This window comes from Streptomyces sp. NPDC050658 (genome assembly GCF_044457025.1).
Classification (GTDB): domain Bacteria; phylum Actinomycetota; class Actinomycetes; order Streptomycetales; family Streptomycetaceae; genus Streptomyces.
This window is the reverse complement of sequence record NZ_JBITGM010000010.1, coordinates 31,707-147,049: the sequence shown is the minus strand read 5'-3', so window position 1 is coordinate 147,049 and position 115,343 is coordinate 31,707. Positions and strand designations below refer to the sequence as shown.

Genomic DNA, 115,343 nt, shown 5'->3' with positions numbered 1-115,343 from the left:
ACGCAGTACCTGGAAGAGGCCGACCATCTCGCGCACGACATCTGCGTCATCGACCACGGCAAGGTGATCGCCCGCGGCACCTCCGACCAGCTCAAGGCCCAGATCGGCGGCGAGCGCATCGAGGTGATCGTGCACAGCCGCGAGGACATCGTCGGCGCGGGCTCCGTGCTGGCGAACCGGGGCAGCGGCGAGGTGTCGGTCGACGACCACACCCGCAAGCTCACCGTCCCCGTCTCCGGCGGCGCGCGGCTGCTCGCCGACATCATCCGCGACCTGGACGAGCAGGGCATCGCGATCGACGACATCGGGCTGCGCCGCCCGACCCTGGACGACGTGTTCATCTCGCTCACCGGCCGCTCCGCCGAGCCGGGGGAGAACGGCCAGGCCGAGGACCAGACCACGAAGGAGAGTGTGCAGTGACCGCCCCCGCCTCCACCGCCCAGAGCGCGGTGCCAGCCCCGGTGTCCGAGGCACCGACCGCCACGGGCGGCATCGGCCAGTCCGTCCGGGACTCGCTCGTCATCACGAAGTACACCGTGACCCGGATGGCCCGGATCCCGGAGATGTTCATCTTCAGCATGATCCAGCCGGTGCTGTTCGTGGTGATGTTCAGCTACGTCTTCGGCGGCTCGATGACCATCGGCGGCAGCAACAACTCCGATGTGTACCGAGAGTTCCTGCTGACCGGCATCTTCGCCCAGACGGTCGTCTTCGCCACCATCGCGACCGGCGCGGGCGTCGCCCATGACATGGGCACGGGCCTCATCGACCGGTTCCGGTCGCTGCCCATGGCCCGCGGCGCGGTGCTCACGGGCCGGACGCTCGCCGACGTGGTCACGATGACCATCACCGTGATCGTGCTGGCGCTCGTGGGCCTGCTCGTCGGCTGGCGGATCCACGAGGGTGTGCTCAAGGCGCTCGCGGCCTTCGGCCTGCTGCTCCTGCTCGGGTACGCGCTCACCTGGGTCGGCGCGCTGACCGGCCTCTCGGTCCGCACGCCGGAGGCGGCCTCCTCCGCCCCCATGATGTGGATCTTCCCGGTGACGTTCATCTCCAACGCCTTCGTGGACCCCGGCCAGATGACGCCCTGGCTGCGGCACGTGGCCGACTGGAACCCCTTCAGCGCCACCGTGCAGGCCTGCCGTGAGCTGTTCGGCAACCCCGGCGTGCAGACATCGGACGCCTGGCCGATGCAGAACTCGGTGCTCGCCTCGCTGATCTACTCGATCGCCATGATCGTCATCTTCCGCGCCCTCGCGGTGCGGAAGTACCGCAACGCCTCCTCGTAACGGCGGAGGCACCCAGACCGCGGCCCTGAACACCCGTTTCCCCCGGCGGTGTCCAGGGCCGCACCCCTGCCATGAGTCAGTCGGACACGGCGAGCTGCTGATAGGCGTACGCGGAGGAGACCAGGGCCATGTGGTGGTACCAGCCGGGAAAGGACCGGCCCTCGAAGTCGCCGAGGCCGAAGTCGCGCTTCATGGTGTCGATGGAGTCGGCGGCGCTCGATCTCAGTGTGGTCAGCGACATGATCTCGTCGAGGGGCCGGTGGGTCAGGTTGGTGATCCACAGCTGCTCGGGGCGCTCGTCCTCGGTCACTTCGGCGAAGAGGCGGAAGGGGCCGTCGGGCGGACCGGCCGCGCGTCCGCCGGGCAGCCGGACCAGGCCGGACCGGACCCGCGTCGACCACTGCCGGCCGTCCTCCGTGGTGACCCGCACGCTGTCGACGGAGCGAGCTCCGGCCATGAACTTCCCGGCGCTGATGAGGACTCGGGCGGGCGGGGCGCCGTCACCGGCCGGCCACACCCGCAGGTACGAGGGCAGCCCGACGACGAAGCCGCGCTCCCGCCGGCTGAGCCCGCGCACGAAGGAATCGGCCTCGGGGGTGTCGCTCATGTCGGTCACGAGCGGGACGGACGATCGCGCCGTGCGGCTCGTGAGCGTGTCGACCAGATCGAGCATCTGCCCGCCCAGTGGCCGGTATTGGACGGTGTCCGGGATGCGCGCCCGGCGACGCAGCTGGGTGTCCTCCGTCCAGGGCGCGGGCAGGTACAGCCGCCAGTCGACGGGCACCTGCACCGAGCCGATGGAGAGGAACGCCCCGATGCCCAGCTGGCAGTTGAGCGTCCGGCTCGCCAGCGGGTCGAAGTAGCGGTGCACGCCCACCGACCGCTCGCCGGACTTGGGTATGACGACGCGATGGATCGTCCAGGCGGAGGCGGGCTTGCAGCCCTCGGCCCACCGGGTGAGCTTGCTCATGACCGAATCCCAGCCCCACGGACTGGTGGACACGAACTGGCGCAGCGACTGGGCGGCGGTCGGAGAAGAGGAGACGTGATGTGCCAGCCGGCGCACGGACTTGTTCCCCGGCGTGATGAGCAGTCCCGACAGGTAGGCCCGGGCCCACCTCCGTTGGTCCGCCCGCCTAATGTCACTGAAGACTTCATCGGAAAAAGCAGTCAAGGTCGTGCTGTCGTTACCGACGGGCGATGTCTCGCCCATGGCTACGCCGGGCCTAGTCATGTCGCAATTCCCCCTACCTCCGGTCGGCGCGAGACCAGCAGGGGGCAAGCACGATTCCCGATACGACGCAACTAACGGCGTGAAACTTGGCCGAAAGTGCATCATGCCGATCTGGATCGCCTCCCCGCTGAGGCTTTCGGAACCGGAACCGGCCAAGGCGCTCTCGACTCTGGCCGCCCAGCCTCGAAGCCGGGGGAATTCTGCCATCTTCGATCCGGGAGGTCACCCCTTACTTTTTCCTTTGTCGTGCCGTTAACGCGTGTCGCAATGCCACCGGCGGGTCTGGGCCCCGGCCTGTCACGTTGCGTCAGGAGGCTGTCCGTTTAACGCCAGTTCACTACGATGTGGAATGCTCTCAGGCCTCATCAGCGTCGGAATGTGAGCTTCCGATTCCGCTCCGGAAGCCCTGAGAGAGCCCGTACTATGCGAACTTCAACAAGTGTGAACGGGTGAGGCGGCTCGCTTGATCTCAACTTTCCCTTGAGTTCTACTCGAACGGGCGGCCCCGACCGGCCGCATAGTGGAACGGGGGAAGGTCAGCCATGTCGAAAACTGACGCAACGAAATCTGTGCTGTTCCGGAGGAGAGCGGAAGCGGTTCCGAGGCAGGGCAGAGGTGTCCACGACGACCGACAATCAAGCCAGGTGCTGACCACGAAAGTCGGGCTGCAGTTGCCCGTCGGACTCACCTTCGAGAACTGGGAGTCGGCTGGTCGCCAGCTCTCTGGAATTGTCAATTCCACTTCGTGGTGGCTCGGCGACTGGCTGGTATACGGGAAAGACCACTACAGCGACCGGTATGAGCGCGGAGTTCGTGCCGCCGGCCTCCAATACCAGACGTTGCGGAACTACGCCTGGGTGTCGCGCCGCTTCGAGATGGGCAGGCGGCGGGCCGCGCTGAGCTTCCAGCACCACGCCGAGCTCGCGTCCCGCCCGGTCGAGGAGCAGGAGCACTGGCTCGACCAGGCGGAGCAGCACGGGTGGAGCACCAAGCAACTGCGCAGGGCGATGCGCGTCGCCCGCGGGGACGAGGTGCGCGAGGTGGCGCAGACCGAGGCGACGCGTCGGCTCGCCGTGCCCGACAGCCGGCTCCAGTGGTGGCACAAGGCCGCGACGGAGTCCGGGGTCGAGCTGGAGCAGTGGGTGCTCGCCACCCTCGACAGCGCGGCCGAACAGATACTGGAGAAGCTGCAGGAGCAGGCCGGCGGTGCGATTCCGGGAGCGGGCCAGCGCGAGTGCCTGACCGGATGAAACGATAAAGGCGGCACGACAGAGCCCGAGGGGCCCGCACTCCGGACGGAGTGCGGGCCCCTCGGGCTCTGTCGTCGGGCGCGGCTGACAGCCGCGTCAGGCGCCCGGCTGCGGGAGCCGGGCCATGAGGTCGGCGGTCTGCTGGTGCCGGGTGCACTCGCGTGCCCCGAACGACCGCTGCACCCGGTCGCGGACCTCGGCGGGCTGCTCCTGGCTGAGCTTGAACATGCCCTCGGCCCCGGTCACCGTGACCCGGAAGGCGCCGACGCCGGGAACAATCTTGCGGAAGTAGTCGAGCGATTCCGACTGGTCCCAGCCGGCCCCGAATTGGGCCTCGTAGGTCCGGGCGGTCGCCCGCACGACTTCGAGGGTTTCCTCGATGGTGTCGATCTTTTCCACCACGCCGCGGACATGCACCGAAGTGAAGTTCCACGTCGGTGCGGCCGGCGTCACTTCGTACACCGTCGGCGAGACATATGCGTGCGGCCCCGTGAAAGCCAGGAGTATGACGTCATTCGTCTCCAGCGCCCGCCAGTGCGGATTCGCCCTATTCATGTGGCCGATCAGCGTGGCGCCCGCCAGATCCTCGGGCCATTCGCCGGACGACCGGTGGTCCGGAATCACCGGAAGATGCGTGGCGAACGGCCCTTCGTCCGCGCTTCCGTTGATCACGGCCATCGCCAGCGGATTGTTGCGGATCAGGTCCACCATCCACGAACTGTCCGGTTCACGGTAGTTACTGGGAACGAACACCCGGAAATCACACCCCTCGGTTGCTAGCGGTCATAGTGCGGATCCAAGTTGTCGGAGGATACCCACCCATTGTGTGCGGCTGCCAGCGCGCCGAAGTATTCCCATTGCTGTCCTGTCGGCGGGACAGGCGTACGGGGAGTCAACAGTCAGAGGCGTCTTGCAATGGCTTTCCCCGGCCATCTACGTTGGCGTCACGATGGTCTCCAGTGCAGTTACCGCAATTGACCCATCGAAGATGTGGAAGTCCCTGTCGCAGCGACGCTAGCGGGAGAAAAGTTTCTATGGGTACCAGTGCACAAGAGATTTATGACGTGGTCGGCATCGGCTTCGGTCCATCCAACCTGTCGCTCGCCATTGCCCTGGAGGAGCACGGAGTCAATTTCTCGGGGCATCCGGTCACCGCCGCGTTCTTCGAGCGGCAGCCCGCGTTCGGCTGGCACCGCAACATGCTGCTGCCGTCGACGACGATGCAGGTGTCCTTCCTGAAGGACCTGGCCACCTTCCGCAATCCGGTCTCGCGGTTCAGCTTCGTCTCCTACCTGCACGACGCCGGCCGGCTGACGCAGTTCGTGAACACCCAGACGTTCTTCCCGACGCGGCAGGAGTTCCATCAGTATCTGGAGTGGGCCCAGGCACGCCTGGCGAACCCCGTCTCCTACGGCTCGGAGGTCGTCGGGATCACCCTGCCGCCGCAGGCCGCCTCCGGACCCTCTCCGTATGTACAGGTCGAGGTGCGCGGCGGGAGCGGCACCCGGCTGGTCAACGCGCGCAACGTCGCCATCTCCACCGGACTGGTGCCGCGCATGCCCGAGGGCGTACAACGTGACGAACGCGTCTGGCACAGCTCGGAGTTCCTCGCCAAGTTCCGCGCGGTGAACCCCGACGACCTCAAGCGGGTGGCCGTGGTCGGCGCCGGCCAGAGCGCCGCCGAGATCACCAGGTTCCTGTACGACAGCCTGCCGCACGCCCAGGTCTCCGCGATCGTCCCCTCGTACGGATACTCCGTCGCCGACGACACGCCCTTCGCCAACCAGGTGTTCGACCCCGACGCGGTCGACGACTACTACTTCGGCACGGGCGACACCCGCGAAGCCTTCTGGCAGTACCACAAGAACACCAACTACTCCGTCGTCGACGACGAGGTCATCAGGGATCTGCACGGCCGGTCCTACGACGAGGACGTACGCGGCACGAAACGGCTGCACTTCCTCAACCTCACCCGCGTCAGCGAGATCACGCGGGTCGGCAACGAGACCCGGGTCTCCCTGGAGTCGCGGCTCGGCAGCGGTTCGCGGGAACTCGACGTCGACGCGCTCGTCTTCGCGACCGGCTACGACTCGATGGACCCGAGCGGACTGCTCGGCGACCTCGACCGGTACTGCCTGCGCGACGAGGCGGGACGGCACCAGGTGACGCGCGACTACCGGCTCGTCACCACCCCCGAGCTGTCCACCGGGATCTACCTCCAGGGCGGCACCGAGCACACCCACGGCCTCACCTCGTCGCTGCTCTCGAACATCGCCGTACGCAGCGGAGAGATAGCCGAATCCATGCTCGGGCGGCGCGCGGAGAGCGCACCGGTGACGGCGTAACCCAGAGATTTCTGTGACAAATGGAGGAGACATGGTCCGCCCGATGATCCGGGAGGCGCGCCGAACGGCCGCATGCCCCCGTCGTACGGTCGCAATCCGGTGAAGGGCATAGTCCTTGCGGGCGGGAACGGGACGCGACTGCAGCCCCTCACCTTCGTGGGCTCCAAGCAGCTCGTCCCGGTCTACGACAAGCCCCTGGTCTACTACCCGCTGTCCGTGCTCATGCTCGCGGGCATCGACGACGTCCTCATCATCGCCCGCCCCGCCGAGATCGAGCTGTTCCGCCGCCTGTTCGGGGACGGCAGCAGGCTCGGCATGCACATCGACTACCGGACGCAGGACGAGCCGCGGGGGATCGCCGACGCCTTCCGCGTCGGCGCCGACCACATCCAGGGCGAGGACTGCGCCCTGATCCTGGGCGACAACGTCTTCCACGGCGCCAACCTGCCCGCCGTACTGCGCAGGAGCGCGCGGGAGATGCGCGGCTGCGTGCTCTTCGGCCACCAGGTCGCCGAGCCGCAGCACTTCGGCGTCGCCGAGATCGACGGCAAGGGCCGGCTCATCGGCATCGAGGAGAAGCCGGAGCACCCGCGCTCGAACCTCGCGATTCCCGGCCTGTACTTCTTCGACCACACCGTCGGGGACATCGCGCGGGACCTCAAGCCCTCCGCCCGCGGCGAGCTGGAGATCACTGACGTACTGCGCGCCTACCTCGCGGAGGACCGCGCCGACCTGGTGTGGCTCGGCAGGGGCGTCACCTGGCTGGACGCCGGGACGCACGAGAGCCTGCTCGACGCCGGACGGTTCGTCAGGACCATCCAGCACCACCAGGCGACCCGGATCGGGTGCGTCGAGGAGATCGCGATGTACATGGGCTTCATCAGCCCCGAGGCCTGCTACGAACTCGGCGCCGAGATGGGCAATTCGCCCTACGGCCAGTACGTCATGGAAACCGCCCGCGAGTACCGGCTGAACCCGACGCTCGACAACTTCCTGGAGGTCTGATGAGGCTCCTGGTCACCGGAGCCGCGGGCTTCATCGGCTCCGCGTACGTCCGCAGACTGCTCGCGCCCGAGACGGCGGCGGACGTCTCCCACATCACGGTCCTGGACAAGCTCACCTACGCGGGCCGGACCGACAACCTCGACCTGGCCGACCCCCGGCTGACCTTCGTGCAGGGCGACATCTGCGAGGACGAGGTCGTCGACCGGCTGATGTCACGGGCCGACCAGGTGGTGCACTTCGCGGCGGAGTCGCACGTCGACCGGTCCATCGCGGGTGCGGACGAGTTCGTGCGCACCAACGTCACCGGCACCCAGAAGCTCCTCGACGCGGCGCTGCGGCACGGCGTCGACCGCTTCGTGCACGTCTCCACCGACGAGGTCTACGGCTCCATCCGCAGCGGCTCCTTCAGCGAACAGGACATGCTCGGCCCCAACTCGCCCTACGCGGCGTCCAAGGCGGCGTCCGACCTGATCGCCCTCTCCTACCACCGCACCCACGGCCTGGACGTCCGGGTCACCCGCTGCTGCAACAACTACGGGCCGCGGCAGTTCCCCGAGAAGGTCATCCCACTGTTCGTCGCGCGGCTGCTCGACGGCGGCGAGGTCCCGCTCTACGGCGACGGCAGCAACGTACGCGACTGGCTGCACGTCGAGGACCACTGCCTGGGCGTGGACCTGGTCCGCACCCGTGGCCGGGCCGGCGAGATCTACAACATCAGCGGCGGCACCGAGCTGACCAACCTGGAGTTGACCGAACTCCTCGTCAAGGCCTGCGGCGCCAGCTGGGACCAGGTGCGCAACGTCGAGGACCGCAAGGGCCACGACTGGCGCTACTCGATCCACGACGACAAGGCCCGCGACGAACTCGGCTACCGGCCGCGGCGCGACTTCGCGACCGGGCTCGCCGAGACGGTCGCCTGGTACCGGGACAACCGCTCCTGGTGGGAGCCGTTCGTACCGGGTGCCACGGCATGACCGACGGAACCCCGGCACGCCCGCTGCGGCTCGGCGTGCTCGGCTGCGCGGACATCGCCTGGCGCCGGACCCTCCCGGCGGTGGCCGCCGCGCCCGGCGTCGAGGTGGCCGCCGTCGCCAGCCGTGACCTGGCCAAGGCGGCCCGGTTCGCCGCCGCGTTCGACTGCGCGTCGGTTTCGGGGTACGAGGCGCTGCTCGCGTCCCCCGACATCGACGCCGTCTATGTGCCGCTGCCCGCGATGCTGCACGCCGAGTGGGTGGAGAAGGCGCTGCGGGCCGGCAAGCACGTCCTCGCGGAGAAGCCGCTGACCGGGGACGCGCAGAGCACGGAGCGGCTGCTCCGGCTCGCCGCGTCCCGCGGTCTCGTGCTCCTGGAGAACGTGGCCTTCCCGCACCACGCGCAGCACGCCCGCGTGCGCAAGCTGCTCGCCGACGGCGCCATCGGGGACGTACGCGACCTCACGGCCGTGTTCACGATCCCGCCGCTGCCCGACGACAACATCCGCCACCAGCCGGAGGTCGGCGGCGGAGCCCTGCTCGACATGGGCATCTATCCGGTCCACACCGCCCTGTACTACCTCGGCACGGACGTCGAGGTGCTGCACGCCGTGCTGCGGGTCAGCTCCCGCACGGGCGCGGTGGTGGCCGGGCGGATCCTCGCCTGCACGCCCGGCGGGGTGAGCGCCGACCTCGTCTTCGGGATGCAGCACTCCTACCGGACGGCCGTCGAGTTCGCGGGCGGCGGCGGACGGCTGCGCATCGAGCGGGCGTTCACGCCGCCGCCGGGGTTCCGACCGGTGGCGACCGTCGACCGGCAGGACGGCAGCGAGCAGATCGAGCTGCCCGCCGACGACCAATTCGTCAACGTCGTACGGTACTTCGCCGACGCCGTGCGAACCGGCGCCAACGTCGCGGGACACGCGGCCACGAGCCTGCGCCAGGCGCGGCTCGTCGCCGACATCGAGCGGAAGGCACGAAGGACCGAGGTCCCGTAGCCCTCCGCATGCCACGCCCCACACACTTTGGCCGGGCCCCCGATCGGGGGCCCGGCCAAAGTGTGTTCCGGTCAACTGCCGTTCGCCGACAGGCCCTAGGCCTTCAGCGTGTTCAGGCACATCAGGAGCGTGCGCGCCTGGACGCTGACGTAGTGGCTGTACTGGGCGAGCGCGGCCAGCTGGTCGCGCGAGACCCAGCGGAAACCGGGCCGGGCGGCCAGCGGCGCCTCGCTCTCGTCGGCCTCCACGACCAGATAGCGGCTGACCGCGTCCAGGAAGCGGCCGCCCTCCTCGGAGTGCAGCGCGGAGTAGCGGATCCGGGACGGGTCGGCGTTCGTCACCAGGTCGAGGAACGGCGGCTGCTCCGCGGCCGGCAGATGCGCGTAATTGCCCGGCGTGGCCTGGACGGTGGGGCCCAGCTCCGCGTCCAGGAAACCGCCCTCGGCACGGGCGCCCACCAGCACGTGCGGTACGCCCTCGATGGTGCGGGTCACGAAGGCGGTGACGCCCTGGCCGCGTGGTTCGAACAGCGGCTGCGTCCACTGGCCGACCTCGCGGTTGCCGGCCTGCACGGCGACGGCCACCACACGGAAGTACCGGTCGTGCTCGTGCTCGACCGTGTGCGTGCCGCGCGTCCAGGCCGGTATGCCGGACAGCGGGACGCGCTCCCCGCGGATCGGGGTCACCGAGCGCTGCGCGGCGAGCCAGGACAGCAGCTCCGTGTCGGAGTGCAGGGCGTCGGACGCGCTGGTGCCGTAGAGCCCGGCGAGCGCCGAACGGGCGTCCATGTTCACCGTGTTGTCGTGGCCCAGGAGCTCATGGATCTGGCCCAGCGTGAGCCAGCGGAAGTCCTCGTGCTCCGGGACCGGGCCGACCGCCTCGACGACCATGTTGCGGTTGCGCTTGCGGTGGAACCACGAACCGTGCTCGGACTGCAGCACGTCCGACAGGACCCGTCCCTTGGCCGGATCGGTGAAGTACTCCAGATACCGGACGGCCGCGCCTTTGTGGACCTGCGTGTAATTGCTGTACGTGGCCTGCACGGTGGGGGACAGCTGCAGCAGCTCCGGGTTGCCGGGCTCCATCTTGGCCTGCATCAGGAAGTGCAGCACCCCGTCGAACTCCCGGGCCAGGATGCCCAGGATGCCGACCTCCGGCTGCACGATGATGGGCTGGTGCCACTCGACGCGGGCGGGCGGCTCGCCGACACCGACGCGCAGCCCCTCCACGGTGAAGAAGCGCCCGCTGCGGTGCACGAGGTTCCCGGTGTCCGGGGCGAACGACCAGCCGTCGAGCTCGTCGAAGGGGATGCGGTCCACCGAGAACCGCACCTCCTCGCGGCGCCGGTGCAGCCAGTCGCGGATCTCCTCCGCTGACTCGCCGGTCAGCGCCGCCGCCGACCGGGCGACCCGGTCGGCGAGCGCGGCGTCCTGCCGGGCCTTGAGCCCCGGCCGCACCGGCGCGCCTCCCGACGCGCTCATCGGTGGGCCGCCACGAACTCGGTGACGGACTCGACGACGTAATCGATCATCTCGTCGGTGAGGCCGGGGTACACGCCGACCCAGAAGGTGTGCTCGGTGACCAGATCGCTGTTGGTGAGGGTGCCCGAGACCCGGAACTCCCGGTTGGCGTACGCCGGGTGGCGGGTCAGGTTCCCCGCGAACAGGCGGCGCGTGCCGATCTTCCGGCTCTCCAGGAAGTCCACCAGCTCCGAGCGGTGGAAGGGCGCGTCGGGGTCCACGGTGATGACGAAGCCGAACCAGCTCGGGTCGCTGCCCGGCGTGGCCTCCGGAAGCAGCAGCCACGGGACGTCCGCGAGGCCCTCGCGCAGCCGCCGCCAGTTGCGCCGGCGCGCCGCGCAGAACTCGTCGAGCTTCTCCAGCTGGGTCAGGCCGAGCGCCGCCTGGAGGTCGGTCGCCTTCAGGTTGTAACCCACGTGCGAGAAGATGTACTTGTGGTCGTAGCCGGCCGGCAGCGTCCCCATCTGGTAGCCGAACCGCTTGCGGCAGGTGTCGCTCTCGCCCGGCTCGCACCAGCAGTCCCGGCCCCAGTCCCGCAGCGACTCCACGATCCGGGCGAGCGCCAGGTTCGAGGTGAGCACACAGCCGCCCTCGCCCATGGTGAGGTGGTGCGCCGGATAGAAGCTGACGGTGGTGAGGTCGCCGAAGGTCCCGACGAGCTGCCCCTTGTACGTGGTGCCGACCGCGTCGCAGGTGTCCTCGATCAGCAACAGGTCGTGTTCTTCGGCCAGTTGCGCCACCTCCGCGACCTCGAAGGGGTTGCCGAGCGCGTGCGCGACGATGATCGCGCGGGTGCGCGGGCCGATGGCCTTCTCGATGCGCTCCGCGGTGGTGTTGTACGTGTGCAGGTCGATGTCCACGAAGACCGGGACGAGACCGTTCTGCAGGATCGGGTTGACGGTGGTGGGGAAGCCCGCGGCCACCGTGATCACCTCGTCGCCCGGCTTGAGCCTGCGGTCCCCGAGCTGCGGCGAGGTGAGGGCGGTGACCGCGAGGAGGTTCGCGGACGAGCCCGAGTTGGTCAGATGCGCCTTGCGCCGCTTCATCCTGCGGGCGAAGGACGACTCGAACTTGCGCGACGACTTGCCCGCCGCGATCCGCATGCCGAGGGCGGCCTCCACGAGCGCCGCCCGGTCCTCCTCGTCGAGCACCGCTCCGGACGGCCAGATCTCCGTGACGCCGGGGACGAACCCCCGGTCGTCCTGGATGTCCTGATGGTATTTGCGCACCTCGTCGAGGATGTGCGCGGCCCGTTCACTCATCTGCTGTCCTTCCTTCGGCCGTCGGCCGTCCCGGAGTTGAGACCTGCGGCACGGCGGGTCCCGGCGCCCCCGCTGCCGTGAGGAGATCGCGTACCGAGTCCGTCAGGGACCGGTGTGGTGCCCAGCCGAGCAGCCGCCGCGCCCGCGTGACGTCCAGGCGCTGCCACAGGGCGTCGGAGCGGTTCGGCTGTCCGGACCGCTCCTCCTGTACGCGGACCGAGCGGCCGCTGGTCGAGATCATGAGGTCGACGAGCTCGCGGACCGGGACGGTCTCGCCCCGTGCGATGTTGATGACCGGTCCCGTCGCGGCGAGCGCCGACTCGGGGATGCCGGCCGCCGCGACGATGGCGTCGGCGACGTCCCGCACGTCCACCACGTCGCGGTGGGCGACCAGCGGGGCGAGCCGCAGCTCGTCGTGGCCGGCCGCGAGGCGGGCGGCCACCATCCCGGGCAGGCTGCCCACGGGTGCGCCGGGTCCCCATGAGACGGAGACGCGCAGCACCACCCCGTCGACCTTCCGTTCCCGGACGGCACGCAGGACGGTGCGGGTGCCCGCCAGTTTGGTGCGGCCGTACACGGTCGTCGGTTCCTGCGGCCAGTCCTCGTCGATCACGTCGTCGGGGCCGGCCGGACCGTACTCGTGGGTGCTGCCGAGCTGGATGAGGCGTGGCCGGCCCGGCAGGGCGGCCACGGCATCCGTGAGCCGCTCCACGAAGCGGTCGTTGAGCGCGGTCATCTGCTGCTCGGTGCCGCTCCAGACCGCGCCCACGGCGTTCACCACGACCCGCGCCCCTGATTCGGCGCACAGGCGGGTGAGTTCGGCGGTGTCGGCGGCCTCGACGTCGAGGCGGATGTCCGTGCCGTCGTCCCGCGAACCCCGGCTGACCCGGACGACCCGGGCGCCGGTCGCGGCGAACGCGGCGCAGATGTGCCGCCCCAGGTAGCCCGTCGCACCCAGTACGAGGACCGATCGCTCGGTCGCCACCTGGATCCCTGCCATCCGGTCCTCCCACTCTGTAGGCGGTCCACACGAACCGGTACGGCGAGTCTTGGCCGCGTGGCTAAAGCCGGTCTAGGGCCGGTCTTTCGCGGTGCGCGGCCGGAGAAGACCAGTCCAAGGTCGGCTTAAGGCGGGTCGGCCACCGTCTTCGATGTCCCGGTGTCTACAGAGGAGTTGTGCGCCATGCGCGTCCTGTTCGTGACCTGGCCCTGGCGGACCCACTACCAGCCCATCGCGCCGTTGGGCTGGGCCCTGCAGACGGCCGGGCACGAGGTGCGGATCGCCAGCGGTCCTGAGCTGACCGACGTCATCACCAAGTCGGGCCTGACCGCGGTTCCGGTCGGCTCCGACGTGCCCGTCCTGCAGAAGCTGGGCGAGATGTTCAGCGAGGAGCACCAGGCGATCGTCGACGCCCTGGAGAAGCTCGGCCCCCGCGACGACCTCCTCTTCGAGTTCGCCGCGAACAGCGAGGAGAAGCTCACCTGGGACCGCATGCGGTGGCTGACCCGGTATCTCACCGAGATCCTCAAGGGCATGAACGAGTCGATGATCGAGGACCTCGTCGAGTACGCCCGCTGGTGGAAGCCCGACCTGGTGATCTGGGACTGGCTGAGCCCCGCCGGCTCGATCGCGGCCACCGCGATCGGCGCGCCGCACGCGCGCATCCGCATCGAGATCGACGTCGACGCCCGGTTCCGGCGGAAGTTCGTGGAGCTGCGGGAGCAGCAGGCCCCCGAGGACCGCGAGGACGCGCTCGCGGACTGGCTGGGCGAGTGGGCGCGGAAGTACGGTGCCTCGTTCTCCGAGGAGATGGTGACGGGGCAGTTCACCGTCGAGCAGATGATCGGCTCGCTGCGCATCGAGTCGGACGTGCCCCACGTCCCGCTCCGGCTCATCCCCTACAACGGGCCCGCCGCCGTGCCGGACTGGACCCGCAGCGACCCGGAGAAGCGTCGTGTCCTCGCCACCTTCGGGGTGAGCCAGGAGAAGGGCGAGGAGTACCAGGCCTTCTCCGTCGAGCAGTTGCAGGAGATGCTCGACTCCCTCGCCGACCTCGACATCGAGCTCGTCGTGACGCTGCCCGAGTCGCTCCAGAAGGAGATCGAGCGGGTCCCCGCCAACACCCGCATGGTGGATTTCGTGCCGCTGCACGTCATCATCCCGTCGTGCTCGGCGGTGATCCACCACGGGGGAGTGCCCGCGTTCCTGGACGCCATCGCCCACGAGGTGCCGCAGCTGATGGTCGGCCGGGTCGTCCCCGACATCGAGGACCGTGCCGCGCGTGCCGAGGAGGCCGGCGTCGCCCAGTGGATCCCGGCGACGGAGATCAGCGGGTCACGGATCCGCGAGGAGCTGGTGCGGCTCCTCGAGGACCCGTCGTACCGGGAGGCCGCCGGACGGCTGCGCGAGGAGATGCTCGCCATGCCGACGCCCGCCGAGGTGGTCGTGGAGCTGGAGCGGCGGGTGGCCAAGAGCGCCGGCTAGGTCCTGTCCGGCGGTTCGGCCCTGGGCCGGCTGGAACAGCCCAGGGCCCGCTGGAACAGACCAAGGCCCGCTTAAGACGGGTCGGCGAGGGTTTTACAGGTCGCGGAGTCTGATGAAGCCGCGGAGTCTACGGAGGAGTTGCCCCCTATGCGCGTCCTGCTAGTGACCATCCCCTGGCGCAGTCACCTGCACCTCGTCGCGTCGACGGGCTGGGCCCTGCAGACGGCCGGGCACGAGGTGCGTGTCGCCAGCGGGCCCGAGCTGACCGACGTCATCACCAGCTCCGGCCTGACCGCCGTCCCCGTCGGCTCCGACGAGCCCATCATGGCGAAACTGGAGGCTCTCCAGGACGCGGAGGTCCTCGCGAAGGTCGAGGAACTCGCCGCGAGCGGCGACCTGTTGACCGACATGTCGGAGAACCGCCCGGAGGAACTCACCTGGGAGCGGCTGCGCTGGGCGTACCGGATGTACCGCAAGACCCACGCGGCCATGAACGACTCGATGGTCGAGGATCTCGTCGAGTACGCCCGCTGGTGGCAGCCCGACCTGGTGATCTGGGACTGGCTGAGCTACGCCGGCTCGATCGCCGCCACCGCGGTGGGCGCACCGCACGCGCGCATGCCGATCGGGCTCAACGTGGAGGCCCAGATGCGGGCGAACTACCTGCGCGTGCGGGCGCAGCAGCCCGAGCAGGACCGTGAGGACCCGCTGGGGGAGTGGCTCGGCGAGTGGGCCGGGAAGTACGGCAAGCCGTTCTCCGAGGAGATGGCGACCGGTCACTTCACCATCGACCAGATGCTGGGCTCCATGGTCCTGGAATCGGAGGTTCCGCATTTCCCGGTCGGCTACGTCCCGTACAACGGACCCTCCGTCGTGCCGGACTGGACCCGCAGCGACCCCGGCAAGCCGCGCGTCCTCGCCACCTTCGGGGTGAGCCTGGAGCACGCGGAGCGGCACCAGGCCCTGACCGTCGAGCAGTTGCAGGGCATGCTGGATTCCGTCGCCGACCTCGACATCGAGCTGGTGCTCACGCTGCCCGAGTCGCTCCAGAAGGCGCTCGACCGGGTCCCCGCCAACACGCGCATGGTGGAGTTCGTGCCGCTGCACGTCATCATCCCGTCGTGCTCCGCAGTGCTGCACCACGGGGGAATCGGGCCGTTCCTGGACTCCATCGCCCATGACGTGCCGCAGATGATGGTGAGCCGGGTGCTTCCGGACATCGGTGAGCGCGGACCGCGCCTGGAGGCGGCGGGCGCCGGCCTGTGGATCCCGGGGGACGACCCCGAGGAGCTGAGCGGGCCGCGGATCCGGGAACACCTGGTGCGGCTCCTGGACGAGCCCGGCTTCCGGGAGGGCGCCGGACGACTGCGTGCGGAGCTGGCCGCCCAGCCGGCGCCCGCCGAGGCGGTGCGGGAACTGGAACTGCTCGCCGACCGGCACCGCCCCCGCCGATGACCCTCATCCGTCCATCAGGATGGCCCGCTGGATGTCCTGGAGCGCGGGGCCCGGCTCGACGCCGAGCTCCTCGCGCAGGGTCCGGCGGGCCCGCTGGTACACGAGCAGCGCGTCGCCCCGGCACTCGCTGCGGTGCAGGGCCTGCATGAGCTGCCGGTGAAACGCCTCCCGCAGCGGATGCTCCGTGCTGAGCAGATAGAGGTCGCTGACCAGCTCGCGATGGTGCCCGAGGGTCATCCGGGCGTCCATCAGGCTCTCCATGCACTCCAGTTGGGCCTCGTTGAGCCAAGTGCGGAAGCCCTGGAGGATCGGCCCGTGCCCGGCGTCGGCGAGCAGCGGCCCGCGGCAGAGCGCGAGCGCGCCCTCGAAGCTGAGCACCGCCGCCTCCTGGGCGCCGTTCCTGAGCTGGGCGCGGCCCTCCTTCATCAGCCGCGTGAAGTCGTGCAGGTCGAGCCCGTCCGAGCCCAGCGACAGCATGTAGCCGGGGGGTTTGGTCAGGACCGGGCTCTGAGCTGTCCCGGCCCGCCGGAGCAGCTTGCGGATCTGGGAGATGTAGACGTAGAGGCCCGCCGTCGCACTGCGCGGCGGCTCCTCCCCCCAGATCTCCCTGATGAGCTGGTCCGCGCTGACGACCTGCTCGGAGCGGACGACCAGCGCGGCCAGCAGGATCTCCACCTTCTGCGCCTTGACGGTCTGCACGCCCTCCTCGTCGATGACGCGGAGCTGCCCCAGAATCTCGTATCGCACGCTGTGAACTCCCATTTCCTGGAAAGACGTCCGTCAGGACCGGGTGCAATTGGATGTCGGCCCGGCCTTTGGAATTCAGCAGATGAATAAAAGCCGTAACGGAATCGCAGGGCTCGATCAAGGAATTCGAGGCGCTCGGGTCCAAGAGACTTGGTAATTGGCGTCGAGCCGTGACCGGTGCCGCACTCGGGCTGGGGCCGAACATACCTCAGATGGGCCGGTGGTGAAGCGGCCATAGGCGGTGCTCGGCGTCCCGTTGACGGGACAGTCAGGACACCCGGCCGGACATTGACAGGCCGCCGGGTCCACGTGCTTACCTAATGGCTCCGCGACCGTGATCAGATTCTTTGACCGACATTCCTGAGACTTACGCGAGGTCTTCCTCGGGAAGTTGTCGCGCCCGGTCCCGTGACGTCGCCGAGCCGGCGCGCAGTCGAAATGAACAGGAGTGCCGAGCAATGATCCCACTGTCCTTCGCGCAGCGCCGTCTGTGGTTCATCGACAAGTTCGAGGGACCCTCGGCGACATACAACGTGCCCTTCCTCGTCAGGTTGACGGGCGAGCCGGACACCGCCGCGCTGACGGCGGCGGTCCGTGACGTGGTCGGCCGGCACGAGAGTCTGCGCACCCTGATCGTCGAGGACGCCGACGGCGTCGCCGCCCAGCAGGTGGTCCCCGCCGACGAACTCCGCCTGGACGTGCCGCTGGTCGACGTGGCCCCCGAGGATCTTGACGCGGCGGTACGCGCCGCGGCCGCCCACACGTTCACGCTGGCCGCCGAGATACCCGTACGCGCCACCCTGTTCCGCGCGGGGCCGCGCGAGCACCGACTGCTGCTCCTGGTCCACCACATCGCCGCCGACGGCGAGTCCATCGAGCCGCTCGCGCGCGACCTGGGCACCGCCTACACCGCGCGGCTGCGGGGCCAGGCACCCGACTGGACCGAACTTCCCGTCCAGTACATCGACTACACGATGTGGCAGCGCGAACTGCTCGGCGACGAGAAGGACCCCGAGAGCGTTCTCGCCACCCAGCTCGACTACTGGCGCGAGGCCCTCGCCGGTGTGCCGCAGCCGCTGCGGCTGCCCACCGACCGGCCGCGCCCGCCGGCCGCGAGCCACCGCGGCGACGTCGTCGACCGCGCCGTCGACGCGGAGCTGCTCGGCCGGGTCGAGGAGCTGGCCCGGCGCGCCGGGGTGTCGACGCCGATGGTGTTCCAGGCCGCGCTCGCGGTGCTCCTGCAGCAGCTCGGCGCGGGCGACGACATCGCGATCGGCTCCACCATCGCGGGCCGCAGGGACGCCGACCTCACCGACCTGGTGGGCTTCTTCGTCAACACCTGGGTGCTGCGCACCGACCTGTCGGGGACCCCGAGCTTCGAGCAGGTCCTCGACCAGGTGCAGCACAAGGCGCTGACCGCGTACGACAACCAGGACGCGCCGTTCGAGCGGCTCGTGGAGGCGCTCAACCCCGAGCGCTCCAGCGCCTACCACCCGCTGTTCCAGGTCATGTTCACCTGGTCGACGCGGGCCCGGCTCGAGTTCGACCTGCCCGGTGGGGTGCACGCGCACGTCGCCCCGCTGTGGACGTCGATGGCCAAGTTCGACCTGGAGTTCAGCTTCTTCGACGAGCCCGGCGAGCCGGGCCTCGCGATCTATCTGGAGTACGCGACCGAGCTGTTCGACCGAGGCACGGCCGAGGCCCTCGTGGAGCGCCTCGTCCGCCTCGTCGGCCAGCTGGTCGACGTGCCGTCGCGGGCCGTCGCGCTCTCGGACGTCCTGGAGGCCGGCGAGCGCGACCTCGTCCTGCGCGCCTTCAACGCCACCGACGCCGACACCCCCGACGAGAGCATCGTCGGCCTGATAGGGCGTCAGACGGCGGCGACGCCGGACGCGACCGCGCTGATCGACGGCGATGTCGAGCTGACGTACGCGGAGCTGGACGCGCGTGCGCGGTGCCTCGCCCGTGAACTGGCCGGGCGCGGAGTCGGCCCCGAGACCCTCGTGGGCCTCGCCCTGCCCCGCTCGGCGGATCTGATCGTCGGCATGCTCGGCATCTGGAAGGCCGGCGCCGCGTATCTGCCGATCGACCCCAAGTACCCCAGTTCGCGCCTGGACTACATCCTGTCCGACGCACGCCCGCGGCTGATCCTCACCACGGCGCAGACGGCCGGAGTGCTCCCGGCGTCGGACGTGCCGAGCCTGTTCGTCGAGGACGTCGACCTCACCCATGAGGCGGGGGCCGATGCGCCGTCCCCTGCGCTCCCCGCGAACGCCGCGTACGTGATGTACACCTCGGGCTCGACCGGCCTGCCGAAGGGCGTGACGATCACCCACCGCGACGTCGTCAACGGCGTGCTGCGTCTTGCCGATTCGGTCGGCATCGGCGCGGGCACGCTGGTCCTCGCGGGCACCTCCGTCAACTTCGACGTGTCCGTCTTCGAGACCGTGACCACCCTGGCGGCGGGCGGCACCCTCGACGTGGTCCGCGACGTCCTCGTCATCGGCGAGCGCGGCGGCTGGAGCGGCGGCGTCATCAGCACCGTCCCCTCGGTCTTCGCCGAACTCCTCGACCAGGTGGGCGGGAAGATCCGTGCCGAGGCGGTCGTCTTCGCCGGTGAGGCGCTGCCCGCGGCGCTGGTGGAGCGGGTCCGCGAGGTGATCCCGGGCGCGCGCGTGATCAACGCCTACGGCCAGACCGAGTCGTTCTACGCCACCACCTTCACCGCCGACGAGCGGTGGACCGGCACGTCCAGCGCCCCCATCGGCGCCCCCCTGGGCAATATGCGGACCTACGTGCTCGGCCCCGGACTGCGCCCGGTGCCGCCCGGTGTGGTGGGCGAGCTGTACGTCGCGGGCAACGTGGCGCGCGGCTACCTCGGCAAGGCCCGGCTGACCGCCGAGCGGTTCGTCGCCGACCCCTACGGCCCGGCCGGTGCGCGGATGTACCGCACCGGCGACCTCGCCCGCTGGACCGCCGACGGCACGCTGGAGTACGTCGGGCGTGACGACGCACAGGTCAAGGTGCGCGGATTCCGCATCGAGCCGGGCGAGGTGGAGGCGGCGCTGACCGCGCACCCCGGAGTCGCGCAGGCCGTGGTGGTGACCCGGCGGCACCAGGGCCGCGCCCAGCTCGTCGGCTATGTGGTGCCCACCGACATGTGGGACTCCGGTTCCGGTGCCGTGGACAGCATCGGCGACCTGGACGTCGACCTGACGGCCACCGTCTCCGCGCGCGACCTGCGCGGCTTCGTCTCGGGCCGGCTCCCCGAGTTCATGGTCCCCTCGGTGTTCGTGGTGCTCGACCGGCTGCCGCTGGCCCCCAACGGCAAGCTGGACCACAAGGCGCTGCCCGAGCCGGAGTTCACCGGCTCCGCCTACCGCGCCCCGAGCACCCCGGCCGAGGACGTGCTCGCCGCCGTCTACGCCGAGGTGCTCGGCCTGGACCGGGTCGGCGTGGACGACGACTTCTTCGCCGTGGGCGGCGACAGCATCCGCTCCATCCAGGTCGTCTCCCGCGCCCGCGCGCAGGGCGTCGAGGTCACCCCGCGGCAGATCTTCGAGTGCCGCACCGTGGCCGAACTCTCCCTGGCCGCCGGGCTAGGCGGTCAGGCGGGAGTGGCCCTGACGGAGCTGCCGGGCGGCGGCACCGGCTTCATGCCGCTGCTGCCCATCGGCCACTACCTGCGCGAACTGGGCGGTGACATCGACCGGTTCACCATGTCGATGACCGTCGACCTGCCCGCCGGCATCGACCGGGACGGACTGGTGGCCACCCTGTCGGCGGCCTTCGACCGGCACGACATCCTGCGCTCCAGACTCGTCACCGGCGAGCAGCCCGGCCTGGAGGTGACCGCACCCGGCACCGTGGACGTGGCCCCTCTCGTCCACCGCGTCACGGGCGACGGCACCTGGGGCGAGGACTGGCGGGAGCAGGCGAAGGCCGAACTCGGGGCCGCGGTCGGCCGGTTGGACTCCGCGGCCGGCGTGATGGCGCAGTTCGTGTGGTTCGACGCGGGCACCGAGACGCCCGGCCGCCTGACCATCCTCCTCCACCACTTCGCCGTGGACGGGGTCTCCTGGCGCATCCTGCTGCCCGACCTCGCCGCCGCCTGGCGCCAGGTCCGCGACGGGGCCACCCCGAAGCTGCCCGACGTCGCCACCTCCGTACGCCGCTGGGCGCACGCCCTGACCGAGGCCGCCGCCGGCGAGCGCACCGCCGAACTCGCCCTGTGGCGGCAGATCGTGTCCGGCCCCGACCCGGACCTGGGCGCCCGCCCCTTCGACCCGGCGCTCGACACCATGGCCACCGTCGAGCAGGTCTCCCTGGAGCTGCCGACGGACGCCACCCAGGCGCTCCTGACCACCCTGCCCGCCGCCTTCCGCGGCGGCGTCAACGACGGGCTGCTCACCGCGCTCGCCCTCGCCGTCGCCCAGTGGCGCAGACGGCGCGGCATCAGCGAGTCCTCCGCGCTGATCCGCCTGGAGGGCCACGGCCGCGAGGAGTCCGTCGCCCCCGGCGCCGACCTCTCGCGCACCATGGGCTGGTTCACCGGCATGCACCCGGTCCGCCTCGACGTGGCCGGAGTCGACCTCGACCAGGCCATCGCGGGCGGCGCGTCCGCCTCAGCCGCCGTCAAGGCCGTCAAGGAACAGCTGCTCGCCGTCCCCGACAAGGGCGTCGGCTACGGCCTGCTGCGCCACCTCAACGCCGAGACCGCGGCGGTCCTCGCGGGGCACGGCTCCGGGCAGATCACCTTCAACTACCTGGGCCGCTACACCGGTTCGGCCAATATGCCGCAGGACCTGCGCGGCCTCGGCTTCACCCAGGTCGAGGGCACCACCCTGCTCGTGGCCGACCTCGACGACGCGATGCCCGCCCTCGCCACACTGGCCGTCAGCGCCTACGTCACCGACACCGACGCGGGGCCGCGCCTCGACGCCACGCTGGACTTCCCCACGGGGCTGCTCGGCGCGGACGAGGTCCGGGAACTCGCCGAGCTGTGGCGCGCCGCCCTGGAGGGCCTCGCGCTGCATGCCGGGCAGCCGGACGCGGGCGGCCTCACGCCCTCGGACGTCCCCCTCGTCACGGTGGGCCAGAGCGAGCTGGACGGCTGGCGGGAGCGGTACCCGAACCTCACCGACGTCTGGCCGCTGACCGCGATGCAGGAGGGACTGCTCTTCCACACCGAGCTGGCGGGCGCCGCCTTCGACGCCTACCAGATGCAGTTCGTCTTCCACCTCGCCGGTGCCGTCGAGCCGGGGCGGCTGCGGGCCGCCGGGCAGGCGCTGCTCGACCGCTACCCCAACCTGCGGGCCGCGTTCGGCACGGACGGCGCGGGCGACCGCGTACAGATCATCCGTGGCGGTGTCGAACTCCCTTGGCGGGAAGTGGACTTGAGCGACCGGCCCGCGACGGTACGGGACGCGGAGCTGAAGGCGTTCCTCGCCGCCGAGCACGGCACCCGCTTCGACCCCGCCGAGCCGCCGCTCGTGCGGCTCTCGCTGATCAAGCTCGCCGACGACCGCTGGGAGCTGGTCCTCACCGCCCACCACGTCCTCTTCGACGGCTGGTCGGTGCCTCTCCTGATGCAGGACCTGATGCGCCTGTACGGCTCGGCCGGTGACGCGACCGCCCTCGGCCGGGCGCGCACCTACCGCGACTTCCTCGCCTGGCTCTCCCGCCAGGACCACGAGGCGACCGCCCGGGCCTGGGAGCACGAGCTGGCCGGCGTCGACGAACCCACGCTGCTGCTCCCCGACGCCCCCGCCGACGGCCGGTCCTCCGGCGCCGGACAGCTGGACGTGCCGCTCACCGCCGAGCAGTCCCGCGCGCTCACCCGGCGCGCGAGCGAGCTGGGGCTGACCCTCAACACCCTGGTCCAGGGCGCGTGGGGCATGCTCCTCGCCGGGCTCACCGGGCGCCGCGACGTGGTGTTCGGCGCCACCGTCTCCGGACGTCCGCCGCAGGTCACGGGCGTCGACGAGATGGTCGGCATGTTCATCAACACCGTTCCCGTACGCGTGGACTGCGCACCCGGCGACGGACTCGGCACCATCCTCGGCCGCCTCCAGGACCGGCAGAGCACGCTCCTCGACCATCACCACCACGGCCTGCTCGAGATGCACCGGGCCACCGGGCTGCGCGCCCTGTTCGACACGGTCGTGGTCTTCGAGTCGTACCCCATCGACGGCGCCGCGCTGAGCGAGGCGTACTCCGCCGCGGGGATCTCCGTGACCGGGCTCAGCCCGCTCAGCAGCACCCACTATCCGCTGGTGGTGATGGCCTTCGCCGAGCCCCACCTCAAGGTCAGCCTCCAGTACCAGCACCACCTCATCGACGCCGAGCGGACGGCCGCCGTCGCCCGGCGCTTCGGCCGCATCCTCGCCCTGCTCGCCGAGGACCCGCGGACGCCGCTCAGCCGCGTGGACCTCCTGGAGCCCGCCGAGCGCGCCCGGTTCCTCACCGACGTCAACGACACCGCGGCCCAGACCCCCGAGCTGACCGTCCACGGCCTGTTCGAGCGGCAGGCGGCGAAGACGCCGGACAAGACCGCGGTGACGTACGACGAAGTGGCGTACACCTACGCCGAGTTGAACGCCCGCGCCGACCGTGTCGCCCGCGTCCTCGCCGACCGGGGCGTCGGCCCGGAGACCGTCGTCGGTCTCGCGCTGCCCCGCTCGGCCGACCTGGTCACCGGCATCCTCGGCATCCTGAAGGCGGGCGGCGCCTATCTGCCGATCGACCCCAAGTACCCGAGCAACCGCCTCGACCACATCCTCGGCAGCGCCCGGCCGCAGCTGGTCCTCACCGACGCCGACACGGTCGGAGTGCTCCCGGAGACGGACGTCCCGACGCTGTTCCTGGGCGACGTGGACCTGGGCGGCATGGACCTCGGCGACGTGGACCTCGCCCCTGGGGACACGACCGTCCCGCCGGCCGCTCAGCCGCGCCCGCAGAACGCGGCGTACGTGATGTACACGTCCGGCTCCACCGGCACCCCCAAGGGCGTCGTGATCAGCCACGCCAACGTCGTCAACGGCGTGACGCGGCTGGCCGAACGGGTCGGCGTGGACGCGGAGACCCGGATGTTCGCGGGCACCTCCGTCAACTTCGACGTGTCCGTCTTCGAGACAATCACGACCCTCGCGCAGGGCGGCACCGTCGACATCGTCCGGGACGCCCTCGTGCTCGCCGAACGCGAGTCGGTGACGGCGAGCGTCATCAGCACGGTCCCGTCGGTCTTCGCCGAACTGGGCGCCCGCATGGCCGACATCGCGGGACTGCGGACCGTCGTCTTCGCCGGTGAGGCCCTGCCCGCCACACTCGTCGACCGCATCCGCGAGACGCTGCCCGACGTGCGCGTCGTCAACGCCTACGGCCAGACCGAGTCGTTCTACGCCACCACGTACACCGTGCGGCAGGACCAGGACCCGCAGGCCGTCGACAGCACCCCGATCGGTACGCCGCTCGGCAACATGCGCACCTACATCCTCGGTCCGGGCCTCGCGCCCGTACCGCCGGGCGTCGTCGGTGAGCTGTACGTCGCCGGGAACATCGCCCGCGGCTATCTGGGCCGCGCCGCGCTGACCGCCGAGCGCTTCGTCGCCGACCCGTACGGGCCGCCCGGCGCCCGCATGTACCGCACCGGCGACCTCGCCCGCTGGACCCCCGACGGGCAGCTCGAATACGTCGGCCGCGACGACGACCAGGTCAAGATCCGCGGCGTCCGCGTCGAGCCCGCCGAGGTCGAACGCGCCCTGACCGCGCACCCCGGAGTCGCCCAGGCCGTCGTCGTCGCCCGGACCGCCGAAGGCTCCGGCGACAAGCAGCTCGTCGCGTACGTCGTGCCGGTGGCCGGACAGGACGGCGACGCGCTCGCCGGTTCACTCCGCGGCCATCTCCAGGAGCAGCTGCCCGCGCATCTGGTGCCCGCCGCCGTCGCCGCGATCGACTCCGTGCCGCTCGCCGCCAACGGCAAGCTCGACCGCAGGGCGCTGCCCGCACCGGACTTCGCCGCGGCCGCCGCGGGCCGGGCCCCGCGCACCGCACAGGAAGAGCTGCTGTGCGAACTGTTCGCCGAGGTCCTGCACGTGGAGCGGGTCGGCATCGACGACGACTTCTTCGCCCTCGGCGGCCACTCGATCATGGCGACCAAGCTCGTCAACCGCATCCGCGTCGCGCTGCGCACCGAGGTGGAGCTGCGCACGCTCTTCGCCCACCCGACCGTCGCCGGACTCGTCCCGCACCTGGACGGCGCCGCCGGCGCCCGCGCCCCGCTGGCCCCGCCGGAGCGGCGGCCGGAGAAGCTCCCGCTCTCCTTCTCCCAGCAACGCCTCTGGTTCCTGCACAAGTTCGAGGGCCACGCGGCGACCTACAACATGCCGCTCATCCTGCGGCTCAGCGGCGCACTCGACGTACGCGCCCTGGAAGAGACCGTCAACGACATCGTCACCCGGCACGAGATCCTGCGCACCGTCTACCGCGAGGTCGAGGGCAAGCCCCACCAGCACGTCCTCGGCCCGGAGAAGGCCCGCATCGGACTGCCCGTGCGGCAGGTCGCCGACGAGGCGGCGCTCGCCGACGCCATCACCGCCGCCGCCCGCCACCCCTTCGACATCGCCGCCGAGATCCCGCTGAAGGCCGCCCTGCTCGGCGTCGGCCCCGACGAGCACGACGAGCACGTCCTGGTACTGGTGATCCACCACATCGCGGCCGACGGCTGGTCCGCGACGCCGCTCGCCAAGGACCTGGCCACCGCCTACGCCTCCCGCGTCCGGGGCGAGGCTCCCCGGTGGAGCCCGCTGCCGCTCCAGTACGCCGACTACGCGCTGTGGCAGCAGCGGCTCCTGGGCGACGACAACGACCCGGACAGCCTGTTCAGCAAGCAGTACCGCTACTGGTCCCGGCAGCTCGCCCGGCTGCCCGAGACGGTCACCATCCCCGGCGACCGGCCGCGCCCCGCGGAACTCGACCGCAGCGGCGACCTGCTGGAGTTCACCCTGGACGGCACCCTCCACGAGGGCATCGCCGGCCTCGCCAAGGCCACCGGCACCACGCCGTTCATGGTCCTGCAGGCCACCATGGCCGCCCTGCTCACCCGGCTCGGCGTGGGCACCGACATCGCGCTCGGCAGCGGCATCGCGGGCCGCGTCGACGAGAACCTGAACGACCTGATCGGCCTCTTCGTCAACGTCCAGGTGATGCGCACCGACACCTCCGGCGACCCGACGTTCACCGAACTCCTCGGCCAGGCACGCCGCACCAGCCTCGCCGCCTACACCCACCAGGACATCCCCTTCGAGGCCCTGGTGGAGAAGCTCAACCCGGAGCGCTCGGCCTCGGTCAACCCGCTCTTCCAGATAGCCCTGATCCTCCAGAACACCGAGGACAAGGACTTCGAGCTGCCCGGCCTGCGCGTGGTCAGCGAGGGCGTCGGCACCGGCACCTCCCGGTACGACCTCACGCTGAGCCTGAGCGAGACGTTCGCCGACCGCACCACGCCCGCCGGCGTCCACATCGCCGCCGAGTACTCCACTGAACTCTTCGACGCCGCCACCATCGAGGCGCTCATCGCCCGCTGGGAGCGGCTCCTCGCCGCCGCCGTCGCCGACCCCGCCCAGCGCATCGGCGACGCCGACCTGCTCACCGCCGAGGAGCGCAGCGCGCTGCTCACGGCCGAGCAGCAGGCCGAGCGGACCGTGCCGGTGGCCACCTTCCCCGAGCTGTTCCGCGCACGGCTGCGGCAGGCTCCCGAGGCCCTGGCCGTCGAATCGGCCGACGAGGCATGGACGTACGAGGAACTGGACGCGCGGGCCAACCGGATCGCGCACTGGCTGACCGCCCGGGGCATCGGCCCCGAGCAGTCGGTCGGCGTGGCCGTCCCGCGCTGCGCCGACCAGGTCGCCGTGGCCCTCGGCGTCTTCAAGGCGGGCGCCGCCTATCTGCCCGTCAACCTCGACTACCCGGCCGACCGCATCCTGTTCCTGCTCGACGACGCCGCCCCCGCCGTGCTGCTCACCACCGAGGGCGCCGCCGGCGAGCTGCCGCAGGGCCTGACCACCGAGGCCGTCGCCATCGACACCCCCGAGGTGCGGGCCGCCTGGCGGGACTGCCCGGCCACCGACCCGGAGACCGAGCTGAGCCCCGACCACCCGGCGTACGTCATCTTCACCTCGGGCTCGACGGGCCTGCCCAAGGGCGTCACCGTCACCCACGCGGGCATCGCGGCTCTCGGCGCCACCACCGAGGAGCGCCTCGCGCTGACCCCGGACGCCCGCGTCCTCCAGGTCGCGGCGCCCAGCTTCGACGCCGCCTTCTGGGAGCTGGTGCAGACCCTCACCACCGGCGCCACCCTGGTCATCCCGGCCGAACAGCGCGTCGTGGGCGACGACTTGGCCCGCACCCTCGCCGAGCGCGCCGTCACCCATGTGATGCTGCCGCCCAGCGTGCTCGCCGCGCTCCCGGCCGACGCCCCGCGCACCCTGACCGGGCTGCGCACCGTCACCGTCGGCGGCGAGGCCTGCCCGCCCGCCCTGGTCGCCGCCTGGGCGCCCGGACGCCGCTTCGTGAACGCCTACGGGCCCACCGAGACCACCGTCTGCGGCGCCATCAGCGCCCCCCTCACCACCGACCACACGCCCATCGGCACCGCCGTCGCCGACAACCGGGTGCGCGTCCTGGACGAGCGGCTCGCCCCGGTCCCGCCCGGCACCCCCGGGGAGCTGTACATCGCGGGGCCCAGCCTGGCCCGCGGCTACCTCAACCGCCACGCGCTGACCGCCGAACGCTTCGTCGCCGACCCGTACGGCCCGCCCGGCGCCCGCATGTACCGCACCGGCGACATCGTCCGGCAGGGCGCCGACGGACAGCTCGACTACGTCGGCCGCAGCGACGACCAGGTCAAGATCAACGGCCTGCGCATCGAGCCCGGCGAGATCGCCGCGACCCTCGGCAGGCACCCCGGCGTCGCCCAGGCCGTCGTCACCGTCCACGAGAACAAGGACGGCGACCGGCGCCTGGTGGGCTACGCGGTGCCCGTACGGGACGGCGGGCGCGCCCCCGACGCGGACGACCTGCGCACGTTCCTCACCGAGCGGCTCCCCGAGTTCATGGTGCCCTCGCTGTGCATGGTCCTCGACAGCCTGCCGCTGACCCCCAACGGCAAGCTCGACAAGGCCGCCCTGCCCGAGCCCGAGGCCACCGCCGGCACCTACCGGGCACCGCGCACCGACGCGGAGAAGAAGCTCGCCGCGATCTACGCCGAGATCCTGGAGCAGGACCGGGTCGGCGTCGACGACGACTTCTTCGCCCTCGGCGGCGACAGCATCCGCTCCATCCAGGTCGTCTCCCGCGCCCGAGCCCAGGGCATCAAGGTCACCCCGCGGCTGATGTTCAAGCACCGCACGGTCGCGGCACTCGCCGAGGCCGCCGCCGTCGGCGACCAGAGCGGCCCCGCCCGCCGGGAGCCCGCGGGCGGCGGCGTCGGCTGGATGCCCCTGCTGCCCGTCGTACGGCAGATGAGCGACCACGTCGGCGGCTACGACGGATTCGTGATGTCGATGGTCGTGGACCTGCCGGCCGGCATCGACGAGAGCGCCCTGGTGGCCACCCTCACCGCGGTCGTCGACCACCACGACATGCTCCGCTCCCGGTTCCGCGTCCGCGCGGGGGAGCCCGGCCTGGAGACCGCCAAGCCCGGCACCGTCGACGTGGCCGCGCTGCTGCGGCGCAGGCGCTGCGCGGGCGACTGGCAGGACCCCGACTGGCGGCGCGAGACGAAGGCAGTGGTGGACGCCGCCGCCCGCGAACTCGACTCGGCCACCGGCCAGATGGCGCGCTTCGTCTGGTGCGACGCGGGCCCCGACACCTCGGGACGGCTGATCCTCGTCCTGCACCACCTGGCCGTCGACGGCGTCTCCTGGCGCATCCTGCTGCCCGACCTCGCCCAGGCCTGGGACGCGGTCCGTCAGGGCCGCAGCCCGCGCCTCACCCCCGTGCCCACCACGATGCGCCGCTGGTCGCACGGCCTGGTGGAGGCGGCGGCGGCACCCGAGCGGGTCGCCGAACTCGCCGTATGGCAGAAGGTGCTGGACGGTCCGGATCCGCTGCTCGGCTCCCGCGCCCTCGACCCGGCCGTCGACGTCCGGGACACCGTGGAGACGGTGCGGATCACCCTGGAGCCCGAGGTCACCGAGGCGCTCCTGACGACGCTGCCCGCCGCCTTCCACAGCGGCGTCAACGACGGACTGCTCACCGCGCTCGCCCTCGCCATGGCCAAGTGGCGCCGGGCACGCGGCATCGAGGAGTCCTCGGCCCTGATCCGCCTCGAGGGCCACGGCCGCGAGGAGGCCGCGGTCCCCGGCACCGACATCACCCGCACGGTCGGCTGGTTCACCAGCGTCTACCCCGTCCGCCTCGACATCGGCGGCCTCGACCTCGACGAGGCCATCGCGGGCGGCCGGCTCGCGGGCAGCGCCGTCAAGACCGTCAAGGAGCAGCTGCACACCATCCCCGACAAGGGCATCGGCTACGGCCTGCTCCGCCACCTCAACCCCAGGACCGCCGAGACGCTCAAGCCGCACGGCGACGGTCAGGTCTCCTTCAACTACCTCGGCCGGTTCGGCTCCGCCGCCCAGGCCGAGGAGTCCGCGGGCACGGGCTGGACGATCTCCGACGACCTGGACGAGCTCGCCCCCGACCTGACGACCCCGGCCTTGGCCGCCGTCGACATCACCGCGTACGCCGTCGAGACCCCGCAGGGCCCCCGGCTCACCGCCGGGATCGCCTTCCCCACCGGGCTGCTCGGCCACGACGAGGTGCGGGAGTTCGCCGACCTGTGGCGCACCGCCCTCGAAGGCCTGGCCCGGCATGTCGCCGAGCCGGGCGCGGGCGGCCTCACCCCGTCGGACGTGCCGCTGGTCGACGTGCGCCAGCGGGACCTGGAGGTGTGGGAGGAGCAGTACCCGGGCACGGTCGACGTCTGGCCGCTGACCTCCATGCAGTCCGGGCTGCTCTTCCAGAGCCAGCTGGCCGGCGCCGAATTCGACGCCTATCAGGTGCAGTTGGCGTTCCATCTGACCGGACACGTGGACCCGGAGCGGATGCGCGCGGCCGGCCAGGCCGTGCTCGACCGCTACGACAGCCTGCGCACCGCCTTCGTCGGCACCGAGTCCGGCGAGCAGGTGCAGGTGCTGCTCGACCGCGTCGAACTGCCCTGGCGGTTCCACGACTGGAGCGAACTGACGGAGGACGGACAGGACACGGCGCTGCGCGAGCTGCTTGCCGAGGACCAGTCCACGCACTTCGACCTGACCGCCCCGCCGATGCTCCGGCTGACCCTGGCCCGGCGCGCGGCCGACCGCCATGAACTGGTCCTCACCGTCCACCACATCGTGTACGACGGCTGGTCGGGCCCCCTCGTGCTGCACGACCTGCTGCGCCTGTACGAGACCGGCGGCGACGCCGAGCGGCTCGGCAGGGCCCGCCCCTACCGCGACTTCCTGGACTGGCTCGCGGCCCAGGACCGCGAGGTGGCGGCCCGCGCCTGGACGGCTGAGCTGGATGGCGTCGACGAGCCGACCCTGGTGGCCCCGCAGATCCGGCAGGAGAGCAGCGGCAACCACCGGCACGTCGAGGTCGGCCTCGACCAGGAGACGGCACGCCTGCTCACCCGGCGCGCGACGGAACTCGGCATCACCCTCAACACCCTGGTGCAGGGCGCCTGGTCGCTGCTGCTCGCCGGACAGACCGGGCGGCAGGACGTGGTGTTCGGCGCCACGGTCTCCGGCCGGCCGCCGCAGGTGACCGGCGTCGACGAGATGGTGGGCCTGTTCATCAACACGCTGCCGGTACGGGTCCGCCCGACGCCCGGCCAGAGCCTGGCCGACCTGCTGCGCGACCTGCAGGAGCGGCAGGCGGCGCTGATGGACCATCACCACTTCGGGCTCGCCGAGATCCACCAGGCGACCGGGCTCGTCACCCTCTTCGACTCCGTGGTGGTCTTCGAGTCCTACCCGGCGGACGAGGAAGGCCTCGACGCCTCGCAGAGCACCGCCGGCATCACCATCTCGGGCATCGACGCCGAGGCGACCGTGCACTACCCGCTGGGCCTGCTCGCCGAGGCCGACCCGGATCTGCGGCTGACCGTCGGATACCAGGACCACGCCGTCGACGACCCGACCGCGCACCGGCTCGCGGACCGCCTCGCGCGGATCCTCGGGCACATCGCGGCGGACCCCGGGACCCCGGTGGGCCTGGTCGACGTGGTCGAACCGGCCGAACGCGAGCGGCTGCTCGGCGAGTTCAACGACTTCGCCACCGAGGTCCCCGAGACCACCGTGGCCCAGTCGTTCGCCCGTCAGGCCGCGCAGAGCCCCGACGCGGTCGCCGTGGTCTTCGGCGACGTCTCGCTGACGTACGCGGAACTGGACGCACGGGCCAACCGGCTCGCGCGGGTCCTCGCGGCACGGGGCGTGCGCCAGGAGTCGGTGGTGGGCCTCGCCCTGCCGCGCTCCGAGGAGTACGTCGTGGCCGTGCTCGCCGTGCTCAAGGCGGGCGGCACCTATCTGCCCGTCGACCCGGACTACCCCGCCGAGCGGCTCGCGTTCATGCTGGCCGACGCCGCCCCCACGGTCCTGGTGACCGACGAGAAGATCACGGCGGGGCTGCCCGAGAGCAACTGCCCGCAGCTGATCGTCGACGAGCCCGGCACCGCCGACGAGATCGCCGCGGCCCCGGCGACACCGCCGGCCGCGGCCCGGTCCGGACACCCGGACCAGCTCGCCTACGTGATGTACACCTCCGGGTCCACGGGCCGGCCCAAGGGCGTGGGCATCACCCACCGCTCCGTGGTGGTCCTGGTCGCCGACCGGTGCTTCGGAGAGGGCCGCCACGAGCGGGTCCTCATGCACAACACCCAGGCCTTCGACACCTCCACCTACGAGCTGTGGGTGCCGCTGCTGCGCGGCGGGACCATCGTCATCCCGCCACCCGGACGCCTGGACCCGGCCGGTCTCACCCGGGCGATCACCGAACACGGGGTGACCGGTCTGGCCATGACGGCGGGCCTGTTCATGGCGCTCGCCGAGGAGACCCCCGGCGCGTTCGACGGGGCACGCCAGGTGTGGACGGTCGGCGACGTGGTCACCCCGGCCGCCCTGGAACGGGTGCTGCGCGCCTGCGCGGGCCTGTCCGTGGTGAACGGATACGGCCCGACCGAGACCACCGCAGCCACCTCGATGCACGCCATGACGGCCCCGGAGCAACTCGGCGAGACCGTGCCGATCGGGCACCCGATGGACAACACCCGCCTGTACGTCCTCGACACGGCCCTGCGACCGGTGCCGGCCGGGGTCCCCGGCGAGCTGTACGTCGCCGGCGAACGGCTGGCCCGCGGCTATCTGGGCCGCCCCGGACTGACCGCGGAGCGCTTCGTGGCCTGCCCCTTCGGCACCCCCGGCGAGCGCATGTACCGCACCGGTGACATGGTCACCTGGACCGACGAGGGCCGCCTCGTCTTCCAGGGCCGGGCCGACAACCAGGTCAAGATCCGCGGGTTCCGCATCGAGCCCGGCGAGATCGAGGCGCTGCTGTCCACCCACGCCGGCGTCGCCCAGGCCGTGGTCGTCGCACGGGACCACAGGACCGCCGGGAAGCGCCTGTTCGCGTACGTCACGTCGGCCGCCGCCGACGGGCCGGACGCCGAAGAGCTGCGCTCCTTCACCGCACGGCGGCTGCCGGAGCACATGGTGCCGTCCGCGTTCATGGTCCTGGAGGCCATGCCGCTGGCCGCCACCGGAAAGGTGGACCGCAAGGCCCTGCCGGCGCCCGAACTGACCGGCGGCGCCGCCTACCGGGCCCCGCGCACACCGCAGGAGGAACTCCTCGCGGGCGTGTTCGCTCAGATCCTCGGGGTCGAACGGGCCGGCATCGACGACAACTTCTTCGACCTCGGCGGCCACTCGCTGCTCGCCACCAAGCTGATCAGCCGGATCCGCACGGTGCTGGGCGTCGAGATGCCGATCCGCCTGGTGTTCCAGGCGCCGACCGTCGCGGAACTCGCGGCGCTGCTCACCGGGGACGCCGAAGTCACCGCAGACAGCGACCCGTTCGGTGTCGTCCTGCCGCTGCGCACCGGCGGGCCCAAGGCGCCGGTCTGGTTCATCCACCCGGGATTCGGCCTGTGCTGGTCCTACCTGGGCATGGCCGGCCAGCTCGGCGACCGGCCGGTCTACGGCATCCAGGCCCGCGGCTTCGACGGCGCACCGCTGCCGGAGAGTTTCGCGGCGATGGTCCTCGACTACACGGAGCAGATCCTCTCCGTGCAGCCGGACGGCCCCTTCCAGCTGGCGGGGCACTCCCTGGGCGGTCCGCTCGCCCACGCGATCGGCGCCGAACTCCAGCGCCGCGGGCACGAGGTGCCGCTCGTCGCGCTCCTGGACGCCGTACCGGGCAGCTGGTTCGCGCGGCAGAAGGAGGCGCATCTCGACCGGTCGGAGGCGCGCGACTTCCTGGAGGGCTACCTCCCGGGCGACGCGGACGACGCGGACCGCAGGACCGTCGTCGACAACGGCGCCGCCGTCATGGTCGAACACAGCGAACTGGCCAAGGAGTTCACCCAGCCCACCTACCGCGGCACCGTGCTGTTCTTCAACGCCGCGCAGAGCCCCGAGGCGCGGCCCGGTCTGTGGGACCCGCACATCGAGGGCGAGCTGCACACGTACGACATCGACGCCACGCACTTCGGACTGACCGCGCCCAAGCCGGCGGCCGAGATCTGCACCCTCATCAACCGACACCTCCGGGACTAGGAGAAACCATGAGCAGCAACCCCTTCGACGACGACAACGGCACGTTCTACGTCCTGGTCAACGACGAGGAACAGCACTCCCTGTGGCCGTCGTTCGCCGAGGTCCCCGCCGGCTGGCGGATCGCCTTCGGCGCCGACGAGCGGGCCAAGTGCCTCGCCCACATCGAGGAGAACTGGACCGACCTGCGGCCCAGGAGCCTGCGCGAGGCCATGACCGCCTAGGTCCCGCCACCACCTGCCGCGCCCGACACCATGCGCGGACCCGAAGAGAAAAAGGGAAGAGAAACGTGACGCACCTCGCTGACCGCTGGGGAGTGAACCCGGCGTACTTCTGGATGTGGGACCGCTGGCCGGACAAACCCGTCGAGGTCGACGACAACGGCGTGGTCCATGTGTACGGGCACGCCGAGTGCGTCGCGATCTACGGCGACCCCAAGACGTACTCGTCGAACGTGGAAGCCCTGCTGCTGGGCGAGGCCGAGGAGGGCGAGGCGCTCAGCGAGGGTGCGCTGAGCGCGGCGGACCCGCCCAAGCACACCAAGATGCGCAAGATCGTCAGCCGCGCGTTCACCCCGAAGATGGTGGCCGACCTCGAACCGCAGATCACCCGGATCACCCATGAGCTGATCGACGCGGCGGTCGACAAGGGCAGCCTGGAACTGGTCGAGGACCTCGCCTACCCGATGCCGGTGATCGTGATCGCCGAGATGCTGGGCGTGCCGCGCGGCGACCGGGGCCTCTTCAAGAAGTGGGTGGACCAGATCGTCACCGCGGCCGGCGAGGTGACCGTCGAGACCGCGGGCCTGCAGCGGGACGACGAGGACGTCGCCGCGGCCATGGGACAGGTGCCCGAGCTGATGGACTACCTGCGCTCCCATGTCGTCGAGCGGCGCACCAAACCGCGCGAGGACCTGCTCACCAAGCTGGTCGAGGCGGAGATCGACGGCGACCGGCTGACCGAGACCGCCATCGTCAACTTCGCGCGCGAACTCCTCGTCGCCGGGCATCTCACCACCGCCGCCACCATCGGCAACATGCTGCTGTGCCTGGACGCCCACCCGGAGCAGCTGACACGGCTGCGGGCGAACCCGGACCTCGCACCCGGAGTCGTCGAGGAGACGCTGCGCTTCCTCAGCCCGCTCGCCGGCTCGGTCCGCGCGACCCTCGCCGACACGGAGCTGGCCGGCGTCAAGGTGCCCAAGGGGAGCCTCGTCAGGCTCTGGCTCGGCGCGGCCAACCGGGACGCCCGCACGTTCGCCGACCCGCATGTGTTCGACCCGGACCGCGACCCCAACCCGCAACTCGGCTTCGGCCGCGGCATCCACTTCTGCATCGGTGCGCCACTGGCCCGCCTGGAGGGCCGGATCGGGGTGAACGTCCTCCTGGAGCGCTACCCGACGCTGCGCACGGACCCGGACAACCCGCTGGAGTTCATGGAGCTCGAGGACGTGCTCGGCGTCGCGAAGCTGCCGATGCTGACCCGCTGACCGGCCGGCGGACCGCCCGTACGCCCCTACGACACCACGAGTTCGAGACCGTAACTTTCGCCGATGCGGCGCACGGAGGAGATAAGCGCTATGCGCGTTCTGTTTGTCACGTTCCCCTGGCGGACCCACTTCCAGGCCTCCGTGTCGTTGGGCTGGGCCCTCCAGGCGGCGGGCCACGAGGTGCGCGTCGCCAGTGGCCCGGAGCTCACCGAGGTCATCACCCGGTCGGGCCTGACGGCGGTCCCCGTCGGTGACGACGGGCCCGTGCTCGCGAAGCTGGAGCGGGCACAGGGGGACATGCACCAGAGGATCGTCGCGGAACACGGGCGGCCCGACGACCTGTTGTCGGACGTGGCCGAGAACCGCGAGGAGGAGCTCACCTGGGAACGCCTGCTGTGGCTGTACCGGTTCCTGACCGAGACCTTCAAGGCCATGAACGACTCGATGGTCGAGGACCTGGTCGAGTACTGCCGCTGGTGGCAGCCCGATCTCGTGCTCTGGGACTCGCTGAGCCACGCCGGCTCGATCGCGGCGACCGCGGTGGGCACCGCCCACGGGCGCATGCCGACCGAGATCGACGTGGAGTCCCGGCTGCGGCGTCACTTCCTGCGGGTGCGGGCGGAGCAGGAACCGCAGGGCCGCGAGGACCCGGTGGGGGAGTGGCTCGGAGGCTGGGCCGAGAAATACGGCAAGGAGTTCTCCGAGGAGATGGCGACCGGGCAGTTCACCGTCGAGCAGATGCTGGGCTCGCTGCGCGTGGAGTCCTCGGTGCCGCACGTCCCGGTCCGCTACCTCCCGTACAACGGGCCCTCCGTCGTGCCGGACTGGCTCCGCGCGGACCCGGCCAAACGCCGTGTCCTCGCCACCTTCGGCCTGACCCTGGAGAAGGACCCGGCGGCGCACGCCTTCTCCGTCGAGCAGGTGCAGGGCATGCTCGACGCCCTGGCCGACCTCGACATCGAACTGGTGCTGACGCTGCCCGAGCAGCTCCAGAAGCAGATCGAGCGGGTGCCGGACAACACGCGCATGGTGGAGTTCGTGCCGCTGAGCGTCGTCATCCCGTCGTGCTCGGCGATCATCCACCACGGGGGAGTGCCCGCGTGCCTGGACGCCATCGCCCACGGGGTGCCGCAGTTGATGGTCAGCCGCGTCGTCCCGGACGTCGGTGAGCGCGGTCCGCGGCTCGAAGCGGCCGGCGCCGGACTGTGGGTCCCCGCGGACAGCCCCGACGAACTGGGCGGGGGGAGGCTGAAGGAACTCCTGGTGCGGCTCCTGGACGAGCCCGGCTTCCGGGAAGGCGCCGGACGGCTGCGCGCGGAACTGCTCGCCCAGCCGACGCCCGCCCAGGCGGTGCGCGAACTGGAGTCGTTCGCGGCCCGCCACCGCTCTCGATGAGGCCCGCCGCCAGTAAGGAGGCGTGAGGACGCCCATGGAGATCCACGAGACCGACGCCGTACCCGGCGCCTATGTCATCACCCCGCACAAGCACATCGACCCCCGCGGGTCCTTCTTCGAGTCGCTGCGCACGGACCTGATCAGCGAGGCGGTCGGCAGCCCGTTCACGGTCCGCCAGGTCAACTACTCGGTGTCGAGGCGGAACACGCTGCGCGGACTGCACGGCGTGCTGATACCGCCCGGCCAGGCGAAGTACGTCACCTGTGTCCGGGGCGCGTTCCGCGACATCGTCGTCGATCTGCGCGTGGGCTCCCCCACGTTCGGCCGGTACGCCGCCAATCTGCTGACCGCGGAGAACGGCATCGCCGTCCATGTCACCGAGGGGCTCGGCCACGGGTTCCTGGCCCTGACGGACGACACGTGCATCTCGTACTCCCTGTCGACCGCACACGTGCCGGGCACCCAGTTCGAGGTCGACCCGCTCGATCCGGAGCTGGCCCTGCCGTGGGAGTTCGCCGAGCCCCCGCTGCTCTCGGAGAAGGACGCGAAGGCACCGAGCCTCGAACAGGCCCGTGCCGCCGGGATCCTGCCGCAGTGGCCGGGGTGACCCGCGCACTTCCCGGACTTCTCGGAACGGAACGACCGGAGCCGGCTCCCCACTCGGGGAGCCGGCTCCGGTCCTTCGTGCTGCAGTGTGCGCGGCCCCGCCGCGCGGCCGTCAGGTCGGGTCGAGGGAGAGGGCGTGCCGGAAGACGTTGCGCGGGTCGTAGGTGTTCTTCACCCGCTGGAGTCTCGGGTAGTTGCCCTTCCAGACGATCTCGTACCAGGGGACGCCGGTGCGGTTCTGCCTGGGATCGCGCAGGTCCACGTCCGCGTAGTTGATGTACGCGCCGTCCTGCCGGCCATTGGGCACGGGGAAGCCGCCGGTCGTGCCGTGGACGTTCTTGCGCAGCGTGCGCAGCCACTCGACCTCGGCCTCGTCATGGGCCGGATCGGGCCAGACCGCGCTGTACCAGAGCTTCATGATGGAGTCGCGCTGCGGGATCGCCGTGGCGGACGACGCCACCTCGTTGATCGCACAGCCGTAGCCGGCCAGGTAGACCAGGCCGACGTTGGCGTGCTTGGGGTCCGTCAGGGACCGGTGCATCGCCACGATCTGGCGCTCGTCGAACTCCGCGCGCATATGGCCCCCGATGGACTTCTGGCGCGTGTATCCCGGCTGGCTGACGGAGGGTTCGAGGATGATCTCCAGCCAGCCGCCCTCCTTCACGTCGACCTTCGGCTCGACGCCCACACCCGCGGACAGCGCGGCGATGTAGTCGTCGTGCAGCTGGTCCGTGTCGGGCAGGGTGGCGTCCATCCGGATCTCCAGCTGCACCGAGCCGACGATCGTGGAGTACAGGTTCAGCGAGCTGTGCATGACGGCGGACCGGTCGCCGGGCTCGCTGTTCGCCGCGTGCCAGGCGTTGTGGTTGGTCACCAGACGCGTGAAGCCCGCCTCCGTCAGCCCGGCCCACGGCCAGGCCACCACGGTCTTGCGCATCCGGGCGGGCGGCTTCGGCAGCAGCGACGAGGGCCCGCCGGTGGCCCCCTGGGTGCGGAACCAGAACCGCGTGACGATGCCGAACTGGCCGCCGCCACCGCCGGTGTGGGCCCACCACAGGTCGTGGTGCGGATCGTCCGGCTCCCGCGTGGCGACGATCGTGCGCGCGCGGTTGCGGCCGGCGACGACGACCTCGACGGCGTACAGATGGTCCACGATCAGGCCGAACCGGCGCGACAGCGGCCCGTAGCCGCCGCCGCTCACATGACCGCCCACGCCCACCTCGGGGCAGACGCCGCCGGGCACGGTGACGCCCCAGCCCTCGTACAGCGCCCGGTACACGTCGCCGAGCCGGGCACCGGCCTCCACGACGAAGGCGTTCATCCCGGCGTCGAAGGTGACGCCCTTCATCTCCGACATGTCGACGAGCACACGGAACTCGGGGTCGTCGACCAGCCGGTCGAAGCAGTGGCCCCCGCTGCGGACCGTGATCCGCCGGTCCCGGGAGACGGCCAGGTTCACCGCCTGCTCCACCTGCCCCGCCGAGCGCACCAGCCAGATCTCGTCGGGACTGGCGACGAAGCGCGTGTTGCAGCCCCGTCCGGCGAGTTCGGCGTAGCGCGCGTCGCCGGGACGGACGACGGCGCCGCGTGCGCCGGTCGGGCCGGTCGGGCCGGTCGGGCCGGCCGGTGCGGCCGCCGCGGACGCCGCCGGCAGGAAGCCCGTGGCGGCACCCGTCGCGGCGATCGCCGAGCCCAGGAGTCTGCGTCGCGAAACCATATCGATCCAATCTGAGCGGGCGGCGGGCACGCGGCACTCTGTGCGGGCGTGCGGGGCCGCAGCGTCGGATCACCCTCGCCGCCGCTTCTTAAGGAGACCTTGTACTGCCCTTGGCACACCCGGCCCGGACAGGCACGGGCCAAGGGCAGTCCAAGGTCGACTTAAGGCAGGGCGACGAGAGTCCTGACGATGGGCGTACGAGCCCACCGGCCCCGAGGCGATCAAGCGCAGCCGGCGGGCGCGCCGCGGCGACCGACACGGTCGGACCCGGCACCGGCCACCCGGCACTCTCCCGCACCGAATCGGCCATGGAGCACACCGGACCCCACCGTCCAGTTCCTCGTATTCCTTCACCACGCGGAAATTTCGCGAGATCAGCCGAAAGGGCCCCTCATGTCACTCCCCGACACCAACGCTGCGCGCCTGCCCCTGACGGCCGCCCAGCACGAAGTGTGGCTCGCCCAGCAGTTGGCGCCGGAGAGCACGCGCTACCGGATCGCGGAGTTCCTCGACATCACCGGCGAGCTCGACACGGCGCTCTTCGATCTGGCGCTGCGCCGGGCGGTGGCGGAGGCCGAAGCCCTGCACGCGCGCTTCTTCGAGGAAGCCGGGGTGGCGTGGCAGGTGATCGAGGAGCGGACCGGCTGGGCCTTCCCGGTGATCGACTTCAGCGGCGAGGCGGATCCGCGCGGGGCCGCCGACGGGTGGATGCGGGCGGAGACCGCCCGGCCGATGGACCCGGCCCGCGACAACCTGTTCTCCTTCGCGCTCCTGAAGCTCGGGCCGCGGCGGTTCATCTGGTACCAGGGCTACCACCACATCATCGTCGACGCGTTCACCTGGGCGCTCTTCGCCCGGCGGGTGGCCGAGCTGTACACGGCCCACGCCACCGATGTGCCGGCGGGGAAGTCCCCCTTCGGGCCGCTGACCCTCCTCCTGGACCGGGACGCCGAGTACCGGGCCTCCGAGCAGTACGCCGAGGACCGGCGGTACTGGATGGACCGGCTTGCCGACCGGCCCGAACCGGCCCGCCTCGCCGGCCGCCCGAACCGGCTCCCCACCGCCTGGCACTGCCACAGCGCGACCCTCCCCGACGAGGCTGAGGCCCGGCTGCACGAGGCCGCCGCCGCGGCCGGGGTGCGCCCGTCCGCCGTGCTGATCGCCGCCACGGCCGCCTATATGCACCGGATGACCGGGGCGGACCACGTGGTGCTCGGCCTGCCGCTGTCGACCCGCACCGACGCCGGTTCGCGCAGCGTCCCCGGCATGGTCGTCAACGCGCTGCCGCTGCGCGTGGAGGTGCACGCGCACACGACGGCGGGCGACCTGATGCGGCAGGTCGCACAGGAGGTCAAGCAGGTGTTGCGGCACCAGCACTACCGCGTGGAGGACCTGGTCCGCGACCTCGGCCTGCCCGGCGGCATGAACGATCTGACCGGCCCGCAGGCCAACATCATGTTCTTCGACTACAACCTGAGCTTCGGCCAGGCCCGTGCCACGGCCCACAGCCTGTACTCCGGCCCGGTCGAGGACCTCTTCGTCATGGCGTACGACCGTTCCGACGGCACCGGCGTACGGATCAACCTTGAGGGCAACACCGACCTGTACACGGCGGACGACCTCGCCGCGCACTCCGGGCGACTGCTGCGCCTGCTCGACGCGTTCACCACCGACACCGACCAGACCGTCGGCGCCATCGGCCTGCTGACCGCCCAGGAGCGCCGGGAGGTGCTGGAGAGCGGCACCGGCGCGGTCCGCGACGTGCGGCCCGCCGTGTTCCCGGAGCTGTTCGAGGCCCAGGCCGCCCGCGATCCGGGGGCCGCCGCCGTGCTCTGCGGCGAAGAGTCGCTGTCGTACGAGGAGTTGGACGCGGCCGCCAATCGGCTCGCGCGGCTCCTCGCCGACGAAGGCGTGGGCCCCGAGCGCGTGGTGGCGCTCGCCCTGCCGCGCTCGCCGCAGCTGGTCGTGGCGATCCTCGCGGTCCTGAAGGCGGGCGCCGCGTATCTGCCGCTGGACCCGGACTACCCCTCCGACCGCCTCGCGTTCATGCTGAAGGACACCGCCCCGGCCCTGCTGCTCACCACGACCGAGCTGGTCGAGGGGCTGCCCGAAACCCCCGTACGGCACCTGCTCCTCGATGACGCCGTCACCGTCAAGACCCTCGACGGCCTCCCGGCCGGCACGCTGACCGACGCGGAGAAGACCGGCCCGCTGCTGCCGACGCATCCCGCGTACGTCATCTACACCTCCGGTTCCACCGGTACGCCCAAGGGTGTCGTGGCCACCCACTCCGGCCTGCCCCACCTGGCGGCGGCGCAGATCGAGCGCTTCGGCGTGCAACCGGGCAGCCGCGTCCTCCAGTTCGCCTCCACCAGCTTCGACGCCGCCGTGTCGGAACTGTGCATGGCGCTGCTCTCGGGCGCCACGCTGGTCCTCGCCCCCGGCGAGCGGCTGCTGCCCGGCGAACCGCTGGCCGCTACCTGCGCCGCGTACGGGATCACCCATCTCACCCTGCCGCCCACCGCCCTCGCGGTACTGCGGCCGGACAGCCTGCCCGCCGGCACCACCCTGATCGTGGCCGGTGAGGCATGCCCGCCCGAACTCGTGGAGACCTGGGCGCCGGGACGCCGGATGATCAACGCCTACGGGCCCACCGAGACGACCGTCTGCGCGACGATGACCGAACCGCTCACGCCCGACGGCGGCGCACCGCCGATCGGCCACCCGATGGCCGACACCCGGTCCTACGTCCTGGACGCGAGCCTGCAGCCGGTGGCCCCCGGCGTCGTCGGCGAGCTGTATGTCACCGGACCCGGCCTGGCGCGCGGCTATCTGGGCCGCACCGCACTGACCGCGCAGCGCTTCGTCGCCGACCCGTTCGGCGCGCCCGGCGAAAGGATGTACCGGACCGGCGACGTCGTACGGCGGCGCGCGGACGGGCAGTTGGACTTTTCTCGCCGCGCCGACGACCAGGTCAAGGTCCGCGGCTTCCGCATCGAACTCGGCGAGGTGCGCTCCGCGCTCGCCGCCCACCCCGGCGTGGCACAGGCCGCCGTCGTGGTGCGCGAGGACCAGCCCGGCAACAAGCGTCTGGTCGGGTACGTCGTCCCCGCGCCGCACGCGGCCGACGACTGGGCCGACGTACGCGAACTCACCGCCGCGGCCCGCGAACTCGCCGCCGGACGGCTGCCCCGCCACATGGTCCCGGACGCCGTCCTCGCGCTGCCCGAGCTGCCGGTGACCGCCAGCGGCAAGCTCGACCGGCGCGCCCTGCCTGCCCCCGAGACGACGGCCGGCACCGCACGCCCGCCCCGCACCCGCGGCGAGCGGATCCTCTGCGAGCTGTACGCCGAGGTCCTCGGCGTGCCCGAGGTCGGCGCCGACGACGACTTCTTCGAGCGGGGCGGGCACTCCCTCCTCGCCACCAGCCTGATCTCCCGGGTCCGCACCGCCATGGGCGCCGAACTCCAGCTGCGTACCCTCTTCAAGGCCCGCACCCCCGCCGAGGTCGCACGGGAACTGGACCAGACCGAGGCCGTGCGCCCGCCGCTGGTGCCCGAGCGGCGGCCGGAGCGCCTGCCGCTGTCGTTCGCCCAGCAGCGGCTGTGGTTCCTGAACCGGCTGCAGGGACCGTCGGCGACGTACAACATCCCGCTGGCCGTACGCCTGACCGGCGAGCTGGACACCGACGCCGTGCGCGCCGCGCTGGCCGACGTCGTGGCCCGCCACGAGGCGCTGCGCACCGTCTTCCCCGAGGTCGACGGCGTGCCCTGCCAGCAGGTCCGCGACAGCGAGGACGCCGCACCGCAGCTGACCGTGGCGGCTCCCGCCGCGAGCGAGCTCGACGCCGCGGTGACCGCCGCGGCACGCCATGTCTTCGACCTCGCCCACGACGTCCCGGTGCGGGCCTGGCTGTTCACGGCGGGCCCCGCCGAACACGTCCTGGTCCTCGTGGTCCACCACATCGCCGCAGACGGCTGGTCGATGCAGCCGCTGTGGCGCGACTTCTCCGCCGCGTACGCCGCCCGCCGCGACGGCCGCGCCCCCGAGTGGACCCCGCTGCCCGTGCAGTACGCGGACTACACCCTGTGGCAGCACCGGGTCCTGGGGGACGCCCAGGAGCCGGACAGCCTCTGGGCGGAGCAGGTGGCGTACTGGAAGCAGGCCCTGGCCGAGCTGCCCGACCGCATCGAGCTGCCGACCGACCGCCCGCACCCGGAACAGGCCTCGCACCAAGGCCGGATCCTGCAGTTCGGCTGGGACGCCGAACTGCACGCGGGCATCGTCGAGTTGGCCCGCAGCTGCCAGGCCAGCCCGTTCATGGTCGTGCACGCCGCGCTGACCGCGCTGCTCTCCCGGCTGGGGGCCGGCACCGACATCCCCGTGGGCATCGGCATCGCGGGCCGCACCGACGAGGCGGCCGAGAACCTCGTCGGGTTCTTCGTCAACACCCTGGTCCTGCGCGTGGACACCTCGGGCCGGCCCACCTTCCGGGACCTCGTCCAGCGGGTGCGGGACACCAGCCTCCAGGCCTACGCACACCAGGACCTGCCCTTCGAGAGCCTGGTCGACACCCTCAACCCGACCCGCACCCTCTCCCACCAGCCGCTGTTCCAGGTCGCCCTCGCCTGGCAGAACGTGCCCCAGGGGCACCTGAACATCCCCGGTCTCGACGGCACGGTGGAGACGGTGGACACCGGCACGTCGAAGGTCGACCTCTCCTTCCACCTCACCGAACAGCACACGGCCGGCCAGGCGCCGGCCGGCATCGGCGGTCTGCTCGAATACAGCACCGACATCTTCGACCCCGCCACCATCGAACTCCTCGAGGCCCGGCTGCGGCTGCTGCTCCAGGCGGCCGTGGCCGACGCCGACCAGACCGTCGGCGCCATCGGCCTGCTGACCGCCCAGGAGCGCCGGGAGGTGCTGGAGAGCGGCACCGGCGCGGTCCGTGACGTGCGGCCCGCCGTGTTCCCGGAGCTGTTCGAGGCCCAGGTCGCCCGCGATCCGGGGGCCGCCGCGGTGGTGTGCGGCGAAGAGTCGCTGTCGTACGGCGAGTTGGACGCGGCGGCCAACCGGCTCGCGCGGCTCCTCGCGGGCCGGGGCGTGGGCCCTGAGCAGGTGGTGGCGCTCGCCTTCCCGCGCTCGCCGCAGCTGGTCGTGGCGATCCTCGCGGTCCTGAAGGCGGGCGCCGCGTATCTGCCGCTGGACCCGGACTACCCCTCCGACCGTCTCGCGTTCATGCTGAAGGACACCGCCCCGGCCCTGCTGCTCACCACGACCGAGCTGGTGGCCGGGCTGCCCGAAACCCCCGTACGACAGTTGCTGTTGGACGACCCCGGCACCGTCGAGACCCTCGACGGGCTTGCGGACACGGTGCTCGCCGACGCGGAGAAGACGGGTCCGCTGCTGCCGACGCATCCCGCGTACATCATCTACACCTCCGGCTCCACCGGCACGCCCAAGGGCGTCATGGCCACCCACTCCGGACTGCCGCATGTGACGGCCCTTCAGGTGGAGCGCTTCGGGGCCCGGCCCGGCAGCCGCGTCCTGCAGTTCGCCTCCACCAGCTTCGACTCCGCCGTATGGGAACTCTGCTTCGCCCTGCTGTCCGGCGCGACCCTCGTCATGGCGCCGAGCGACCGGCTGCTGCCCGGCGAACCGCTGGCCGCCACCTGCGCCGCGCACGGAGTCACCCATCTCACCCTGCCGCCGACCTCGCTGGCGGCCATGGCGCCGGACAGCCTGCCGCTCGACATCACCCTGATCGTCGCCGGTGAGGCCTGCACACCCGCGCTCGTCGAGGCCTGGGCCCCCGGACGCCGGATGATCAACGGCTACGGGCCCACCGAGGCCACCGTGAGCGCCACGATGACCGATCCGCTCACACCCGACGGCAGCACACCGCCGATCGGCTACCCGATCGCCAACGCGCGGGTGTACGTCCTGGACGACAGCCTGCAGCCGGTGGCACCCGGCACACCCGGCGAGCTCTATGTGACCGGACCCGGCCTGGCGCGCGGCTATCTGGGCCGGTCCGCACTGACCGCGCAGCGCTTCGTCGCCAACCCGTTCGGCGCGCCCGGCGAAAGGATGTACCGGACCGGCGACGTGGTGCGCTGGCGCACCGACGGGCAGCTGGACTTCCTCGGCAGGGCCGACGACCAGGTCAAGATCCGCGGCTTCCGCATCGAACTCGGCGAGGTCGAGTCCGCGCTGACCGCCCACCCCGGCGTCGCCCACGCCGCGGTCGTGGTGCGCGAGGACCAGCCCGGCAACAAGCGTCTGGTCGGGTACGTCGTCCCGGCGCCCCCCGAGACCGGCACCGAAGGCCCCGGGACCGGCGAGCACATCGACGAGTGGCGGGACATCTACGACGCGATCTACGAGCAGGAACCCGCCGCCGAAGCCATGGGAGAGGACTTCTCCGGCTGGAACAGCAGCTACGACGGCGAGGCCATCCCGCTGGAGCAGATGCGGGACTGGCGCCGGGCCACCGTCGAGCGCGTCCGCGGACTCGGCCCGCGCCGGATCCTGGAGATCGGCGCCGGCAGCGGACTGCTCCTCGCCCACCTGGCACCGCACTGCGAGTCCTACTGGGGCACCGACATCTCCGCCCCGGTGATCGACCGCCTCGGCCGGCAGATCGCCGCACGCCCGGACCTCGCCGACCGGGTCCAGCTGCGCTGCCGCGCCGCCGACGACTTCACCGACCTGCCCACCGGCTACTTCGACACCATCGTCGTCAACTCGGTGGTCCAGTACTTCCCGCACGCCGACTACCTGGCCGACGTGCTCGGTTCGGCGCTGGAACTGCTCGCCCCCGGCGGCCGGATCTTCCTCGGCGACATCCGCAACCTGCGGCTCGTCCGCAGCCTGCGCACCGCCGTCCAACTGCACCGCGCCGCGGGCACCGCACAGCCGGCGGACGTGCGCCGGGCCGTCGAGCACGATCTGCTGCTCGAGAAGGAACTCCTGGTCGCCCCCGAGTACTTCACCGACCTGCAGAGCCGCACACCCGCCGTCGCCGCCGTCGACATCCGCCTCAAGCGGGGCCGCCACCACAACGAACTCACCCGGCACCGCTACGACGCCGTCCTGCACAAGCAGCCCGCCGAACCCGCCCCGGCCGCCCCGCGCCCGGCCCCCGAGACCCGCCTCACCTGGGGCCGGGAGGTGACCGGCACCGGCGACCTGGCCGGACTGCTGCGCACCGCGCACCCGGCGGGGCTGCGCGTGTCCGGCATCCCCAACGGGCGGATCGCGGGCGAGACGGCCGCCCTGCACGCCATCACCACCGGCCGCCCGGTGGCGGACGCCCTGCGCAGCCTCACCGACACCGACCTGCCCGGAGTGGACCCCGAGGCGCTGCACCTGCTCGGCGAGGAGCACGGCCACCACACCGTCACCACCTGGTCGGCCGCCGGAGAGGCCCACTTCGACGTCCTGTTCCGCACCCCGGACGCGTCGGCCGACGCCTCCGGAAGCGGAGTCGTGGCGTACCGTCCCGCCGTCGCCGACGGCGTACGGACGGGTCCGCTGACCAACCACCCCGCGGCGTCGAACCAGATCACCACCCTGGGCGCCGTCGCCCGCGACTTCGCGGGCGAGCGGCTGCCGCAGCACATGGTCCCGTCGGCGGTGCTTGTCCTGCCGGAGCTGCCGGTGACCGCCAACGGCAAGCTCGACCGGCGTGCGCTGCCCGCGCCGGAGCCCGCCGCCGGCACCTCGCGGCCCCCGCTCACCCCGATCGAGCAGGTCCTGTGCGATCTGTACGCCCAGGTGCTCGGCCTGCAGACGGTCGGCGCCGAGGACGACTTCTTCGACCTCGGCGGGCACTCCCTGCTCGCCACCCGGCTGATCTCCCGGATCCGCACCACCCTGGGCTCCGAGATCCAGATCCGCACCCTCTTCAAGTCGCCCACGCCCGCCGAACTCGCCCTGGCCCTCAACCAGACCGACGCCGCGCGCCCCGCGCTCGACCTGCTGCTGCCCCTGCGCTCCCGGGGCAGCCGGGCCCCGCTGTTCTGCACCCACCCGGCGGGCGGACTCAGCTGGCCCTACGCCGGACTGCTCAGCCATCTCGGCCCGGACCGCCCGCTGTACGGCGTGCAGGCGCGCAGGCTGACCGACCCCGCGTCGCGCCCGGAGACGATGGAGGAGATGGCCGCCGACTATGTGCGGCAGATCCGCGCGGTCCAGCCGCACGGCCCCTACCACCTGCTCGGCTGGTCCTTCGGCGGCATGGTGGCCCACGCGATGGCCACCCGGCTGCGGGAGGAGGGCGAGGAGGTCGGCCTCCTGGTGCTGCTCGACACCTACGTACGTGCCGAGGGAGCCGATGAGGAGGCTCCCGAGGCCGGTGAGCAGCAGATCTTCGGGCTGCTGCTCGACGCCGCCGGGTACCGCCCCGAGGACGTCGAGGGTCAGGAACTCGACCGCGACCTCGTGGTGGACCTGCTGCGCCGCAGCAATCTGCTGCCGCCGGAGATCCTCCAGGACGACGCCCTCACCGCCATGGTCGAGACGTACGCCCACAACATCGGGCTGCAGCACCGGTTCACGCCCGGCCGGCTCGACGCCGACGTGCTGCTGTTCACCGCGTCGCCGTCCGACACGGGCATGGACGTCACCCCCGAGCTCTGGGAGCCCTACGTGGCCGGAACGATCACCACACACCCCGTCGTCGGCGAGCACCAGAACCTGATGCGGCCGCACGCCCTGGCCCAGCTCGGCCCGGTCCTGCGCGCCGCGCTCGACCGCACCGCCCCGAAGGATCACACCCCCAGGAGCTGATCGCCATGTTCGACATGACAGCGGACCAGGAAGCCATCAGGGACACCGCGACGGCCTTCGCCGCGGAGTACCTGGCGCCCCACGCGGTGGAGTGGGACCAGGAGCGGCACTTCCCGGTCGACGTCCTGCGCAAGGCCGCCGAACTGGGCATGGGCGGCGTCAACGTCCGGGAGGAGTCCGGCGGTTCGGGGCTCTCCCGAAGCGACGCCGTGCTCGTCTTCGAGGCGCTCGCGGGCGGCTGCCCGTCGATCTCCGCGTATCTGTCCATCCACAACATGGTCGCCGCGATGATCGACACCCACGGAGACCGGGCGCAGCGCGACCGCTGGGTGGGCCGGCTCTGCCGCATGGACGACCTGGCCAGCTACTGCCTGACCGAGCCGGGCACCGGCTCGGACGCGGCGGCCATCCGCACCCGCGCGGTCCGCGACGGGGACGCGTATGTCATCGACGGCACCAAGCAGTTCATCTCGGGTGCGGGCACCTCACAGACGTATCTGGTGATGGCCCGCACCAGCGGGGACGGCGCCCGCGGCATCACCGCCTTCATCGTCGACAAGGACACGGAAGGCCTCTCCTTCGGGGCCGAGGAACGCAAGATGGGCTGGAGCGCCCAGCCGACCCGGCAGGTGATCCTCGACGGGGTCCGGGTCCCCGGGCGGAACCGGCTCGGCGCCGAGGGCGAGGGATTCAAGATCGCCATGGGCGGCCTCAACGGCGGCCGGCTCAACATCGCCGCCTGTTCCCTGGGCGGCGCACGGGACGCCCTGGAGCGCACCCTCGGCTATCTCGCGGGCCGGGAGGCGTTCGGCGGCCCCCTCCTGGAGCTGCCCACCGTCCAGTTCCAACTGGCCGACATGGCCGTCTCCCTGGAGGCGGCCCAGGCGCTCCTCCAGCGCGCCGCGAAGGCCCTGGACGAGGGGGCCGCGAACGCGGTCGACCTGTGTGCCATGGCCAAGGGCTTCTGTACGGACGCGGGGTTCTCCATCGCCAACCAGGCCCTGCAACTCCACGGCGGATACGGGTATCTCGCCGACTACGGCCTGGAGAAGACCGTCCGCGATCTGCGGGTCCACCAGATCCTGGAGGGCACGAACGAGATCATGCGGCTGATCGTGGGACGGAGCCTGGCGTCCCGGCGGTGAGCGCCACAGCACAGTGCAGCGGCCGGCCTCATCGAGGCCGGCCGCTGCACTGTGCGGGTACTGCGGCTGAGGTCGGCCGACGTCAGCCGCTGTGTGGCGCGGGCACCGTGCCCGGCACGGTCAGCGGGCCCGCCGGGGAGAGCAGCTCCGGGCCGATCGCCTCGACGCTGCCGCAGCCGGTCAGCGTCAGCGCCAGGTCCAGCTCGGCGAGCAGGCAGCGCAGGACGTGGTGCACACCGCGCCGCCCGTCGAGGGCAAGACCGTACTGGTAGGGCCTGCCGTACAGGACGGCGTCCGCGCCGAGGGCCAGGGCCTTGACGACATCGCTGCCGGTACGGACACCGGAGTCCATCAGCACCGGCACACCGTCCCCGACGGCGGCGCGCACCGCCGCGAGGCAGTCGAGCGCGGCCATCGTGCCGTCCAGCTGGCGCCCGCCGTGGTTGGAGACGATCACACCGTCCGCGCCACCGGCCAGCGCGAGGCGGGCGTCGTCGGGATGCAGGACGCCCTTGACCAGGATGGGCAGATCGGTCAGCGCGCGCAGCCATGGCAGCCGGTCCCAGGTCAGCGCCGGATTCCCGGAGACGCTCGCCCAGTGCCTGACGACCGCCTCGGTGCCGGAGCCCGGCGGCAGCGCGGCCCGGAACACCGGATCGCTGGTGAAGTTGGCGAGACCGGTGCCGTGCACGAACGGCAGGAAGCCGTGGTCGAGATCCGCGGGCCGGTACCCGAAGGCGGGGTTGTCGACCGTGAGGACCAGCGCCGAGTACCCGCTCGCCTCGGCCCGCCGGACCAGCGAGGTCGCCAACCGCTCGTCGGACGGCCAGTAGAGCTGGAACCAGCGCGGCCCCGGACCCGCGGCCGCCGCGACCTCCTCCATGCTGTGCGAGGCGAAGGAGGACAGGACGAAGGGCAGGCCCGCGTCGGCCGCGCCCCGCACGGAGGCCAGTTCACCCTCGGGGTGCACCACGGTCTGCGCGGACACCGGCGCCAGCAGCACCGGCGCGGGCAGCCGCGTGCCCAGCAGGGAGACCGAGAGGTCGCGGCGGGTGACGCCGCGCAGCACCCGCGGCACCAGACGCCACCGGCCAAAGGCCTCCCGGTTGGCGCGGCCGGTGTCGCCCGCCCCCGCGTTGCCCGCCACATATCCGTACGCGGCGGGCGACATCACCTCGCGGGCGCCCTCCTCCAACGCCGTGAGATCGGTGCTGAGCCGGCCCGCGCGGCCCTCGGGGCCCGCCAGGTAGATCTCCGGCACCAGATCGGCCGGCGCGCCGAGGGAGTGCCGCCCCGCCAGATCCTCGTGGATGTACCGGGTGAGCAGCTTCGAGATCTCCAAGGCCCGTTCCGTCAGGCCGAAGTGGCCGCCGGAGTGGATCTCCACCGAGTGCTCGGCCGCGGTGTGCCGGGTCCAGTCCTGCACCTGCTCAAGGGAGTTCTTCGGGTCCTCCGACGCCAGGAGCACGGTGAGCGGAGTCTTGAGCACGGTCTCTGGCGCGCACCGGTAGCGGCGCAGCAGCCGATGGTCCGCGCGCAGCATGCGCAGCACCTCGGCGAGGAACTGCGGGTCCTGGAGCAGCGGTTCGGGCACACCGCCCAGCTGCCGAAGCCCGGCCACCAGGACCTCGTCCCCGCTGGCGTCGAGGTCGAGCTCCTCCCAGTCCGCGGACGGCGGCCGGGCCGCGGAGACGAACAGCCGGGCCACGGTGGAACGCTGCTCCAGGATGCGGGCCGTCTCGAACGCCGCGAGGGCGCCCATGCTGTGGCCGAGCAGGAAGAGCGGCCGGTCGGCGTAGGGGGTCAGGGCGTCGGCCGCCCCCGCGGCCAGGGCCGCGATGTCCGGGGCGAACGGCTCGGCCCTGCGGTCCTCCCGGCCGGGGTACTGCACGGCGAGCAGTTCGACGTCGTCGGGCAGCGCACCGGAAAGGCCGGTGAAGGCGTGTGCGGTGCCCGCCCCGTGCGGGAAGCAGACCAGGCGGGCGGAGGCGTGCTGTCTGCGGTGGAAGACCCTGATCCAGCGCGCTGCGCCGGCCGCGGGCCCCGCGGCGGCGGACGGACGTGCGGCGGTGCGCTCGGTCATGACGTCGGTGCCCCGTTCTCGGTGGTGGTGGCCAGCTGGTCGAGCAGGCGGCCGAGGCGCTCGCGCACGGCGGCCCGCTCGGCACCCGTCAGTTCGGTCCGCTCCGCGAACGCCGCCTCGAACTCGGTGAGTCCGTCGAACAGCGGCGAGTCGGCCGCGACGTCCTCGGAACCTTGAACGCCCCCGCCCCCGCCCCCGCCCCCGGACAGCGCCAGCTCCTCACCCATGTACGCGGCGAGCAGGCGCGGCGTCGGCCAGTCGAAGATGAAGGTGGCGGGCAGCCGCAGCCCGGTCGCCGCCGCGAGCCTGTTGCGCAGCTCCACCGCGGCGAGCGAGTCCACGCCCGCGTGGTCGAAGGCGCGGTCCGGGTCGACGGTGGCGGCGGAGGCGTGGCCGAGCACCCCGGCGATCTCGCCGAGTAGCCGGCCGAGGAAGGCGTCGCCGTCGTCCTCGGGAGCGGCGTCCCGCGCGGACCGCGGGTGCTCGTCGGATCGCGGGTGCTCGTCGGACCCGACCAGCCCGTCGCGTCCTTCGAGCCCGTCGCGTCCCTCGGGCCCGGTGGGCAGCAGGGATTCCAGGAGTCGCGGCAGGGTGCCGCCGCGGTGCTGTGCGGCCAGCGCTTCGACGTCCCAGCGGCCCGCCACGGCCACCGGCCGGTTCCTGCGGACCGCCGCGTCGAAGAAGGCCAGGCCCTGCTCGATCGACATCAGCACGATGCCGAGCCGGGCCATGCGGGCGATCTGGGCGTCGGTGAGGGTACTGCCCATGCCGCCCGCCACGTCCCACTGGCTCCATACGACGGACACACCCGGCCTGCCCTCCGCGCGCCGCTGCTCCATCAGCCCCTCAAGGAACGCGTTCGCCGCCGCGTAGGCGCCCTGTCCCGCCGAGTTGAGGGTGCTCGCGACGGAGGAGAAGACGACGAACGCCGACAGGTCGAGGTCCGCGGTCAGTTCATGAAGGTTGAGCGCCGCGTCGGCCTTCGGACGCAGCGGCCGCTCGAAGTCGGCGGCCGTCAGATCGGTCAGGACGCCGCCCTCCAGGACGCCCGCGGCATGCACGAGACCACCGACGCGTACGCCGTCGCGGGCGAGGGCGTCGAACACGGCGGCCAGCGCGTCACGGTCGGCCGCGTCACAGGCCACGGCCCGCACCTCGGCGCCGAGACCGCGCAGTTCGTCGATCGCGCGCTCCCCGTCGGGTCCCGGCGCGCCCCGGCCCATCAGGACCAGCTGCCGCACGCCGTGCCGCTCCACCAGATGCCGGGCGGTGATCCGCCCGAGCCAGCCGTGGCCGCCGGTGACCAGCACCGCCCTTGAGGTGTCCCAGGGCCCCTCGGGCGCCGGCAGGTCGAGGACGACCTTGCCGATGTGCCGGGCGTCGGCCAGGTACTGGAAGGCCTCGGGAGCGCTGCGGATGTCCCAGGCCGCCACCGGAGGCAGCCGCAGGGCGCCCTCCTCGAACAGGCCCATGAGGGTGCGGAGCATCTCCTGGATGCGGTCGGGTCCCGGCTCGCGCACGTCGAAGGCCCGGTAGTCGACGCCGGGGTGCGCCGCCGCCACCTCTCCCGGATCGCGGCGGTCCGTCTTGCCCATCTCCAGGAACCGGCCGCCGCGCGGAAGGAGCCGCAGGGACGCGTCGGCGTACTCCCCGGCAAGGGAGTTGAGCACGACGTCGACGCCCGCGCCGCCGGTGTGGTCCAGGAACCGCTGCTCGAAGCCCGGCGTCCGGGACGAGGCGATGCGCTCCTCGGGCAGGCCCGCGGCACGCAGCGCGTCCCACTTGGCCGGGCTCGCGGTGGCGTAGGCGACGGCGCCGATGTGCCGGGCGAGCTGGAGCGCGGCGGTGCCCACGCCGCCCGTGCCAGCGTGCACGAGCACCGTCTGGCCCGCGCGCAGCTCCGCCAGCTCCACCAGGGCGTAGTAGGCGGTCAGATAGGTCACGGGGACCGCTGCCGCCTGACGGAAGGACCAGCCCTCCGGCATCGGGCAGAGCAGCCGCCGGTCGGCGACCGTGGTCGGCCCGACCCCGGAGAACAGGCCGAGGACCCGGTCGCCGGGCCGCAGGTCCGTGACGCCGTCCCCGACCTCGACGACCACACCGGCACCCTCGCCGCCCCGGCCGGGGCCTGCGGCGTCCGGGTCGGCGGACGCCGGAACGGCGCCCAACGACAGCAGTACGTCACGGAAGTTGAGCCCGGCCGCCCGCAGCCGCACCCGGACCTCGCCGGGCGCGAGCGTCCGCTCGGCCTCCGGCCAGGGCTCCAGGGAGATGCCGGCGAAGGACTTCTTGCCGACGTGCTCCAGACGCCAGTTCTGTCCGGCGGGCGGAGTCAGCGTCGACGCGGGGGCGCCGGCGTCGAGCGCCGGCCGGTATCCGGTCCCGCCGCGCAGCGCCAGCTCCGGCTCGCCGGTGGCGAGCGCGGCGGCCAGGGCCTCGCGCGAGGCGTCCGTGCCGTCCTCGTCGAGCAGGGCGAAGCGGCCGGGATGCTCGGCCTGCGCGGAGCGCAGCAGCCCCCAGACGGCACGGTGCGCGGGCTGCTGACCGGGCGAACGCACCCCGTCCACGGCGACGGCGCCACGGGTGACGACCACGAGCCGGGCGCCCGCCAACCGCTCGTCGCCGAGCACGAACTGGACCGCGCCCAGCACCCCGTCCAGCGTCTCCCGTACGGCCGCGGACGTGTCGGCCACGGGTGTCGGGCAGGACAGCAGCAGGGTCCGGGGCGCGGGATCGCCCGCCGCGAGGGCCGCGGCGACGGCGGCCCGGTCGCCCTCCGCGGTGATCTCCGCCCAGGTCCCGGCCGGCGCGGGGGACAGCTCGGGAAGCGGCGTCCAGTGCGGCAGGAACAGACCGTCGGAATCCGGTACGCCGGTGACGTCGGCCGGGGCCGCGCCGCCGGGCCCGGACCGCCGTACCCCACCGGTGTGTTCGGGCAGGTCGAGCCAGTGCCGGCTGCGCTGGAAGGGGTAGCTCGGCAGCGCGACCCGGCGGGCGCCGCGGCCCGCGAACAGGGCGGCCCAGTCGACGTCGGCGCCGACGCAGTGCAGCCGGGCGACGGCGGTCAACAGGGCGGTGCCCTCAGGCTGTTGACGGCGCTGCGCCGCCGCAAGTTCCGGAACCGACCCGGCCTCGAAGCAGCCTGCGGCCATCGCGGTGAGATCGCCCGCGGGACCCACCTCAAGGAAGCGGCCACAACCCAGCTCCGCCAGGGACCGGACGCCGTCCTTGAAGCGGACCGCCTCGGCGGCGTGCCGCACCCAGTACTCGGGGTCGGCGAGCGCGCCCGGCCGCGTCGGCTGCCCGGTGAGGTCCGAGACCACCGTGAGCTGCGGCTCGTGGAACGTCAGCCCCTTGACGACCGTACGCAGCTCGTCGAGGGCGGGCTTCATCAGCGGGGAGTGGAAGGCGTGGCTGACCTTCAGCCAGGTGGCCTTGCCGCCGGTCGCCTCGAACTCCGCGACGACGGCGGCGAGTTCGTCCCGGTCGCCGGAGAGCACCGTGGCGGCGGGCCCGTTGACGGCCGCGAGGGAGATCCGGTCCGTGCGCCCGGCGACCAGCGCGCTCGCCGTCTCCTCGTCCGCGCGCAGCGCCACCATCGCGCCGCCCTCCGGCAGCCGCTGCATGATCCGGCCGCGGGCCACGGCCAGTTCGGCCGCGTCCGCGAGCGAGAGCACACCCGCGGCGTGCACCGCGGCGAGCGCGCCGACGGAGTGCCCGATGACCGCGTCGGGCCTGATCCCGCAGGACTCGAAGAGCCGGAACAGGGCGACCTCGTACGCGAAGAGAGCGGGCTGCGTGTACTCGGTGCGGTGGATCAGCGTGGCCTCGGCCGAGCCTTCGGGCGCGAAGAGGACCTCGCGCAGCGGGCGGTCGAGGCGCAGGTCCAGCTCCGCGCAGACCGCGTCGAAGGCGGCGGCGAACGCCGGGAAGGCGCGGTACAGCTCCCGGCCCATGCCGGGCCGCTGGGCGCCCTGCCCGGCGAAGAGGAAGGCGTTGCGGCCCTCGACCGCCTTGCCCTGTACGGGAGTTGTACCGTCCTGCGCGATGGCGCGCAGCCCGTCGAGCAGGCCCTCCCGGCTCTCGGGGAGCAGCACCGCGCGCCGCGTGAGGTGGGCGCGCGTGGTGGCCAGCGAGAAGCCGAGGTCGAGCAGGCCAGGAGCCGCGGCGGGATCGGCGGTCAGCACGTCGAGGACGCGGGCGGCCTGCGCCCGCAGCGCGCTCTCGCCGCGCGCCGACAGGGTGACGGGCACGACCGGCAGCGGCGCCGCGACCGGTTCGGCGGCCGGTGTCGCGGAGTCGTCGGGGGCCTGCTCCAGGATGACGTGGGCGTTGCCGCCGCTGATGCCGAACGAGGACACCGCGGCCCGCCGCGGACGCCCGTGCTCGGGCCACGGCCGCGCCTCGGTCAGCAGCGCCAGCGTCCCCTCGGACCAGTCCACGTGCGGGGTGGGTTCGTCCGCGTGCAGGGTCCGGGGGAGCGTGCCGCTGCGCAGCGCCATCGTCATCTTGATGACGCCGCCGACCCCGGCGGCGCTCTGTGTGTGGCCGATGTTGGACTTGAGCGATCCCAGGTGCAGCGGGCGGTCCGCCGGGCGGTCCGTGCCGTACGCGGCGATCAGGGCGCTCGCCTCGATGGGGTCACCGAGCGAGGTGCCGGTGCCGTGCGCCTCCACGGCGTCCACCTCGTGCGGGGCGACACCGGCGGCGGACAGCGCCTGCCGGATGACGAGTTCCTGGGCGTGGCCGCTGGGCGCGGTCAGGCCGTTGCTGTCGCCGCTCTGGTTCATGGCGGAGCCGCGGATCACCGCGAGGACGGGGTGGCCGAGACGGCGGGCGTCCTCCAGGCGCTCCAGGAGCAGCAGCCCGGCACCCTCGGACCAGCCGGTGCCGTCCGCGGACGCGGCGAACGACTTGCAGCGGCCGTCGGAGGACAGCCCGCGCTGCCGGCTGAACTCCACGAACGGCATCGGCGTCGCCATCACCGTGGCGCCGCCCGCCAGCGCGAGGGAGCACTCGCCGCGGCGCAGCGCGTTGCTCGCCAGGTGCAGCGCCACCAGCGAGGACGAGCAGGCCGTGTCCACGGTCAGGGCGGGACCCTCGAAACCGAACGTGTAGGAGAGCCGCCCGGAGGCGACACTGCCCGCGCTGCCGAGTCCCAGATAGCCCTCGTACTCGGCGGGCGCGGGGTTCAGACGGGAGCCGTAGTCGTCGTACATGGTGCCGACATAGACACCGGTACGGCTGCCCCGCAGCGCCGTCGGGTCGAGCCCCGCGCTCTCGAAGGCCTCCCACGCGGTTTCGAGGAGCAGCCGCTGCTGCGGGTCCATCGCGTGCGCCTCGCGGGGCGACACCTCGAAGAAGTCCGCGTCGAACTCCGCGGCGTCGTAGAGGAACCCGCCCTCCTTCACGTACGACGTGCCCGGCTGCTCCGGGTCCGGGTCGTACAGCGACGGCAGGTCCCAGCCGCGGTCGTCGGGGAACGGGCCGACGGCGTCGACCTCATCGGTGACGAGCCGCCACAGGTCCTGCGGGGAGCTGACGCCGCCGGGATAGCGGCAGGCCATGCCGACGATGGCGATCGGCCCGTGCTCGCGCTCGGCCTGCCGCGCGGCGGCGGCCCGCAGCTGCTCGTTGTCCTTCAACGCGGCCCGCAGCGCGTCGACGACTTGCTCGTGGGATGTGGCCGTCATCGTGTTTCTCCATCGGTTCCGTGCCGGGGCTGGTCGGTGCGGCCTGCGCCCAGAGCCAGGCGGACCAGTTCATCGGTGGTCATCGTGTCCAGGGCGTTGTCGTCGGCCGGCCCGTCGGCGGCGTCGGTTCCTTCCGTGCCGGACCCCTGTGGCCCCTGCGGCACCTGCGGCACCTGCGGCACCTGCGGCCCGACGAGCTCGGCGGCGAGGCGGTCCGCGAGGACACCGGGGCTTGGGTCGTCGAAGATGAGCGTCGGCGGCAGCCGTACGCCGGTCACCTTGCTGAGCCGGTTGCGCAGTTCGAGCGAGGTCAGCGAGTCGAAGCCCATGTCCTGGAAGCGGCTGGTGGCCGAGACCCGCTCCTGGGCCGAGTGCCCGAGGACGGCGGCGACCTCGGCCCGCACGGCCTCCAGGACGATATGGCGCTGTTCCTTGCGCGGAGCCCCGGCGAGCCGGCCGCGCAGCGCGGCCGCCGGGTCCTCGGCGGGCCGGTCGGCCGCCGTTTCGCGCGCGGCCGCCGGGGCGAGGGCCCGCAGCACGGCCGGGGCCGATGCCGCGTCGAGTCCGCTCAGGTCGAGCCGGGCGGGCACCAGGACGGGAGCGGCGTCCGCGACGGCCGTGTCGAACAGGGCGAGGCCCTCGTCGACGGGCAGCGCGGCGACCCCCGAGCGTGCCAGGCGGCGCAGATCGGCGGCACCGAGGGCGCCGCCCAGACCGCCCCCGGAGGCCGTCGCCGCCTCCTCTCCCTCGCCGGCCCACAGACCCCACGCCAGGGACACGGCGGGCAGCCCTTCGGCGTGCCGACGGTGGGCCAGGGCGTCGAGGTAGGCGTTGGCGGCCGCGTAGTTGCCCTGACCCGAGGTGCCGAGCAGGCCCGCGAGGGAGGAGAAGAGCACGAACGCGGAGAGTCCGAGATGGCGGGTCAGTTCGTGCAGATGGGTCGCGGCGGCGGCCTTGGGCCGCAGCACGGCATCGAGCCGCTCGGGCGTCAGCCCTTCCACGACCGTGTCGTCGAGCACGCCCGCCGAGTGCACCACCGCGGTCGGCGGCTGCCCGAGCCCGTCGATGACGGCGGCCAGGGCGGCCCGGTCCGCCGTGTCGCAGGCCGCGACGGTCACCTGGACGCCGGTGGCCTCCAGCTCGGCGACGAACTCGGCGGCGCCCGGCGTGCGCAGCCCGCGCCGCCCGGTGAGCACGAGGCTCCGTACGCCGTACCGGTCCGTCAGATGCCGGGCCACCAGGCGGCCCAGGGTGCCGAGACCGCCGGTGATCAGGACGTTGCTGTGCGCGTCGAACGGCGCGGTGCCGGTGGCCCGCGGCTGGTGGGCGCGCAGCCTCGGCACCAGGAACGTACCGGTACGCAGGGCGAGTTGGGGCTCCTCGGAAGCCACTGCCGGCACCAGGCGGCGCACGGACTCCGGGCGGCCGTCGGTGTCGATCAGGGTGAACCGCCCGGGGTGCTCCGACTGGGCGGCACGCACCAGGCCCCACACCGCGGCGCGCTCCGGGTATGGGTGCTCTCCGTCGCCCGCGGCGACCGCGCCCTCGGTGAGCAGCACGAGCCGGGCGGCGGCGAGCCGTTCGTCGGCGAGCCAGCGCCGGACGAGGCCGAGGACTTCCCCGGCGTCCGCCCCGGCGGGCCCATCGGGTTCGATGGGCCCACCGGAAGCTGGGGCTACGCGGTGTTCCGCCGGCCCGGTGGCGGCGCCCGCACCGCCTCTGTCGACGGGCGCGCCGGTCGCGGTGGGGCCGCTGTGTGCGGCGGCCCCACCGAGTTCGAGGACGACGACGGAGGGAACTTCCGCACCGTCGTCGAGGGAGAGAAGCAGATCGTCGAGGGCCGCGTGGGCCCGCACGGATACCCCGCCCGCGCGCACGGCGTCGCGCAGCTCCTCGCCGCCCGCGCCGACCACGGCCCAGGGTCCCGCGGGAGCGGGGACATCCGGCGTCACGCCGGTCCAGTGCAGCGCGAACAGCGAGGCCGCTTCGGCCGGTCCGTCGGCGGCGGGTGTCAGCTCGCGCAGGGCGAGCTCGTCGACGCCGAGCACCGGAGCGCCGGTCGCGTCGGCGACGAGCAGGGCGTAGGTGTCGCCCGCGCCGCGCCGCAGCCGTACGCGCAGGGGGCCCGTGCCGTCGCCGTGCAGGGTCAGGCCGCTCCACGCGAACGGCACGAGGAGCCGGGATTCGTCCCCGGCCGCGCCGAGCAGGGCGTGCAGAGCGGCGTCCAGGACGGCCGGGTGCAGCAGGAAACCGCTGCCGGTCGCCTCGGCGGGCGGCACGACCTCCGCATACAGGTCGGCCCCCTGCCGCCACAGTGCGCGCAGCCCCCGGAAGGCGGGGCCGTAGCCGTAACCGCGCCCGGCCAGCCGGGAGTACAGGCCGTCGAGCGCCACCGGCGAGGCCTCCGGGGGCGGCCACGCGGTGAGGCCGTCAGGCTCCGTGCCGTCGGCGGAGGCCAGCGTGCCGGTGGCGTGCCGGGTCCACCGGGCGCCCCCGGCGCCGTCGGGCCGGGAGTAGAGGGTGAGCGAGCGGCTGCCGTCGGCGGCCGGCTCCCCGACGATGAGCTGCACCGCGACGGGCCGCTCCAGCGACAGGGGCTGTTCCAGGGCGAGTTCGGCCACCCGCCCCGCACCGGTGCGCCGCGCGGCGCACAGCGCGAGCTCCGCGACGCCCGCGCCGGGCAGCAGCACGGTTCCGGCGACGGTGTGGTCGGCGAGCCAGGGCTCGGCCCGCGCGTCGAGCCGCCCGGTGAACAGCAGGCCGCGCCCGTCGGCGAGTTCCGTGCCCGCGTCGAGCACCGGATGGTCTTGCCCGGCGGCCCGGTCCACGGCCGCGGCCGGCGCGCTCAGCCAGTAGCGCTCGCGCTGATAGGGGTAGGTGGGCAGCGGCACGGTACGGCCGCCCTCGAAGAACGCACTCCAGTCGACCCCGGTGCCCGCCACATGGAGCTGGGCCAGGGCGGCGGTGAACGTCCGCACCTCGTCGTGGCCGCGCCGGAGCAGAGGCGCGGCAGCGACGTGCTCGCCCTCGCCCTCGCCTTCGCGGTCCCGGACCAGGGCGGTGAGCACGGCATCCGGCCCTAGCTCGACGAAGCCGGTGACCCCGTCCCGCATGAGGTGCCCGATGCCGTCGGCGAAGCGGACGGTGGAGCGGAGTTGGTGGACCCAGTAGTTGGGGTCGGTGAGTTGTTCGGTGGTGGCGGTGTGTCCGGTGAGGTTGCTGATGATGGGGATGCGGGGTGGGTGGTAGGTGAGTTGGGTGGTGATGTGGCGGAATTCGTCGAGGATTCCGTCCATGTGGGGTGAGTGGAAGGCGTGGCTGACTTTGAGGTTGGTGGTTTTGCGGCCCTTTGCCATCCAGATCTCAGTGAGTTGGGTGGCGGCGTGGGTGTCTCCGGTGATGACGACGGAGGTGGGTCCGTTGACGGCGGCGAGGTCGAGGAGTCCGTTGTAGGGGAGGAGGGTTGGGCGTATTTCTTCTTCGGTGGCTTGGATGGCGGTCATGGTGCCGCCGGTGGGGGCGGTTTGCATGAGGCGTGCGCGGTGGGCGACGAGGGTGCAGGCGTCGGTGAGGTCGAGTACGCCGGCGACGTGGGCTGCGGTGATTTCGCCGAGGGAGTGGCCGAGGAGGTGGTCGGGGGTGATGCCGTGGTGTTCGAGGAGTCGGAAGAGGGCGACTTCGATGGCGAAGAGGGCGGGTTGGGTGTAGCGGGTCTCGTCGAGCAGCGCCGCGTCCGCACTGCCCTCCTCCGCGAAGACCAGCCTCTTGAGGGGGATGTCCCCGACCGACTCCATGCGCTCGCAGATCTCGTCGAACGCGGCGGCGAACACCGGGAACCTGGCGTGGAGTTCACGGCCCATGCCGGGCCTCTGACTGCCCTGCCCCGTGAAGAGGAAGGCGGTACGGGCCGACCCCGAGACGCTGCCGGTCACCACGTTCCGCGCCGCCTCGCCGTCCCGCAGCGCGTCCAGCCCCGCAAGCAGCTCGGCGCGGTCCGCGGCGAGCACGACGGCCCGGTCCGTGAGCGCGGACCGGGACACGGCCAGGGAGTGGCCGACGTCGAGATCCGACCGGCCGAGCGCACCGGAACCTGCGTCCCCGGAACCGGCGGCCAGCGTCCGCAGTTGTGCGGCCTGGGCGCGCAGGGCGCGCGGGCCGCGCGCGGAGACCACCCACGGCAACAGGCCGGGAACGACGGGCTCTTCGGGGGCGGCAGGGTCGGCCGAGGCGGCGGTGGGCTCCTGCGGCGCCTCCTCCAGGACGACATGGGCGTTGGTGCCGCTCACGCCGAACGACGAGACACCGGCGCGCCGCGGGCTCTCGCCCACCGGCCAGGGCCTGGCCTCCGTGAGGAGCGACACCGCGCCCTCGTCCCAGTCGACGTGCGACGTCGGCTCGCCGACGTGCAGCGTGCGGGGCAGTACGCCGTGCCGCATCGCCTGCACCATCTTGACGATGCCGCCGACGCCGGCCGCGGCCTGCGCGTGCCCGATGTTGGACTTCAGGGTGCCCAGGTACAGCGGCCGTTCCGGGGCCCTGTCCTGTCCATAGGTGGCGAGCAGGGCCTGTGCCTCGATGGGGTCCCCGAGCCGGGTGCCGGTGCCGTGCGCCTCGACGGAGTCGACGTCGGCGGGGGAGAGCCCGGCCTGGGCGAGGGCGTCACGGATGACCCGCTCCTGGGAGGGGCCGTTCGGCGCGGTCAGCCCGTTGCTCGCGCCGTCCTGGTTGACCGCCGAACCGCGCACGACGGCGAGGACCGCGTGCCCGTTGCGGCGGGCGTCGGAGAGCCGCTCCAGGAGCAGTACACCCACACCCTCGCTCCACGCTGTGCCGTCCGCCGAGTCCGAGAACGCCTTGCAGCGACCGTCGGGCGCGAGACCGCGCTGGCGGCTGAACTCGACGAAGGTGCCGGGCGCCGACATGACGGTGACACCACCGGCCAGCGCCAGTTCGCACTCGCCGTTGCGCAGCGCCTGCGCCGCCAGATGGGTGGCGACGAGCGACGACGAGCACGCCGTGTCGACGGTGATCGCGGGACCCTTGAGACCCAGCGTGTACGAGACGCGGCCGGAGACCACGCTCGGTGAGTTCCCGGTGAACCCGTACGCCTCCACGCTCTGCGGCGTCGCGGGCAGCCGCGAGGTGTAGTCGCTGTACATGACGCCGCAGAACACGCCGGTACGGCTGCCGTGCAGGGCGGTGGGCGCGATGCCCGCGCTCTCCACGGCCTCCCAGCTGGTCTCCAGGAGGAGCCGCTGCTGCGGGTCCATGCCCGCGGCCTCGCGCGGGCTGATGCCGAAGAACCCGGCGTCGAAGCGGTCGGCGTCGTACAGGAATCCGCCGTGCCGCGTGTACGACTTCCCGGCCTTGTCGGGGTCCGGGTCGTAGAGGTTCTCGACGTCCCAGCCCCGGTTCTCCGGGAACGGGCCGATGGCGTCGGTGCCGTCGGCGACGAGCCGCCACAGATCGTCCGGGGTGCGCACGTCGCCGGGGTAGCGGCAGGCCATCCCGACGATCACGACGGGATCGTCCTGTACGTCGGCGGCCCGGACCGGCGCGGTGTCCGCCGGGGCGGGTGCCGCCCGGTCGAGCTGCGCCAGCAGATGGTCGGTGAGCTCCGCCGGGGTGGGGTGGTCGAAGACCACGGTCGCCGACAGCCTGACCCCGGTGGCCTTGCCGAGCCGGCCGCGCAGTTCGAGACCCGACAGGGAGTCGAGGCCCAGGTCGCGGAAGGCGGTGTCCGCGGCGACGCCCGCCGCGTCCGGCAGCGCGAGCACGGCGGAGACGGCCGCACGGACCAACTCCTCCACGGCACGGCGGCGTTCGGCCTCCGGAAGGCCGGCCGTGCGGGCCGCCCAGGAGTCGGCGCCGCCCGGCTCGCCCGGTGCCTCGGCCCGGCGGCGGGTCCGGGGCGCGAGGGAGCGCAGCAGCGCGGGCGGGGTGTGGTCGGGGTCGCGCAGCGCCGCCAGGTCGAGTTCGACCGGGGCGAGCAGCGGCTCGCCGGTGGCCAGGGCGGCGTCGAACAGCTCCATGCCGCGCTCGGCGGTCAGCGGCAGGATGCCGTTGCGGCCCCAGCGTGAGACGTCCGCGGCGGATAGGTCCGCCGCCATGCCGCCCGTCGCCGGGTCCCACATCCCCCAGGCGAGGGCCGTCGCGGGCAGACCGTGCGCCCGGCGGTGCTGGGCCAGCGCGTCGAGGTGGGCGTTGGCCGCGGCGTAGGCGCCCTGGCCGGGGTTGCCGAGGAGTCCGGCGATCGAGGAGAACATCACGAACGCGGCGAGCGGCAGCCCGGCGGTCAGCTCGTGCAGATGGCGGGCGCCGTCCGCCTTGGCGCCGAGCACCCGGTCGACCGCGTCGGGGCCGAGGTTGTCCAGGGTGGCGTCGGCGAGCACACCGGCGGTGTGCACCACGGCGGTCAGCGGGTGCTCACGGTCCACCCCGGCAAGCACCTCGGCGAGCCGGGCGCGGTCGGTGACGTCGCAGGAGACGGCGGTGGCATCGGCGCCCAGCGCGGCGAGTTCCGCGACCAGTTCGGGTGCCCGGCCGCCACGGCTGCACAGCAGCAGATGCCGCACGCCGTGCCGGACGACGAGATGCCGGGCGACCAGCGCACCCAGGCCGCCGGTGCCGCCGGTGATCAGGACGGTGCCCTCGGGGTCGAGCGCCCGCCCGGCGTCCTGCGGTCCGGGGGTACGGGTCAGCCGAGGCGCGTACAACGTGCCGTCCCGCAGCGCCAGTTGAAGCCCCCCGGCGACCGCGACGGCGGCGGCCGCGGACAGCGCGGCCTCGCCGGCGGTGTCGGCGGTGTCGGCGGTGTCCAGGAGCGCGAAGCGCCCCGGATGCTCGCTCGCCGCGGTGCGCAGCAGTCCGTGCACGGCGGCGGCGGACAGGTCGCGGACGTCCTCGCCGGGCACGGCGGCGACCGCCGCGCGTGTCAGGAGCAGGAAGGCGGTCGACCCCAGGCGCTCGTCGGCGAGGCAGCCCCGCACGACGGCGAGGGTCTCGCGGACCGCGGCGCGGGTCGCCGCGATCTCGGCGCGCCGGTCATCGGGGGTGCGGCAGGGCAGCACCAGGACGTCGGGGGCCGGCGCGCCGGCCCGGAGGGCGGCGTCCAGGGCGTCGAGGTCGCGGTACGGCACGGCGTCGAGCCCGGCCGTGCCGTCGCCGAGCACGGCCCAGCGCCCGACGGGTGCCGCGCCGGCCGCTTCCGGCACCGGCTGCCATGCCACGCGGAGCAGTCCGTCGCGGTCCCCGCCGCCGTGCACGGCGATCCGGTCGGCGGCCACCTGGCGCAGCGTCAGGGATTCGACGGACAGCACGGGCCGCCCGGCCGGGTCGTCGGCGGTCAGGGCGATGGCGTCGCCCTCGCCGCGCGTCAGGCGCACCCGAAGGCGGGTGGCCCCCGACGCGTGCAGGGTGACACCGTCGTACGAGAAGGGCAGGCGCAGCGCGGCAGCGGCGTCCCCGGCCTCGGGCGCCATGTCGAGCAGCAGCGCCTGCTGGGCCGCGTCGAGCAGCGCGGGGTGGATGCCGTACTCGGCGGCCTCCGCGTGCAGTTCCTCGGGCAGCGCCACTTCCGCGTAGACGTCCGTGCCCGACCGCCAGGCGGCCCGCAGTCCGCGGAAGGCAGGCCCGTAGGCGTACCCCAGTTCGGTCAGACGCTCGTACAGACCCTCGTGCGCGAGCGGACGCGCGCCCGGCGGCGGCCAGGCGCCCCGCTCGGCCGCCGGACGCGCACCGGTCGCGGTCAGGACGCCCGAGGCGTGCCGGATCCACTCGCCGTCGTCCCACGCCTGCCCGTCCGCCGACGTCTCACGGCGCGAGTGGACGGCGACGGAGCGCTCGCCGGACGCGTCCGCGGCACCCACGGTGATCTGCAGCCGGATGCCCTCGTCGGGCAGGAACAGCGGCTCCTCCAGGACGAGTTCGCGCAGCCCGTCCAGGCCCGCACGGTCGCCCGCGGCGACGGCGAGCTCCACCACGGCCGCTCCGGGCAGCAGTGTGGACCCCGCGATGACGTGCTGGGCGAGCCATGGGTGCGTACGCGGCGAGAGCCGTCCCGCGATGAGCAGTCCGTTCCCCGTGGCGAGGCTCGTCAGACCCCCGAGCAGCGGGTGGCCGGCCGGCGTGAGCCCGAGCCCCGCGGCGTCGCCCGCGGGGGCCGGCGCGTCGAGCCAGTAGCGGCGGCGCTGGAAGGCGTAGGTGGGCAGCACGGCCCGCCGGGCGCCGGGGAACAGCCGCCCGGCGTCCGACGCGACGCCGTGCAGGGCGAGTCGGGCGAGGGCGGACGCGAAGGCGTGCGCCTCGGACCGGTCGGCGCGCAGCGCGGCGAACGGCTGCGGGCCCTCATCGCCCAGGCAGCCCCGGGCCATGGCCGCGAGGACGGGCGCCGGGCCCAGCTCCACGTAGACGGTGACGTCGTCGTCCCGGAGCGCGCGGATGCCGTCGGCGAAGCGGACGGTGGAGCGGAGTTGGCGGACCCAGTAGTTGGGGTCGGTGAGTTGTTCGGTGGTGGCGGTGTGTCCGGTGAGGTTGCTGATGATGGGGATGCGGGGTGGGTGGTAGGTGAGTTGGGTGGTGATGTGGCGGAATTCGTCGAGGATTCCGTCCATGTGGGGTGAGTGGAAGGCGTGGCTGACTTTGAGGTTGGTGGTTTTGCGGCCCTTTGCCATCCAGATCTCAGTGAGTTGGGTGGCGGCGTGGGTGTCTCCGGTGATGACGACGGAGGTGGGTCCGTTGACGGCGGCGAGGTCGAGGAGTCCGTTGTAGGGGGGGAGGGTTGGGCGTATTTCTTCTTCGGTGGCTTGGATGGCGGTCATGGTGCCGCCGGTGGGGGCGGTTTGCATGAGGCGTGCGCGGTGGGCGACGAGGGTGCAGGCGTCGGTGAGGTCGAGTACGCCGGCGACGTGGGCTGCGGTGATTTCGCCGAGGGAGTGGCCGAGGAGGTGGTCGGGGGTGATGCCGTGGTGTTCGAGGAGTCGGAAGAGGGCGACTTCGATGGCGAAGAGGGCGGGTTGGGTGTAGCGGGTCTCGTCGAGCAGCGCCGCGTCCGCACTGCCCTCCTCAGCGAACACGACATCCTTCAGCGGCATCGGCAGATGTGCGTCGAGCTGGGCGCAGACGTCGTCGAACGCCGCCGCGAACACCGGCTCGGTCTCGTACAGTTCACGGCCCATGCCCGGCCGCTGGCTGCCCTGCCCCGTGAAGAGGAACGCCGTACGGGCCTTCGCCGGGGCGACCGACGCGACCTCGGGGCCCCGCACCACGTCGGCGGACGGCGCGTCCTGGGCCAGCGCCGCGAGGCCGTCGAGGAAGCCCCCGCGGTCCCGGGCGACGACGGCGGCGGTACGCGCGAAGCGCGCGGGAGCGCTCGCGAGGGCCAGGCCGACGTCGGCCGGCCTCAGTCCCGGGTCGGCGGCCACGAAGTCGCGCAGCCGTGCGGCCTGGGCGCGCAACGCCTCCTCGGTGCGGCCGGAGAGCAGCCACGGCCGTGGCGCTCCGTCGCCGTCGGGGGCCGGGGGAGCGGCGGGCTCCTGCGGCGCCTGCTCCAGGACGACATGGGCGTTGGTGCCGCTGATGCCGAAGGAGGACACCGCGGCCCGGCGCGGGCGGCCGGTCTCGGGCCAGGGCCGCGCCTCGGCCAGCAGGTGGACCGCGCCGTCGCTCCAGTCCACATGTGACGTGGGCTCGTCCAGGTGCAGGCTGCGCGGCAGGGTGCCGTGCCGCATGGCGAACACCGTCTTGATCACACCGCCGACCCCGGCCGCGGCCTGGGCGTGCCCGATGTTGGACTTCAACGACCCCAGATACAGCGGAAGTCCGGGCTCCCGGCCCTGCCCGTAGGTGGCGAGCAGCGCACCGGCCTCGATCGGGTCGCCGAGCCGGGTGCCGGTGCCGTGCGCCTCGACCGCGTCGACGTCCGCCGCCGCGAGCCCCGCCGAGGCGAGCGCCTCGTGGATGACCCGCTCCTGGGCAAGGCCGCTGGGCGCGGCGAGCCCGTTGCTCGCGCCGTCCTGGTTGATCGCCGAACCGCGCACGAGGGCGAGCACCTCGTGGCCGTTGCGGCGGGCGTCGGAGAGCCGCTCCAGGAGCAGTACACCCACACCCTCGGCCCAGCCCGTGCCGTCGGCGCCCTCGGCGAACGCCTTGCAGCGCCCGTCGGGCGACAGACCGCGCTGGCGGCTGAACTCCACGAACATGCCGGGGCTCGACATCACCGTCACACCGCCGGCCACGGCCAGTTCGCAGTCGCCGGCGCGCAGTGCCTGCGCGGCCAGGTGCAGCGAGACCAGGGACGAGGAGCAGGCGGTGTCCACGGTGACTGCGGGCCCCGCGAGGCCGAAGGTGTAGGCGACGCGGCCGGAGAGCACGCTGGTGAAGTTGCCGGTCAGCAGGTAGCCGCCGGCCGTGTCGTCCGCCTCGTGCAGCCGCGGCCCGTAGTCCTGGGCGAGCGCCCCGAGGTAGACGCCGGTGCTGCTGTCGCGCAGTTCGGCCGGATCGACCCCGGCCCGCTCCAGGGCCTCCCACACGGTTTCCAGGACAAGACGCTGCTGCGGGTCCATGCCGAGGGCCTCGCGCGGGCTGATGCCGAAGAACTCGGCGTCGAACTCGTCGGCGTCGTGCAGGAATCCGCCCTTGCGGGTGTAGGAGCGGCCCGCGCGGTCCGGGTCGCCGTCGAAGAGGGAGTCGAGGGGCCAGCCCCGGTTGACCGGGAACCCGGAGATCACGTCCTTCTCGTCCAGGACGAGCTGCCACAGCTCTTCCGGGGTGGTCACGCCGCCGGGGAAGCGGCAGGCCATGGAGACCACGGCGATGGGATCGTCCGCGTCGGCGGCCCTGCGCCTGACGGGTGCCGCCGACGCGGCGGTGCCCGTCAGGCGTCCGGCGAGGTGCCGGGCGAGCCGCTCCGGGGACGGGTGGTCGAAGAGCAGCGTCACCGGAAGCCGCAGACCGGTGGCCTCGACCAGACGGTTGCGCAGCTCCACCGCCCGCACCGAGTCGAGACCGAGGTCCCGGAACGCGCCCGTGCCGTCGAGTGCGGTGTCCGCGTCGAGCCCGAGCACCAGCGCGGTCTCGGCCCGCACCAGCTCCACGAGGCGCTCCACGGCCTCCTCCGCGACGGACTCGCCCGCCGGGTCCGCGCCCGCCGACGGCGGCAGCTGCGCGGGCAGTTCGGTCGGCGAGGCGTGCGGGCCGAACGCGGGGCGCCAGTCCACCCGGGCGCCGCTGGTGTGCAGGCGCGCGAGCGACGCGAGGAACCGGTGCGTGCCGGGCTGGTCGCGGCGCAGCGACTCCACCACGACCGCGTCCGACTCCAGGTCGTCCAGGGTCTGCTGGAGCGCCATCGTCATGACCGGATGCGGGCTGACCTCGATGAACACCTGGTGGTCCGCCTCCAGCGCGCGCACGCAGGGCTCGAACTGGACCGTGCCCCGCAGATTGGCGTACCAGTACTCGGCGTTCAACGTGGTGGTGTCGAGGAATTCACAGGTCACCGTGGAGTGGAAGGGAATGGTGGCCGCGCGGGGCTCGATCGGCGCGAGCCCCGTGAGCATCTCCTCGCGCAGCGCCTCGATGTGCGGGGAGTGGGCCGCGACGTCCACGGGGATCCGCTTGGCCGTCACGCCCTCGGCGGGGAGCTCGTCGAGCAGCCGGTCGATGACGTCGATGTCGCCCGAAAGCACCACCGACCGGGGCCCGTTGACCGCGGCGACGGCGATCCGGTCCCCCCACTGGGCGAGCCTCGGCTCCAGGGACGCGAGCGGCGCCGACACGGAGATCATCCCGCCCCGGCCCGCGAGCCGGGCCTGCGCCTTGGACCACAGGGAGACGACCCGCGCCCCGTCCGCGAGCGACAGACCGCCTGCGACGACGGCGGCGGCGATCTCGCCGTTGCTGAGCCCGAGCACCGCCGACGGCCGCACACCGAAGGACTGCCACAGCTCGGCGAGCGCCACCATCACGGAGAACAGGGCGGGCTGGACGACGTCGTCACGGTCGAGCGACGCCGCGCCGGGTGCCCCCCGCAGCACGTCCTCCAGGGACCAGTCGATGAACGGGGCGAGGGCGCGGGCGCACGCGTCGATCGTGTCGCGGAACACGTCGGAGTCGTCGAGGAGTCCGGCCGCCATGCCGATCCACTGGGAGCCCTGGCCGGGGAAGACGAAGACGGTCCGCTCGCGCGCGGCGGCGACCCCGCCGACCCGGCTGGTGCTCCGCTCGCCGCGGACGAGCGCGGTCAGCTCGCCGGTCAGCTCCTCGCCGTCCTCGGCCACCACGACGCTGCGGTGCCGCGTCGCGGCCGGCTCGGCCGCCTGGTGCGCGGCCGCGAGGGACAGCCCGAGGTCGCGCGGCGGCGGCGGGTTCTCCGCCAGGTGCGCGAGCAGCTGCCGGGCCCGCTCCCGTACGTCGTCCTGGGTCGCGCCGGAGACGAGCAGGGGAACGGCGGCGTTGCGAAAGCCCGGCCGGCCGGTGCCGAAGTCCCCCTCGTCCGCGGCCTCGACGGACCCGGCATCGGTGCTCATGCGGTCGGCAGTCACGTGTTTCTCGCTCCAGGTCTAGGTGGTGCCACGCGACGGGCGTGGGGCGGCGGCGACGGGCGCTTCCGGTGGAAGCGAGGTGGCGCGAGCGCTCGGTGCGACGGGGGCTACCAGTCGACGCGGAGCCGGGCGAGCCCGCGGGTCGCCAGGCCGTCCTTCCAGACGAACGGGGAGTCGACGTCGGCGAGCCGCAGCTTCGGGAAGCGCTGCAGGAGGCGTTCGAGGACGATGCGCACCTGGAGCCGCGCGAGGGGCGCGCCCAGGCAGCGGTGCACGCCGTGTCCGAAGGTGAGATGGGAGGCGTCGTGGCCGGTGACGATGTTCATGGACGCCGGCTCGGCGAACACGGCGCCGTCGCGGTTGCCGTGCACCAGCGCGACCATGACGCCCTCGCCCGGCTGCACCGTCACGTCGCCGACCTGAACCGGCTCGGTGGCGACGCGCGGAAAGGCCAGCGGGGTCGCCGGGCTCAGCCGGATCAGCTCCTCCACCGCGTTGCCGACCCGCTCGGGGTGCTCGGCCAGCTCCTCGTACACACTGCGGTCGGTCAGCAGCGAGAGCGTCGCGAGGCCGATCTGGCCGCCGGTGGTCTCATAGCCCGCCATCAGCAGCGTGAGCCCCAGCGTGAGCAGCTCGTTCATCGAGAGCTCGCCCCGGTCGTGCACGGTGATCAGATCGCTGAGCAGGTCCTCCTGCGGCACGCGGCGCTTGTGCTCCAGCAACTCGGTGATGTACTCGATGAGTTCGATCCGGTAGCGGGCCTTCTCGCGGGCCGTGCTCGCGTCGATGTCGAAGAGCACCTCCACCCAGCCCCGGAAGCGGGGGCTGTCCTCCTCGGGGACGCCCAGCATGGAGCAGAGCACGGACAGCGGCAGCGGCCGCGCGAGGTTGTCGATCAGGTCCGCGCCCTGGCCGAGCCCGACGATCGTGTCGAGATGGCGGTCGGTCAGCTCCTGCACGAAGCCGCTCATCCTGGCCATGCGGCCCGTGGAGAACGCGCCGCTGACCAGCCGCCGCAGCCGTGCGTGCGGGTTGCCGTCCATGCTCATCATGGAATCCGCGGCGGGCTGGGCGTCGTTGAACTTCGGGGCCTGCGGCGTGAGCGCCGCGACCCGGCTGAATCGCTTGTCGGTCAGGACCGAGCGCCCCAGTGCGTAGTCGCGCACGAGCCACATGTCGTCGCCGGTGGGTGTGACGATGCGGACGACGCCTTCGGCGCCGGGCTGCATGAAGTCGGGCAGCGGACCCAACTGGTCGGCCGTGGACTGCGTCATCGGGGAAACCTCTCCTACTTGCCGGTGGTCCGTGCGGCGCGTATCCGGCGCTCGACCTCGCGCAGCAGCTCGGCCTGTCGGTTGAATGCGATGCGTACGTAGTTCTCGCCGCGTGCGGGATCGGCGAAGGAGGGGCCGCCGGGGACGATCAACACGCCCGCGCTCTCCAGGAGTTCCAGGACGAACTCCCTGCTGTCCTGCTCGCCCCCGGTGAGCGGGCTGACGTCCGCGAACAGGAAGCAGCCGCCCTCGGCGGGGGAGATCTTCATGCCCATGCCGGTGAAGATCTCCAGCGCCAGATCGCGGCGGCGGCCCATCTCCTCGCCCGCGGTCTTCAGGTCCGCGGAGAGCGCGGCCATGCCGACGGCGACCTGCAGCGGCGTCGCCGCGCCGTTCGTGGTCAGCTCGTGCACCCGGCGCAGCGCCTCGGTGCGCACCGGGTCCGCGCGCAGGAAGCCGAGCCGCCAGCCGCTGATCGCATGGCTCTTGGAGAGCGAGCCGACGACGATGGAGCGCTCGGCGAGCCCGGGCACCTCGGTGATCGAGGTCTGCACCCGGCCGTCGAAGACGAAGGTGCTGTACACCTCGTCGCAGATGACGGTGGTGTTCCACCGCTCGGCCAACTCGGCGATCTGGTCGAGCTCCTGGCGCTCGAGGACCCGTCCGGTGGGGTTGCCCGGCGAGTTCAGGAGAACGGCGCGCGTGCGCGGGGTGAAGGCGGCGGCCAGCTCATCCGGATCGAACCGCCAGTCGGGGGCGTGCAGCGTGACGAACCGGGGCACCGCGCCGGCCAGCGTGATGGCGGCCTTGAACTGCTCGTATCCCGGGTCAAGCAGGACGACCTCGTCGCCGGGGTCGACACAGGCGAGCAGCGCGACGCAGAGCGCCTCGGTGGCGCCGACGGTGACCGTCAGCTCGGTCAGCGGGTCGGCCGGGGTCGCGAGGGTGTCGGCGATCCGCTCCCGCAGCAGCACGTCACCGGAGGGGTGGTCGTACTGGTTGCGGCCGGCCCGCATGGCCTCATGGGCCGCGTCGATGATGTCGGTGGCGGGCTCGGGGTAGCCGGGGGTGCCGAGCGCCAGGTCGATGGCGCCGCGCTCCCGCGCGAGCAGGAAGAGTTCGCCGAGGCTATTGCCCTGCAGAGCGGCGGCCCTCGACGAGATGTATGGACGATAGGTTGCGGAACGCGCCATGCTTCCCCTCCTCCTGCTTCAGGGTTTACCCGGATATCAAGGACGGCGCCGGAACGCCGTCGGCCGAAAGGGATTCATCCGGGCTTGTCCGGCAGATCGTGCGGTATTCCATCGGTGGAATCAAACGGTCCCGGACTTCAAGTGAACCCGTTCAAGAGACCGTATCCAGAGCCGAGTAGCCCGGAAATCCCATTGGGTGATGTCGCCGTGCCGCGCTCCGGCCGTCCGAACATACCCATCGATCGCTGAACAGGAAAACAGTCGGTTGTCCGTGTCCCGGCGACAGTACACACCAGGCCCGCCCCGCGCCGTATCCAGAGTCCCGGGGGCAAGACGGGCGACGGAATTCATCGCGGGGTGGAGTTAACCTTCCCATTGCTTCTCCGGGCCTGATCGAAGCTTGACCGGAAGGGGTTCGACTTGCTTGCGTTATGGTTCCGCGCAGGCAATCGAGACCGGCCAATGGGGCTTCAAGGCCGGCCAATGAGGCATCGAGACCGGCCAATGGGGCAGGGCGGAGAACGGTCGACCCGGCGGGAACCGTGCGTCCGCACTCGGTGTGCCGACTTCTTCTCCCGTTCCCCGCACGGCCGGTGAACTTCGGGTTCCGTTTCGGCTTCTCGGCCCCGCCGCCCTGTCGACCCCAGTGAAAGGCGAGGCACCGACCATGACCACCCTGACCGTCGAGGACACCGACCTCACCGACCCGCAGACCTTCCTCGCCCCCGGCGCCGAACTGGTCGGCATGTGGCGCAGGTTCCGGGCCGAGAGCCCCGTCCACTGGCACGAGGTCACCGGCCGCGCCGTCCCCGGCTTCTGGGTGCTCTCGCGCTACGACGACGTGATGCGGGTCTACCGGGACAACAAGCGGTTCACCTCCGAGCGGGGCAATGTGCTCACCACGCTCCTGGAGGGCGGCGACTCCGCCGCCGGCAAGATGCTCGCCGTCACCGACGGCCGCCGCCACCGCGAACTGCGCAACCTGCTCCTCAAGGCCTTCGCGCCACGGGTGCTCGAACCCGTCGTCGCCGGGGTCCGGGAGCGCGCCGACCGGCTGGTGCGGCACGCCGTCGAGAGCGGCGACTGCGACTTCGCCCAGGACGTCGCCGAGCACATCCCGATGGCGACCATCGCCGATCTGCTCGGGGTGCCCGCCAGCGACCGCGACTATCTGCTGACCCTCACCAAGGAGGCGCTCAGCACCGAGGACGAGGGCCAGTCGGCGGACGAGGCGCTGGTCGCCCGCAACGAACTGCTCTTCTACTTCTCCGAGTTGGCGGCCGAGCGGCGCGACGACCCGCGCGACGACGTGGTCAGCGTCCTCGCCACCAGCACCATCGACGGCGAACCGCTCACCGAGCAGGAGATCATCTTCAACTGCTACAGCGTCATCATCGGCGGCGACGAGACCAGCCGCCTCTCCATGATCTGCGGCATGCGCGAACTGATCGAGCACCCCGAGCAGTGGCGGCGGCTCAAGTCCGGCGAGGCCGACGTGGACAGCGCCGTCGAGGAGGTGCTGCGCTGGGTCAGCCCCGCCATGCACTTCGGGCGCCGCGCCCTGGAGGACGTGGAGATCGGCGGGCGCACCCTGCGCGCCGGTGACGTCGTCACGCTCTGGAACAGCTCGGCCAACTACGACGAGGACGTCTTCGCCGACCCCGGCACCTTCGACCTCGGGCGCACCCCCAACAAGCATGTGTCGTTCGGCTACGGACCGCACTTCTGCCTCGGCGCCTATCTGGGGCGGGCCGAGATCTCCGCGATGCTCACGGCGCTGCGCACGCACGTCGCCGACGCCGTGCCGAACGGCCCGGCCAAGCCGATCCACTCCAACTTCCTGCACGGGTACAGCAGTCTGCCGGTCACCCTGCGCCCGGCCCGGTAGCCGCCCGCCGCCGGCCCGACGCCCCTCGATCCGCTCACCGCCTCACCGCCTTGAACCTCTGGAGAATTCGTGACTGACCCACAGGGATCGTCCGCCGCCGAGCCGACCGCCGGTGCGACCCTTGCCCCGGCCACCTTTCCCGGGTTGTTCGAGGCACGGGTCCGCGAGACGCCGGACGCGCCGGCCGTCGTATCGGCCGAACACACGTGGACGTACGGGGAGTTGAACGCCCGCGCCAACCGCGTCGCGCACTGGCTGACCGGCCGGGGCATCGGCCCCGAGCGGGTGGTGGCGGTGGCGATGGAGCGGTCGGCCGAGCAGATCGCCGTACTCCTCGGCATCATGAAGGCGGGCGCGGCCTATCTGCCCTGGGACCTGGGCTACCCGAGCGAGCGGATCGCGTACATGGCGGCCGACTCCGCCCCCGCGGCCGTCCTGACCACGCAGGACGCCTCCGGGCGGCTGCCCGACGGCCTCGACGCGGACGTGGTGGCGGTCGACGCCCCGTCGACCGCGGCGGCCCTGCGCCAGGCGCCGGACGCGAATCCGGACGACGCCGCGCGGACCGCGCCGCTGAGCCCGGCCCATGCCGCGTACGTCATCTACACCTCGGGATCGACCGGCCGGCCCAAGGGCGTGACGGTGACGCACTCCGGGCTCGCCGCGCTGCGCGCCGAGGCCGTACGGCTCGGCGATCTCACCTCCGGGACGCAGGCGCGGGTCCTTCAATTCGCCTCGCTGAGCTTCGACATGTCGGTGTGGGACCTGGTGTCCGGCCTGACCACCGGCGCCGCGCTCGTGGTGCCCCCGCGCGAACGCCTGGTCGCCGAGGACCTGGCCGAGGTCCTCACCACGTATGAGGTGACCCATGCGACGCTGCCGCCGAGCGTGCTCGCCACCCTGCCCCCGGGCACCTCGAAGTCGCTGGGCAAGCTGCGGGTCCTGGTGATCGGCGGCGAGGCCTGCACGCCGGAGCTGGTCGCCGAGTGGGGTCCCAGACGGCGGTTCATCAACGCCTACGGGCCGACGGAGGCCACGGTGTGGGCGACCTTCAGCGGGCCGCTCGACACGGGCGCGGTGCCCATCGGTACGGCGATGACGGACATGCGGGTCCAGCTGCTCGACGAGCGCCTCGCGCCCGTCGCCGACGGGGAGGCCGGCGAACTGTATCTGGCGGGTCCCGGCCTGGCACGCGGCTATCTGGGCCGCCACTCCCTCACCGCGACGCGCTTCGTGGCGGATCCCGCAGGACCCGCCGGCGCGCGCATGTACCGCACCGGAGACCTGGCGCGCCGGGGCGCCGGGGGCGACCTGGAGTATCTGGGCCGCAGCGACGACCAGGTCAAGGTGCGCGGCCAGCGGATCGAGACCGGCGAGGTGGAGGCGGTGCTCGCCACGCATCCGCGGGTGCGGCGGGCGGTGATCGTCGTCCACGAGGGCGAGGGCGGCGGGGCCAGGCAACTGGTCGGCTATGTCGTGCCGGAGCCCGAGCCGGAGTCCCACGGCGGCGGACGCGGCAGCGGCACGGGCCACTTCACGCTCGAAGTGGGCCTCGGCGCGGCGGACTTGCGTGCCTTCCTGACCAAGCGGCTGCCCGAGTACATGGTGCCCACCACTGTGCTGGTCGTCGACGAGGTGCCGCTGACGCCGAACGGCAAGGCGGACAAGGCGGCACTGCCCCGTCCCGAGTTCCGCCGCGCCGACTACCGTGCCCCCGGCTCGCCCGTGGAGCAGCTGCTCGCCGACGCGTTCGCCGAGGTCCTCTCCGTGGACCGGGTCGGCGTGGACGACGACTTCTTCGCGCTGGGCGGCGACAGCATCCAGGCCCTGAAGATCATCTCCAGGGTCCGCGCCCAGGGCGTGGAGATCGGCTCCCGGCAGATCTTCGCCCGCCGTACGGTCGCCGCGCTGGCGGCGGAGGTCACCGCGGCACGGCAGGACACCGCCCCCGTCCTGGAGGAACTGGACGGCGGGGGAGCGGGACCGCTGCCGCAGCTGCCGGCCGGCGGACCGTCCTCGGCCCGGGCGATGCTCCTGGACCTCCCCCCAGGCATCGACCGGGCCGGCCTCGCGGCCTGTCTGCGCACCCTCATCGACCACCACGACGTACTGCGCGCACGCCCGGCGGACCCGGCCGACGGAGGCCTCGTGGTGGCCCCGCCCGGATCGGTGGACGCGGACGCGCTGATCCGCCGGGTCACCGAGGGCGACGACCGGGACGAGCAGCTCCGTGCCGAAATCTCGGCCGCGACCGGGCGGTTGGACCCCTCGGCCGGAGTATTGGCGCAGTTCGTCCGGTTCGTGCCGGAGCCCGGCTCCGACAGCGCACGCCCCGACCGCCTCCTGATCGTCCTGCACCACCTCGTCGCCGACGCCGACTCCTGCCGCATCCTCGTACACGATCTGGCCACCGTCTGGCAGCAGCTCCGCGACGGCGGGAACCCCGAACTCGCCCCGGCGACCACCTCGGTGCGCCGCTGGGCGCATGCCCTGGCCGAGGAGGCGCTGCGGCCCGCCCGCGTCGCCGAGCTGGAGCTGTGGCGTTCGGTCGTCGAGGGGCCCGACCCGCTCCTCGGCACCCGGCGCGTCGACCCGACCGTGGACCTGAACGCCACCCTGACCGAGACCCGCGTCCAGCTCACGGCGGAAGCCACCGAAGCCCTCCTGACGGGCCTCCCGGCGGCGTTCCGCTGCACCGCAGCCGACGGGCTCCTCGCCGCCCTCGCGATGGCCGTGACCCGGTGGCGTGCCGGGCGGGGCGTGACCGAGGCGTCCTCGCTGATCCGCAGGGAGGCCGGCCGCGCGGAGGCCGCCGTGCCCGGCGCCGATCTGTCCCGTACGGTCGGGCCGCTCGCCGTCATCGCCCCCGTGCGGCTGGACGTGTCGGGCCAGGACCTCGCGGACGCGTTCGCGGGCGGACCGGCCGCCGGCGGCCTCATCAAGTCCGTCAAGGAACAGCTGCGGGCCCTGCCCGACGACGGCATCGGCTACGGCATCCTGCGCCACCTCAACCCCGAGACGGCCGCAGTCCTCGAACGGCACGGCAGCGGGCAGATCTCCTTCGGCTACGCGGGCCGTACCCTCCCCGAGCCCGACGCGGGCCGTGTCATCCAGGACCTTGGCGCCGACCCCGACCCGAGCCTCCCCGCCGCCACCGAACTCGCCGTCCGGGCCACCGTCACCGAGACCCCCGAAGGCCCCCGCCTGGGCGCCCTGTTCACCGCCCCTGAGGGCATCCTCGGCGCCGCCGAGGTACAGGAGCTGGCCGACCTCTGGCGCCAGGCACTGGAGGCGCTGGCCCGGCACACCGCCGGGGACGGCGCCGGCGGCCTCACCCCGTCCGACGTACCCCTGGTCGCCGTCGGGCAGGACGACATCGACGACTGGCAGGACCGCTATCCGGGCCTGTCCGACATCTGGCCGGTGCCGCCGCTGCCCATGGGCATGCTGGTGCACTCGCAGATGGGGCACGAGTCCGGCGCAGAACTCGACACCTACCAAGTGCAGTACACGCTGCGTCTGTCGGGCCCGGTGGACCAGGCCCGGCTGCGCGCCGCCGCGCAGGCCCTCCTGGACCGGCACTCCGTGCTGCGCGCCGCCTACGCGCCGGGCCCCGACGGCGAACTCCTCCAACTCGTGGTCGACGGCGTCGAGCTGCCCTGGCAGCACTTCGACCTGAGCGCTCTCGCCGAGGCGATGCGGGAATCGGCGTACGAGCAGTTCCTGGCGAGCGACCTCAAGGCGCACTTCGACCCGGCGGCGCCGCCGATGCTGCGCATGGCCCTGCTCACCCTGGCCGCGGACCGGCACGACCTGGTCCTGACGGCCCATCACGCCAATGTCGACGGCTGGTGCCTGCCGCTGCTCATCCAGGACCTGCTGCGGCTCTACGCCGACGAGGGCGACGCCTCGGCGCTGCCCCCGGCCCGCAGCTACCGCGCGTACCTGGAGTGGCTGGCCGAGCAGGACGGGCAGGAGTCGGCCCGCGCCTGGGCGCGGGAGCTCGCGGGCCTCGACGGGCCGACCCTGGTCGCCCCGCACGCGACCCCCGGCTCCGGCGACGTGGACGTCGACTGGACCGGCATCCCGCTGCCCGCCGAAGCGGCCCGCGCGCTGCCGCGCCGCGCCGCCGAAGTGGGCGTCACCCTGAACACGCTGGTGCAGGGGGCCTGGGCCGTCGTACTGAACCGTCTGACGGGGCGCCAAGATGTGGTGCTCGCCGCCGCGGTGGCCGGACGGCCCGCCGCGCTGCCGGGCGCGGAGTCGATCGTCGGCACGTTCATCAACACCGTTCCGGTACGCGTCCCCTACGCCCCCGACGACACCCTCGCCCAGCTCCTGACCACCCTTCAGGAGCGGCAGGGCGCACTGCTCGGCCACCATCACCACGGGCTGGCCGAAGTGCTGCGGGCCACCGGACTTCCCGCCCTGTTCGACAGCCTCATCGGCTTCGAGTCGTTCCCCCTCGACCGCGAGGGCATCGCGGAGGCCAGCGAGGCGGCCGGCATCGCCGTGACCGGCATCGGCCTGTTCACCCTGAGCCAGTATCCGGTGACGGTCTTCGTCTACCCCGACGGGGACCGGCTGCGCCTCAACCTCCAGTACCAGCGGGACCTGTTCAGCCGTGCGCAGGCCGAGGAGATGGCCGCCCTGTACGGGCAGGTGCTCGCGGACATCGCGGCGGACCCGCAGGCCCGGCTGCGTGACGTGGCGGCGCTGCCGGTCGCCGAGGAGATCGAGGAGGCCGACCCCGCTGACCACTTCGGGGCCGCGCTCGGCGACGTCACCGAACCCACCCTGACGTTCGGCCTCCAGGGCAGCACCGGCGACGGCCGCCACCGGGAACCCGCGCCGAGCCGCCCGCTGGACGCCGCCCTCGGCGCCCGCGTCCGTGCCTGCGCGCAGCAGCTGGGAGTCGGCACGGACGCCCTGTTCCACGCGGGCCTCGCGCTGGTCGTGGCGGCGTGCAGCGGGCGGGACGACGTGGTCTTCGGCACCGTCGTCACCGGCCGCGGCGAGTCCCCGGGCGCCCCCGCAACCGTCGTCAACACCCTTCCCGTACGCGTCGACTTGAGCGAGGCCGCCCCGGCCGACCTGGTGCCCGCCCTGGACGGGACGCTGCGCGACCTGGCACGGCTCGCTCAGACCCCGCCCGCCGTCGCCCACGGATTCAGCGCGGTGCCGCCCGAGACCCCGCTGTTCAACACCGTCCTCGACTACCGGGGCCCGGAGGCCACCGGCCGCGCCGACGCCGGCGGGCACCCCGTCGTCCTGACGGTCGACGACCTCGGGAACGCCTTCGCCCTCAGGCTCGCCCTCGACGCGGGCAACGGCCCGGCCCCGGACGCCGAACTCGTCGTCGGCTACCTGGAGACCGCCCTCACCCGCCTCGTCGACGCCCTCACCACCGAAGGCGCGCAGCGGCGCCCCGTCCTGGAGCTGTCCGTCCTGAGTGACGCGGTACGCCACCGCATCCTCACGGAGTTCAACGACGTGCCCCCGGCGGAGCCGGTGACGCGATGCCTGCACCAGTGGTTCGAGGAGGTGGCCGCAGGGTCGCCGGACGCGGTGGCCGTGGAGTTCGAGGACCGCCGCCTCACCTACCGCGAACTCAACCACCAGGCCAACCAGTTGGCGCGGCACCTGCGCGGGCTCGGCGTGGGCCCGGACGTACCGGTCGCGCTCTGCCTGCCGCGCAGCGAGCGGATGCCGGTCGCCGTGCTCGCGGTCCTGAAGGCGGGCGGCGCCTATGTGCCGCTCGACCCGGCGTCCCCGGCCGACCGCCTGGCCCACGCCCTGGACGACAGCGCGCCGCGCGTCCTGGTGACCGACGGGGAACTGCCGCAAGGACTCGCCGTCACGTCGATTCCCGTGGTCGACGTCCGCAGGGACGCCGACCGGTGGGAGACCCTCGACGCCGACGACCTGTCCGTGCCGGAGCTGACGCCGTCCGCCATGGCGTACGTCATCTACACGTCGGGCTCGACCGGGGTGCCCAAGGGCGTCATGGTCGAGCACCGCCAAGTGGTCCGCCTGCTGACCTCGACCGACGACTGGTTCCGCTTCGGCGCGTGGGACGTCTGGACGCTGTTCCACTCGTTCGCCTTCGACTTCTCGGTGTGGGAGATCTGGGGCGCGCTGCTGCACGGCGGCCGACTCGTCGTCGTACCGCAGATGGTCACGCGCAGCCCGCAGGACTTCTACCGGCTGCTGTGCGCTTCGGGCGTGACCGTCCTGAACCAGACGCCGACCGCGTTCCGGCAGCTCGTCACCGCCCAGGGCGAGAACCCCGAGCCGCACGCCCTGCGCGTGGTGGTGTTCGGCGGCGAGGCCCTGGAAGTCGCCTCGCTGGGGCCCTGGCTGCGGCGCGCGGTGAACAAGGACACCCGCCTGGTGAACATGTACGGCATCACCGAGACGACCGTCCACGTCACCTACCACCCGCTGACGGCCGCCGACACCGGGCGCACCGTGAGCCCCATCGGGCGGCCCATCCCCGACCTGCGCACCTACGTCCTTGACGCGCACGCCCGCCCCGCGCCCATCGGCGTCACGGGCGAGCTGTACGTCGGCGGCGCCGGCGTGGCCCGCGGCTATCTGAACCGGCCCGAGCTGACCGCCGAGCGCTTCCTCGACGACCCGTTCTGCGGGGAGCCCGGCGCCCGGATGTACCGGTCGGGAGACCTGGCCCGCCGACTGCCCGACGGCTCCCTGGAGTACCTGGGCCGCAACGACGACCAGGTGAAGATCCGCGGATTCCGCATCGAACTGGGCGAGATCGAGGCCCGGCTCGCCGAACACCCCGCCGTCCAGGACGCCCGCGTCCTGGTGCGCGCCCACGAGGACGGCCGGGACCAGCGCCTCGTCGCCTATCTCGTCCCGGCGGCGGACACCGCGCCCGCCGTGCGCGAACTGCTCCGCCTGGAGCGCACCGACCCGGAGGCGCACGCACGGACGTACGAACTGCCCAACGGCCTGACGGTGTTCCAGCAGAACAAGAGCGAGACCGACTTCCTCTACGACGAGATCTTCACGCACCTCGAATATCTGCGGAACGGCATCACCATCGAGGACGGCGACACCATCGTCGACGTGGGCGCCAACATCGGCCTGTTCACCCTGTTCGCGGGCAGCCGCTGCCCGGACACCCGGATCTACGCCTTCGAGCCGATCCCGCCGGTGTTCGACTCGCTGCGCCGCAACGTGGCGCTGCACGGCATCAACGCCAAGGTGTACGACTGCGGTCTGGCGGCCCGGGCGAAGGAGGAGACGTTCACCTTCTACCGCCACAACACCGTCATCTCCTCCAGCGTGACCACCGCCGAGCAGGCCCATGACCTGGTCCGCTCCTATCTGCGCAACCAGGAGTCGCTGGCCGAGGGAGGTCCGGAGGCGGCCGCCGCCGACGAACTCGTCGACGAGGTCGTCGACGCCCGCCTCGACAGCGAGGAGTTCGTCTGCCGGCTGCGCACCCTCTCGGAGATCGTCGCGGAGGAGTCGATCGACCGGATCGACCTGCTGAAGATCGACGTGGAGAACGCCGAGTACGAGGTGCTCAAGGGCATCCACGCCCGCGACTGGCCGAAGATCCGCCAGCTCGTCGTCGAACTCCACGACGTCGACGGCCAGTTGGACAAGGTCGTCACCCTGCTCGAGGCCCTCGGCTACGACCTCGTCTGCGAACAGGACAACCGGCTGCTGCGCAACACGACGCTCTACAACATCTACGCCCGCCGCCCCGACGCGACGGACGCGACGGACGCGCCCAGGACCCCCGCGCCCGTCGGCGCACCGGAGCGCTGGTCGGGCCGCGCCGCGCTGCTCACCGACGTACAGAACAGGCTGCGCGCGGCGCTGCCCGAGTACATGCTGCCCGCCGCGCACGTCCTGCTCGAAGAGCTGCCGCTCACCCAGAACGGCAAGCTCGACCAGCGGGCGCTGCCCGAACCGGCGGTCCAGGGCAAGGCCTATGTCGCGCCGCGCACCCCGGAGGAGGAGAAGCTGTGCGAGCTGATCGCCGAGGTGCTCCGCATCGAACGGGTCGGCCTGGACGACAACTTCTTCGAACTGGGCGGCGACTCACTCCTCGCGACCCGGCTCACCAGCAGGATCGGCAAGACGCTCGGGGTGACCGTGCTCATCCGCGCGGTGTACGAGGCCCCGGACATCGCGGAACTCGCCCTCGTGGTGAAGAACGCGCCGGCCGCGAACCAGCCGAAGCTGCGCAGGGTCGACAGGAGCGCCCGCTGACGAGGAGGCGAGGGCTCAGCCCCGGCGCCTGCCGAGGAAGCGGCGGACCAGCGGCGGGGCGGCGGCGCCCACCACGAGAGCGGCCAGCGGAACGGCGACGTCCAGCCAGGGCGTACGGATCGGCCGGTACACGGCGGCGCCGTCCCTGATCTCGATGAAGCCGCGCGGCCGGGCCCGGACGCCCCCGGCCGCGCCGTCCTCGCCGCTCGCGGCGCCCTCGGCGGCCGCGCCCTTGCTCCCGATGCCGCCGCCGACCCCGAAGCCGACCTCGGCGACCGGGATGACGGTGACGCCGTCGGTGGTGACGGGCTCGCCGTAGACGACCTTCACCGACGCCTGGTCGCCGAGTTTCTCCGTGAGCCGCTGCAGCGGGGTGACGGAGGCGTGGGCGGCGGCCACGTCCACCGGCGGGGTGGTCTTGGCCGGAACGTCCGGGGCGGTCATCGGGTGCCTCCTGGGGGCGATATGTACGACGCGGCCTCACGATAGGCCGTATAGGCTGACCGACGCAGCTGGTTCGCCCTGCCCGCCAGGCAGGCGCGTCGCAAGAGGGAACCCGGTGGGAATCCGGGACTGCCCCGCAGCGGTGAGCGGGAACGACCGCCGTCATACGCACTGGACCCGAGCGGGTCCGGGAAGCGACGGCCAGTAGGTGCCTCGTCCTCCTCCGAGAGGCCTGGCGTGCCCGCGAGTCCGAAGACCTGCCACTGCCCGTGCGCGACGGAGCGCACGGAATCTCGGTGACCTCGAGGGCGGGTCGGCGGCAGCGGCGGGCACCCCTGGAGGGGGCCGCCCCCTTCGCCATCCTTCGCGCCATCGCCGGTTCCGGGAACCCAGGACGAGTACTCGCGAAGGAGAGTTCCGTGACCGCCACACCCACGGCCCGCACCGCCGGCGCCACCGTCTACGGCTACCCCCGGCAAGGCGCCGACCGGGAGCTGAAGAAGGCCGTCGAGGGCTACTGGAAGGGCCGCGTCGACGCCGCGGCCCTGCGCCTGACCGCCGCCGAACTGCGCCGCGCCAACTGGCGCAGGCTCGCCCACGCCGGTGTCGACGAGGTGCCGACCGGCGACTTCTCGTACTACGACCACGTCCTCGACACCAGCGTCATGGTCGGCGCCGTCCCGGACCGCCACCGCGCCGCGGTCGAGGCCGACGCCCTCGACGGATACTTCGCCATGGCGCGCGGCACACAGGACGTGGCGCCGCTGGAGATGACCAAGTGGTTCGACACCAACTACCATTACCTCGTCCCCGAGTTGGGGCCCGACACCGTCTTCGCCACGGACTCCCGCAAGCAGGTCACCGAACTGCGCGAGGCGCTCGGCCTCGGACTGAAGGCGCGCCCCGTCCTGGTCGGCCCCGTCACCTATCTGCTGCTCGCCAAGCCTGCCCCCGGCGTCGCCCCCGACTTCGAGCCGCTGACGCTGCTCGACCGGCTCCTTCCCGTGTACGCCGAAGTCCTCGCCGACCTGCGGGCGGCGGGCGCCGACTGGGTCCAGCTGGACGAACCCGCCCTGGTCCAGGACCGCACCCCCGCCGAACTGAACGCCACCGCCCGCGCCTACCGCGAACTCGGCGCCCTCACCGACCGGCCCCGGCTCCTCGCCGCCTCCTACTTCGACCGGCTCGGCGAGGCCCTGCCCGTCCTCGCCAAGGCACCCGTCGACGGACTCGCGATCGACTTCACCGGACCCGCCGCCGCCAACCTCGACGACCTCGCCGCCGTCGGCGGCCTGCCCGGCAAGCGACTGGTCGCCGGAGTCGTCGACGGCCGCAACGTCTGGATCAACGACCTGGAGCAGTCCCTGGCGACCCTGGGCACCCTGCTCGGACTGGCCGACCGGGTCGACGTGGCCGCCTCCTGCTCCCTGCTGCACGTCCCGCTGGACGCCGCGGCCGAGAAGGGCCTCGACCCGCAGCTCGCCCGCTGGCTCGCCTTCGCCCGGCAGAAGAGCACCGAGATCGCCACCCTCGCCCGCGGACTGACCGAGGGCACCGACGCCATCGCCGCCCAACTCGCCGCCAACCGCGCCGACCTGGCGTCCCGCGCCGGCTCCTCGCTCACCCACGACCCGGCGGTGCGCGCCCGCGCCGCCGCCGTCACCGCAGCGGACACCCGCCGCTCCCAGCCGTACGCCCAGCGCACCGCCGCCCAGCGCGAACGGCTCCGCCTGCCGCTCCTGCCCACCACCTCCATCGGCTCCTTCCCGCAGACCGGCGAACTGCGCACCGCCCGCGCCGACCTGCGCGCCGGACGCATCGGCACGGCCGCCTACGAGGAGCGCATCGAGGCCGAGATCCGCGAGGTCGTCGCCTTCCAGGAGAAGACCGGCATCGACGTCCTGGTGCACGGCGAACCCGAACGCAACGACATGGTCCAGTACTTCGCCGAACAGCTCACCGGCTATCTCGCCACCCAGCACGGCTGGGTCCAGTCCTACGGCACCCGCTACGTCCGCCCGCCGATCCTGGCCGGTGACATCTCCCGCCCCGAGCCGATGACCGCCCGCTGGACCGCGTACGCCCAGTCGCTCACCCAGAAGCCGGTCAAGGGCATGCTCACCGGCCCGGTCACCATGCTCGCCTGGTCCTTCGTCCGCGACGACCAGCCGCTCGCCGACACCGCACGCCAGGTCGCCCTCGCCCTGCGCGACGAGGTCAACGACCTTGAGGCGGCCGGGAGTCCGGTGATCCAGGTGGACGAGCCCGCGCTGCGCGAGACCCTGCCGCTGCGCGCCGCCGACCACGCCGCGTACCTCGGCTGGGCCACCGAGTCCTTCCGGCTCAGCACCTGTGGCGTCCGTCCCGACACCCAGATCCACACCCACATGTGCTACGCCGAGTTCGGCGACATCCTCGCCGCCATCGACGACCTCGACGCCGACGTCATCAGCCTGGAGGCGGCCCGCTCGCACATGCGGGTCGCCGACGAGCTCGCCGCGGCCGGCTATCCCCGGGAGGTCGGGCCCGGCGTCTACGACATCCACTCGCCGCGCGTGCCCGACGCCGACGAGGCGACTGCCTTGCTCCGCAAGGGACTTGAGGCGATTCCCGCCGAGCGGCTCTGGGTGAATCCGGACTGCGGCCTGAAGACCCGCGGCTGGCCCGAGGTCCGGGCCTCCCTGGAGAATCTCGTCACCGCCGCCCGAAAGCTCCGTTCCACCCTCTGACCAGGGGCGTACGCGGTGGTGGTGTGTGCTTCCGCACACCACCACCGCGCCCCCTGTGAGAGTTGTCAGGCCCCTCGCGGCGCACTAGTGTCACCACGCCTTGGTGCACGGGAAATCCGGTGTGATGCCGGTGCGGCCCTCGCCACTGTGATCGGGAAGTCCGGCTCCAGCCCCCTCGCGGGGCAGCCACTGGGTACGTCAGGTACCCGGGAAGGCGGAGTCCGGGCGGTACGACCCGTCAGCCAGGAGACCGGCCAAGGCACGTTTGTCCATCCACGAGGTGCTGGAGAGGGTCTGTTCAACCATGCACATAGCCGAGGGTTTCCTCCCCCCGGCGCACGCGATCGCCTGGAGTGTCGCGTCCGCGCCGTTCGTCGTCCACGGAGTCCGCTCCCTCACCCGTGAAGTCAGGGAACACCCCGAGAGCACCCTGCTCCTCGGCGCTTCCGGAGCCTTCACCTTCGTCCTGTCCGCGCTGAAGATCCCCTCCGTCACGGGCAGCTGCTCGCATCCGACGGGCACCGGGCTCGGCGCGATCCTGTTCCGCCCGCCGGTCATGACCGTGCTCGGCACCATCACCCTGCTCTTCCAGGCACTCCTGCTCGCCCACGGCGGCCTCACCACGCTGGGCGCCAACGCGTTCTCCATGGCGATCGTCGGGCCCTGGGCCGGATACGCCGTCTACCGGCTCCTGAAGAGATACGACGTACCGCTCATGGTCGCCGTGTTCTTCGGGGCGTTCGTCGCCGACCTCTCCACCTACTGCGTCACCAGCGTCCAGCTCGCCCTGGCCTTCCCCGACCCGAGCAGCGGATTCATCGGCGCCCTCGGCAAGTTCGGCGGGATCTTCGCCGTCACGCAGATCCCCCTCGCGGTCAGCGAGGGCCTGCTCACCGTCCTGGTGATGCGGCTCCTCGTGCAGTCCAGCAAGGGCGAGCTGACCCGGCTCGGCGTGCTGCTGCAGGGCAAGAAGAAGACCGAGAAGACGGAGGCGAGCGCCTGATGAGCCGCAACGCGAAGATCAACGCCCTGCTCCTCGCCGTCGTCGCCGCACTCGCGGTGCTGCCCCTGGCCCTCGGCCTCGGCGACGACAAGAAGGAGCCGTTCGCCGGTGCCGACGCCCAGGCCGAGACGGCGATCACCGAGAACGAACCCGACTACGAGCCCTGGTTCACGCCGCTGTACGAACCCCCCTCCGGTGAGATCGAGTCGGCGCTCTTCTCCCTCCAGGCGGCGCTCGGCGCGGGCGTCCTCGCCTACTACTTCGGGCTGCGCAAGGGCCGCCGCCAGGGCGCCGAGCGCGCCCTGGCGGAGCGTGCCCTCGCGGAGCGGGACGAGGTGGCCGCGGAGCCCGCCGCCGGGCAGGACTGAACCCGGCATGCTGCCCATCGACGCGGCGGCGCACAGCAGTCGCTGGCGCCGCCGCCACCCCGTGGACAAGGCCGTGCTCGGGCTCGGCCTCACCGTCCTGGCGATCTCGCTGCCGCCCTGGCCGGGCGCGGCCCTGGTGCTCGCCGCCGCGCTCACGCTGCTGCTCGGCCCGGCCGGCGTGCCGCCCCGCAAGCTGTGGCGCGCCTACCGAGTGCCGCTCGGCTTCTGCGTCACCGGCGCCCTGACCCTGCTCGTCCAGGTGGGCGGCCCCGACGGGTTCCTGACCCTCGCGGACGGCGGCCCCGCCCGCGCCGGCGGGCTGCTCCTGCGCACCTCGGCGGCCTCGCTCGGCGTGCTGCTCTTCGCGTTCACCACGCCGATGTCGGATCTGCTGCCCCGGCTGGTGAAGGCCGGTGTGCCCGCACCGGTCGTGGACGTGGCGCTCGTCACGTACCGCATGAGCTTTCTGCTCCTGGACTCCATGAGCCGGATCCGGCAGGCGCAGGCCGCCCGGCTCGGCCACACCACACGGGCCGCCGCCTGGCGTTCGCTCGCCGGGCTCGGCGCCACCGCGTTCGTGCGGGCCTTCGACCGGGCGAGCCGGCTGCAGGCCGGGCTCGCCGGACGCGGCTACGACGGGACCCTGCGGGTGCTCGTCCCCGAGGCCCGTGTCTCGCGGAACTTCGTGGCCGCCGCCGTGGCGCTCCTCGTCGCCCTGGTGGCCCTCACCCTCGTACTGGAAAGGTGGTCGCTTCGATGAGCGAGCCGACCGAAGCCGGGGGCACGTCCCTGGTGGCCCTGCGCTCGGCGTCCTACGCGTACGAGGAAGGGCCCACCGTGATCGGCGGCCTGGACTTCGACGTGGTCGAGGGCCGCGCCCTCGCGCTGCTGGGGCGCAACGGCAGCGGAAAGACCACCCTGATGCGGCTGCTCAGCGGCGGACTGCGCCCGGACGCGGGCCAGTTGACGCTTCGGGGGACCCCGGTGACGTACGACCGCAAGGGCCTGACCCGACTGCGTACGACGGTGCAGCTGGTCGTCCAGGACCCGGACGACCAGCTGTTCGCCGCCTCCGTCGAACAGGACGTGTCCTTCGGCCCGTTGAACCTGGGCCTGCCCGCCGACGAGGTGCGGGCGCGGGTCGCCGAGTCGCTCGACGCACTCGACATCGGGGCGCTCGCCGACCGCCCGACCCATCTGCTCTCCTACGGCCAGCGGAAGCGGACGGCCATCGCGGGCGCCGTGGCGATGCGTCCTCGGGTGCTGATCCTCGACGAGCCGACCGCCGGGCTCGACCCCGACGGGCAGGAACGGCTGCTCGGCACGCTGGGGCGGCTGCGGGAGGCGGGGACCACCGTGGTCATGGCCACCCACGACGTCGACCTGGCGCTGCGCTGGGCCGACGACGCGGCGCTGCTCACCCCCTCGGGCGTGCGCACCGGACCGGTCGCCGAGATGCTGTCCCGGCGCGAACTCCTCGGCCAGGCGGGGCTGCGGCTGCCCTGGGGGATCGCCGTACGGGACCTGCTGCGCGGCCACGGGCTGCTCGCCGAGACCGCCGAGGGGCCGCGCACCCCGGAGGAGCTCAGGGCAGCAGTGCCACGAGCGTGACGGTGGTGCCGCAGTCGCCTGCCGTGACCTCAAGGCGGTCGGTGAGCGCCTCGGCCAGCCAGAGGCCGCGGCCGTGCTCGGCCTCGTCGTCGAAGCAGGCGCCGGCGGCCGGCGGGACCAGGCCGGGACCGTCGTCGGTGATGACGCAGCGCAGCCCCTCGGCCGTGCGGTCGAGCAGGATGTGGCCCTTGCCGCCGCCGTGCACGATCGCGTTGCTCGCGACCTCGTGCACGGCGAGCACGAAGTCGCTGAGCCGGGGTTCGGCAAGCCCCGCGCGCACGGCCCGGCGGGTCACCTGGAGCCGCAGACGCGCCAGGTCGCCGATGGTGAAGGGCAGTTCCAGCGGGTCGATGCCGCGGTTGAGGATCACTGTCGCGGATCACCCTTCAGCCAAGACGAGTTGAGGCACTTCGGCGGCTCCGCAGAGCCGTATCACCTTGTGCTGCGCGGGACGGCAGCGCACCGCGACCGGCTCGTCGCGGGGCAGTGCGCGCGCGAGCCGCACCAGCAGGGCGGCACTGTGTACGTCGATGAAGCAGAGCTCGGACAGATCGAGCGCCGTCGGCCGGGCGGGACCGGTGAGGGCACGGGTGAGAGCCGTGCCGAACTCCGCGCGGGTGCGCAGGTCGACGTCCCCCGCGATCCGCAGCTCGCCGCCCGTCCGTGCGATGTCCAGGGCGCCGAGGCGGTGCAGGACCTTCATCGGGTGGGCCTGCCGGATCCGGCCGAGCAGCCCCGCGCCGAACCTCCGCCGGTCGTACTCGCACATGGCGGTGAATCCGGTCGCGGCGAAGACCGGGGCGAGCCCGGCCTCGTAGGAGACGAGGAGTTGGTGGTCGACGTCCGGTGCCGCCGCCCAGCCCATGTCGCCGATCACCCGGAGCCCCGAGAAGCCCTGGCGGCGGGCCTGGTCGGTCAATGTCACCCAGGTCTGGGCCCGTTCGGCCACATCGAAGCCGGAGTCCGGGTCGTACCCCGGCACCTCGTTCACCACGACCAGCTGTCCGCGGCGGAGCGCGGCCTCGGCGCAGATCCCGGCTGCGTGCAGCCGCTCGGCCGTGCTGTCCGCGGTGGTCTCCGGGTCGGTGAAGAACATCACCTGCTCACCGCGTGCCAGGCCGATGTCGGTGAACGCGGCGCGCAGCTCCCAGCGGTCGTCCTCGTCGTCGAAACCCAGGCAGGCATGGTCCCCGGAGTTCATGCGGGTGACGGAGACCGTCCGGGGCGCGGAGCTGGCGTCCATGAGGCCAGACCCTAGGGGGCGGTTCCCGGGCCCTGCCGCCGGTGACCGCATTTGTCCGAAGTCGTCGCTGTCGGGCCCGGGTCGGTCCGCGTGATCATTGCCGGTGATCAAGAACGTGCGGCCCGCGGGCTCACAGTGTCACGACCGTGGCCTCCGTCGCCTTCACGCTGGTCCACACCGACGTGCCGTCGGTCAGGCCGAGTTCGGCCGCCGCCTGCGGGGTGATCTCGGCGACGAGGTCGGGCGCCTCGGGCGAGGTGATCAGGAGCCGCAGCCTGCTGCCGCTCGCGGTGATCTCCCTGACGGTGCCCGGCCAGACGTTGCGGGGGCTGCCGGTGGGCCGGGCCCGGTGCACGGAGACCGCCTCCGGGGCGATGATCGCCAGGGCCTCGGCGCCGGGCGGGACCGGATCGGCGACGACGAGGGTGCCGCCGCCGGGCAGCGCGAGGCCGTCCGCGGTCGCCGTGCCCGGCCAGGCGTTGCGGCCCAGCATCCGGGCCACCCAGGTGGAGCGGGGATGCCGGGTGACCTCGGCGGGCGGCGCGTCCTGGACGGCACGGCCCTCGTCGAGCACGAGCACCCGGTCGGCGAGGGACACCGCCTCGACGGGGTCGTGCGTGACGATCAGACAGACGCCGCCGAAGGTCTCCAGATGCGTACGCAGCGTGTGGCGCACACGGGCCCGCGTCGTCTGGTCGAGCGCGGCGAGCGGCTCGTCGAGCAGCAGCAGCCGGGGGCGCGCCGCCAACGCCCGTGCCAGCGCGATGCGTTGGGCCTGACCGCCGGAGACCTGTGCGGGGCGGCGGTGGGCGAGATGGCCGACGCCGAGCCGGTCGAGCCACTCCTGGGCGGCGCGCCGGGCCTCGGCGCGCGGCACACCGCGGGCGCGCAGCCCGTACGCCGTGTTGGCGAGGGCGTTGAGATGCGGGAACAGCGCGCCGTCCTGCGGGACCCAGGCGACGTGCCTGCGGTGCGGGGGCAGCCCGGTGACGTCGGTGCCGCCGAGGCGCAGCTCGGCGTGGGCGCGCGGGGTGAGGCCGAGGAGCGCACGCAGCAGGGTGGTCTTGCCCGCGCCGTTGGGGCCCACCACGGCGATGGTGGTGCCCGGCTCGGCGTCCAGGGCCAGCCGGTCGAAGCCGGTGACCTCGGCGTGCAGGGACCAGCGCTCCGAGGGTTCGGCCCCGGGTGCCGCCTCGACCGCCGGGTACGTCCCCGGAACCTCGTCCGGCACCTGCTTCGGGGCGCGGGAGCGGGCCGCGGGCAGCCCCGTCCACCGGCCGCGCAGCGCGATGAGCACCGCCATGGCGATGGCGAGCAGCAGCAGCGACACGGATGTCGCCGCCTCGGGGGACTCCTGGAGCAGCAGATACACCTGGAGCGGCAGGGTCTGTGTGGTGCCGGGCAGGTTCCCCGCGAAGGTGATCGTGGCGCCGAACTCGCCGAGCGCCCGCGCCCAGGTCAGGGCCGCCCCGGCGATGAGGCCGGGGGCGACCATCGGCAGCGTGACCGTACGGAACACCCGTACGGGAGAGGCTCCCAGGGACGCGGCGGTCTCCTCGTACCGGGGACGGAGGCCGCCCAGCGCGCCCTCCAGGCTGATCACGAGGAACGGCATGGCCACGAACGTCGCGGCGACCACCGCGCCGGAGGTGTGGAACGGCAGCGTGATCCCGAACGTGTCCTCCAGCCATGGCCCTAGCAGCCCGCGCCGCCCGAACGCGAGCAGCAGCGCGACACCCCCGACGGTGGGCGGAAGCACCATCGGCAGCAGCACCAGGGACCGGACGACCGCCTTGCCGGGGAAGTCGACGCGGGCGAGCAGCCAGGCAAGCGGCACCCCGAGCAGCAGCGAGAGCCCGAGCGCCCAGAACGAGACGACGAGCGAGAGCCGCAGCGCCTGAGCGGTCCCCTCGCTGCCCAGATGCGTGCCGAGGTTCCCCCACTCCGTACGGGTGAGGATCCCGATCAGCGGCAGCATCAGGAACGCCACCGCGAGCAGCGCGGGGAGGGCGAGGGCGAGGGGGGTGCGGGGGCCGACGGTGCGGCCGCTGAGGCGTTTCATCGGTGGTCCCTCGTGGTGCCTGGTGGTCCCTGGTACTTCCTCGGGGCTACGGCTTCTCGAAGCCCGCGTCCCGGAGGATCTTCTGTGCTTCCGGCGTCGAGAGCCACTTCACGAAGGCCGCGGCGGCCTCGGAGTGCTGCGAGGTCTTGAGCGTGGCGGCCGGGTACTCGGCGATCGCGTTCTGCGCGTCGGGGATCTTGACCGCGTCGACCTTCTTGGTGGACGTGGCGGCGTCGGTCTTGTAGACGAGACCGGCGTCGGCCTCGCCCAGCTCGACCTTGCTCAGCACGGCACGGACGTTGGGCTCCTCGGAGACCGGCTTCACGTCGACGTCCTGCTTGTCCAGGATCTGCTTGCTGTAGCGGCCGACCGGCACCTCGGACGCGGCGAGGACGACCTTCAGGTCGCTGTCCGAGAGGTCCTTCAGCGCGGCGACCTTCTTCGGATTGCCCTCGCCGACCGCGATGACCAGGCGGTTCTTGGCGATGACGGACGGCTTCCCGGTGTCGGCCAAGAGCCCGTCCATGGTCTTGGTGTCGGCGGTGACCAGCGCGTCGGCCGGGGCGCCCTGCTCGACCTGCGCGGCCAGCTCCTGGGATCCGGCGAAGGAGAAGGTCACCTTCGTGCCCGGATTCCGCTCCTCGTACGCGGCGCCCGCGGTCTCGAACACATCGGTGAGGGAGGAGGCCGCGAGGACGGTCAGATCCGCCTTCGGGGCGGCGCCCTTCGCTGCGCCCGCCTTCTTGCCGCCGTCGGACTTGTCGTCGCTGCCGCCGCAGGCGGTCGCGAGCGGGACGAGCAGGGCGGCGGTCAGCACGGCGGCGGCGGTGCGGCGCTTGGCGGGGGTGAGGCTGCGGGACATGACGGGGAACTCCTTGCGGGACGCGGCCGGCGGTGCCGTCCGAGCGGATGGTGGTGAGCCGCGCCGGATGTTCGAGGTTTCGACGAGGGGCGACGCCGCGGGGTGGCTCCGGGGGCTGCGGGTGTTCCTGTCCCCGGGGAGCGCTGATCAGGTGCGGTCGATGTGCACGTTGGTCGACTTCACGCGGGCGGTCGCCTCCATGCCGACCTCCAGGCCGAGCTCTTCCACGGCCTCCCTGGTGAGGAGCGAGACCAGGCGGTGCGGGCCTGCCTGGATCTCGACCTGGGCCGCCACGTCGCCGAGCTTGATCGCCGTGACGATGCCGGGGAAGGCGTTGCGGGCCGAGGTGTAGGTGACCTCGGCCTCGTCGCCGCCCTGTCCCTGCGCGACCGCCACCGAGAAGGCGGCCAGATCGCGGCCGTCGATGAGCCGACGGCCGCTCTCCTCGCGATGGGTCGCGATCCGTCCGGCGTCGGCCCAGCGACGTGCGGTGTCGGGGCTGACGCCGAGCAGACGGGCCGCCTGCCCGATGGTGTAGGACTGCATACGCGCCACGATATGCAGTCTCACCTGGCATTTACAACATACTTAGGTCATTCTCCATCGCAGATGCGATGTCCTTGGAGGAATCCCCGAACGGCTGCCGCACTCACCCCGCCTCGGCCGCCTTCACCTCCGGCACCCGCTCAAGGGTGATCCCGAAGTGCGTCGCGTACGCGGCGAGCACGTCGGCGTCCGTCGCCAGCTCCTCCGTGCGGCGTTCACCGGCCGCCGTGGTGGTGAGGGTGCGCCCGCTGAGGGTGATCCGGCCGGTGCCGGTCAGCATCGAGCAGACCAGCGACCTGGTGAAGTGGGAGCGGGGCGAGGTGCGGTGCCACCAGGCGCCGGAGGCGAAGTCGGCCAGCGCGCGGGGCCGCCGGTCGAGCACGTACTGCGGCTTGCCGTCCCGCAGGACGTCCAGGTCGCCCTCGGCGGTCTCCTCGACGCGGAAGGTGCCGCCGGGGTCGGGCTGGTCGCCGCGCCCGCCGAACTCCAGCGGGAAGTGGCTGTGGGTGCCGAAGCCGACGTCGGCGAGCAGGTCGCCGCCGTCGGACGTGCGCACCCGCAGCGCCAGATGGTCGTAGGGGATGCCGGGCCGCCCCTCGGGGTCGTACACCCTGGCCTGCAACAACGTCACCTCGAAGCCGAGCGCGCCGAGCAACGCGGCGAAGGCCCCGTTGAGTTCGTAACAGAAACCGCCGCGCCGCCGCTCCACGACCTTCGCGACCAGCGCCTCGTCGGTGAGCTCGATGTCCTCGCCGAGATGGATGGAGAGGTTCTCGAAGGGCACGGCCCGCAGATGCGCGAGGTGCAGGGCGCGCAGCGCCTGGGTGGTGGGCGCGGCGGGGCGTTCGGCGTCGATGCGCCGCAGATAGGCGTCCGTCTGAGCAAAATCCATGCGACTCAGTCTGCCGGGTCGCGCATGATGGGCGGGCCTGTCGACCGGCTCGGCGGACTGCCTTGGTCGACTGCCGTGGCCCGACTGCTTTGGGCTACGGCCTTGGCCGACTGCTTTGGTCGACTGCCCTGGCCGGTCGCCGAGTTGCCGGTCCGGTGGGCACTTCACCGTCATCTCTCCCGGCCGGCTCTCCCGGCCACGAAGGAACCATGACCACTGCCTCCGGCCATGAAGGAACCATGCCCGCCGAGCCGACGCCCTTCCGCGTCTCCGTCTCCGACGATGTCCTGCACGACCTGCGGACCCGTCTGAAGCGCACCCTCTTCACCGTCCCGTCCGACTCCGCCTACTGGGCGGCCGGCACCGACCCCGGCTATCTGCGGGAACTCGTCGCTTACTGGGCGGACGCATTCGACTGGCGGGCGGCCGAGTCCGCGCTCAACGCCTTTCCCCAGTACGTCGCCGAAGTCGCCGGACGGCGCGTGCACTTCGTCCATCTGCGCGGCCGCCGTCCCGCGGGCGCGCCCGCGCCGCTGCCGCTGGTCATGAGCCATGGCTGGCCGAGCAGTTTCGTGGAGATGCTGCGGGCCGCCGAGCGGCTCGCCGACCCGGCCGCGTACGGCGGTGACCCCGCCGACGCCTTCGACGTGGTGATCCCCTCGCTGCCCGGCTTCCTCTTCTCCGAGTTGCCGCGCGAGCCCTTCACGCGCAGGGGAGTGGCCGAGATCTGGCACGAGTTGATGACCCGTACCCTGGGGTACGAACGCTTCGGCGCGTTCGGCGGGGACATCGGCGGCGGTGTGACGCAGTGGCTCGGCGCCCGGTATCCGGACGAGGTGGCCGGGGTGCACATCACATCGGCCGTGGTCACCGCCCAGTTCGACGAGCTGCCGCCGACCCCCGACGAGCAGGCGTACCTGGACGCCCTCGACGCGTACGACCTGACCGACCAGGGCTACAGCGAGATCATGTGGACCCGGCCCGACACGGTCGCGGCGGCCCTGATGGATTCCCCGGCCGGGCTCGTCGCCTGGATCGCCGACAAGTACCGCGACTGGAGCGACTGCGGCGGCGACCTGGAGGCCCGCTGGGACAAGGACGCCCTGCTCACGGTCGCCACCCTGTACTGGGCGACCGGCAGCATCGGCACGTCCTTCCGGCAGTACTACGACTACCGCCTGAACAAGCCGGTGCCGCCGATCACCGTCCCCGCCGCGATCACCCTCAGCCATGAACCGGCGTACTCCGGCTACCCGAGGAGCCTCGCCGAGCGCACCTTCGCCGATCTGCGCCACTGGAGCACCCCGAGGCGCGGCGGCCACTTCATGGCCCACGAGGAGCCGGAGCAGGTCGCGGCCGAGCTGCGGACGTTCTTCCGAGGCTTGAGGTAAGGTTAGGCTTAGCTAAGTTGATGTTGTGGTGCGGTGGGCCAGGAAGGCGGGGAACGATGCGGGTCCTCTTCGTGTGTACATGAGTGCGGGTGTCGAGGTGGGCGGGGGCCCGGCTGCCGCTGACGCCGCTCCCCGCCGGCTCGCGGGCCCCACGCCCTGCGTCGAACGCGTCGCCGCCCGGCTGGCCGGGCTGCCGGCCACCGCCGAGGGTGCCGGGCCCGAAGGCCTCACCGCTGAACGGGCCGCCGTGCTCGAAGAGTTCTGGGCCGAGGCCGGGCGTCGTGGGACACCCCTCGTCGAAGCGATCGACGGCGACCCCGAGCACCGCGCGGTGACGTTCCTGTGGCGCGGTCACCGGGTCACCCGGCAGGTGCTGCTGCTCGCCGACGGACTCGTGGACCGCGCCGACCTCGCCGCCTCCCGGCTCACCCCGCTGCCCGGCACCGACATCTGGTACGTCGGCTACCGGCTGCGCGCCGACCACCGCGGCTCCTACCGCATGGCCGCCGACATCTCGCCCGGCGAACCGCCCGCCTCCGCCGCCCTGCTCCAGGAGCGGCTGCGCTCGCTGTCCGCGCACGCCGCGCCCGACCCGCTCAACTCCCGCCGGACACCCGGTCGTTGGCTCGCCCGCGACACCTCCGTCTTCGCGCTGCCGCAGGCCCCCGCACAGCCGTGGGCCGAGCCGCGTGACGGGGTGGCGCGGGGGCGGGTCGAGCGGCACCGACTGCCCACCGGGGTCCTCGGGGCCGAACGGGACGTGTGGGTGTATCTGCCGCCGGGCGTGCCCGCGGGACGGCTGCCGGTCCTCGTGCTGTGCGACGGCGACATGTGGTTCGGGCGGCTCGGCCTCCAGGGCACGCTGGACGCCCTCGCCGCCGACGGCGCCCTGCCGCCCCTCGCGGTGCTCGCGCCGGACGCGGTCGACCCCGCCACGCGCCGACGCGAACTCGGGGCCAAGGATGGTTACGTGGGCTTCCTCGCCGACGAACTCCTGCCCTGGGCGGCGGGCCGCTGGCCGCTGACCACCGATCCGGCACGCACCGCCGTCGCGGGCCAGGGCCTCGGCGGACTGGCCGCACTGCACGCGGGGTTCCTGCGGCCGGAGCGCTTCGGGAACGTACTGGCCCAGTCGCCCTCGCCGCTCCCGTGTCCCATCTCACGCCGCGACCCCGTCGAACCGCCCGCGACCGCCGTCCACATCGACGTCGGACTGCACGAGGGGCCACTGGTCGACCACACCCGTCAGCTGTACGAGACGCTGCGCTCGCAGGGCTGCCCGGTGACCTGGGACGCGTACAACGGCGGTCATGACTACGCCTGTTGGCGCGGCTGTCTGGCCGACGGACTGGTCCGGCTGCTCGGCCGCACCGGTCCCTGAAACCGCCGTCCCGCGAGCCGCGCCCCGTCCTGCGCGCGCCGTCCTCGACGCCGCCACGGGACCCCTGTCACACTGGGCGGCCCGTGTCGCTGTTGGGCCGAACGGGTGAGGTCGCGTAAGAATTGGCCGGTGCAGACAACGAAGGCGAGCCAGGACGGGGTGGGGCGTTGAACAGCCACGACGTCACCGACGAACAGTGGGAAGGGCTCGCCCAGGTCGTACCGCTGCGCAGCCGTAACGAATGGCCGTCCTGGCCCGGTCACCGGGCCCTCGCGGACGCGGAGACGGAGGCGCGTCGGCGCTTCGTCGTGATGCGGGTGAACATCTTCGCGGACGCCCGCGAGGTCGCCGAGACGGTGATGGCGCAGATCCCGGTGCTGCTCGACCTGACCGGCGCCGAGACGGAAGTGGCCAAGCGGGTCCTGGACTTCAGCAGCGGCGTGGTCATGGGCCTCGGCTGCGGGATGCACCGTGTCGACAAGAACGTCTTCCTGCTGGCACCTCCCGGTACGGAGGTTCAGGGGCTGGTGGCGGCGGCGCAGTCCTGACGGACCTTCTGATTCTTTGACTCTCCGGCTCTCCGGCTCTCCGGCTCTCCGGACCTGCGACCTTTCGACCCTCCGGGCCTCTGGCATAGGCCCCGCGCATAGCCGCTTCCGGGCGGCGCGGCGGGCGCTCCGGCGGTAATCCCTCATTCGTAGGAAGGTCACCAGGGCGGAACGGTTCGGCGGGGTCGGTGCCGCCTACCGTCCCGACATGACTGCGCACCACCCGGAGGCGGCCCCTGGACCGCTGCCGGGACCGGACCGGAGCCGCGTCACCGAACTGCGGCTCTCCGCCTTCGCCGCGCACCGCGGCGCCGTGTTCCCGCTCGGCCCGCTGACCTTCATGGCGGGGCCGAGCGGCAGCGGCAAGTCCACCGCCCTCGCCGCATACGAGGCGTTGGCGCGGCTCGCCTCGGGGGACGAACTCGCCGAGGTGTTCGCCGACCCCGTGGCCTGCGTCCCCGACCGGGCGCGGGCCGACGGGCAGCGGCGGCGCGGATTCCGCATCGGCTGCACGGTCGACGGTCCGGTCGGCGCGGTGCGGCTCGACTTCGCCGTACAGGCCGAGCCCGAACTGCGCGTCGTGGGCGAGCGGCTGACGCGGGGCGGGCTCACGCTCCTGGAGACGGCACTGCGCGATCCGGGGCGGCGGGCGGTGCAGGCGGCCTGGCACACGGCGGGGCTCTCGCCGGTGACCCGCGGCCCGCTCCCGGACGACCGGCTCGGCACCGCCCTGCTGCCGCTGCGCGTCGCGGGCAAGACGGACGGCCAGCGCCTGGTGCTCGCCGCCGCCGAGCAGGTGGTGGTCGCGCTGCGCTCGGTGTTCCCGTGCGCTCCCCGGCCGCCGCTGATGCGGCCGCCCGTACCGCCCGGACTCGTCGGCGCGGGACGCCTGTCGGGCGGCTGCGACAACTTCGCCGAGGTCCTGCTGCGTACGCGCGCGGAGTGCGGCAACCGGCACGCGCGGCTGGTGGAGGCGGTGCGCGCCGGGTGCGCCGGACCGGTAGCCGACGTCCTCTCGGAGGTGGCCGACGACGGCTCGGTGCACGCGCTCATCGACCGGGGCGGCGGCCTGCGCTCCCCGGTCGGCCGGCTCGGGGACGGCGAACTGCGGTTCCTGGCCCTCGCGCTGGTGCTGCTCACCGGGCCCGGCGTGTTCGAGGTCGACCCCGTGGCCGAGGTGCCGTCGGCGTACCAGACCCTGACGGTGCTGGCCGACGGCTTCGACCACTGCCTCGACGATCGGCAGCGGCGCGCCCTCGCCGAACTCGCCGCGGACACCTGCGAACGCGGGCACATCCGTCTCGTCGCCGCGGTGAGCGACGCGTCCTGGGCCGCCGGGGCGGGTGGCGCCTCGGTGGTAGACCTGGAGCCGTGACAGAACTTGATGTAGCGGGACTCCAGCGCAGGCTGGCCCAGTTCGCGGCGGCGCGGCACTGGCAGCCGTACCACACGCCCAAGAACCTTGCCGCCGCGCTCAGCGTGGAGGCGTCCGAACTGGTCGAGATCTTCCAGTGGTTGACGCCGGAGGAGTCGGCGCGGGTGATGGACGACCCGGACGCGGCGCACCGCGTGACGGACGAGGTCGCGGACGTGCTCGCCTATCTCCTCCAGTTCTGCGAGGTGTTGGGCGTCGACGCGCTGGCGGCTCTGGACGCGAAGATCGACCGGAATGAGCTGCGGTTTCCGCCGAAGACGCCCGGCCCGAAGAGTTCGTAGATCCGTCACTCTCCGGAGTGGACAAGTTGTCCACAGTCGATAACTTGTCCACAGATTTCCGGGTTGCTCTGGCTTTTCGTCCGGATGACTCTCACTCTAGGTAGTGGACAGGGGAGTTCGGGCGAACGTGCGGCGAGTGCGCGCGGGATGGATGGGGGTGCGCATGGAGGCGATGCGGCTCATCGAGGCGAGCAGGCACGCCCTGGCGCTGAGCCAGGAACCGCCGGACATCGTGGCGGAGGTGTGGCAGTCGCAGGCGCTGGCCCAGGCGATCGGCAGCCGGCTCGCGGTCGCGGGGCCGCCGGAGTTGAGGAGCGAGGCGCTCGGCCTGAGCGAGGTCGGCGGCAGGGGCTGCGGGGTCCTGGACGCCCCGCCGCTCGGGCCCGAGGGCTTACGGGCGGCGCGGTTGACGGACGTGGGCGACGCCCAGGAGGTGCTGGGCGGACTCGACGAGCTGCTCGGCGAGGTGGGCATCGCCCTCGTCGGCGTGGCCATGGGCGCGGACGACGAGGGGGTGTACTGGCAGTGCATGGAAGCCATCGACGCCGCCGACGAGTCCAGGGACCGGGTCCTTGAGATGCTGCGCAGACTCGCGCTGCGCGAACAGGGCCTGCCCGAGCCCGACTCGGCGGCGGGGCCGTCGTGATCCGGGGCCGGGGAGCGGCGGTCCCGTCAGGAGGGGCGGGGGTCCTCGCGGCCGTCGCCGGCCGAGGCGGACTGCTGAAGATCGGCGTCGAGCTGCGTCAGATCGGCGTTCAGCGCGGCCATCAGCTCCTCCATCTGCTGCAGCAGACCCTTCGGTGCGCCCTGTTGCTCGGGCACGGACGGTTCGCGCGCGGCCCCCTGGTCGGGTACGGCTTCCTGGGACATGCCGGCCTCCTCGGCCCTCGCCCTCCCGGTGCGGAAGGGCAGTTGGTGCAGGCGTCGCGGCGGCAGCGGCCGCCGGTGCGGGTGCCGGGCGGTCCGGCTCCGCCCGAGCCAACGATCATCGGCGGCGGCTGGTCACTGGGGAGGGCGCCCGACGGACAGGGGGTTGACGGATATTCACCCGGCCGGGGCGGCGGGGTGCCGGGGGGAGCGGTGGAGTTGACGGACGTTCGAGCGGGCCCGCGCCGGTGCGGCCCGGGCCCGTTCGGGGGGTGTTCAGCCCAGCTGCGGCATGACCTGCGAGGAGATCAGCTCCAGGTGGTCCAGATCGGCCAGGTCGAGCATCTGGAGGTACATGCGCTGGGAGCCGACGGCCCCGTAGGCGGAGATCTTCTCGACGACCTCCGCCGGAGATCCGGCGAGCCCGTTCGCCTTCAGCTCCTCCACGTCACGGCCGATGGCGTCGGCGCGGCGCTTCACCTCCGCGTCCGTCTTGCCGACGCAGGCCACCAGCGCGTTGGAGTAGACGAGGTCGTCGGCCTTGCGGCCGTGCTCCTCGGCGGCGGCGCGCACCCGCTTGAACTGCTGCTCGGTATCGGCCAGAGAGGCAAAGGGGATGTTGAACTCACTCGCGAACCGCGCGGCGAGCGCGGGCGTCCGCTTGGCGCCGTGCCCGCCGACGAGGACGGGCACCTTGGACTGCGCGGGCTTGGGAAGGGCGGGGGAATCGGAGAGTTGGTAGTACGTCCCGTCAAAAGTGAAGCGGTTGCCCACCGGGGTCTCCCACAGGCCCGTCACGATGGCGAGCTGCTCCTCCAGGCGGCCGAACTTCTCCTTCGGGAAGGGGATTCCGTAGGCGGTGTGCTCCGCCTCGTACCACCCCGAGCCGAGGCCCAGTTCGATGCGGCCGCCCGACATCTGGTCGACCTGCGCGACCTGGATCGCGAGGACGCCGGGCAGCCGGAAGGTGCCCGCCGTCATCAGCGTGCCGAGGCGGATCCGCCGGGTCTCGCGGGCGAGCCCCGCGAGGGTGATCCAGGCGTCCGTCGGTCCGGGCAGACCGTCCGAGGAGCCCATGACGAGATAGTGGTCGGAGCGGAAGAAGGCGCTGTAGCCGAGGTCTTCGGTGGCCTTGGCGACGCCCAGGAGCGTCTCGTAGGTCGCGCCCTGCTGCGGTTCGGTGAAGATTCGAAGGTCCATACAGCCATCTTGCCCGGATGCCGGTTCCGGTTTCAGGCCCGCTCCGTCCGTGTTGCCGAGGCCTGTACCGCCCGTGTCGCCGAGACCCGCACCGCCCGTGCTGCCGCGGCCGGCGGCGGCAACACGGGCGAGGTCTCACAGCCTCGGGTCGACCGGCTCGGACTCCAGGGCGAGTACGGCGAAGACCGCCTCGTGGACGCGCCAGAGCGGCTCCCCGTCGGCGAGCCGGTCCAGGGCCTCCAGACCGAGCGCGTACTCCCGCAGGGCGAGCGAGCGCTTGTGGTTCAGGAAGCGCTGCCGCAGCCGGTCCAGGTTGTCCGGGCGGGTGTACTCGGGACCGTAGATGATCCGCAGGTACTCCCGGCCGCGCACCTTGATGCCGGGCTGGACGAGCCGGCCCTTCCCGTCGCGCACCAGCGGCTCCAGCGGCTTGACGACCATGCCTTCGCCGCCGCGGCTCGTCATCTCCAGCCACCAGTCGACGCCGGACCGGACCGACGACTCGTCGCCGGTGTCGACGACGAGCCTGCGGGTGGTCTGGAGCAGACCGGTCGGGTCGTGCTCGACGAGCCGGTCGAGCCAGGCCAGCTGCTCGTCGTGCGGGACGCCCGCCAGGGAGCGGCCCCGGGCGGCAAGCAGCTGGAACGGAGCCATACGCACACCGTCCAGGCCGTCCGTCGGCCAGCAGTAGCGCCGGTAGGCCTCGGTGAACGCGGCCGCGTCGGTGGCCCGGCCGCGCTGCCTGGTGAGCAGCTCCCCGACGTCGATGCCGCGCGCTGCCGCCGCCTCCAGGGCGCCGATGGCACCGGGGAAGACGGCGCGGGACGCGGCGCCCACGGCGGCGTACTGCTTGCGGAGCAAGCCGGAGGCCTTGAGGGACCAGGGCATCAGCTCGGCGTCGACCAGCAGCCAGTCGGTGTCGAGTTCGGCCCAGAGCCCTGCCTCGGTGACGGCCGAGCGCAGCCGTCCGAGGATCTCCTCGGTGACCGACTCGTCGTCGAAGAAGGGGCGGCCGGTGCGGGTGTGCAGGGCGCCGGTCGGGCCGTCGACGCCGAAGCGATCGCGGGCCACGTCGGCGTCGCGGCAGACCAGCGCCACCGCGCGCGAACCCATGTGCTTCTCCTCGCACACGACCTTCGCGACACCGTCCGTCCGGTACTGCGCGAAGGCCTCCGCCGGGTGCTCCAGGAAGTGTTCATCAGCGGCTCCGCCGCGGGCGTCGACGCGGGACGTGCCGGTCGGGGCCATCGTCGGCGGCAGGTGGGCGAGCAGCCGGGGGTCCACCGCGAAGCGGCTCATGACCTCCAGGGCCGCCGCCGCGTTCTCCTCGCGCACGGCGACGCGGCCGGAGTGCCGGGTTTCCACCGTGCGGCGGCCCTGCACGTCGGCGAGGTCGAGCGGACGGCCCTCGTGGCCGCCGGGTGCCTCGGTGGTCAGCGGCCGGGCAGGCTCGTACCAGACCTGCTCGGCCGGTACGTCGACGAGTTCCCGCTCCGGCCAGCGCAGCGCGGTCATCTTCCCGCCGAAGACCGCGCCGGTGTCCAGGCAGATCGTGTTGTTGATCCAGCTGGTGCTCGGCACGGGCGTGTGGCCGTACACGACCGTCGCGCGGCCCCGGTACTCCTCGGCCCACGGATAGCGCACGGGCAGGCCGAACTCGTCGGTCTCGCCGGTGGTGTCGCCGTACAGGGCGTGCGAGCGGACCCGGCCCGACGTGCGGCCGTGGTACTTCTCGGGCAGCCCTGCGTGGCAGACGACGAGCTTGCCGCCGTCCAGGACGTAGTGGCTGACGAGGCCGTCGATGAACTCCCGCACCCGCTCGCGGAACTCCGGGTCCCTGGCGTCCTCCCGCTCCAACTGCTCGATGGTCTCGGCGAGTCCGTGCGTGTGCTGGACGTTGCGGCCCTTGAGGTAGCGGCCGAGCTTGTTCTCGTGGTTGCCGGGCACGCACAGCGCGTTGCCCGAAGCGACCATCGCCATCACCCGGCGCAGTACGCCGGGGCTGTCGGGCCCGCGGTCCACGAGGTCGCCGACGAAGACGGCGGTCCGGCCCTCGGGGTGCGCCCCGTCGACGTAACCGAGCTTGGTGAGCAGGGTCTCCAGCTCGGAGCGGCAGCCGTGGATGTCGCCGATGATGTCGAAGGGGCCCGTGAGGTGGGTGAGGTCGTTATAGCGCTTCTCCAGGACGACTTCGGCGCTCTCCACCTCCGCCACACCGCGCAGCACATGCACCTTGCGGAAGCCCTCGCGCTCCAGGCCGCGCAGCGAGCGGCGCAGTTCGCGGCGGTGGCGCGAGATCACATGGCGGGGCATGCCGGCCCGGTCGGGGCGCGCGGAGTTGCGCTCGGCGCAGACGTCCTCGGGCAGGTCGAGGACGATCGCGATGGGCAGCACGTCGTACTGCCGGGCCAGCTGGACGAGCTGCTTGCGGCTCTCGGACTGGACGTTGGTCGCGTCGACGACGGTGAGACGGCCCGCGGCAAGGCGCTTGCCCGCGATGTAGTGCAGGACGTCGAAGGCGTCACGGCTCGCGCTCTGGTCGTTCTCGTCGTCGGCGACGAGCCCGCGGCAGAAGTCAGAGGAGACCACCTCGGTCGCCTTGAAGTGCTTGCGCGCGAAGGTGGACTTGCCGGATCCGGTGGCGCCGACGAGGACGACGAGGGAGAGGTCGGTCACGGGGAGAGTGCGCGTGGCGGCGGCACTCGTGCTGGTCTCGGTGCTGGTCATGCGGCCTTCGCCTCCTTCGCGTCCGTGTTCGTGTTCATGTCCGTGTCTATTTCTATTTCTATTTCTGTCTCTGTCTCTGACTCTGTCTTCGTCGTCTTCGTCGTCTCGTCGGCCGTCAGCGTGAAGACGGCCATCTGCGTGGGCGGACCCACCTCGGGGTCGTCGAGTCCGACGGGGGCGAACTCCACGTCGTACCCGTGCCGTTCGGCGACCGCGGCCGCCCAGGTGCGGAACTCCTCGCGGGTCCACTCGAAGCGGTGGTCGCCGTGGCGCACATGACCGGCGGGGAGCGACTCCCAGCGGACGTTGTACTCGACGTTCGGCGTGGTCACGAGCACGGCCTTGGGCCTGGCCGAGCCGAACACGGCGTACTCCAGGGCGGGCAGCCGCGGCAGGTCGAGGTGCTCGATGACCTCGCTCAGCACGGCGGCGTCGTACCCCTTGAGCCGCTTGTCGGTGTAGGCGAGCGAGCCCTGCGTCAGCCGGACCCGGCCCGCCTGGCGCTCGCCCATCCGGTCAAGGCGCAGCCGGCGTGCGGCGACGTCGAGGGCGCGCGCGGAGACGTCGACGCCGACGATCTCCGTGAACCGCACGTCCTTCAGCAGTTCGTGCACCAACTGCCCCTGCCCGCAGCCGAGATCGAGCACCCGGCTCGCCCCGGCGGCGCGCAGCGCCTCGACGATCGCCGTCCGGCGCAGCACGGCGAGCGGCACCGGCTTCTCCTCGGTGTCGGTCGTCTCGTCGACCGCGTTGTCGATCTCCTCGATCTCGCTGTCGTCGGCCTCCGCGAGGCGTACGAGTTCCAGGGCCTGAGCCGCCTGCCGGGTCAGCCCCCAGCGGCGTGCCAGATAGCGGCTGGTGATCAGCTTCTGCTCGGGGTGCTCGGCCAGCCAGCCCTCGCCCGCCCGGAGCAGCTTGTCGACCTCGTCGGGCGCGACCCAGTAGTGCTTGGCGTCGTCGAGCACCGGCAGCAGCACATACAGCTGCCGCAGCGCCTCGGAGAGCCGCAACTCGCCCTCCAGGACGAGCCGTACGTAGCGGGAGTCGCCCCACTCCGGGAACTGCTCGTCCAGGGCGACCGGTTCGGCGCTCACGCTGTCCCAGCCGAGCGGCCCGAACAGCTTGTGCACCAGCTCGGCGCCGCCGCGCGCGGGCAGCGCAGGCACCTCGATCCGCAACGGCATGGGCGCCGCGGCCCGCTCGGGACGCGCGTTGCACACCCCGCGCAGCGCGGCCTTGAAGACGGTGGTCATCGCGACGGAGAGCAGCGAGGACGCGGCGTAGGGCCGGTCGTTCACATACTGCGCGAGCGCCGAGTCGGGCGCGCCGCCGCGCCCCTTGCCCTTCCCCTTGCGCACGAGCGCCACGGGATCCACCTCGAGCAGCAGCGCCGCGGTGCAGCGCTCGGCGGTGGCCTCCGGGTAGAAGACATGCGCCGTGCCGTGCGCGGTGGAGAACCGCTGGGCGTTGTCGGGATGCTTGTGCAGCAGATACCCGAGGTCGGTCGCGGGGCGTTCGGGGCTGCCGGTGGTACTGATCATCAGGAACATGTGGATCGGCCTCGGGATGCGGTCTGAGCTGCGAGTACGCAGCGAGCTTTCGGGCGCGCCTCTACAACGTACAGCGAAGATCGGAGACCGACTCGGGAATTTTCGCCCACCGCACCGGCCGGACACGCCGGTCAGCAGCCGCCCGTGGCCGGGGTCCCGCTGCCGACCTGCAGGGTGGCCGGGGTGGCGCAGCAGCCGCCGCCATCGGTCGAGGTCGGCTCGGGTTCGTCGAAGAGGCCCGCGCCACCGCAGACTCCGGTCTCCGGCAGGGTCAATTCGACGCGCTCGGCGGCCTCCTGGTCGCCGGCCAGGGCCGCGGCGATGGAGCGGACCTGCTCGTAGCCGGTCATGGCGAGGAAGGTCGGGGCGCGGCCGTAGGACTTCATGCCGACCAGGTAGACGGCCGGCTCCGGGTGCGCGAGCTCTCGCACGCCGTGCGGGTAGACGGTGCCGCAGGAGTGCTGGTTGGGGTCGATGAGCGGGGCCAGCGCGACCGGAGCCTGGAGGCGTGCGTCGAGGCCGAGGCGGAGCTCGCCCAGGAAGGACAGGTCCGGGCGGAAGCCGGTGAGGGCGATGACCTCGTCGACCGGGTCGAGGCGGCGGCCGTCCTCGGCCACGAGCACCAGCCGTCCGCCGCTCCGCTCGACGGCGTCGGCGCGGAAGCCCGTGACGGCATCGGCGTGACCGTCGTCCACCGCGGCCTTGGCCGCCAGGCCGAGTGCACCGCGGGCCGGCAGCTGGTCCGCCTCGCCGCCACCGAAGGTCGAGCCGCTGATGCCGCGCCGCAGGACCCAGACCGCGTGGGTGCCCGGAGCGTCCTCGGCGAGGGCGGCCAGAGCGGCGAGCGCGGTGAACGCGGAGGCGCCCGAGCCGATGACCGCGGTGCGCCTGCCCGCGTAACGCGCCCGGACGGCAGGGTCCTTGAGGTCGGGCACACGGTACGAGATGTGCTCCCCGGCGGCCCGCTCGCCCAGGGCGGGCAGTCCGTCTCCGCCGATCGGTCCGGGCGTCGACCAGGTGCCGGACGCGTCGACGACCGCGCGGGCGACGAGCCGTTCCTCGCTCCCGTCGGCGTACGTGACATGGATGGTGAAGGGCTGCCGCTCGCGGTCGGCGTCCACGACGCGGTCGCGGCCCTGGCGGGAGACGCCGGTCACCGTCGCGCCGAAGCGGACCTTGTCGCCCAGGACGTCGGCCAGCGGCTGCAGATATCGGGAGGCCCAGTCGCCGCCGGTGGGGTAGGTGGCGCCGTCCGGCTTCACCCACCCCGTGGGGGCCAGGAGCTTCTCGGCGGCGGGGTCGACGACCTCGGCCCAGGGGGAGAACAGCCGCACGTGCGACCACTCGCGCACGGCGCTGCCGGCTTCCCGCCCGGCCTCCAGGACCAGCGGCTCGATGCCCCGCTCGACGAGCTGCGCGGCGGCGGCCAGGCCGATGGGGCCGGCTCCGATCACCACGGTGGGCAGGGCGGTGTCGGGCTCGTGGTTGATCGGCGTGGTCACGATGACTCCCGGGTCTTGTTTCGATGTTTGTCGATGGCTTGTGCGGCCAGCATGGCACCTGTTTCGATAGGCGTCAACATAGATGAATGTCGAAGTAGAGAGGGGATCATCGGCGGCGGGGGTGGATCATTGGCGGTGAGGCGGCAAGGCCTCCCTTTGATTCGACATGTGTCAACATAGATACATGTCGAACGAGAAAGCCCTGCCCCTGCTTGAGCCGGACGTCGAGCCCTGTTGTCCGCCGTTGACCGAGCGGGCCCTCACTGCCGAGGAGGCGGTGCGGACGGCCGCGATGTTCAAGGCGCTGGGCGACCCGGTCCGGCTGCGGCTGTTCTCGCTGGTCGCCTCGCACGAGGGTGGTGAGGCGTGCGTGTGCGACATCTCTGATGTCGGGGTCTCCCAGCCGACCGTCTCCCATCACCTCAAGAAGCTCCGCGAGGCGGGCCTGCTGACCTCGGAGCGGCGCGGTACCTGGGTCTACTACCGGGTGGAGCCGTCGGTGCTCGCGGCCATGGGGCAGATGCTGCGATCCACTTCATAGACCTACGTCTATGTTCAGACGTGAGTCACCGCACCGTCGCCCGCCGTTAACATAGACGCACTTCTATCTATGGGGTTGGTTGCGGCCAACGGCCGCCTGGCAGCCCGCGATTGACGGGCCGACAGATAGAGGGTGCGTCGTGGACGGTGTGCGCAAGGGGCTGGCGGGGCTGGCGGCCATCGGGTTGACGGCGGTGGCGCTCTCCGGCTGCGGCGGGGACGACGACGGCGGCGCCGGGCAGCTGTCCGGCACCGTGAAGGTCGACGGGTCCTCCACCGTGGCGCCGCTCTCCACGGCGGCGGCCGAACTGTTCGCCGAGGAGCAGGCCAAGGTCCGTGTCACGGTGGGCACTTCGGGCACCGGCGGCGGATTCGAGAAGTTCTGCAAGGGCGAGACCGACATCTCCGACGCCTCGCGCCCCATCAAGGACGAGGAGAAGAAGGCCTGCGCCGACGGGAACGTCACGTACGACGAGTTCATGATCGCCAATGACGCGCTGACCGTCGTCGTGCCCAAGGACAACGACTGGGCCGACTGTCTGACGACCGCCCAGCTCAAGAAGATCTGGGAGCCCGGCTCGAAGGCCGGCAACTGGAAGCAGGTCGACCCGAAGTTCCCCGACGAGCCGCTGAAACTGTTCGGCGCGGGCACCGACTCCGGCACCTTCGACTACTTCACCGAGCAGATCAACGGCGAGGAGGGCAAGTCCCGTACGGACTACAGCCCCAGCGAGGACGACAACGTCACCGTGCAGGGCGTGGCCGGCTCCAAGGGCGGCCTGGGCTACTTCGGTTACTCCTACTACGAGGAGAACACCGACAAGCTCAAGGCCCTGAAGATCGACGGCGGCGACGGCTGCGTCGCGCCGAGCGTGAAGACCGCGCAGGACGGGACGTACAAGCCGCTCTCCCGGCCGCTGTTCATCTACCCCTCGCAGAAGGCGCTGCAGCGGGACGAGGTCGAGGCGTTCGTCGAGTACTACGTCGAGAACAACGCCGACGTCGCGAAGGACGCCAGGTTCATCCCGCTCAACGGCGAGCAGGAGAAGGAACTCAAGGACACCTTCGACGAGTTCAAGAGCGGCAAGGAGTAGGCCCGTGCCTGCCCGCAGGAAGGCGAGCGTCCCGGACGCCGGCGGGAGCCGGCGCCTGGGACGCTCCCGCCCCCGCCACGGCGAGCGCGTCATCCGGATCGGCCTGGTGGTGGCGGCCCTCGTCTCCATCGCCACCACCGTCGGCATCGTCGCCTCGCTGATCGAGCCCAGCGTCCGCTTCTTCGGCGAGGTCTCCGCCAAGGAGTTCTTCACCGGCACCGAGTGGACCCCGCTCTTCGAACCCGCCCGCTACGGCGTGCTCCCGCTGGTCGCCGCGACGCTCCTGATCACCGTGATCGCCCTGCTCGTCGCCCTGCCGCTCGGCCTGGCCAGCGCGATCTATCTCTCCGAATACGCGACACCGCGCACCCGGAGCATCCTCAAGCCCGCGCTCGAACTCCTCGCGGGCATCCCGACGGTCGTCTTCGGCTTCTTCGCGCTGAAGTTCCTCACGCCGAGGCTGCAGAGCCTGTGGCCGTGGGGCGAGGGCCCGGACATCTTCAACGCCCTCTCCGCGGGCCTCGTCATGGGCATGATGATCATCCCGACCATCGCGTCGCTCTCCGAGGACGCACTCTCCGCGGTGCCGCACTCGCTGCGCGACGGCGCGTACGCGATGGGGGCGAGCAAGCGCGTGGTGGCGACGACCGTCGTCGTGCCCGCCGCGCTCTCCGGGATCGTGGCCGCCTTCGTCCTCGGGGTCTCCCGCGCGGTCGGCGAGACGATGATCGTCGCCATCGCCTCGGGCAACCGGCCCCATCTGACGTGGAATCCACTGGAGGCCATGCAGACCATGACGGGCTTCATCGCCCAGGCGGCGAGCGGCGACGTACCGGTGGGGACCGTCGACTACCACACCCTCTTCGCCGTCGGACTGCTCCTGTTCACGCTGACGTTCGCGATGAACGCCGTCTCCATCCGCCTGGTCCGCCGCTTCCGGGAGGTGTACGAATGACCGCGCCGACGCCCGTCAGGACCCAGCCGGTGCCGCCGACGCCGCTGGGCCGCCGACGGCGCCGCCCGGCCGACACCGCCTTCCGTCTCGCGCTGCTCGCCTCGCTGGCCGTCGCGCTGCTCTTCCTGGCCCTCCTGATCGGATACGTCCTGTACGAAGGGGCGAGCCGGCTCGACGACCGGCTGTGGAACAACTTCCCCTCCATCCGCCACCCCGAGCGCGCCGGCGCGCAGTCCGCGATCTGGGGCTCGGTGTGGGTGGTGGGCCTGACCGGCCTGCTCTGTCTGCCCGTCGGCGTGGCGGCCGCGATCCACCTGGAGGAGTACGCCGATCCGACCCGCTGGTACAACCGCTGGCTTGAGCTGAACATCCAGAACCTCGCCGCCGTGCCCTCCGTCGTCTACGGCATCCTCGGGCTCGGCCTGATCGCCCGCGGCATGGGCCTGGGCACCACCATCCTCACCGCCTCGCTCACCCTGGCGCTGCTCGTCCTGCCCATCGTGATCATCGCCTCGCGGGAAGCGATCAGAGCCGTGCCGAACTCCATCCGGCTCGGCTCGCTCGCGCTCGGCGCCACCCCATGGCAGACCGTGTGGCGCCAGGTCCTGCCCGCCGCCCTGCCCGGCATCGCCACCGGCTCGATCCTCGCCCTGTCGCGCGCGATGGGCGAGGCCGCGCCGCTGCTGCTGCTCGGCGGCCTCACCTACGTGGCGTTCAACCCGGAGGGCATCAACTCCGCGTTCACCGTCCTGCCCATCCAGATCTTCAACTGGACCAGCCAGTCCCGCGAGGAGTTCGCGGCGCTCGCCGCCGCGGCCATCGTCGCCCTGCTGGTCCTGCTGCTCGCGATGAACTCCCTCGCCATCTTCATCCGCAACAAGTACGGAAAGCGCTGGTGACCCCGCCATGTCCGGAACGGCCCTGACCGATACGGCCCCCGTCGACTTCGCGCCGAGCGGCTCCGTCTTCGACATCAAGGACCTGTCGGTCTTCTACGGCGCCTACGAGGCCGTACGCGAGGTGAACCTCGCCGTCCGGCCCCGCCAGATCACCGCCCTCATCGGCCCCTCCGGCTGCGGCAAGTCCACCGTGATCCGCTGCCTCAACCGCATGAACGACCTCATCCCCGGCGCCCGCGTCGCCGGCAAAGTCGCCTATCACGGCGAGGACCTGTACGCGGAGCACGTCGACCCCATCGAGGTGCGGCGCCGCATCGGCATGGTCTTCCAGAAGCCCAACCCGTTCCCCAAGTCCGTGTACGACAACATCGCCTACGGCCCGCGCGTGAACGGCGAGCGCGGCCGCTCCACGCTGGACGGCATCGTCGAGAAGGCCCTCAAGGACGCCGCCCTGTGGGAGGAGGTCAAGGACAAGCTGGGCGGCAGCGCCCTCGCCCTCTCCGGCGGCCAGCAGCAGCGCCTCTGCATCGCCCGCACCATCGCCGTACGCCCCGAGGTGATCCTGATGGACGAGCCCTGCTCGGCCCTCGACCCCATCGCCACGGCCAAGATCGAGGACCTGATGGAGACGCTGACCACGCAGTTCACCATCGTCATCGTCACGCACAACATGCAGCAGGCGGCCCGGGTCTCGCACCGCACCGCCTTCTTCACCGCCGACGTCGACGACAAGGGCGAGCGGCACGGACGGCTCGTCGAGGTCGACGACACCGAGAAGATCTTCGAGAGCCCCGCGGACAAGCGCACCGAGGACTACATCTCGGGCCGGTTCGGATGACGGCCATGGCCCCCGAAGCCGAAGCCGAAGCCGAAGCCGAAGCCGAAGCCAATGCCGATCTCGGGCGGGGGCAACGCGAGACCCTGCCGACTCTCCTCATCGCCGACCGGGACCGGCAGACCCTCGTCCGCGTCCAGCACGAACTGGCCGACCGGCCCGTGCGGATCACCGTCTGCCAGACCCTGCCGGAGCTCCTCGTGGAGGCCGCCGTCACCCGGCCCGGCGCGGTCCTCCTGGACATCGGACTGCCGGGCCCCGAACTGGCCCGCACCGTACGGCTGTTGTACCGGCGGCTCGCCCTGACCGTGGTGCTCGCCGCGGGCCCCGACCAGGGCGAGCAGATCTCGGCGGGCCTCGCCGCGGGCGCCGCCGCCTGTCTGCCCCGGCCCTACGGCTCCCTCGACCTGCTGCGGCTGACCGCCGCAGGGACCTCGTCGACCGGCCCGCCGCCCCCCTTCCGGCCGTCGGGCCCGCTGCGCGCGGGGGACCTTGAACTCGACCCGGTCGGCTACCAGTTCAGGCGGCACGGCGTCGCGACGGTGCTGCCGCTGCGCGAGTTCCAGGTGCTCGCCCTGCTGCTGGCCAGGCCCAACCAGGTGGTCAGCCGCGAGGCCCTGCTCGACCAGGCCTGGGGCAGCAGTTACGTCCCCGAGAGCAACACCCTCAGCGTCCACATCGGCCGCCTGCGCAAACGCCTTGCCCAGCCGCCGCCCAGCTGCTGCACCATCGATGCCGTACGCGGGCTCGGCTACCGCCTCAGCTGCCCCTGATCGACCGGGAGTTCGTCGCTTCGTAAACTGAACCGGTGGACGATGCAACGGTGAGCGCTGTCACGGCTCCGGACGAGACCCGCGGGCGCACCCTCACCGGCCGTCCCCTCGGCCGGGCGGAGGCCGAGGAACTCGCCCGCTCCCTCAAGGCGGTCGCCGACCCGACCCGGCTGCAGCTGCTGAGCCTGATCGCCTCCGACCCGGCGGGCGAGGCCTGTGTCTGCGATCTCGCCGACACCCTCGAATTCACCCAGCCCACCGTCAGCCACCACCTGAAGATCCTGGTCGACGCGGGCCTCCTCGCGCGCGAGAAGCGCGGCACCTGGGCCTGGTACACGATCGTCCCGGAGCGCCTGAGCACCGTGGAAAGCCTCCTGGCCTGACCCCGCCGGCTTCATGGACACCCCTCTGCCGGGCTGGGATTCTGGGGCCATGGACCGGGCGACCGCGATCCGCAGGGCCGCGGTCCTTGCCGTGCTCGCCGACGCCGACCGGCTGCGGCTGTTCAGCGTGCTCGCCGCGGCGGGCCGGGACGAGGTGTGCGCGTACCGCCTCGCCGAGGCCCTGCCGCTACTGGGGCCCCGACGCCTCGGCGCGCATCTGGCGCGGCTCCTCGACGCCGGGCTCCTCGCCGGCCGCAGGCACGACGGCCGGATGTGCTACCGCCTCACCGGCGAGGGGCGGGCCCGGGCGGCGGCGCTGTTCGGCCCGGCGCCAGGCCAGGGCGACGTACACGAGACCGATCAACACCGGCACCTCGATGAGCGGACCCACGACACCGGACAGGGCCTGGCCGGACGTCACGCCGAAGGTGGCGATGGCGACCGCGATGGCGAGCTCGAAGTTGTTGCCCGCCGCGGTGAAGGCGAGGGTCGCGGTGCGGTCGTAGGGGAGGCCGAGGCCTTTGCCCAGCAGGAAGGTCCCGAAGAACATGACGGCGAAGTAGACGAGCAGCGGCAGGGCGATCCGTACGACGTCCAGCGGCTGAGAGGTGATCGTCTTTCCCTGTAGGGCGAACAGGACGACGATCGTGAAGAGCAGCCCGTAGAGGGCCCAGGGGCCGATCCTCGGCAGGAAGCCGGACTCGTACGCCTCGCGGCCCAGTTTCTTCTCGCCGATGCGGCGCGTCAGGAATCCGGCGAGGAGCGGGACGCCGAGGAAGATGACGACGTTCAGTGCGATCTTCCACGTGGAGATGTCGAGGTGCTCGCCGTCGGCGAGGCCGAGCCAGCCGGGCAGCAGGTCGAGGTAGAACCAGCCGAGCAGGCCGAAGGCGACGACCTGGAACACGGAGTTGAGGGCGACCAGGACGGCGGCGGCCTCGCGGTCGCCGCAGGCGAGGTCGTTCCAGATGATGACCATCGCGATGCAGCGGGCGAGGCCGACGATGATCAGGCCGGTGCGGTACTCGGGCAGGTCGGGAAGGAAGATCCAGGCCAGCGCGAACATGACCGCCGGGCCGACGATCCAGTTGACGACCAGGGACGAGACCATGAGCTTCTTGTCGCCGGTGACGGAGTCGAGCCGGTCGTAGCGGACCTTTGCGAGGACCGGGTACATCATCACGAGCAGCCCGAGCGCGATCGGCAGCGAGATTCCGCCGACCTCGATCTGCGCCAGGGCGTCGTCCATGCCGGGGATCAGCCGGCCGAGGCCGAGCCCGACGGCCATGGCCAACAGAATCCACACGGCCAGGTACCGGTCGAGCGTGGAGAGCCTGGCGACGATGCCTTCGCCGGGCGGGGCGGTCTCGGTGCGGCTCGGCAGGTCGGTGCGGCTCATCAGCAGGCCCGCTTGTTGTCGGCGGCGGTGCGGGCGGACGCGGCCAGCTCGGCGAAGCGCTCGGAGACCGAGGCCAGGACCTCGGGGCGGAGCTTGTAGTACGTGAAGCGGCCGCACGGCTCGGTCTCCACCAGGCCCGCCTCGCGCAGCACCTTCATGTGGTTGGAGAGGTTGGTCTGCCTGGCGCCGGTCTCCGCCACCAGGTGCGTCGTGCAGAGCGTCTCCCGGGCGAGCAGGGTCACGATCTTCATTCGGAGGGGGTCGCCGAGGACCCGGATCACATCAGCGTCGACTGAAGTCAGCATGGGCTGATACTTTCACATCATGACCAGCACCCCAATCGCCTCCGTGCTCTTCGTCTGCGTCCACAACGCCGGGCGCTCACAGATGGCCGCCGGCTTCCTCGCCCATCTCGCGGGCGACCGGATCGAGGTCCGCTCCGCCGGATCGGTCCCCGGTGACCAGGTCAATCCGGCCGCGGTCGAGGCCATGAGGGAGGTCGGCGTCGACATCGCGGCCCAGAAGCCGAAGATCCTGACCACCGAGGCGGTCCAGGCCTCCGACTACGTCATCACGATGGGCTGCGGCGACGCCTGCCCGGTCTTTCCCGGCAAGACGTACCTCGACTGGGCGCTGGAGGACCCCGCGGGCAAGGGCGTGGAGTCCGTCCGCCCGATCCGCGACGAGATCAGGAAGCGGATCGAGGCCTTGATCGCAGAGATCGACGCCACGCGGGAGGCCTGAGCACGACACGCGCCGCCCCTCCGTCCATCCCCCTCGACTCCCCAACTCCCCATTGTCAAGGGTGTGTTGGGCTGACATATTGATCCGCCCTCGTGTTGCCATGGGGTGGGACGATACGGAGGCGACAGGGGGACGGGGGGACGGGTGCTCTGGCGGAGGCGGGGGAGGGGCAGGGACAGGGGCGGAGAGCCGGAAGGCGTCCACAACACGTTCGCGGGCGGACGGGCGCGGGACGTGTACCAAGTCGGCCAGGTGCACGGCGGCGTCCACGTCCACCTGCATCCCTCCGGCCGCCTCGCCCGCTCGCTCACCGCCAAGATCGCGCTCGTCCTCGCGCTCGGCGGCGCCGGAGTCTGGCTCCTCGCGCACCCCGGACGCGGACCGCAGGTGACCGCCGGGGGCGTCGTCCTCGTACTGCTCGCTCTGCTGGAAGCGGCCGTCGTCGTGCGGGACACGAGCCGCCGGGGCGGGGTCTTCGTCTCCGACCGGCGGATGTCCGAGGCCGCGACGCTGCTCGCCCGAGAGCTGCGGGACGGCTACGAAAGGGAGGAGCGGCTCGCCCGCATCCACGACCCCGCCCCGCTGCGGGTGAGCTGGGAGCAGGGCGACCCGCAGCTCGCCGACCACCCGGACAACATCTGGGGCGGGCGCGAGGTCGCTCCACCCGGCGCACCGGATGAACCGGCCGACGTGGCCGAGCTGTTCGCGGGGCTGCCGCTGCGCCGCCTGGTGGTACTCGGCGCCGCGGGCGCGGGCAAATCCGTACTGGCGCTGGGGCTGGCCCGCGCCCTCCTCGACGCCGCGAGGGGCGAGGACGGCGCGGACCGGCCCGTGCCCGCCGTCCTGTCCATCGCCTCGTGGGACCCGACTGGGCAGGGCCCGCGCGAATGGGCCGCCGCGTGGCTCGCCGAGCGGCATCCGGACCTGGGCGGCAGTGACCGGGAGCGCGTCGCGGTGGCCCGCGCCCTGCTCGACCGCGGTCGCGTCCTGCCCGTGTACGACGGCTTCGACGAACTGCCCGCCGAGCACCGGACCCGAGCGCTGGCCGAGCTCAACCGCAGTCTGGGCCGGGACAGGCCGCTGATCCTCACCAGCCGCCCCGAGGCGTACGCGACGGCCGTCACCAAAGCCGGAAAGGTCCTGACCGGCGCCGAGGTAATCCGCCTCCGCCCGCTCACCGCAGGCCAGTTGACCGACTTCCTCCCCCGCACCACGCGCCGCACCGGAACGGCCGACCGCCTCACCACCAAATGGGACGCGGTGGTGGAGCGACTGCGTGCGGCAGAGGGTGGGAGCGGGCTTGCTGGTGGCCCTGGCGCCGGGGGTGGGAGCGGGTCTACCGGCGTTCCCGCCGCCGGGGGTGGGAGCGGGCTGACTGGCGACCCCGCTGCCGGGGGCCGGAGCGGGTTTGCCGGCGACTTCGCCGTCGAGGGCCGGAGCGGACTCACCAACGTTCCCGCCGCCGAGGGTGGGTGCGGGCCTACCGGCGTTCCCGCCGCCGAGGGTGGGTGCGGGTCTACCGGCGTTCCCGCCGCCGGGGGTGGGTGCGGGCTGACTGGCGACCCCGCTGCCGGGGGCCGGAGCGGGTTTGCCGGCGACTTCGCCGTCGAGGGCCGGAGCGGACTCACCAACGTTCCCGCCG

Annotated in this window: 64 protein-coding genes and 2 riboswitches (1 of these 66 only partly in view); of the genes, 38 read left to right on the top strand and 26 right to left on the bottom strand. The window is 72.4% G+C overall.

Annotation, left to right across the window (positions count from 1 at the left end; translation table 11 throughout):
* A protein-coding gene (locus ACIBKX_RS30290) for an ATP-binding cassette domain-containing protein (protein WP_363277115.1) crosses the window boundary here: on the top strand, positions 1–420 show its final stretch. Its footprint begins 573 nt before the window's first position; only the last 420 of its 993 coding nucleotides appear in the window; the start codon falls outside the window, past its left edge; it ends in the stop codon at positions 418–420.
* 29 nt (positions 421–449) lie between these two features.
* Positions 450–1,289: an ABC transporter permease gene (locus tag ACIBKX_RS30285; protein ID WP_363277121.1), complete on the top strand. Its 840-nt coding sequence runs from the start codon at positions 450–452 to the stop codon at positions 1,287–1,289.
* Positions 1,290–1,365: 76 nt separating this feature from the next.
* On the opposite strand, the gene ACIBKX_RS30280 is transcribed toward ACIBKX_RS30285, so the two are convergent.
* Positions 1,366–2,502: an IS701 family transposase gene (locus ACIBKX_RS30280; RefSeq protein WP_399376495.1), complete on the bottom strand. Its 1,137-nt coding sequence runs from the start codon at positions 2,500–2,502 to the stop codon at positions 1,366–1,368.
* 665 nt (positions 2,503–3,167) lie between these two features.
* On the opposite strand from ACIBKX_RS30280, the gene ACIBKX_RS30275 reads away from it, so the two are divergent.
* Entirely contained in the window at positions 3,168–3,773 is a 606-nt protein-coding gene (locus tag ACIBKX_RS30275) for an LmbU family transcriptional regulator (protein ID WP_363277117.1), read from the top strand.
* 96 nt (positions 3,774–3,869) lie between these two features.
* Here ACIBKX_RS30275 and ACIBKX_RS30270 read toward each other — a convergent pair whose 3' ends face one another.
* Complete coding sequence (locus ACIBKX_RS30270) at positions 3,870–4,526, bottom strand: FMN-binding negative transcriptional regulator (RefSeq protein WP_363275142.1); 657 nt, start codon at positions 4,524–4,526, stop codon at positions 3,870–3,872.
* Between the two features lie 281 nt (positions 4,527–4,807).
* On the opposite strand from ACIBKX_RS30270, the gene ACIBKX_RS30265 reads away from it, so the two are divergent.
* From ACIBKX_RS30265 to ACIBKX_RS30250, 4 genes are all read left to right on the top strand, one after another.
* A complete protein-coding gene (locus ACIBKX_RS30265; protein WP_363275141.1) occupies positions 4,808–6,118 on the top strand; it encodes a SidA/IucD/PvdA family monooxygenase in 1,311 nt (436 codons plus the stop codon).
* Between the two features lie 99 nt (positions 6,119–6,217).
* Complete coding sequence (gene rfbA / locus ACIBKX_RS30260) at positions 6,218–7,123, top strand: glucose-1-phosphate thymidylyltransferase RfbA (RefSeq protein WP_363275140.1); 906 nt, start codon at positions 6,218–6,220, stop codon at positions 7,121–7,123.
* Positions 7,123–8,097: a dTDP-glucose 4,6-dehydratase gene (gene rfbB, locus ACIBKX_RS30255; RefSeq protein ID WP_363275138.1), complete on the top strand. Its 975-nt coding sequence runs from the start codon at positions 7,123–7,125 to the stop codon at positions 8,095–8,097. The genes rfbA and rfbB overlap by 1 nt, the downstream gene beginning before the upstream one ends.
* The gene (locus tag ACIBKX_RS30250) at positions 8,094–9,092 is read left to right on the top strand and encodes a Gfo/Idh/MocA family oxidoreductase (protein ID WP_363275137.1); all 999 of its coding nucleotides are present in this window, start codon (positions 8,094–8,096) and stop codon (positions 9,090–9,092) included. Before rfbB ends, ACIBKX_RS30250 begins: the two co-directional genes overlap by 4 nt.
* Before the next feature lie 95 nt (positions 9,093–9,187).
* Here ACIBKX_RS30250 and ACIBKX_RS30245 read toward each other — a convergent pair whose 3' ends face one another.
* The 3 genes from ACIBKX_RS30245 to ACIBKX_RS30235 are packed head-to-tail and all read right to left on the bottom strand — an operon-like array spanning position 9,188 to position 12,874.
* A complete protein-coding gene (locus ACIBKX_RS30245) occupies positions 9,188–10,573 on the bottom strand; it encodes an NDP-hexose 2,3-dehydratase family protein (protein ID WP_363275136.1) in 1,386 nt (461 codons plus the stop codon).
* Positions 10,570–11,874, bottom strand: a complete 1,305-nt coding sequence (rfbH, locus tag ACIBKX_RS30240) for a lipopolysaccharide biosynthesis protein RfbH (protein ID WP_399376491.1) — start codon at positions 11,872–11,874, stop codon at positions 10,570–10,572. The genes ACIBKX_RS30245 and rfbH overlap by 4 nt, the downstream gene beginning before the upstream one ends.
* Positions 11,867–12,874, bottom strand: coding sequence for an NAD(P)-dependent oxidoreductase (locus ACIBKX_RS30235; RefSeq protein WP_363275135.1), 1,008 nt, complete (start codon positions 12,872–12,874; stop codon positions 11,867–11,869). The genes rfbH and ACIBKX_RS30235 overlap by 8 nt, the downstream gene beginning before the upstream one ends.
* Before the next feature lie 183 nt (positions 12,875–13,057).
* On the opposite strand from ACIBKX_RS30235, the gene ACIBKX_RS30230 reads away from it, so the two are divergent.
* Together ACIBKX_RS30230 and ACIBKX_RS30225 are read left to right on the top strand one after the other, a co-directional pair.
* Positions 13,058–14,359: an activator-dependent family glycosyltransferase gene (locus ACIBKX_RS30230; protein ID WP_363275133.1), complete on the top strand. Its 1,302-nt coding sequence runs from the start codon at positions 13,058–13,060 to the stop codon at positions 14,357–14,359.
* A gap of 147 nt (positions 14,360–14,506) precedes the next feature.
* Entirely contained in the window at positions 14,507–15,814 is a 1,308-nt protein-coding gene (locus ACIBKX_RS30225; protein WP_363275132.1) for an activator-dependent family glycosyltransferase, read from the top strand.
* Between the two features lie 3 nt (positions 15,815–15,817).
* Here the strand turns inward: ACIBKX_RS30225 and ACIBKX_RS30220 are convergent, their stop codons facing one another.
* A complete protein-coding gene (locus tag ACIBKX_RS30220; RefSeq protein ID WP_363275130.1) occupies positions 15,818–16,561 on the bottom strand; it encodes an AfsR/SARP family transcriptional regulator in 744 nt (247 codons plus the stop codon).
* Between the two features lie 458 nt (positions 16,562–17,019).
* Here ACIBKX_RS30220 and ACIBKX_RS30215 point away from each other — a divergent pair, with 458 nt between their 5' ends.
* The 5 genes from ACIBKX_RS30215 to ACIBKX_RS30195 all read left to right on the top strand — a co-directional run bounded on the left by ACIBKX_RS30215 (position 17,020) and on the right by ACIBKX_RS30195 (position 36,860).
* Entirely contained in the window at positions 17,020–33,372 is a 16,353-nt protein-coding gene (locus ACIBKX_RS30215) for an amino acid adenylation domain-containing protein (RefSeq protein ID WP_363275129.1), read from the top strand.
* Between the two features lie 8 nt (positions 33,373–33,380).
* A complete protein-coding gene (locus ACIBKX_RS30210; protein WP_363275128.1) occupies positions 33,381–33,593 on the top strand; it encodes an MbtH family protein in 213 nt (70 codons plus the stop codon).
* 65 nt (positions 33,594–33,658) lie between these two features.
* Positions 33,659–34,858, top strand: a complete 1,200-nt coding sequence (locus ACIBKX_RS30205; RefSeq protein ID WP_363275127.1) for a cytochrome P450 — start codon at positions 33,659–33,661, stop codon at positions 34,856–34,858.
* 90 nt (positions 34,859–34,948) lie between these two features.
* Entirely contained in the window at positions 34,949–36,253 is a 1,305-nt protein-coding gene (locus ACIBKX_RS30200) for an activator-dependent family glycosyltransferase (RefSeq protein ID WP_363275126.1), read from the top strand.
* Between the two features lie 34 nt (positions 36,254–36,287).
* Positions 36,288–36,860: a dTDP-4-dehydrorhamnose 3,5-epimerase family protein gene (locus ACIBKX_RS30195; protein ID WP_363275144.1), complete on the top strand. Its 573-nt coding sequence runs from the start codon at positions 36,288–36,290 to the stop codon at positions 36,858–36,860.
* Between the two features lie 111 nt (positions 36,861–36,971).
* Here ACIBKX_RS30195 and ACIBKX_RS30190 read toward each other — a convergent pair whose 3' ends face one another.
* On the bottom strand, positions 36,972–38,576 hold the full coding sequence (locus ACIBKX_RS30190) for an FAD-binding protein (protein ID WP_363275125.1): 1,605 nt from the start codon (positions 38,574–38,576) through the stop codon (positions 36,972–36,974).
* Between the two features lie 393 nt (positions 38,577–38,969).
* Here ACIBKX_RS30190 and ACIBKX_RS30185 point away from each other — a divergent pair, with 393 nt between their 5' ends.
* Both ACIBKX_RS30185 and ACIBKX_RS30180 read left to right on the top strand, forming a co-directional pair.
* The gene (locus ACIBKX_RS30185) at positions 38,970–47,372 is read left to right on the top strand and encodes an amino acid adenylation domain-containing protein (protein WP_363275123.1); all 8,403 of its coding nucleotides are present in this window, start codon (positions 38,970–38,972) and stop codon (positions 47,370–47,372) included.
* Positions 47,373–47,377: 5 nt separating this feature from the next.
* The gene (locus tag ACIBKX_RS30180) at positions 47,378–48,517 is read left to right on the top strand and encodes an acyl-CoA dehydrogenase family protein (RefSeq protein ID WP_363275121.1); all 1,140 of its coding nucleotides are present in this window, start codon (positions 47,378–47,380) and stop codon (positions 48,515–48,517) included.
* 82 nt (positions 48,518–48,599) lie between these two features.
* Here the strand turns inward: ACIBKX_RS30180 and ACIBKX_RS30175 are convergent, their stop codons facing one another.
* The 5 genes from ACIBKX_RS30175 to ACIBKX_RS30155 all read right to left on the bottom strand — a co-directional run bounded on the left by ACIBKX_RS30175 (position 48,600) and on the right by ACIBKX_RS30155 (position 71,299).
* Positions 48,600–50,600 carry an alpha-hydroxy-acid oxidizing protein gene (locus tag ACIBKX_RS30175; RefSeq protein ID WP_363275120.1) on the bottom strand — a complete coding sequence of 667 codons (2,001 nt, stop codon included), beginning with the start codon at positions 50,598–50,600 and terminating at the stop codon, positions 48,600–48,602.
* Positions 50,597–56,293, bottom strand: coding sequence for an SDR family NAD(P)-dependent oxidoreductase (locus ACIBKX_RS30170; protein WP_363275119.1), 5,697 nt, complete (start codon positions 56,291–56,293; stop codon positions 50,597–50,599). Before ACIBKX_RS30170 ends, ACIBKX_RS30175 begins: the two co-directional genes overlap by 4 nt.
* Positions 56,290–68,832, bottom strand: coding sequence for an SDR family NAD(P)-dependent oxidoreductase (locus ACIBKX_RS30165; protein WP_399376483.1), 12,543 nt, complete (start codon positions 68,830–68,832; stop codon positions 56,290–56,292). The genes ACIBKX_RS30170 and ACIBKX_RS30165 overlap by 4 nt, the downstream gene beginning before the upstream one ends.
* Before the next feature lie 107 nt (positions 68,833–68,939).
* Positions 68,940–70,106: a cytochrome P450 gene (locus ACIBKX_RS30160; protein WP_363275117.1), complete on the bottom strand. Its 1,167-nt coding sequence runs from the start codon at positions 70,104–70,106 to the stop codon at positions 68,940–68,942.
* Between the two features lie 14 nt (positions 70,107–70,120).
* Complete coding sequence (locus ACIBKX_RS30155) at positions 70,121–71,299, bottom strand: pyridoxal phosphate-dependent aminotransferase (protein ID WP_363275116.1); 1,179 nt, start codon at positions 71,297–71,299, stop codon at positions 70,121–70,123.
* A gap of 667 nt (positions 71,300–71,966) precedes the next feature.
* Here ACIBKX_RS30155 and ACIBKX_RS30150 point away from each other — a divergent pair.
* Both ACIBKX_RS30150 and ACIBKX_RS30145 read left to right on the top strand, forming a co-directional pair.
* Positions 71,967–73,187 carry a cytochrome P450 gene (locus tag ACIBKX_RS30150; RefSeq protein WP_363275114.1) on the top strand — a complete coding sequence of 407 codons (1,221 nt, stop codon included), beginning with the start codon at positions 71,967–71,969 and terminating at the stop codon, positions 73,185–73,187.
* A 69-nt stretch (positions 73,188–73,256) separates the two neighbouring features.
* Complete coding sequence (locus tag ACIBKX_RS30145; RefSeq protein ID WP_363275113.1) at positions 73,257–81,437, top strand: amino acid adenylation domain-containing protein; 8,181 nt, start codon at positions 73,257–73,259, stop codon at positions 81,435–81,437.
* Positions 81,438–81,452: 15 nt separating this feature from the next.
* Here the strand turns inward: ACIBKX_RS30145 and ACIBKX_RS30140 are convergent, their stop codons facing one another.
* A complete protein-coding gene (locus ACIBKX_RS30140) occupies positions 81,453–81,881 on the bottom strand; it encodes a spore germination protein GerW family protein (RefSeq protein WP_363275112.1) in 429 nt (142 codons plus the stop codon).
* A gap of 102 nt (positions 81,882–81,983) precedes the next feature.
* Positions 81,984–82,140, top strand: a riboswitch (cobalamin riboswitch).
* Positions 82,141–82,300: 160 nt separating this feature from the next.
* Here ACIBKX_RS30140 and metE point away from each other — a divergent pair.
* The 5 genes from metE (at position 82,301) to ACIBKX_RS30115 (ending at position 87,592) form a co-directional block, all read left to right on the top strand.
* Positions 82,301–84,610 (top strand): 5-methyltetrahydropteroyltriglutamate--homocysteine S-methyltransferase, encoded by a 2,310-nt coding sequence (metE, locus tag ACIBKX_RS30135; RefSeq protein WP_363275110.1) that lies wholly within the window; start codon positions 82,301–82,303, stop codon positions 84,608–84,610.
* 84 nt (positions 84,611–84,694) lie between these two features.
* Positions 84,695–84,884, top strand: a riboswitch (cobalamin riboswitch).
* Positions 84,885–84,914: 30 nt separating this feature from the next.
* On the top strand, positions 84,915–85,613 hold the full coding sequence (locus tag ACIBKX_RS30130) for an energy-coupling factor ABC transporter permease (RefSeq protein ID WP_363275109.1): 699 nt from the start codon (positions 84,915–84,917) through the stop codon (positions 85,611–85,613).
* Positions 85,613–85,981: an energy-coupling factor ABC transporter substrate-binding protein gene (locus ACIBKX_RS30125; RefSeq protein ID WP_363275108.1), complete on the top strand. Its 369-nt coding sequence runs from the start codon at positions 85,613–85,615 to the stop codon at positions 85,979–85,981. Before ACIBKX_RS30130 ends, ACIBKX_RS30125 begins: the two co-directional genes overlap by 1 nt.
* Positions 85,982–85,988: 7 nt before the next feature.
* Entirely contained in the window at positions 85,989–86,741 is a 753-nt protein-coding gene (cbiQ, locus tag ACIBKX_RS30120; protein WP_363275107.1) for a cobalt ECF transporter T component CbiQ, read from the top strand.
* On the top strand, positions 86,738–87,592 hold the full coding sequence (locus tag ACIBKX_RS30115; RefSeq protein WP_363275106.1) for an ATP-binding cassette domain-containing protein: 855 nt from the start codon (positions 86,738–86,740) through the stop codon (positions 87,590–87,592). The genes cbiQ and ACIBKX_RS30115 overlap by 4 nt, the downstream gene beginning before the upstream one ends.
* Here ACIBKX_RS30115 and ACIBKX_RS30110 read toward each other — a convergent pair.
* The 6 genes from ACIBKX_RS30110 to ACIBKX_RS30085 form a co-directional block, all read right to left on the bottom strand.
* Positions 87,567–87,962 (bottom strand): ATP-binding protein, encoded by a 396-nt coding sequence (locus ACIBKX_RS30110; RefSeq protein WP_363275105.1) that lies wholly within the window; start codon positions 87,960–87,962, stop codon positions 87,567–87,569. The two genes, ACIBKX_RS30115 and ACIBKX_RS30110, sit on opposite strands and share 26 nt — an antisense overlap.
* A gap of 9 nt (positions 87,963–87,971) precedes the next feature.
* Entirely contained in the window at positions 87,972–88,835 is an 864-nt protein-coding gene (locus ACIBKX_RS30105) for an MEDS domain-containing protein (protein WP_363275103.1), read from the bottom strand.
* A 130-nt stretch (positions 88,836–88,965) separates the two neighbouring features.
* Positions 88,966–90,897 (bottom strand): ABC transporter permease, encoded by a 1,932-nt coding sequence (locus ACIBKX_RS30100; protein ID WP_363275102.1) that lies wholly within the window; start codon positions 90,895–90,897, stop codon positions 88,966–88,968.
* Between the two features lie 46 nt (positions 90,898–90,943).
* Positions 90,944–91,759, bottom strand: a complete 816-nt coding sequence (modA, locus tag ACIBKX_RS30095; RefSeq protein WP_363275100.1) for a molybdate ABC transporter substrate-binding protein — start codon at positions 91,757–91,759, stop codon at positions 90,944–90,946.
* A 147-nt stretch (positions 91,760–91,906) separates the two neighbouring features.
* Positions 91,907–92,305, bottom strand: coding sequence for a helix-turn-helix transcriptional regulator (locus tag ACIBKX_RS30090; protein WP_363275099.1), 399 nt, complete (start codon positions 92,303–92,305; stop codon positions 91,907–91,909).
* Between the two features lie 103 nt (positions 92,306–92,408).
* Entirely contained in the window at positions 92,409–93,197 is a 789-nt protein-coding gene (locus ACIBKX_RS30085; RefSeq protein ID WP_363275098.1) for an arylamine N-acetyltransferase, read from the bottom strand.
* Positions 93,198–93,406: 209 nt separating this feature from the next.
* On the opposite strand from ACIBKX_RS30085, the gene ACIBKX_RS30080 reads away from it, so the two are divergent.
* The 6 genes from ACIBKX_RS30080 to ACIBKX_RS30055 all read left to right on the top strand — a co-directional run bounded on the left by ACIBKX_RS30080 (position 93,407) and on the right by ACIBKX_RS30055 (position 98,879).
* Positions 93,407–94,588, top strand: a complete 1,182-nt coding sequence (locus ACIBKX_RS30080; RefSeq protein WP_363275097.1) for an epoxide hydrolase family protein — start codon at positions 93,407–93,409, stop codon at positions 94,586–94,588.
* A 79-nt stretch (positions 94,589–94,667) separates the two neighbouring features.
* Positions 94,668–95,969: an enterochelin esterase gene (gene fes / locus ACIBKX_RS30075; RefSeq protein WP_363275095.1), complete on the top strand. Its 1,302-nt coding sequence runs from the start codon at positions 94,668–94,670 to the stop codon at positions 95,967–95,969.
* Positions 95,970–96,136: 167 nt separating this feature from the next.
* A complete protein-coding gene (locus ACIBKX_RS30070) occupies positions 96,137–96,517 on the top strand; it encodes a cell division protein SepF (RefSeq protein ID WP_363275093.1) in 381 nt (126 codons plus the stop codon).
* Positions 96,518–96,725: 208 nt separating this feature from the next.
* Positions 96,726–97,892, top strand: coding sequence for an ATP-binding protein (locus ACIBKX_RS30065; protein WP_363275091.1), 1,167 nt, complete (start codon positions 96,726–96,728; stop codon positions 97,890–97,892).
* Positions 97,889–98,233: a nucleotide pyrophosphohydrolase gene (locus tag ACIBKX_RS30060; RefSeq protein ID WP_363275090.1), complete on the top strand. Its 345-nt coding sequence runs from the start codon at positions 97,889–97,891 to the stop codon at positions 98,231–98,233. Before ACIBKX_RS30065 ends, ACIBKX_RS30060 begins: the two co-directional genes overlap by 4 nt.
* A gap of 163 nt (positions 98,234–98,396) precedes the next feature.
* On the top strand, positions 98,397–98,879 hold the full coding sequence (locus ACIBKX_RS30055) for a DUF6099 family protein (RefSeq protein WP_363275143.1): 483 nt from the start codon (positions 98,397–98,399) through the stop codon (positions 98,877–98,879).
* 26 nt (positions 98,880–98,905) lie between these two features.
* Here ACIBKX_RS30055 and ACIBKX_RS30050 read toward each other — a convergent pair whose 3' ends face one another.
* From ACIBKX_RS30050 to ACIBKX_RS30030, 5 genes are all read right to left on the bottom strand, one after another.
* Complete coding sequence (locus ACIBKX_RS30050; RefSeq protein WP_363275089.1) at positions 98,906–99,103, bottom strand: hypothetical protein; 198 nt, start codon at positions 99,101–99,103, stop codon at positions 98,906–98,908.
* Between the two features lie 273 nt (positions 99,104–99,376).
* Entirely contained in the window at positions 99,377–100,300 is a 924-nt protein-coding gene (locus tag ACIBKX_RS30045) for an LLM class F420-dependent oxidoreductase (RefSeq protein ID WP_363275088.1), read from the bottom strand.
* Between the two features lie 135 nt (positions 100,301–100,435).
* Complete coding sequence (locus tag ACIBKX_RS30040; protein ID WP_363275087.1) at positions 100,436–103,027, bottom strand: polynucleotide kinase-phosphatase; 2,592 nt, start codon at positions 103,025–103,027, stop codon at positions 100,436–100,438.
* A complete protein-coding gene (locus ACIBKX_RS30035; RefSeq protein ID WP_363275086.1) occupies positions 103,024–104,577 on the bottom strand; it encodes a 3' terminal RNA ribose 2'-O-methyltransferase Hen1 in 1,554 nt (517 codons plus the stop codon). The genes ACIBKX_RS30040 and ACIBKX_RS30035 overlap by 4 nt, the downstream gene beginning before the upstream one ends.
* A 131-nt stretch (positions 104,578–104,708) precedes the next feature.
* The gene (locus ACIBKX_RS30030; RefSeq protein WP_399376566.1) at positions 104,709–106,067 is read right to left on the bottom strand and encodes an NAD(P)-binding domain-containing protein; all 1,359 of its coding nucleotides are present in this window, start codon (positions 106,065–106,067) and stop codon (positions 104,709–104,711) included.
* 196 nt (positions 106,068–106,263) lie between these two features.
* On the opposite strand from ACIBKX_RS30030, the gene ACIBKX_RS30025 reads away from it, so the two are divergent.
* The 7 genes from ACIBKX_RS30025 to ACIBKX_RS29995 all read left to right on the top strand — a co-directional run bounded on the left by ACIBKX_RS30025 (position 106,264) and on the right by ACIBKX_RS29995 (position 111,558).
* Positions 106,264–106,620, top strand: coding sequence for a metalloregulator ArsR/SmtB family transcription factor (locus tag ACIBKX_RS30025; protein WP_363275084.1), 357 nt, complete (start codon positions 106,264–106,266; stop codon positions 106,618–106,620).
* 139 nt (positions 106,621–106,759) lie between these two features.
* Positions 106,760–107,713 (top strand): PstS family phosphate ABC transporter substrate-binding protein, encoded by a 954-nt coding sequence (locus ACIBKX_RS30020; protein ID WP_363275083.1) that lies wholly within the window; start codon positions 106,760–106,762, stop codon positions 107,711–107,713.
* 4 nt (positions 107,714–107,717) lie between these two features.
* Complete coding sequence (gene pstC, locus ACIBKX_RS30015) at positions 107,718–108,668, top strand: phosphate ABC transporter permease subunit PstC (protein WP_363275082.1); 951 nt, start codon at positions 107,718–107,720, stop codon at positions 108,666–108,668.
* Entirely contained in the window at positions 108,665–109,567 is a 903-nt protein-coding gene (gene pstA / locus ACIBKX_RS30010) for a phosphate ABC transporter permease PstA (protein WP_363275081.1), read from the top strand. The genes pstC and pstA overlap by 4 nt, the downstream gene beginning before the upstream one ends.
* 7 nt (positions 109,568–109,574) lie before the next feature.
* Positions 109,575–110,405, top strand: coding sequence for a phosphate ABC transporter ATP-binding protein PstB (gene pstB, locus ACIBKX_RS30005; RefSeq protein WP_363275080.1), 831 nt, complete (start codon positions 109,575–109,577; stop codon positions 110,403–110,405).
* Between the two features lie 5 nt (positions 110,406–110,410).
* Positions 110,411–111,175 (top strand): response regulator transcription factor, encoded by a 765-nt coding sequence (locus tag ACIBKX_RS30000; protein ID WP_363275078.1) that lies wholly within the window; start codon positions 110,411–110,413, stop codon positions 111,173–111,175.
* Positions 111,176–111,225: 50 nt separating this feature from the next.
* Positions 111,226–111,558, top strand: coding sequence for a metalloregulator ArsR/SmtB family transcription factor (locus ACIBKX_RS29995; protein WP_363275077.1), 333 nt, complete (start codon positions 111,226–111,228; stop codon positions 111,556–111,558).
* Positions 111,559–111,745: 187 nt separating this feature from the next.
* Here ACIBKX_RS29995 and arsB read toward each other — a convergent pair whose 3' ends face one another.
* A complete protein-coding gene (gene arsB / locus ACIBKX_RS29990) occupies positions 111,746–112,957 on the bottom strand; it encodes an ACR3 family arsenite efflux transporter (protein WP_363275076.1) in 1,212 nt (403 codons plus the stop codon).
* Complete coding sequence (locus tag ACIBKX_RS29985; RefSeq protein ID WP_363275075.1) at positions 112,957–113,262, bottom strand: metalloregulator ArsR/SmtB family transcription factor; 306 nt, start codon at positions 113,260–113,262, stop codon at positions 112,957–112,959. Before ACIBKX_RS29985 ends, arsB begins: the two co-directional genes overlap by 1 nt.
* A 19-nt stretch (positions 113,263–113,281) precedes the next feature.
* On the opposite strand from ACIBKX_RS29985, the gene ACIBKX_RS29980 reads away from it, so the two are divergent.
* Both ACIBKX_RS29980 and ACIBKX_RS29975 read left to right on the top strand, forming a co-directional pair.
* Entirely contained in the window at positions 113,282–113,701 is a 420-nt protein-coding gene (locus ACIBKX_RS29980; protein WP_363275074.1) for an arsenate reductase ArsC, read from the top strand.
* Between the two features lie 234 nt (positions 113,702–113,935).
* Positions 113,936–115,343 (top strand): NACHT domain-containing protein (locus ACIBKX_RS29975; RefSeq protein WP_399376469.1); only part of this gene is annotated, 1,408 nt, incomplete at its 3' end.

Bases quoted from the DNA above. Each gene is read 5' to 3' on its own strand.
- ACIBKX_RS30280 (WP_399376495.1), bottom strand. From the start codon at position 2,502: ATGGGCGAGACATCGCCCGTCGGTAACGACAGCACGACCTTGACTGCT.
- ACIBKX_RS30265 (WP_363275141.1), top strand. From the start codon at position 4,808: ATGGGTACCAGTGCACAAGAGATTTATGACGTGGTCGGCATCGGCTTC.
- rfbB (WP_363275138.1), top strand. From the start codon at position 7,123: ATGAGGCTCCTGGTCACCGGAGCCGCGGGCTTCATCGGCTCCGCGTAC.
- ACIBKX_RS30250 (WP_363275137.1), top strand. From the start codon at position 8,094: ATGACCGACGGAACCCCGGCACGCCCGCTGCGGCTCGGCGTGCTCGGC.
- ACIBKX_RS30245 (WP_363275136.1), bottom strand. From the start codon at position 10,573: ATGAGCGCGTCGGGAGGCGCGCCGGTGCGGCCGGGGCTCAAGGCCCGG.
- rfbH (WP_399376491.1), bottom strand. From the start codon at position 11,874: ATGAGTGAACGGGCCGCGCACATCCTCGACGAGGTGCGCAAATACCAT.
- ACIBKX_RS30235 (WP_363275135.1), bottom strand. From the start codon at position 12,874: ATGGCAGGGATCCAGGTGGCGACCGAGCGATCGGTCCTCGTACTGGGT.
- ACIBKX_RS30230 (WP_363275133.1), top strand. From the start codon at position 13,058: ATGCGCGTCCTGTTCGTGACCTGGCCCTGGCGGACCCACTACCAGCCC.
- ACIBKX_RS30225 (WP_363275132.1), top strand. From the start codon at position 14,507: ATGCGCGTCCTGCTAGTGACCATCCCCTGGCGCAGTCACCTGCACCTC.
- ACIBKX_RS30215 (WP_363275129.1), top strand. From the start codon at position 17,020: ATGATCCCACTGTCCTTCGCGCAGCGCCGTCTGTGGTTCATCGACAAG.
- ACIBKX_RS30210 (WP_363275128.1), top strand. From the start codon at position 33,381: ATGAGCAGCAACCCCTTCGACGACGACAACGGCACGTTCTACGTCCTG.
- ACIBKX_RS30200 (WP_363275126.1), top strand. From the start codon at position 34,949: ATGCGCGTTCTGTTTGTCACGTTCCCCTGGCGGACCCACTTCCAGGCC.
- ACIBKX_RS30195 (WP_363275144.1), top strand. From the start codon at position 36,288: ATGGAGATCCACGAGACCGACGCCGTACCCGGCGCCTATGTCATCACC.
- ACIBKX_RS30190 (WP_363275125.1), bottom strand. From the start codon at position 38,576: ATGGTTTCGCGACGCAGACTCCTGGGCTCGGCGATCGCCGCGACGGGT.
- ACIBKX_RS30185 (WP_363275123.1), top strand. From the start codon at position 38,970: ATGTCACTCCCCGACACCAACGCTGCGCGCCTGCCCCTGACGGCCGCC.
- ACIBKX_RS30180 (WP_363275121.1), top strand. From the start codon at position 47,378: ATGTTCGACATGACAGCGGACCAGGAAGCCATCAGGGACACCGCGACG.
- ACIBKX_RS30175 (WP_363275120.1), bottom strand. From the start codon at position 50,600: ATGACCGAGCGCACCGCCGCACGTCCGTCCGCCGCCGCGGGGCCCGCG.
- ACIBKX_RS30170 (WP_363275119.1), bottom strand. From the start codon at position 56,293: ATGACGGCCACATCCCACGAGCAAGTCGTCGACGCGCTGCGGGCCGCG.
- ACIBKX_RS30160 (WP_363275117.1), bottom strand. From the start codon at position 70,106: ATGACGCAGTCCACGGCCGACCAGTTGGGTCCGCTGCCCGACTTCATG.
- ACIBKX_RS30155 (WP_363275116.1), bottom strand. From the start codon at position 71,299: ATGGCGCGTTCCGCAACCTATCGTCCATACATCTCGTCGAGGGCCGCC.
- ACIBKX_RS30150 (WP_363275114.1), top strand. From the start codon at position 71,967: ATGACCACCCTGACCGTCGAGGACACCGACCTCACCGACCCGCAGACC.
- ACIBKX_RS30140 (WP_363275112.1), bottom strand. From the start codon at position 81,881: ATGACCGCCCCGGACGTTCCGGCCAAGACCACCCCGCCGGTGGACGTG.
- ACIBKX_RS30130 (WP_363275109.1), top strand. From the start codon at position 84,915: ATGCACATAGCCGAGGGTTTCCTCCCCCCGGCGCACGCGATCGCCTGG.
- ACIBKX_RS30125 (WP_363275108.1), top strand. From the start codon at position 85,613: ATGAGCCGCAACGCGAAGATCAACGCCCTGCTCCTCGCCGTCGTCGCC.
- cbiQ (WP_363275107.1), top strand. From the start codon at position 85,989: ATGCTGCCCATCGACGCGGCGGCGCACAGCAGTCGCTGGCGCCGCCGC.
- ACIBKX_RS30115 (WP_363275106.1), top strand. From the start codon at position 86,738: ATGAGCGAGCCGACCGAAGCCGGGGGCACGTCCCTGGTGGCCCTGCGC.
- ACIBKX_RS30105 (WP_363275103.1), bottom strand. From the start codon at position 88,835: ATGGACGCCAGCTCCGCGCCCCGGACGGTCTCCGTCACCCGCATGAAC.
- ACIBKX_RS30100 (WP_363275102.1), bottom strand. From the start codon at position 90,897: ATGAAACGCCTCAGCGGCCGCACCGTCGGCCCCCGCACCCCCCTCGCC.
- modA (WP_363275100.1), bottom strand. From the start codon at position 91,759: ATGTCCCGCAGCCTCACCCCCGCCAAGCGCCGCACCGCCGCCGCCGTG.
- ACIBKX_RS30090 (WP_363275099.1), bottom strand. From the start codon at position 92,305: ATGCAGTCCTACACCATCGGGCAGGCGGCCCGTCTGCTCGGCGTCAGC.
- ACIBKX_RS30085 (WP_363275098.1), bottom strand. From the start codon at position 93,197: ATGGATTTTGCTCAGACGGACGCCTATCTGCGGCGCATCGACGCCGAA.
- ACIBKX_RS30080 (WP_363275097.1), top strand. From the start codon at position 93,407: ATGACCACTGCCTCCGGCCATGAAGGAACCATGCCCGCCGAGCCGACG.
- fes (WP_363275095.1), top strand. From the start codon at position 94,668: ATGAGTGCGGGTGTCGAGGTGGGCGGGGGCCCGGCTGCCGCTGACGCC.
- ACIBKX_RS30065 (WP_363275091.1), top strand. From the start codon at position 96,726: ATGACTGCGCACCACCCGGAGGCGGCCCCTGGACCGCTGCCGGGACCG.
- ACIBKX_RS30055 (WP_363275143.1), top strand. From the start codon at position 98,397: ATGGAGGCGATGCGGCTCATCGAGGCGAGCAGGCACGCCCTGGCGCTG.
- ACIBKX_RS30050 (WP_363275089.1), bottom strand. From the start codon at position 99,103: ATGTCCCAGGAAGCCGTACCCGACCAGGGGGCCGCGCGCGAACCGTCC.
- ACIBKX_RS30045 (WP_363275088.1), bottom strand. From the start codon at position 100,300: ATGGACCTTCGAATCTTCACCGAACCGCAGCAGGGCGCGACCTACGAG.
- ACIBKX_RS30040 (WP_363275087.1), bottom strand. From the start codon at position 103,027: ATGACCAGCACCGAGACCAGCACGAGTGCCGCCGCCACGCGCACTCTC.
- ACIBKX_RS30035 (WP_363275086.1), bottom strand. From the start codon at position 104,577: ATGTTCCTGATGATCAGTACCACCGGCAGCCCCGAACGCCCCGCGACC.
- ACIBKX_RS30025 (WP_363275084.1), top strand. From the start codon at position 106,264: ATGTCGAACGAGAAAGCCCTGCCCCTGCTTGAGCCGGACGTCGAGCCC.
- pstA (WP_363275081.1), top strand. From the start codon at position 108,665: ATGACCGCGCCGACGCCCGTCAGGACCCAGCCGGTGCCGCCGACGCCG.
- pstB (WP_363275080.1), top strand. From the start codon at position 109,575: ATGTCCGGAACGGCCCTGACCGATACGGCCCCCGTCGACTTCGCGCCG.
- ACIBKX_RS30000 (WP_363275078.1), top strand. From the start codon at position 110,411: ATGGCCCCCGAAGCCGAAGCCGAAGCCGAAGCCGAAGCCGAAGCCAAT.
- arsB (WP_363275076.1), bottom strand. From the start codon at position 112,957: ATGAGCCGCACCGACCTGCCGAGCCGCACCGAGACCGCCCCGCCCGGC.
- ACIBKX_RS29985 (WP_363275075.1), bottom strand. From the start codon at position 113,262: ATGCTGACTTCAGTCGACGCTGATGTGATCCGGGTCCTCGGCGACCCC.
- ACIBKX_RS29980 (WP_363275074.1), top strand. From the start codon at position 113,282: ATGACCAGCACCCCAATCGCCTCCGTGCTCTTCGTCTGCGTCCACAAC.